The 111263-nt window shown below is 68.5% G+C and carries 109 protein-coding genes, 3 tRNA genes, 3 pseudogenes and 1 riboswitch (1 of these 116 running past the window's edge); of the genes and pseudogenes, 55 read left to right on the top strand and 60 right to left on the bottom strand.

Annotation, left to right across the window (positions count from 1 at the left end; all coding sequences use genetic code 11):
• Positions 1–766 carry the 3' portion of a lectin gene (locus ACQPWU_RS00575; RefSeq protein ID WP_433436101.1) on the top strand. 479 nt of this gene lie to the left of the window's left edge, so 766 of the gene's 1245 nt are visible here — the last part of the coding sequence; the start codon falls outside the window, past its left edge; its stop codon occupies positions 764–766.
• Positions 767–1013: 247 nt separating this feature from the next.
• Here the strand turns inward: ACQPWU_RS00575 and ACQPWU_RS00570 are convergent, their stop codons facing one another.
• A complete protein-coding gene (locus ACQPWU_RS00570) occupies positions 1014–1826 on the bottom strand; it encodes a hypothetical protein (RefSeq protein WP_433436100.1) in 813 nt (270 codons plus the stop codon).
• An 816-nt stretch (positions 1827–2642) separates the two neighbouring features.
• Between ACQPWU_RS00570 and ACQPWU_RS00565 the strand changes: the two genes are divergently transcribed.
• Positions 2643–3074, top strand: coding sequence for a protein-tyrosine phosphatase family protein (locus tag ACQPWU_RS00565; RefSeq protein ID WP_433436099.1), 432 nt, complete (start codon positions 2643–2645; stop codon positions 3072–3074).
• A 32-nt stretch (positions 3075–3106) separates the two neighbouring features.
• Here ACQPWU_RS00565 and ACQPWU_RS00560 read toward each other — a convergent pair whose 3' ends face one another.
• The 5 genes from ACQPWU_RS00560 to ACQPWU_RS00540 form a co-directional block, all read right to left on the bottom strand.
• Positions 3107–3373 carry a hypothetical protein gene (locus ACQPWU_RS00560; RefSeq protein ID WP_433436098.1) on the bottom strand — a complete coding sequence of 89 codons (267 nt, stop codon included), beginning with the start codon at positions 3371–3373 and terminating at the stop codon, positions 3107–3109.
• Between the two features lie 122 nt (positions 3374–3495).
• Positions 3496–3660, bottom strand: a complete 165-nt coding sequence (locus ACQPWU_RS00555) for an ArsR/SmtB family transcription factor (RefSeq protein WP_433436097.1) — start codon at positions 3658–3660, stop codon at positions 3496–3498.
• A gap of 15 nt (positions 3661–3675) precedes the next feature.
• Positions 3676–5013 carry a hypothetical protein gene (locus ACQPWU_RS00550; protein ID WP_433436096.1) on the bottom strand — a complete coding sequence of 446 codons (1338 nt, stop codon included), beginning with the start codon at positions 5011–5013 and terminating at the stop codon, positions 3676–3678.
• A gap of 81 nt (positions 5014–5094) precedes the next feature.
• Positions 5095–5490 (bottom strand): hypothetical protein, encoded by a 396-nt coding sequence (locus tag ACQPWU_RS00545; RefSeq protein WP_433436095.1) that lies wholly within the window; start codon positions 5488–5490, stop codon positions 5095–5097.
• Positions 5491–5492: 2 nt separating this feature from the next.
• Entirely contained in the window at positions 5493–5879 is a 387-nt protein-coding gene (locus tag ACQPWU_RS00540) for a hypothetical protein (RefSeq protein ID WP_433436094.1), read from the bottom strand.
• Between the two features lie 83 nt (positions 5880–5962).
• Between ACQPWU_RS00540 and ACQPWU_RS00535 the strand changes: the two genes are divergently transcribed.
• From ACQPWU_RS00535 to ACQPWU_RS00525, 3 genes are all read left to right on the top strand, one after another.
• Complete coding sequence (locus ACQPWU_RS00535; protein WP_433436093.1) at positions 5963–6763, top strand: alpha/beta fold hydrolase; 801 nt, start codon at positions 5963–5965, stop codon at positions 6761–6763.
• 63 nt (positions 6764–6826) lie between these two features.
• A complete protein-coding gene (locus tag ACQPWU_RS00530) occupies positions 6827–7969 on the top strand; it encodes a sensor histidine kinase (RefSeq protein ID WP_433436092.1) in 1143 nt (380 codons plus the stop codon).
• Positions 7960–8598 (top strand): response regulator, encoded by a 639-nt coding sequence (locus tag ACQPWU_RS00525; RefSeq protein WP_433436091.1) that lies wholly within the window; start codon positions 7960–7962, stop codon positions 8596–8598. The genes ACQPWU_RS00530 and ACQPWU_RS00525 overlap by 10 nt, the downstream gene beginning before the upstream one ends.
• Here ACQPWU_RS00525 and ACQPWU_RS00520 read toward each other — a convergent pair.
• Complete coding sequence (locus tag ACQPWU_RS00520; RefSeq protein ID WP_433436090.1) at positions 8591–9022, bottom strand: VOC family protein; 432 nt, start codon at positions 9020–9022, stop codon at positions 8591–8593. The two genes, ACQPWU_RS00525 and ACQPWU_RS00520, sit on opposite strands and share 8 nt — an antisense overlap.
• Positions 9023–9052: 30 nt before the next feature.
• Between ACQPWU_RS00520 and ACQPWU_RS00515 the strand changes: the two genes are divergently transcribed.
• From ACQPWU_RS00515 to ACQPWU_RS00495, 5 genes are all read left to right on the top strand, one after another.
• Complete coding sequence (locus tag ACQPWU_RS00515) at positions 9053–9850, top strand: MBL fold metallo-hydrolase (protein WP_433436089.1); 798 nt, start codon at positions 9053–9055, stop codon at positions 9848–9850.
• 5 nt (positions 9851–9855) lie between these two features.
• Positions 9856–10227, top strand: coding sequence for a hypothetical protein (locus ACQPWU_RS00510; protein ID WP_433436088.1), 372 nt, complete (start codon positions 9856–9858; stop codon positions 10225–10227).
• Between the two features lie 244 nt (positions 10228–10471).
• Positions 10472–11698: an RNA-guided endonuclease InsQ/TnpB family protein gene (locus ACQPWU_RS00505; RefSeq protein WP_433436087.1), complete on the top strand. Its 1227-nt coding sequence runs from the start codon at positions 10472–10474 to the stop codon at positions 11696–11698.
• An 84-nt stretch (positions 11699–11782) separates the two neighbouring features.
• A complete protein-coding gene (locus tag ACQPWU_RS00500) occupies positions 11783–11917 on the top strand; it encodes a hypothetical protein (protein WP_433436086.1) in 135 nt (44 codons plus the stop codon).
• A gap of 10 nt (positions 11918–11927) precedes the next feature.
• Positions 11928–12878, top strand: coding sequence for a GNAT family N-acetyltransferase (locus ACQPWU_RS00495; protein ID WP_433436085.1), 951 nt, complete (start codon positions 11928–11930; stop codon positions 12876–12878).
• Here the strand turns inward: ACQPWU_RS00495 and ACQPWU_RS00490 are convergent.
• From ACQPWU_RS00490 to ACQPWU_RS00480, 3 genes are read right to left on the bottom strand one after another with little or no spacing between them, the layout of a single operon-like run.
• Entirely contained in the window at positions 12865–13248 is a 384-nt protein-coding gene (locus ACQPWU_RS00490) for a Rieske (2Fe-2S) protein (protein WP_433436084.1), read from the bottom strand. The genes ACQPWU_RS00495 and ACQPWU_RS00490 overlap by 14 nt on opposite strands.
• A 46-nt stretch (positions 13249–13294) precedes the next feature.
• The gene (locus tag ACQPWU_RS00485; RefSeq protein ID WP_433436083.1) at positions 13295–14623 is read right to left on the bottom strand and encodes an ATP-binding protein; all 1329 of its coding nucleotides are present in this window, start codon (positions 14621–14623) and stop codon (positions 13295–13297) included.
• Positions 14620–15291 (bottom strand): response regulator transcription factor, encoded by a 672-nt coding sequence (locus ACQPWU_RS00480; RefSeq protein WP_433436082.1) that lies wholly within the window; start codon positions 15289–15291, stop codon positions 14620–14622. The genes ACQPWU_RS00485 and ACQPWU_RS00480 overlap by 4 nt, the downstream gene beginning before the upstream one ends.
• 123 nt (positions 15292–15414) lie before the next feature.
• Between ACQPWU_RS00480 and ACQPWU_RS00475 the strand changes: the two genes are divergently transcribed.
• On the top strand, positions 15415–15879 hold the full coding sequence (locus tag ACQPWU_RS00475) for a hypothetical protein (RefSeq protein WP_433436081.1): 465 nt from the start codon (positions 15415–15417) through the stop codon (positions 15877–15879).
• Here ACQPWU_RS00475 and ACQPWU_RS00470 read toward each other — a convergent pair.
• Both ACQPWU_RS00470 and ACQPWU_RS00465 read right to left on the bottom strand, forming a co-directional pair.
• A complete protein-coding gene (locus ACQPWU_RS00470) occupies positions 15869–16945 on the bottom strand; it encodes a hypothetical protein (protein ID WP_433436080.1) in 1077 nt (358 codons plus the stop codon). The two genes, ACQPWU_RS00475 and ACQPWU_RS00470, sit on opposite strands and share 11 nt — an antisense overlap.
• A gap of 107 nt (positions 16946–17052) precedes the next feature.
• Positions 17053–17553 carry a YtxH domain-containing protein gene (locus ACQPWU_RS00465; RefSeq protein ID WP_433436079.1) on the bottom strand — a complete coding sequence of 167 codons (501 nt, stop codon included), beginning with the start codon at positions 17551–17553 and terminating at the stop codon, positions 17053–17055.
• Between the two features lie 156 nt (positions 17554–17709).
• Between ACQPWU_RS00465 and ACQPWU_RS00460 the strand changes: the two genes are divergently transcribed.
• Positions 17710–18246, top strand: a complete 537-nt coding sequence (locus ACQPWU_RS00460) for a peptidylprolyl isomerase (protein WP_433436078.1) — start codon at positions 17710–17712, stop codon at positions 18244–18246.
• 177 nt (positions 18247–18423) lie between these two features.
• Complete coding sequence (locus tag ACQPWU_RS00455) at positions 18424–19293, top strand: rhomboid family intramembrane serine protease (protein ID WP_433436077.1); 870 nt, start codon at positions 18424–18426, stop codon at positions 19291–19293.
• Positions 19294–19327: 34 nt separating this feature from the next.
• On the opposite strand, the gene ACQPWU_RS00450 is transcribed toward ACQPWU_RS00455, so the two are convergent.
• Positions 19328–19573, bottom strand: coding sequence for a cell division protein CrgA (locus ACQPWU_RS00450; RefSeq protein ID WP_360699581.1), 246 nt, complete (start codon positions 19571–19573; stop codon positions 19328–19330).
• Between the two features lie 141 nt (positions 19574–19714).
• Between ACQPWU_RS00450 and ACQPWU_RS00445 the strand changes: the two genes are divergently transcribed.
• Genes ACQPWU_RS00445 through ACQPWU_RS00435 form a run of 3 tightly spaced genes read left to right on the top strand, consistent with a single transcriptional unit; the run spans position 19715 to position 21070 of the window.
• On the top strand, positions 19715–20341 hold the full coding sequence (locus ACQPWU_RS00445; RefSeq protein ID WP_433436076.1) for a class E sortase: 627 nt from the start codon (positions 19715–19717) through the stop codon (positions 20339–20341).
• 1 nt (position 20342) lies between these two features.
• On the top strand, positions 20343–20501 hold the full coding sequence (locus ACQPWU_RS00440; RefSeq protein WP_433436075.1) for a hypothetical protein: 159 nt from the start codon (positions 20343–20345) through the stop codon (positions 20499–20501).
• Complete coding sequence (locus ACQPWU_RS00435) at positions 20498–21070, top strand: anthranilate synthase component II (RefSeq protein ID WP_433436074.1); 573 nt, start codon at positions 20498–20500, stop codon at positions 21068–21070. Before ACQPWU_RS00440 ends, ACQPWU_RS00435 begins: the two co-directional genes overlap by 4 nt.
• A gap of 131 nt (positions 21071–21201) precedes the next feature.
• Here the strand turns inward: ACQPWU_RS00435 and pknB are convergent, their stop codons facing one another.
• The 7 genes from pknB to ACQPWU_RS00400 all read right to left on the bottom strand — a co-directional run bounded on the left by pknB (position 21202) and on the right by ACQPWU_RS00400 (position 29915).
• Positions 21202–23061, bottom strand: coding sequence for a Stk1 family PASTA domain-containing Ser/Thr kinase (gene pknB, locus ACQPWU_RS00430; protein ID WP_433436073.1), 1860 nt, complete (start codon positions 23059–23061; stop codon positions 21202–21204).
• Positions 23062–23144: 83 nt separating this feature from the next.
• The gene (locus tag ACQPWU_RS00425; protein WP_433436072.1) at positions 23145–24497 is read right to left on the bottom strand and encodes a serine/threonine-protein kinase; all 1353 of its coding nucleotides are present in this window, start codon (positions 24495–24497) and stop codon (positions 23145–23147) included.
• 21 nt (positions 24498–24518) lie between these two features.
• Positions 24519–25979, bottom strand: a complete 1461-nt coding sequence (locus tag ACQPWU_RS00420; protein ID WP_433436071.1) for a peptidoglycan D,D-transpeptidase FtsI family protein — start codon at positions 25977–25979, stop codon at positions 24519–24521.
• Positions 25976–27394, bottom strand: a complete 1419-nt coding sequence (locus tag ACQPWU_RS00415) for an FtsW/RodA/SpoVE family cell cycle protein (protein WP_433436070.1) — start codon at positions 27392–27394, stop codon at positions 25976–25978. The genes ACQPWU_RS00420 and ACQPWU_RS00415 overlap by 4 nt, the downstream gene beginning before the upstream one ends.
• Positions 27395–28690 (bottom strand): Stp1/IreP family PP2C-type Ser/Thr phosphatase, encoded by a 1296-nt coding sequence (locus ACQPWU_RS00410; RefSeq protein ID WP_433436069.1) that lies wholly within the window; start codon positions 28688–28690, stop codon positions 27395–27397. It abuts the gene before it with no gap.
• Positions 28687–29157, bottom strand: a complete 471-nt coding sequence (locus tag ACQPWU_RS00405; protein WP_355379658.1) for an FHA domain-containing protein FhaB/FipA — start codon at positions 29155–29157, stop codon at positions 28687–28689. Before ACQPWU_RS00405 ends, ACQPWU_RS00410 begins: the two co-directional genes overlap by 4 nt.
• A gap of 17 nt (positions 29158–29174) precedes the next feature.
• Positions 29175–29915 carry an FhaA domain-containing protein gene (locus tag ACQPWU_RS00400; protein ID WP_026214157.1) on the bottom strand — a complete coding sequence of 247 codons (741 nt, stop codon included), beginning with the start codon at positions 29913–29915 and terminating at the stop codon, positions 29175–29177.
• A gap of 199 nt (positions 29916–30114) precedes the next feature.
• Between ACQPWU_RS00400 and ACQPWU_RS00395 the strand changes: the two genes are divergently transcribed.
• Positions 30115–30197: transfer RNA gene (locus ACQPWU_RS00395), tRNA-Leu, on the top strand.
• A 505-nt stretch (positions 30198–30702) separates the two neighbouring features.
• Here the strand turns inward: ACQPWU_RS00395 and ACQPWU_RS00390 are convergent.
• The gene (locus ACQPWU_RS00390; RefSeq protein WP_433436068.1) at positions 30703–31722 is read right to left on the bottom strand and encodes a hemolysin family protein; all 1020 of its coding nucleotides are present in this window, start codon (positions 31720–31722) and stop codon (positions 30703–30705) included.
• Positions 31719–33065, bottom strand: a complete 1347-nt coding sequence (locus ACQPWU_RS00385) for a hemolysin family protein (RefSeq protein WP_433436067.1) — start codon at positions 33063–33065, stop codon at positions 31719–31721. Before ACQPWU_RS00385 ends, ACQPWU_RS00390 begins: the two co-directional genes overlap by 4 nt.
• A gap of 244 nt (positions 33066–33309) precedes the next feature.
• Here ACQPWU_RS00385 and ACQPWU_RS00380 point away from each other — a divergent pair, with 244 nt between their 5' ends.
• A complete protein-coding gene (locus ACQPWU_RS00380; RefSeq protein ID WP_433436066.1) occupies positions 33310–34581 on the top strand; it encodes an LCP family protein in 1272 nt (423 codons plus the stop codon).
• A 55-nt stretch (positions 34582–34636) separates the two neighbouring features.
• Here the strand turns inward: ACQPWU_RS00380 and ACQPWU_RS00375 are convergent, their stop codons facing one another.
• Positions 34637–35296, bottom strand: a complete 660-nt coding sequence (locus tag ACQPWU_RS00375) for a GOLPH3/VPS74 family protein (RefSeq protein ID WP_433436065.1) — start codon at positions 35294–35296, stop codon at positions 34637–34639.
• Between the two features lie 23 nt (positions 35297–35319).
• Between ACQPWU_RS00375 and ACQPWU_RS00370 the strand changes: the two genes are divergently transcribed.
• Both ACQPWU_RS00370 and ACQPWU_RS00365 read left to right on the top strand, forming a co-directional pair.
• Complete coding sequence (locus tag ACQPWU_RS00370) at positions 35320–35925, top strand: TenA family protein (protein ID WP_433436064.1); 606 nt, start codon at positions 35320–35322, stop codon at positions 35923–35925.
• Between the two features lie 65 nt (positions 35926–35990).
• On the top strand, positions 35991–36869 hold the full coding sequence (locus ACQPWU_RS00365; RefSeq protein ID WP_433436063.1) for an Fpg/Nei family DNA glycosylase: 879 nt from the start codon (positions 35991–35993) through the stop codon (positions 36867–36869).
• Between the two features lie 442 nt (positions 36870–37311).
• Here ACQPWU_RS00365 and ACQPWU_RS00360 read toward each other — a convergent pair whose 3' ends face one another.
• Entirely contained in the window at positions 37312–38730 is a 1419-nt protein-coding gene (locus tag ACQPWU_RS00360) for an MFS transporter (RefSeq protein WP_433436062.1), read from the bottom strand.
• Positions 38731–38806: 76 nt separating this feature from the next.
• Between ACQPWU_RS00360 and ACQPWU_RS00355 the strand changes: the two genes are divergently transcribed.
• The 3 genes from ACQPWU_RS00355 (at position 38807) to ACQPWU_RS00345 (ending at position 41071) form a co-directional block, all read left to right on the top strand.
• Positions 38807–39241: a winged helix-turn-helix transcriptional regulator gene (locus ACQPWU_RS00355; protein WP_433436061.1), complete on the top strand. Its 435-nt coding sequence runs from the start codon at positions 38807–38809 to the stop codon at positions 39239–39241.
• On the top strand, positions 39238–39561 hold the full coding sequence (locus ACQPWU_RS00350; RefSeq protein ID WP_433436060.1) for a rhodanese-like domain-containing protein: 324 nt from the start codon (positions 39238–39240) through the stop codon (positions 39559–39561). The genes ACQPWU_RS00355 and ACQPWU_RS00350 overlap by 4 nt, the downstream gene beginning before the upstream one ends.
• 74 nt (positions 39562–39635) lie before the next feature.
• A riboswitch (TPP riboswitch) is annotated at positions 39636–39749 on the top strand.
• A complete protein-coding gene (locus tag ACQPWU_RS00345) occupies positions 39740–41071 on the top strand; it encodes a purine-cytosine permease family protein (protein ID WP_433436059.1) in 1332 nt (443 codons plus the stop codon). (Overlaps the previous riboswitch by 10 nt.)
• Here ACQPWU_RS00345 and ACQPWU_RS00340 read toward each other — a convergent pair.
• Positions 41037–41609, bottom strand: a complete 573-nt coding sequence (locus ACQPWU_RS00340; RefSeq protein WP_433436058.1) for a methylated-DNA--[protein]-cysteine S-methyltransferase — start codon at positions 41607–41609, stop codon at positions 41037–41039. The two genes, ACQPWU_RS00345 and ACQPWU_RS00340, sit on opposite strands and share 35 nt — an antisense overlap.
• 95 nt (positions 41610–41704) lie before the next feature.
• Between ACQPWU_RS00340 and ACQPWU_RS00335 the strand changes: the two genes are divergently transcribed.
• A complete protein-coding gene (locus tag ACQPWU_RS00335; protein ID WP_433436057.1) occupies positions 41705–43573 on the top strand; it encodes a PAS domain S-box protein in 1869 nt (622 codons plus the stop codon).
• Between the two features lie 142 nt (positions 43574–43715).
• Entirely contained in the window at positions 43716–44147 is a 432-nt protein-coding gene (locus ACQPWU_RS00330) for an ATP-binding protein (RefSeq protein ID WP_433436056.1), read from the top strand.
• On the opposite strand, the gene ACQPWU_RS00325 is transcribed toward ACQPWU_RS00330, so the two are convergent.
• The 3 genes from ACQPWU_RS00325 to ACQPWU_RS00315 form a co-directional block, all read right to left on the bottom strand.
• Positions 44131–44772 carry a YidC/Oxa1 family membrane protein insertase gene (locus ACQPWU_RS00325; RefSeq protein ID WP_433436055.1) on the bottom strand — a complete coding sequence of 214 codons (642 nt, stop codon included), beginning with the start codon at positions 44770–44772 and terminating at the stop codon, positions 44131–44133. The genes ACQPWU_RS00330 and ACQPWU_RS00325 overlap by 17 nt on opposite strands.
• A gap of 84 nt (positions 44773–44856) precedes the next feature.
• On the bottom strand, positions 44857–45057 hold the full coding sequence (locus ACQPWU_RS00320; RefSeq protein WP_360686907.1) for a DUF6412 domain-containing protein: 201 nt from the start codon (positions 45055–45057) through the stop codon (positions 44857–44859).
• Positions 45054–45227, bottom strand: coding sequence for a hypothetical protein (locus ACQPWU_RS00315; protein ID WP_433436054.1), 174 nt, complete (start codon positions 45225–45227; stop codon positions 45054–45056). The genes ACQPWU_RS00320 and ACQPWU_RS00315 overlap by 4 nt, the downstream gene beginning before the upstream one ends.
• 95 nt (positions 45228–45322) lie before the next feature.
• Here ACQPWU_RS00315 and ACQPWU_RS00310 point away from each other — a divergent pair, with 95 nt between their 5' ends.
• The 6 genes and pseudogenes from ACQPWU_RS00310 to mptB all read left to right on the top strand — a co-directional run.
• Positions 45323–46021, top strand: coding sequence for a response regulator transcription factor (locus ACQPWU_RS00310; RefSeq protein WP_433436053.1), 699 nt, complete (start codon positions 45323–45325; stop codon positions 46019–46021).
• Complete coding sequence (locus ACQPWU_RS00305; RefSeq protein ID WP_433436052.1) at positions 46021–47133, top strand: sensor histidine kinase; 1113 nt, start codon at positions 46021–46023, stop codon at positions 47131–47133. Before ACQPWU_RS00310 ends, ACQPWU_RS00305 begins: the two co-directional genes overlap by 1 nt.
• Before the next feature lie 208 nt (positions 47134–47341).
• Positions 47342–47503 (top strand): hypothetical protein, encoded by a 162-nt coding sequence (locus ACQPWU_RS00300; protein WP_433436051.1) that lies wholly within the window; start codon positions 47342–47344, stop codon positions 47501–47503.
• Positions 47504–47777: 274 nt separating this feature from the next.
• Positions 47778–48125: an STAS domain-containing protein gene (locus tag ACQPWU_RS00295; RefSeq protein WP_360686921.1), complete on the top strand. Its 348-nt coding sequence runs from the start codon at positions 47778–47780 to the stop codon at positions 48123–48125.
• Between the two features lie 341 nt (positions 48126–48466).
• Positions 48467–49201, top strand: coding sequence for a glycosyltransferase family 2 protein (locus tag ACQPWU_RS00290; RefSeq protein WP_433436050.1), 735 nt, complete (start codon positions 48467–48469; stop codon positions 49199–49201).
• Between the two features lie 379 nt (positions 49202–49580).
• A pseudogene (gene mptB, locus ACQPWU_RS00285) lies at positions 49581–50837 on the top strand (polyprenol phosphomannose-dependent alpha 1,6 mannosyltransferase MptB); the annotation flags it as partial.
• A 481-nt stretch (positions 50838–51318) separates the two neighbouring features.
• Here mptB and ACQPWU_RS00280 read toward each other — a convergent pair.
• On the bottom strand, positions 51319–53778 hold the full coding sequence (locus tag ACQPWU_RS00280) for a hypothetical protein (RefSeq protein ID WP_433436049.1): 2460 nt from the start codon (positions 53776–53778) through the stop codon (positions 51319–51321).
• A 475-nt stretch (positions 53779–54253) separates the two neighbouring features.
• Between ACQPWU_RS00280 and ACQPWU_RS00275 the strand changes: the two genes are divergently transcribed.
• From ACQPWU_RS00275 to serS, 4 genes are all read left to right on the top strand, one after another.
• A complete protein-coding gene (locus tag ACQPWU_RS00275) occupies positions 54254–55459 on the top strand; it encodes a glycosyltransferase 87 family protein (protein ID WP_433436048.1) in 1206 nt (401 codons plus the stop codon).
• A 22-nt stretch (positions 55460–55481) separates the two neighbouring features.
• Positions 55482–55901: a DUF4446 family protein gene (locus ACQPWU_RS00270; RefSeq protein ID WP_433436047.1), complete on the top strand. Its 420-nt coding sequence runs from the start codon at positions 55482–55484 to the stop codon at positions 55899–55901.
• A 56-nt stretch (positions 55902–55957) separates the two neighbouring features.
• Entirely contained in the window at positions 55958–56878 is a 921-nt protein-coding gene (gene pheA / locus ACQPWU_RS00265; protein WP_433436046.1) for a prephenate dehydratase, read from the top strand.
• An 88-nt stretch (positions 56879–56966) separates the two neighbouring features.
• Entirely contained in the window at positions 56967–58229 is a 1263-nt protein-coding gene (gene serS, locus ACQPWU_RS00260; protein WP_433436045.1) for a serine--tRNA ligase, read from the top strand.
• On the opposite strand, the gene ACQPWU_RS00255 is transcribed toward serS, so the two are convergent.
• Both ACQPWU_RS00255 and ACQPWU_RS00250 read right to left on the bottom strand, forming a co-directional pair.
• A complete protein-coding gene (locus ACQPWU_RS00255) occupies positions 58193–59554 on the bottom strand; it encodes a hypothetical protein (protein ID WP_433436044.1) in 1362 nt (453 codons plus the stop codon). The genes serS and ACQPWU_RS00255 overlap by 37 nt on opposite strands.
• 139 nt (positions 59555–59693) lie before the next feature.
• Positions 59694–59897, bottom strand: a complete 204-nt coding sequence (locus tag ACQPWU_RS00250) for a cold-shock protein (protein ID WP_043619750.1) — start codon at positions 59895–59897, stop codon at positions 59694–59696.
• A gap of 250 nt (positions 59898–60147) precedes the next feature.
• On the opposite strand from ACQPWU_RS00250, the gene ACQPWU_RS00245 reads away from it, so the two are divergent.
• A complete protein-coding gene (locus ACQPWU_RS00245; RefSeq protein ID WP_433436043.1) occupies positions 60148–60918 on the top strand; it encodes an HAD family hydrolase in 771 nt (256 codons plus the stop codon).
• Between the two features lie 38 nt (positions 60919–60956).
• On the opposite strand, the gene ACQPWU_RS00240 is transcribed toward ACQPWU_RS00245, so the two are convergent.
• Both ACQPWU_RS00240 and ACQPWU_RS00235 read right to left on the bottom strand, forming a co-directional pair.
• Positions 60957–61472 carry a bacterial proteasome activator family protein gene (locus ACQPWU_RS00240; RefSeq protein WP_433436042.1) on the bottom strand — a complete coding sequence of 172 codons (516 nt, stop codon included), beginning with the start codon at positions 61470–61472 and terminating at the stop codon, positions 60957–60959.
• A 5-nt stretch (positions 61473–61477) separates the two neighbouring features.
• Complete coding sequence (locus tag ACQPWU_RS00235) at positions 61478–62434, bottom strand: NAD(P)H-quinone oxidoreductase (protein ID WP_433436041.1); 957 nt, start codon at positions 62432–62434, stop codon at positions 61478–61480.
• 114 nt (positions 62435–62548) lie between these two features.
• Here ACQPWU_RS00235 and ACQPWU_RS00230 point away from each other — a divergent pair, with 114 nt between their 5' ends.
• Positions 62549–64555, top strand: a complete 2007-nt coding sequence (locus ACQPWU_RS00230) for an AAA family ATPase (RefSeq protein ID WP_433436040.1) — start codon at positions 62549–62551, stop codon at positions 64553–64555.
• 1 nt (position 64556) lies between these two features.
• Here ACQPWU_RS00230 and ACQPWU_RS00225 read toward each other — a convergent pair.
• Positions 64557–64643: transfer RNA gene (locus ACQPWU_RS00225), tRNA-Ser, on the bottom strand.
• Positions 64644–64694: 51 nt separating this feature from the next.
• On the opposite strand from ACQPWU_RS00225, the gene ACQPWU_RS00220 reads away from it, so the two are divergent.
• On the top strand, positions 64695–65021 hold the full coding sequence (locus tag ACQPWU_RS00220) for an STAS domain-containing protein (protein ID WP_433436039.1): 327 nt from the start codon (positions 64695–64697) through the stop codon (positions 65019–65021).
• Between the two features lie 19 nt (positions 65022–65040).
• Here ACQPWU_RS00220 and ACQPWU_RS00215 read toward each other — a convergent pair whose 3' ends face one another.
• From ACQPWU_RS00215 to ACQPWU_RS00190, 6 genes are read right to left on the bottom strand one after another with little or no spacing between them, the layout of a single operon-like run.
• On the bottom strand, positions 65041–65886 hold the full coding sequence (locus tag ACQPWU_RS00215) for an NUDIX domain-containing protein (RefSeq protein ID WP_433436038.1): 846 nt from the start codon (positions 65884–65886) through the stop codon (positions 65041–65043).
• Between the two features lie 12 nt (positions 65887–65898).
• Positions 65899–66618, bottom strand: a complete 720-nt coding sequence (locus ACQPWU_RS00210; RefSeq protein WP_433436037.1) for a M15 family metallopeptidase — start codon at positions 66616–66618, stop codon at positions 65899–65901.
• A 29-nt stretch (positions 66619–66647) separates the two neighbouring features.
• Entirely contained in the window at positions 66648–67124 is a 477-nt protein-coding gene (locus ACQPWU_RS00205; RefSeq protein ID WP_433436036.1) for a universal stress protein, read from the bottom strand.
• 13 nt (positions 67125–67137) lie between these two features.
• Positions 67138–67374, bottom strand: a complete 237-nt coding sequence (locus tag ACQPWU_RS00200; protein ID WP_433436035.1) for a hypothetical protein — start codon at positions 67372–67374, stop codon at positions 67138–67140.
• Positions 67371–67781, bottom strand: coding sequence for a hypothetical protein (locus ACQPWU_RS00195; protein ID WP_433436034.1), 411 nt, complete (start codon positions 67779–67781; stop codon positions 67371–67373). The genes ACQPWU_RS00200 and ACQPWU_RS00195 overlap by 4 nt, the downstream gene beginning before the upstream one ends.
• A complete protein-coding gene (locus ACQPWU_RS00190) occupies positions 67778–69583 on the bottom strand; it encodes an MDR family MFS transporter (RefSeq protein ID WP_433436033.1) in 1806 nt (601 codons plus the stop codon). The genes ACQPWU_RS00195 and ACQPWU_RS00190 overlap by 4 nt, the downstream gene beginning before the upstream one ends.
• 96 nt (positions 69584–69679) lie before the next feature.
• Between ACQPWU_RS00190 and ACQPWU_RS00185 the strand changes: the two genes are divergently transcribed.
• From ACQPWU_RS00185 to ACQPWU_RS00175, 3 genes are all read left to right on the top strand, one after another.
• Positions 69680–70249, top strand: coding sequence for a TetR family transcriptional regulator (locus ACQPWU_RS00185; protein ID WP_433436031.1), 570 nt, complete (start codon positions 69680–69682; stop codon positions 70247–70249).
• Positions 70250–70370: 121 nt separating this feature from the next.
• A complete protein-coding gene (locus ACQPWU_RS00180; protein ID WP_433436030.1) occupies positions 70371–71714 on the top strand; it encodes a glycoside hydrolase family 6 protein in 1344 nt (447 codons plus the stop codon).
• 103 nt (positions 71715–71817) lie between these two features.
• A complete protein-coding gene (locus ACQPWU_RS00175) occupies positions 71818–72798 on the top strand; it encodes an LLM class flavin-dependent oxidoreductase (protein ID WP_433436028.1) in 981 nt (326 codons plus the stop codon).
• Here ACQPWU_RS00175 and ACQPWU_RS00170 read toward each other — a convergent pair whose 3' ends face one another.
• Both ACQPWU_RS00170 and ACQPWU_RS00165 read right to left on the bottom strand, forming a co-directional pair.
• Entirely contained in the window at positions 72799–73236 is a 438-nt protein-coding gene (locus tag ACQPWU_RS00170) for a hypothetical protein (RefSeq protein WP_433436026.1), read from the bottom strand.
• 10 nt (positions 73237–73246) lie between these two features.
• Positions 73247–74311: a DUF6745 domain-containing protein gene (locus tag ACQPWU_RS00165; protein ID WP_433436025.1), complete on the bottom strand. Its 1065-nt coding sequence runs from the start codon at positions 74309–74311 to the stop codon at positions 73247–73249.
• A gap of 157 nt (positions 74312–74468) precedes the next feature.
• Here ACQPWU_RS00165 and ACQPWU_RS00160 point away from each other — a divergent pair, with 157 nt between their 5' ends.
• From ACQPWU_RS00160 to ACQPWU_RS00150, 3 genes are all read left to right on the top strand, one after another.
• Complete coding sequence (locus ACQPWU_RS00160; RefSeq protein WP_360690319.1) at positions 74469–74747, top strand: hypothetical protein; 279 nt, start codon at positions 74469–74471, stop codon at positions 74745–74747.
• Between the two features lie 90 nt (positions 74748–74837).
• The gene (locus ACQPWU_RS00155) at positions 74838–75188 is read left to right on the top strand and encodes an effector-associated constant component EACC1 (protein WP_433436024.1); all 351 of its coding nucleotides are present in this window, start codon (positions 74838–74840) and stop codon (positions 75186–75188) included.
• A complete protein-coding gene (locus ACQPWU_RS00150; protein WP_433436022.1) occupies positions 75178–76266 on the top strand; it encodes a cell division protein CrgA in 1089 nt (362 codons plus the stop codon). Before ACQPWU_RS00155 ends, ACQPWU_RS00150 begins: the two co-directional genes overlap by 11 nt.
• A 2-nt stretch (positions 76267–76268) precedes the next feature.
• Here ACQPWU_RS00150 and ACQPWU_RS00145 read toward each other — a convergent pair whose 3' ends face one another.
• Positions 76269–77891 carry a thiamine pyrophosphate-dependent enzyme gene (locus ACQPWU_RS00145; protein ID WP_433436021.1) on the bottom strand — a complete coding sequence of 541 codons (1623 nt, stop codon included), beginning with the start codon at positions 77889–77891 and terminating at the stop codon, positions 76269–76271.
• A 26-nt stretch (positions 77892–77917) separates the two neighbouring features.
• Complete coding sequence (locus ACQPWU_RS00140; protein ID WP_433436019.1) at positions 77918–78889, bottom strand: FAD-dependent oxidoreductase; 972 nt, start codon at positions 78887–78889, stop codon at positions 77918–77920.
• 591 nt (positions 78890–79480) lie between these two features.
• Here ACQPWU_RS00140 and ACQPWU_RS00135 point away from each other — a divergent pair.
• On the top strand, positions 79481–80950 hold the full coding sequence (locus ACQPWU_RS00135; RefSeq protein ID WP_433436017.1) for a hypothetical protein: 1470 nt from the start codon (positions 79481–79483) through the stop codon (positions 80948–80950).
• A gap of 39 nt (positions 80951–80989) precedes the next feature.
• Here ACQPWU_RS00135 and ACQPWU_RS00130 read toward each other — a convergent pair whose 3' ends face one another.
• On the bottom strand, positions 80990–81982 hold the full coding sequence (locus tag ACQPWU_RS00130; protein ID WP_433436016.1) for a sigma-70 family RNA polymerase sigma factor: 993 nt from the start codon (positions 81980–81982) through the stop codon (positions 80990–80992).
• A gap of 155 nt (positions 81983–82137) precedes the next feature.
• Positions 82138–82515, bottom strand: a complete 378-nt coding sequence (locus ACQPWU_RS00125; protein ID WP_433436015.1) for a VOC family protein — start codon at positions 82513–82515, stop codon at positions 82138–82140.
• Positions 82516–82928: 413 nt separating this feature from the next.
• Between ACQPWU_RS00125 and ACQPWU_RS00120 the strand changes: the two genes are divergently transcribed.
• Complete coding sequence (locus ACQPWU_RS00120; protein WP_433436014.1) at positions 82929–83954, top strand: ATP-binding cassette domain-containing protein; 1026 nt, start codon at positions 82929–82931, stop codon at positions 83952–83954.
• Complete coding sequence (locus tag ACQPWU_RS00115) at positions 83951–84787, top strand: ABC transporter permease (RefSeq protein WP_433436013.1); 837 nt, start codon at positions 83951–83953, stop codon at positions 84785–84787. The genes ACQPWU_RS00120 and ACQPWU_RS00115 overlap by 4 nt, the downstream gene beginning before the upstream one ends.
• Before the next feature lie 1686 nt (positions 84788–86473).
• Here ACQPWU_RS00115 and ACQPWU_RS00110 read toward each other — a convergent pair.
• Both ACQPWU_RS00110 and ACQPWU_RS00105 read right to left on the bottom strand, forming a co-directional pair.
• Positions 86474–87844: pseudogene (locus ACQPWU_RS00110) on the bottom strand (ATP-binding protein); the annotation flags it as partial.
• 297 nt (positions 87845–88141) lie between these two features.
• Positions 88142–89101 (bottom strand): NAD(P)H-dependent flavin oxidoreductase, encoded by a 960-nt coding sequence (locus ACQPWU_RS00105; RefSeq protein WP_433436012.1) that lies wholly within the window; start codon positions 89099–89101, stop codon positions 88142–88144.
• 153 nt (positions 89102–89254) lie between these two features.
• Between ACQPWU_RS00105 and ACQPWU_RS00100 the strand changes: the two genes are divergently transcribed.
• Positions 89255–89923, top strand: coding sequence for a DNA alkylation repair protein (locus ACQPWU_RS00100; RefSeq protein WP_433445581.1), 669 nt, complete (start codon positions 89255–89257; stop codon positions 89921–89923).
• Positions 89924–90240: 317 nt separating this feature from the next.
• Here ACQPWU_RS00100 and ACQPWU_RS00095 read toward each other — a convergent pair.
• Positions 90241–91220: pseudogene (locus tag ACQPWU_RS00095) on the bottom strand (IS5 family transposase).
• Positions 91221–91361: 141 nt separating this feature from the next.
• The gene (locus ACQPWU_RS00090; RefSeq protein ID WP_433436010.1) at positions 91362–91724 is read right to left on the bottom strand and encodes a hypothetical protein; all 363 of its coding nucleotides are present in this window, start codon (positions 91722–91724) and stop codon (positions 91362–91364) included.
• Between the two features lie 778 nt (positions 91725–92502).
• Between ACQPWU_RS00090 and ACQPWU_RS00085 the strand changes: the two genes are divergently transcribed.
• The 4 genes from ACQPWU_RS00085 (at position 92503) to ACQPWU_RS00070 (ending at position 95550) form a co-directional block, all read left to right on the top strand.
• The gene (locus ACQPWU_RS00085) at positions 92503–93078 is read left to right on the top strand and encodes a DUF4352 domain-containing protein (RefSeq protein WP_433436009.1); all 576 of its coding nucleotides are present in this window, start codon (positions 92503–92505) and stop codon (positions 93076–93078) included.
• Positions 93079–93238: 160 nt separating this feature from the next.
• On the top strand, positions 93239–93724 hold the full coding sequence (locus ACQPWU_RS00080; RefSeq protein ID WP_433436008.1) for a hypothetical protein: 486 nt from the start codon (positions 93239–93241) through the stop codon (positions 93722–93724).
• 129 nt (positions 93725–93853) lie between these two features.
• Positions 93854–94261, top strand: a complete 408-nt coding sequence (locus ACQPWU_RS00075) for a hypothetical protein (RefSeq protein WP_433436006.1) — start codon at positions 93854–93856, stop codon at positions 94259–94261.
• 29 nt (positions 94262–94290) lie between these two features.
• The gene (locus tag ACQPWU_RS00070) at positions 94291–95550 is read left to right on the top strand and encodes an IS701 family transposase (protein WP_433432965.1); all 1260 of its coding nucleotides are present in this window, start codon (positions 94291–94293) and stop codon (positions 95548–95550) included.
• A 144-nt stretch (positions 95551–95694) separates the two neighbouring features.
• Here ACQPWU_RS00070 and ACQPWU_RS00065 read toward each other — a convergent pair whose 3' ends face one another.
• Positions 95695–97032 carry an IS4 family transposase gene (locus tag ACQPWU_RS00065; protein WP_433433055.1) on the bottom strand — a complete coding sequence of 446 codons (1338 nt, stop codon included), beginning with the start codon at positions 97030–97032 and terminating at the stop codon, positions 95695–95697.
• A 123-nt stretch (positions 97033–97155) separates the two neighbouring features.
• Between ACQPWU_RS00065 and ACQPWU_RS00060 the strand changes: the two genes are divergently transcribed.
• From ACQPWU_RS00060 to ACQPWU_RS00050, 3 genes are all read left to right on the top strand, one after another.
• Positions 97156–98598, top strand: a complete 1443-nt coding sequence (locus tag ACQPWU_RS00060; RefSeq protein WP_433436004.1) for a hypothetical protein — start codon at positions 97156–97158, stop codon at positions 98596–98598.
• Positions 98599–98798: 200 nt separating this feature from the next.
• Complete coding sequence (locus ACQPWU_RS00055) at positions 98799–98957, top strand: hypothetical protein (protein ID WP_433436002.1); 159 nt, start codon at positions 98799–98801, stop codon at positions 98955–98957.
• A gap of 236 nt (positions 98958–99193) precedes the next feature.
• Complete coding sequence (locus tag ACQPWU_RS00050; RefSeq protein ID WP_433436001.1) at positions 99194–99451, top strand: hypothetical protein; 258 nt, start codon at positions 99194–99196, stop codon at positions 99449–99451.
• 118 nt (positions 99452–99569) lie between these two features.
• Here ACQPWU_RS00050 and ACQPWU_RS00045 read toward each other — a convergent pair.
• The 9 genes from ACQPWU_RS00045 to dnaA form a co-directional block, all read right to left on the bottom strand.
• Positions 99570–99643, bottom strand: a tRNA-Ile gene (locus tag ACQPWU_RS00045).
• A gap of 128 nt (positions 99644–99771) precedes the next feature.
• Positions 99772–100482 carry a DUF3566 domain-containing protein gene (locus ACQPWU_RS00040; RefSeq protein ID WP_433436000.1) on the bottom strand — a complete coding sequence of 237 codons (711 nt, stop codon included), beginning with the start codon at positions 100480–100482 and terminating at the stop codon, positions 99772–99774.
• Between the two features lie 3 nt (positions 100483–100485).
• Positions 100486–102984: a DNA gyrase subunit A gene (gyrA, locus tag ACQPWU_RS00035; protein ID WP_433435999.1), complete on the bottom strand. Its 2499-nt coding sequence runs from the start codon at positions 102982–102984 to the stop codon at positions 100486–100488.
• A gap of 12 nt (positions 102985–102996) precedes the next feature.
• Positions 102997–104940: a DNA topoisomerase (ATP-hydrolyzing) subunit B gene (gyrB, locus tag ACQPWU_RS00030; RefSeq protein WP_433435998.1), complete on the bottom strand. Its 1944-nt coding sequence runs from the start codon at positions 104938–104940 to the stop codon at positions 102997–102999.
• 324 nt (positions 104941–105264) lie between these two features.
• On the bottom strand, positions 105265–105762 hold the full coding sequence (locus tag ACQPWU_RS00025; RefSeq protein WP_433435997.1) for a DUF721 domain-containing protein: 498 nt from the start codon (positions 105760–105762) through the stop codon (positions 105265–105267).
• Complete coding sequence (gene recF / locus ACQPWU_RS00020) at positions 105752–106996, bottom strand: DNA replication/repair protein RecF (RefSeq protein WP_433435995.1); 1245 nt, start codon at positions 106994–106996, stop codon at positions 105752–105754. Before recF ends, ACQPWU_RS00025 begins: the two co-directional genes overlap by 11 nt.
• A gap of 35 nt (positions 106997–107031) precedes the next feature.
• On the bottom strand, positions 107032–107979 hold the full coding sequence (gene gnd, locus ACQPWU_RS00015) for a phosphogluconate dehydrogenase (NAD(+)-dependent, decarboxylating) (protein ID WP_433435994.1): 948 nt from the start codon (positions 107977–107979) through the stop codon (positions 107032–107034).
• A 44-nt stretch (positions 107980–108023) separates the two neighbouring features.
• Entirely contained in the window at positions 108024–109163 is a 1140-nt protein-coding gene (dnaN, locus tag ACQPWU_RS00010; protein WP_360684514.1) for a DNA polymerase III subunit beta, read from the bottom strand.
• A 522-nt stretch (positions 109164–109685) separates the two neighbouring features.
• Entirely contained in the window at positions 109686–111263 is a 1578-nt protein-coding gene (dnaA, locus tag ACQPWU_RS00005; RefSeq protein WP_433435993.1) for a chromosomal replication initiator protein DnaA, read from the bottom strand.

Genomic DNA, 111263 nt, shown 5'->3' with positions numbered 1-111263 from the left:
CAGCGGCGAAATCGACATCATGGAGAACATCGGCCGCGAACCCAGCACCGTACACGGCACCATCCACGGCCCCGGTTACTCCGGCTCCGGCGGCATCGGCGCGCCGTACTCGATCAACGGCGCGTTCGCCGACGCGTTCCACACCTTCGCCGTCGACTGGTCCCCGAACCTGATCATCTGGTACGTCGACGGCGTCGAATACCAGCGCCGGACGCCGGCCGACCTCGGCGGCAACCGCTGGGTCTTCGACCACCCGTTCTTCATGATCATGAACGTGGCGGTCGGCGGCTACTGGCCCGGCTACCCTGACGGCTCCTCGACCTTCCCGCAAACCCTGACCGTCGACTACGTCCGGGTCTACGCCCCTCCCACCGGCGGCCCCGGTGGCGGCCAGATCACCGGCATCGGCGGCAAGTGCGTGGACGTGGCCGGTGCCGGCACCGCCAACGGCACAGCCGTTCAACTCTGGGACTGCAACGGCACCGCCGCCCAGAGCTGGACGTGGAACAGCGACGGGTCGGTGCGCGCGCTCGGCAAGTGCATGGACGTCGCCGGCGGTTCCACGGCCAACGGCGCACAGGTGCAGCTGTACGACTGCAATGGCACGGGCGCCCAGAAATGGACCTACGACTCCGGCACCGGCCAGATAGTTAATTCCCAGGCTGGCAAGTGCCTTGACGCGACCGGTGTCAGCTCGGCCAACGGCACCCGGCTGCAGATCTGGGACTGCTCGGGCGGTGCCAACCAGCGGTGGACACGCGCCTGAAACCTGCCTGGCTGAAGGGTTCCTTCCGTCCGGGAGGAACCCCTCAGCCGCGGCGGGCCATCTCCCGCGACGCGGCCCGGGTGACGTAGTCGGCCCGGGCGCTGCGAGCGGCGCGGTGCGGGGTGGTGCAGGCGGTTGCCGCGCGACCCGAGCACTGTGAGGGAGAACAGCGACTCGGGCCATCGCACACGCCTGCGCAGCTGCCCATGGCCCGGACTCGGCACCACGGCCCGGCGGGCACCAGCTCTTAGCCCTTGCTCCAGATCCCCGCGATGAGGTCGCCGTCGGTGTCCAGGACCTCGGGCTTGTAACCCAGCGCCTTCATCTCGGTGGACTTGAGCGTGTACGTCACGCGGGACAGGTTCAGGTACTCCTTCAGACCGGTCGCGCTGCCCTTGCTCCACACGGTGGTGAAGAGCTTGCCGGGCTCGATGGACATGAGAACGGGGTGCAGGCCCTGCTTCGCCTTGGCCAGCAGCTCCTGACCGCGCTGCTCCACGGTCTGACCGGTGGTCACCTGGACGGTGCCCGCGACGCCCCCGACGACCCAGACGGCCGCGTAGAGCGGCTTCTCGACCGTGCCGTACACGTCCAGCGAGCCCAGGGTGTAACCGGCGGCGGCGAGCTTGGTGTTGAGGGTGACGAAGGCGTCCTTGGTCAGGCCGAGCTTGGACTGGATCTTCTCGGTGGTCTTCTCGAAGACGACCGCGAAGACGGCGCCCGCGCCCGAACCGGCGCCTGAGATCAAGGCCGGCTGGTAGCCGAGCTTCAGCTGATCAGCGATGCGCTGCTGCAGGTTGGTCGCCGACAGGCCCTGCAGGACGTTCACCTTGCGGGTGGTGTCCTTGACCCACACGGACGTGTACTGCGGGTTGGCCGCGTTGGTCACGCTCAGCACTTCGGGCACGTAGCCCGTGCTCAGTAGCCCCTTGACACGCTGCAGCCAGTCGGTGGCGCCGAGAGCCGGAAGGGCGAGCCAGTCCAGTGGGCCGTTCTGGACGGTCTGCGTGGTCGTTGTAGTGGTCTGTTCGGCGATCGCTGGGGACGCGAGAGCCAGCATGGGAGCGGCGGCCGCCGCCACAGCCGTAGTAAGGGCGACGATCCTCGGGGTCCGCATGATCCTCCTAGGTAAGGGTTGTCCCAATCCCGGACGAGGAGTGACCATAACAAAGGATGAGGGAGAGTTCACCAGCAGTCACCATTATTCCCACAAATCACGTCAGAAAGCTGGAGGCCCAGGAGTCAACTCCAGCCCCAAACGCGAGGCCTCATCATGTTTGGGCGGGCCGGGCTGTGGACCGCTCCCGAAGGGCGAAGCAAGATCATCCGATGACCCGCAGTCGTACGCCGCCGCTCGGCCGCCAAGCCCGGCCCCGGCTACGCGTCCCGTCCCGGGAGGAGGGATTCAACGAACGCCTCTGCTTCGGGCCGGCTCAGAAAGCCTGGGAGGCACCTGCGATTCTTCGTGGACAAATTTGACGGCGTCCTCGAATGGGCTCGGAACTGCACCTCAATGGGAATGATGAGGTCCAGGTGGCGTAGCTGTGCACCGCCCGGCGTCCCACCGCCCACCTGCGGATTCCCAGCCCGATGATCACCCCGGCGGATCCAGGTCAAACATGCGGCGATCGTGGTGAGGGGTTACGACAATTTCGATTTCCCGACCGGTTGCCGTAAAAGCACTCAGCTGGAATGTCCCCATTGAGTAAACGCGCGAAGGCGGCCGTCGTCTTTCGGCTATGAAATGAGCCCCGCCGATGGGGGCACATCCGGTTCCGCTCGTCCTCATCGGCCTCGGCTGAGACCCTTGCTCGCCTTGGGCCCGGCACCACGTCCGTAAAGCGCCCGAATCAGCCGGCGGCTACGCTCTTTCACCGTGACCGCCACCTGGGAGCCCACAGCGACGGGCGTGCTGCGACTGCCCTCGGGCCGGCTCGTCCGCGGCCGGGGCCTGAGACACCCGCTACCGGACGGCCCGCGCCCGGCCTTCGCTCTCTACCTGCTGGGCCGCCGGCCCCCGTCCGTCGACTGGGAGCACCGGTGGCTGCGCTGGCCCGACTTCTGGCTGCCGTCCGACCGAGGCGCGACCGCCGACGCGTTACGAGAGGCATGGGCACGCGCCGAGTCAGAGCGCGTCGAGATCGCCTGCGGCGGCGGCCGCGGACGCACCGGCACGGCGCTGGCCTGCCTGGCCGTGCTCGACGGGGTCCCCAATGACCAGGCCGTCGCCTACGTACGCGAGCACTACGCGGCACACGCCGTCGAGACCCCCTGGCAGCGCCGCTTCGTCGCCCGCTTCCAGGCATAGTTCCGCGAGCAGGCGATGTACGGTGATGCCTCCTACTCGACGGTGCGTAAGATCTGCTCGATCGAGGCCGTACGGGAGCGCAGTTCGCCCAGGTCGGCGGCCACGCGCTGCTGGGCGTCCAGCGTGTTCTCGGCGAGCTGCTCGAACCGGTGCACGAGCTGCCGCAGGTCGTCCGCCTGCCCGGCGTCGAGCCTGGCCTTGCGGGTCTCGAACCTCCCCACGACCAACAGGGCGATCAAGAAGCCGGCCACGAGCAGCACGCCGAGCGAGAAAATCGCCCCGGGCCAAGAATCGATCATCAGGAGTGCTCCTTGGGTCCAGGACCCTTCTCCGCGTCCGACCTGGTGAGTGTCTTGGCCGCCTCGGCCAGCGCCGACGCGGTCAGGTGCAGGCTGCCGGCGATCAGACCGGCCGCTTCGAGTCATCGCAGGTGCATGTGGAGCAGCGGGCGGCTCACCCCGATCTCGCGGGCCAGATGGCTCACGTAGTCGCGCCCGTTCGCCAGCTCCGCCATGATGCGCAGCCGCAGCGGATTGGCCAGCGCCCCGAATATCTCGCCCAGGTCGTCACCCGTCGGCCCGGTCACCGTCACAGCTTCCCATCAGCCCACGTTGAGCGGCTCTCGCGCGGCCTCTGCCGGCTCACCGTGGGACGGCGAGCGGGCGCTGAGGGTCAACCCCACGGCCAGGCAGACCAGCGGGATCGCCGGGATCACGTACCGCACGTCATAGGCGGCCAGGAACGGCGGCGAGGCGACCAGCGCGAGCGCCGCCAGCCCGGGCAGCAGCGCGTCCCACCGGCGCCGCACCAGCGCGGCCGCCAGCGCCCCGACCAGGGCCGGCATGAGCAGCGGGAACGGCACGTAACCGAACCGCTGGTACGCCCGCAGCCACCCCGCGAACGGCTCGACGACCCGGGTGGCGGCCGGTCCGGCCTCGTACGACTCCGCGACGCCCCGTACCGACTCGCTCAGCGGCCGCTCCGCGGCGGGGAACTTGTACGGCGTCTTCTCGTCCTCGGCCGTACGCTCCCAGCGCAGCAGCTGCGTGAGATCGGTAGCGACCGCCGCGAGATACTCGCCCGGCTGCGCGAGGATGGCCTGCCGGGCGAACTCCCCGGCGAGCTGGTTGCGATTGCTCGTCCCCGGCACCTTGAGCAGCGGCGAGAAGCTCTCCCACAGCCAGTGCGGCGGGTACGGGCGCTGCTCCACCGGCATGTTCGGGCAGAGCACGGCCAGCCGCTCCGGCGGCTTGATCACCGCGCAGTCGGCGAAGCTCATGGTCCTGGACCACAGGAAGTTCCCGTCCGCCTCGGTCAGCGCGAACTTCCCCTTCTCCACCTTCGTCCAGGTGGCGTACGCGCCCAGGGGGATCACGCCCGCCACCAGCAGCGCCACGAGCGGGCGCCAGCCGTACCTTCTGATCAGCAGGTACGCGGCCGTCAGGATCAGCAGCGGCAGGCCGACCGTCCTGGTGATCCCGGCCAGGCCGAGCAGCACTCCGCCGACGGCGGCCGTGGCGGGGGTGACGCGCCAGACGATGAGCAGGATCGCGACCGTGACCAGCACGATGAAGATCGCGTCCGCCATGATCATGTGCTCGAGCAGGATGAGGAACTCGTCGTACAGCAGCGGGGTGACCAGCAGGGCGGCGCCCCAGCCCGGCAGGCCGCGCCGCCTCAGCAGCGCGTACACCGCCACGGCGAGCGCCAGCATCAGCAGGTGCTGCAGCACGGTCACCAGCGTGAGGCTGTGCGCGGGGCGGAGCAGCGTGAGGAGCAGCGAGTATCCGGAGGGCCTGGTGGTGCCGGGGCTCAGGTCCTCGCGCAGGAAGGCGAACGAGTCGCCGTAGAAGAGGATCGACGGCGGGAACCCGAGCACGGCGAGCAGTCGCAGCCCGACCGCGGGCAGCATGGCGATGACCAGGGCGCGATGAGCCAAGGTGGATCTGCTTCCTCGTGTGTCCGGGCCACCACAATAGTGGGTGTTCCGGACACTGACCGGCCGAGATCTCCGTACGTGTCAGTTCTGCTCGGGCAGTGGGTCGACGAGGATCGCCGGATCCAGGTTACGCAGGATGCTCGCACGGTCGGTCAGGACCGGCCATCGGGTGGCCCGTGCGCATAAAATCACGTGGCCCGCGGTGATGTCCGCCGACCCGTCGAGGATCTCGGCGATGTCGGGCACCTTTCCGGCGCTGAGTTCGTCGACCTGCACGGCCGGGCTGCTGATCAGATCGAAGAGCTCGGCCTTTGTCGCGAGCGGGACGATCGAATAGACCAGCGTCAGCGCGGTGGCCGGAATGCACAGTCCGCCGCCCCGGTAAAGACACAGCGCCGCGATGCTGCGGGAATGGTTCGTCTTGGCGACCGCTATGTCGACGAGCGCCCCCACATCGAGAACCCGCCCAGGTAGCATGGTCAATCCTCTTGATTCCGATGCAGGCCGAGCCCGATCATCACGTCATCCGAAATCCGGTCAACCTGCAGCGCGTCGGCCGCCCGGTCCAGGTCTTCGCACTGCAGGTTCCAGCGCTGGATCAAGATGGTCGCATGCGTCATGTTGCCGACTTCGCGCTCGACTGCGGCGCGAATCACCTCGGAAATCATACGGCCATCGGAGCGGGCTTTCTGAAGAACCGCGTCAAGTGTCGCCTTGTCTAAATTTACGATGATTGATGCTGTTTCCGCTGATTGGTCTCCCTGGGAAAGCCGGGGAGCCGACATTGGCCACGACGGCGGGGCAGGGGTGTCGGCGGCTTTGTCGTTGTCCGCGGAATTCCGCCGTGATGGAATGGGCATCGCCATACGCACGACGGTAGTCCTATAACGCCGCCGCCGATAGTCACCCAGCGAGATCGGATGGTCACAAGGGCCTCCGGAGGAGTCATATGCACCGCGTCACGGCGAAAGACGGCACATCCATCGCATACGAACGCCTCGGCGACGGCCCGGCGATCGTCCTGGTCGGCGGCGCCACGGTCGACCGCTCCGGGAACGCACAGCTCGCGCAGGAACTGTCGGGCAAGTTCACCGTCTACAACTACGACCGGCGCGGCCGTGGCGACAGCGGCGACACCCTCCCGTACGCGGTCGAACGCGAGATCGAGGACATCGCCGCGCTCATCGCCGAGGCGGGGGGTGCCGCGCACCTGTTCGGAGCCTCCTCGGGCGGCGCGCTCGCGCTCGAGGCCGCGGCCGCCGGGCTCCCGATCGCGAAGCTGGCCGTGTACGAGGTCCCCTACAACGTGGCCCCCGACGGCCGGGAGCGCTCGCGCGAATACGTCGAGCGGCTCCACGCGCTGCTGGGCGAGGGCCGCAGGGGTGACGCGTTCGCGCTGTTCATGGTGACGGCGGGCGCCACGGAGGAGATGGTGGAGCAGGCCCGCAACTCGCCGATGTGGCCGGGGCTCGAGGCCGTGGCGCCCACGCTCGCGTACGACGCCGCCTGCCTGGGCGACGGCCGGCCGCCCGCCGACCGCCTGGCCGGGATCGCCTGCCCGACGCTGGTGGCCACCGGCGGGGCCAGTGCGGAGTCGTTCGCAGGCGGGGGAGGCGACTTCTTCGACCGGGCCGCGGACGCGATCGCCGCGTTCGTCCCCGGCGCCGTACGCGAGATCATCGAGGGCCAGACGCACATGGTCGACCCGAAGGCGCTGGCCCCCGTGCTCACCCGCTTCCTCGGGCGGTGACCGCCCGTACGAGGTAGACCCAGCACTACTGCTCGCTCTCTCACCGGCGGATACCGTCGGAAGGTGCTCAACAGGACCGCTCTGGAAGCGCTCACGCAGCGGCCGCTGCCGTTCCTGGGCTCGGCCTGGCCCTGGCGCTCCGCGGCGTACCTGCTGGCCAGCGTCGTTCCGGGTGCGGCCGTCGGGGTCGCGGTGTTCGCCACGGTCCCGCTGGGCTGGATCGCGGCGCCGATCGTGCTGGCGCTGAGTGTCCCCCCCATCGCCTGGTTCGAGCGGCGCAGGCTGCGGCTCGTGGACGGCGTTCCGCTGCCTGAGGTGCCGGACAGGCGCAGGCGGGAGGCCGGGCTGGCCGTCGTCACGGTGCTCGCGCTGTGGTGGATCGACCTGATCATGCTGGCGTTCACGGTCGGCGGACCGATGATCCTGCTCCTCTCGCCCGTCGTGCAGCCGCTCGCCAACGAGGCCGCCGCCGTGGCCTCCGTGGCGGGTGTGCTGCTGCTGCCCGTCGCCGCTTACACGATCACCGCCTGGGGCGGCGCCAGAGGGGCGATGGCCCGGGCCATGCTCGCGCCGCCGGGCTCGGAGCTGAGCGAGGTGCTGCGGTCACGGGCGAGGCTGGTGGACGCGTTCGAGATGGAGCGCCGCAGGATCGAGCGGGACCTGCACGACGGCGCGCAGCAGCGGCTGGTCTCCCTGTCGATGACGCTCGGCCTGGCCAGGCTCGACCTGCCTGACGACTCGCCCGCGGGCCGGCTGGTCGATCGCGCCCACGACGAGGCCAAGCAGGCGCTGGCCGAGCTGCGTGAGCTGATCAGGGGCGTGCATTCGCAGGTGCTCACCGACCGCGGACTGGGGGCCGCGGTGCGGGATGTGGCGGGCCGCTCGCCCGTGCCCGTCGATGTGGACGTCGAGCTCGACGGCCGGTTGCCCGCGCCCGTGGAGGTCACCGCGTACTACGTGGTCAGCGAGGCGCTCGCGAACCTGGCCAAGCACAGCCAGGCCACGAGGGGCGTCGTCACAGCGCGGGTGGAGCGCGGCACGCTGGTCGTCGAGGTGCGCGACGACGGTGCGGGCGGCGCCGACCCGGCCAAGGGCACGGGGCTGACCGGGCTGGCCGACCGGCTGGCCGTGGTGGGCGGGAAACTGTCCCTGTCCAGCCCGATGGGCGGGCCGACCCTGATACGAGTGGAGATCCCGTGCGGGTAGTGATCGCGGAGGACGCCGTACTGCTGCGGGAGGGCCTGGCCGGCCTGCTCGAACGCTTCGGCCACACGGTGGTCGCCTCCGTCGGCGACGCACCCGCCCTGGTCGCCGCAGTCTCGGAGCACCGCCCCGACGCCGTGGTGACCGACGTGCGGATGCCGCCCGGCTTCGCGGACGAGGGGTTGCGGGCCGCGCTGGAGCTGCGCGTTCGACACCCGGACCTGGCCGTGCTGGTGCTCAGCCAGTACGTCGAGCAGACGTACGCGGCCGAGCTGCTGGAGTCGGGCGACGGCGCCGGCATCGGCTACCTGCTGAAAGACCGCATAGGCGACGTACGCGAGTTCGTGGAGGCGCTCGACCGGGTGGCCGCCGGCGGCACGGTCGTGGACCCGGAGGTGGTGCGCCAGCTCCTGAGGCGGCGGCGCGACCCGCTGGCCAGGCTCACCCCGCGCGAGCAGCAGGTGCTCGGCCTGATCGCCGAGGGACGGACGAACGCGTCGATCGCCAAGGAGCTGTTCGTCACCGAGGCGGCCGTGGCCAAGCACATCGCGAACATCTTCACCAAGCTTGACCTGCCACCCGAGGCCGACGGGCACAGGAGGGTGCTGGCGGTGCTGGCCTACCTCAGGTGACGCAGAGCTCGTTGCCCTCCGGGTCGGCGATGGTCACCCACCAGTGCGGCCCTTGGCGGCCGCGGTGCAGCACGGTCGCGCCCTTGGCGGTGAGCCGCTCGACCACCGACTCGATGTTGCCGGCCCCCACGCGGACGTCGAGGTGCAGGCGGTTCTTGACCGTCTTGGGCTCGGGCACGAGCTGGAACAGCACCCGCGGGGCACGTTCGAGACCGTCGGGATGCCTGATGGCAGCGCCTGACTTCCACACCAGCGCACCGTTGTGCCGGGTCGTTTCGTCCTCGGTGGCGTAGCCCTTCTCGATCATCCCGCGGATGAACGCCTCGTCCTGGGGCTCCACCGTCCAGCCGAGCGCGTCGGCCCACCAGTCGGCCAGCCGGTGCGGATCGCCCGTATCGATGACGACTTGGAAGTCATATGCCATACCCCGATCCTAAAAGTAGGGTTCGTTGGCATGAACGAGCAGTGGCTAGAGGTCGGCGACCGGATCTATGTCCGGCGCCACGAGTCGTTCGACATGAACGTGGGTCTGGTCGTGGGCGACGGGCACTGCCTGGTGCTCGACACGCGTACCTCGCACAGGGAAGCGGCGGACCTGATCGAGGCGGTCAGGAGGATCACCGCCAGCCCGTGGACGGTCGTCAACAGCCACTCCCACTTCGACCACTACTTCGGCAACGCGCTCTTCCGCCCCGCCGAGATCTGGGGCCACGTCAGGTGCGCCGAGGAGATCGAGCAGTACGGCGAACAGCAACGCGCGAACGTCATCGGGTACCTGCCGGAGGAGCGGCGCGAGGAGCTGGAGGAGGTCACGATCGTGCCGCCGGACCACACGTTCACGGCGGCGGCCAGCCTCGACATCGGCGGTCGCATCGTGCACCTGCGACATTTCGGGCTCGGGCACAGCAGCAACGACGTCGTCGTGCACGTCCCCGACGCGGGCGTGGTGTTCGCCGGTGACCTGGTGGAGGAGGGGGCGCCGCCGGCGTTCAGCGACTCGTACCCGCTCGACTGGCCGGCCACCACGGCGGCGATGCTGGACGAGCTGCCCGAGCAGGTGATCGTGCCGGGGCACGGCGCGGTGGTGGACCGGGCTTACGTACAGGCGCAGCACGACGAGCTGGTCCTCGTGGCCGAGCTGGCCAAGCGCGCTCACGTTGAGGGCCTGCGCGACGTGATCAAGCTCTTCCCCTATCCGGAGGACGTGACCAGGCAGGCGATCACCAGGGCCTTCCTGCAGCTCGAGTCCTGAGCTATATGCCGGAGCGGAGGGTCTACGAGATCACCGACGAGGGTCGTAAAGGAGCTGGCCACCCGGGGCTGTGCCAGTTCCTGGAGAAGCCCGACGCGGACCGGAGCCGCTTCGTCGCGGCCGTCTCACTCATGGGCTGCCTGCCCCTGGCAGAGGCACAGCGGGCGCTGCGCGGCCGGGCCTCCTCGATCGAGAGCGTCCTCGCCAGGCTGGAGGCCCACATGAGAGCCATGGCCAACAGCGGCCTGCCCGAGATCCTCATGCTCGAGGTGGAGTGCGAGCAGACGCTCTACACCGCCGAGCTCGACTGGGTCAGGAGGCTGCTCGACCGGCTCGACAAGGGCGAGCTCGGCTGGGAGACCACGGTCGAGCTGTGAAAGAGGCCGCCGGGGTGCGCCAACACCCCGGCGGCCGGACATTCGACAAGGCGCCCGCCGTGCCCGAACTCGCATTCACCGAAACCTCCGGAAGAAGCCCGGCTTCTTTAGTCTTCAGGGCCGGGAGGAATCCGGACCTCCTGCGAAGCGGGACAGGGACAGCCGGATCGCCGCCAGGGCGATCCGTTTCAACCCTGCGGCGAACGCTCAATTTTGTCGTACCTCCCCGCTAGATTGGCCGATCATGACGACACCACCGCAGGTAGCCGAGGATGCCGGGCGCGCCCGGCACACCTACCGGCTTCGGGTGTCGTCCACCGCCCGTGCCGCCCTGCTGGCCGAGTGGGACCGGTGCCGGTGGATCTGGAACGAGTGCGTCGCCAAGTCCAAGCAGGTGCACCTGCACAACCGGGCTCACCCGGGTGACAAGCGGACGTGTGGCCCGGCCCAGCTCGACAAGATGCTGACCGAGGCTCGACGGATCACGCCGTGGCTGCGGGAGGGCTCCAGCGTTCCCCAGCAGCAGATCATCCGGGACTTCGGCAAATCCCGTGCCAAAGCTCTGAAGGACATCACCGAACGCCTGCCGGTCCGGCGGCGGGCCGGGATGCCGCGCTTCAAGAAGAAGGACCTGGCCGACCCGACGCTGAACTACACCCGGCGCGGCTTCGGCATCAAGGACGGTCGCCTGCACCTGGCGGGCGGGATTGTGCTGACCGTGGTGTGGTCGCGCGCTCTGCCCGGCGAGCCGTCATCGGTGCGGGTGTACCGCGACAGCCTCGGCCACTGGTACTGCTCGTTCGTCGTCCCCGCCCAGGTGCAGCCGCTGCCGGAGACGGGGCGGGTGATCGGGATCGACTGGGGCGTGGCAGAGACCGCGACCACCACCAGCGACGACCATGACCTGCCGCACCCCGGGTACGGCAAGAAGGCCCAGGCCAGGCTGGGCCGGTACGACAAGATGATGGCACGCCGCAAGCCCGCCAAAGGGCAGCCCGGCTCCAAGGGGTACCGCGAGGCGAAGAAGCTGCGCGCCAAGCAGTACAAGAAGGTTGCCCGCCAGCGGGAAGACACCGGCCGCAAGTGGGCCAAACGCGTCGTCCGTGACCACGACGCGCTCGTGGTGGAAGACTTCAAACCCAAGTTCCTGGCCAAGTCGACCATGGCACGCAAGGCAGCCGACGCGGCCATCGGCGCCACCAAGCGCGCCCTGATCGAGATGGGCCGCAAGCACGGCCGGGACGTCCGGCTCGTGCACCCGGCGCACACCACCACCGAATGCGCACCGTGCGGAGCGAGAACCAAGCACGCACTACCTCTTTACGAACGTACCTACACCTGCACCGCGTGCGGAACATCCCGGCCTCGGGACAAGAACTCCGCCCATGTGATGCTGGTCCGGGCTGGTCTGAACCCGGCTGGTGCCGATCGCGTAAGACCCGACAGTCCGCAGGACCGTCAGGCAGCGTGAGCCAGGAATCCCCGCCTTCGGGAGGGAGAGCAGTGAAAGGATAGGCGCCGCGAGGGGACGCGCCTGGTCCACCGCGTCTACAACGTGGCGGGCAACTACTGGGCCGTCGCCCTGGCCAACCAGCTGTTCATCGGGTTCCGGGAACGCACGCGCCGTTCGTTCGCCGAGGGCCTGGCCCGCATCGGGGAGCAGTTGGGGTGCGCCACCAGGCTCGCCTAGGCTGCCGACCATGGAATGGGGACCCCTGACCCGGGAGGACGCCCGGCCCATGGCCGAGCTCTGGGCCGCGATGGAAGCAGAAGACAGGAACGGCATGATCTACGGCGTCGACGACGTCGTGGAGCACCTCTCCAGTCAGCTGATCGACCTGGCCGAGGGCACGCTCTCGGCCAGGGACGGCGATCGGATCGTGGCCTTCGGCTACCTCCCCGCCAGGCAGTCCGCCGACGGCCTGCACATGATGCACCTGACGGGCGGCGTGCACCCGGCCTACCGCGGGCGGGGGCTCGGCAGGCGCGTCATCGAGTGGAGCGTCCAGGCGGCGCCGGGGCTGAGCGAGAAGGCTTTCCCCGGCGTCCCTCTGGAGCTCCAGCTCGACGTCTTCGACGGGCATCCCGGCCTGACCGCGCTGGTGGAGGAGGCCGGGTTCGCCGCCGTGCGCTCGTTCGCCCGCATGGAGCGGAGCCTGTCAGGCGACCTGCCCGCGTCGGGGTCGCCGGACGGCGTGTCCATCGCCACCTGGTCGCCCGAGCTGGACGACGGCGCCCGGCAGGTGCGCAACGAGGCGTTCCGCGACCACTGGGGCAGCGTGCAGCACACGTCCGAGAGCTGGCGCGCTCTCATCAGCGGCTCCAGGAACTTCCGCCCCGAGTCGTCGTTCGTGGCGCTGGCCGGCGACCGCGCGGTGGGCGTGCTGATCACGCACTTCTTCGAAGCGCGGCAGGGCGAGCGGCAGGCGTGGATCCAGATCATCGCCACGCTCAGGGAATGGCGCGGCAAGGGCGTGGCGAGCGCGCTGATCGGGCACGCCCTTGCCGCGTTCAGGGATCAGGGGTACGAGAGCGCCGGGCTCGGCGTCGACGCCCACAACCCCACGGGAGCCGTCAGCGTGTACTCCCGCGCGGGCTTCGAGATCGCCAAGCGCAGCACGACCTACGCCCTGAAGATCAAGCCAGCCTGATCTTCCCCTTCGAGATCTTGATCTTCTTTCCGGCGAGCGGCTTCTTGGCGGGGCCGTTCACCACCGCACCGGTCGTGGCACTGAACTTGCTGCCGTGGCACGGGCAGTTGATCGTGCCGTGGCTGACGCTCGCCACCGTGCAGCCCTGGTGGGTGCACTTGGCGCTGAAGCACTTGTAGACGCCCTTCTTCGGGTGGGTGATCACGTACTTGTTCTGGACGATCTTCCCGCCCCCGAGCGGGATGCTCTTCGTCGTGGCGAGGACGGTCGCCGCCGCCTCGGCCTCCGCCTCCGCCGGGCGCGGCCACAGGAACACGACTCCTGCGCCCACGGCGCTCCCTCGGGTGATCAATGCACGGCGTGTGAGCATGGTTGCCTCCTTCAACCATCCACACGTTGGCGGATCATCATCTGGTTCAGGGTGTTTTCAAGGGAAATTTCGCGACGAATCCGGAATCTGCGTACACCAGCGTGCCCTCGTGCAGCAGGGCGATGTCCCGCGCGATCGGCAGCCCGAGCCCGGCCCCGCCCGCGTCCCTGGCCCGCGCCTCGTCGAGCCTGGTGAACCGGGCGAACACCGCCTCCCGCTGCTCCGGCGGGATCCCGGGCCCGTCGTCCTGCACCTCCAGCACGGCCTGGTCCTCCTCGGCGCGTACGCGTACCCGCACGGTGGAGGCGGCGTGCCGTACCGCGTTGTCGGCCAGGTTCGTCACCAGGCGGTCGAGGTGCGCGCGCGAGCCTTTCATCACCACGTCCGGCTCGATGTCCAGCTCCACCCGCACGTCGGGGCGCCGCCTGGCCCGCAGGGACTCCTCGGCTGCCACCTGGCCCAGGTCCAGCTCGGCCGTACGCAGCGGCTCGCCGGCGTCCAGCTTGGCCAGTATGAGCAGGTCGGCGGCCAGGGACTGCAGGCGTTCGATGTCGTCCAGGGCCTCCCTGGTGAGCTCGCTGGGCTCGGCGAGCTCCAGGCGGGCGCGCAGGGTGGCGATGGGACTGCGTAGTTCGTGCGCCGCGTCCGCGACGAACCGCTTGTGCGTCTCCACCGCCGTCTCCAGGCGGTCGAGGGTGCCGTTCACGGTGGTGGCCAGCGCGGCGATCTCGTCTTTCGAGCCGGGCACGGGCACGCGCTGGTGCAGGTCGCGGGCCGTGATGTCGGCCACCTTGGCCCTGATGGCGGCGACCGGGGCGAGCGCGCGGCCCACCGAGATCCAGGTCATCCCGGCCACCACGATCAGCACGGCGGGTACGCCGGGCAGCAGCGCCCCGTACAGCGTCCGCAGGGCCTCCTCGGCGCTGTCCAGGGAGACCCGCGTCCAGACCGTGGCCGGGCCGCCCGCAGTGCTCACCTTGAGGCCGGCGACGGCGTACTTCTGCGGCTCCGCCCATCCGGCGGCCGAGGCCGCCTTGTCGGCGGTCAGCAGGACGTCGGGATCGGCGAACATGGCCGTCGTGCCGTCGCGCAGCTGGACCACGCCGCTCTTGCCCGCGATCTGGACCGGCCCGGGCTGGACCCTGACGGTGTCCTCCGTGGGTGCCTTGATGTCCAGTCTCTCCGCGTACGGCACCGCGGCCACGGCCTTCTTGGCCGCCTCGGCGTCGGCGTTGCGCTGCAACGTGCTGCGCAGGACGGTCACCAGTGAGAGGGCCGCCAGGCCCAGGGCGAGGGCCACCACGAGGGTGGCGGCGACGGTCGCCTTCAACCGCACGGAGGAGAACGCCGCCGCCAGTCCCGCGAGCCGCCTCATGCCGCCTCCAACCGGTAGCCGGCCCCCCGGACCGTGATGAGCGTCGTCTTCCCGAAGGGCATGTCGATCTTGCGCCGCAGGGCGCTGATGTAGACCTCCACGATGTTCGGGTCGCCGTCGTAGGAGAAGTCCCAGGCCTGGGCCAGCAGCTCACTCTTGGAGACGACCTCGCCGGCGCGGCGCGCGAGCGCGTGCAGCACCGCGAACTCCTTCGGCGTCAACGCGATCTCCACCTCGTCCCTGCGGCACTTCAGCGCGGCCGGATCGACGACCAGGTCGCCCACGGTGATCGCGACGGGCCGCTCCCGCCCGCCCCGCCGCACCAGCGCCCGTAACCTGGCCAGCAGCACCACGTACGAGAACGGCTTGGCCAGGTAGTCGTCTGCCCCGTTGTCGAGCGCCTCGGCCTCGTCGTAGATGCCGTCCTTGGCCGTGAGCATCATGATCGGCGTCCAGTCCCCCGCCTCGCGCAGCCTGGAGCAGAGCGCGTACCCGTTCATCCTGGGCAGCATCACGTCCAGGACGATCACGTCGTACGTGTTCTCGGTGGCCATCCACAGTCCGTCGCGCCCGTCGTGGGCCACGTCCACCGCGAAGCCCTCGCCCGCCAGTCCGCCTTTCACCAGGCCGGCCAGCCGCTCCTCGTCCTCCACCAGTAGCACTCGCACACCGACCAGGGTGCCTCAGGCCACCTAAAGCCAACCTGAAGATCATTTAGGGCTTCTTCAGGATCGTTTAAGGTTCGCCGCGCCAGTCTCGAGGCGTTCGACTGATCCCAGTGAGGAGAATCCATGTTCAAGCGACGTCTCGCGGTGCTCGGTGCGGCCGCCGTACTCGCCGTCACCGGCCTGGCCGGCTCCGCCCTGGCCGACGAGACACCGGCCACCACCGGCGGCACGGTGACGTGTAAGACGGCCGACGGCAAGACCATCACCCTGCCCGAGATCCGCGGTGGCAAGTTCTTCGCGCGCGCCGAGAAGCTGAAGGCCGACAAGCTGAAGGCGGTCGAGCCCGGCGACACGGTGAAGATCGAGGCCCTTCCCGACGGCGAGACTCCTCCGCCGGGCGCGGTGAAGGTCAAGCCGCTCCCGGACGGCGAGCTCCCGGATCTCCCGGACAGCGGGAAGGCCGTCCCCGCGCAGCGGGCGGAGCCAGGGGACAAGGGACCCGTACACGTGCAGCCGCCGGCCGGCGCGCCCAAGGGTGCCATGAAGGTGAAGATCATCTGCGAGAAGGCCGACCAGGTCACTCCGTAAAGGACGGGTGCGGCCCCAGCGCCCAGTACTCGTAGAGGCCGTGGCCGACGAGTCCGTCGTACTCGAAGCGCCCGACGGCGTCCACCATGCCCCACATCCTGGCGGCGTCGTCGGGCAGCCGGTACGTCACGCCCTGCACGACAGGTCCCTCGCCCTGATACATCCCGTGCTTCCAGTTCGGCTCGAGCCCGTAGCCGGTGCCGACCATGAGGTGCACCGGCAGCAGGGGAGTGCAGTGCACGTCGAACGGCTTGCCGCCGGGCGGGGAGAAGGTGATCGTGGCCTCGACGACGTCGCGGGTGCCGGGGGCGTAGACCGGGCGGTACTCCGGTCTGCCGAGGTACTCCTCCTCGCGGCCGTCGGACCAGACGCGTACGGCCTCCTCCAGCACCCGGCGGCCGCGCTCGTCCTCCTGGATGATGCAGAGGATGGCGTGGTCGTCGAACCGCATGGGTGCGTAGAGCCAGTAGAACGTGCCGGGGTTCTTGGCCTGGATGCCGGGCGGCTCGGGCTCGCCGACCGGCCTGACGCCCCAGGACCGGTCCCTGGTGCCCTGCCAGCGGTCGGGCGTGACCGGTATGTCCTCCTCGCCGATCCTGATATTTCCGGACCAGAGCCCTGTCTGCGCCAGGCGTACCGAGTCGAACATGACCCGCTCCTGCCACCGCAGGAAGTGCCGCGGCTCCAGAGTGGCCGGGATCGTGCCCTCCCAGAGGAGGTCGAAGGCCAGGCCGTACTCGTTCGGCTCCAGGACCACCCTGAGCCGTTTGAGCCCTTCGAGCACCTCGACGCGGAACGGGCCTATCTCGGTGTTCATCCGGTCGGGGCCCAGCTCGCGGGAGGCGCGTACGACGCGGTGCAGGTCTCTGTGGCGTACGCAGGCGAAGGCGTCGGTGACGCCCAGGTTGGGGTACTGGCCGAGGCCGACGATCAACATGAGCTCGTCGGAGCCCGGGTGGCAGTTGAAGTAGTAGCGGTCGTAGAAGTTGCGGTCGGAGGTGGCGACGTGCCGCATGACCTGAGCGGTCTGGTGAATCGGGTAGTCGTCCAGGGGAGACAGGGCCATGCGGGGTTTGTAACAAGCGCTTGGTGGCGCGTCAACGGGCCAGGAACGGAGAAGCGCGCCCCCGGACTTGCAACCGAGGGCGCGCTTTCCTTACGGGCAGCACCGAATCAGGGCATCTTGCGCGATGCCTCATCTGCCTTGTTCGACATATCGGTCGCCATCCGGTCAGCAGACTCGGAGGCCCTGTCGGCCCTCTCGCTGACCCAGCGCGACGCATCCGAGGCGGATTCCTTCATGTGCTCGGTCCACTGCTGCGCGTTGCGGCGGTAGAACATGTAACCCATCGCCCCTACCGCGACACCGGTCAGCAGTACGAGCATCGGCCATCGCCGCGACCGCATGGGCGTGGGATCGATCTTCCTGGCCGCCCGGGTCAGCATCGAGCTGACCTTGGGAGCGACCTGGTCCTCGAACCCGTGAGCCGCGGACTCCAGCCGCGGCGCCGCCCAGTAGCGGGCGTCCTCGAAGCGCTGGGCGGCGGCCACCTTGGCCATGTCCGCCATCGGCGTCATTTGCCGGCGGGTTCGCACGGCCTGGGCCTTCATGTGGCCCATCCACGTGGCGGGAACCTCTATGACCACGCGGCGTCTTTTCAGTGTCAGGGACACGACAACCTCCCCTGTCGTTGGGGCCCCGAGCGTGACCTTCCCTGGACGAGGCGGCTCAATCCTGGCAAGCCGTGGGAGGATGGCTCTTGTGGCCGAAGGGCCAACGTTCTGAAAACATCACGAAACCAACCCTGTACAGAGGGGGGCAGCTGTCTCGTGGCTGAGAAGCTGATCGCTAACCTGCAGACCAATCGCGGCAATATCAAGGTCGAACTCTTTCCCACCAAGGCCCCGAAGACGGTGCGTAACTTCGTCGAGCTGGCAGAAGGCACGCGCGAATGGACGCACCCGGGCACCGGCGAGAAGAGCACCGACCGGTACTACGACGGCACGATCTTCCACCGGGTCATCTCCGGCTTCATGATCCAGGGCGGTGACCCGCTCGGGCAGGGCATCGGCGGCCCTGGCTACGAGTTCGACGACGAGATCCACCCCGAGCTGTACTTCAACCGCCCGTACCTGCTGGCCATGGCCAACGCGGGCGTCCGGTTCGGCAAGGGGACCAACGGGTCGCAGTTCTTCATCACGGTCGTGCCCACGCCCCATCTGAACGGCAAGCACACGATCTTCGGCGAGGTGATCGAGGGCCAGGACGTCGTCGACGCCATCGCCAAGACCGGCACCGACCGCCGTGACCGCCCGCAGGAGGACGTCGTCCTGGAGTCGGTCACCTTCGACCGCGTCCAGGCCTGACGCGCCGCTCTCGGCTCGGGGCCTGGACCCACCCCCCGCCCAGGCCCCTCACAGCGTTGTGCACCCACAGGGGACGTCCACGCCGTGCGAAGTGCGAGACCCGCTCGGCGTGGCACCTGTGTGCGGTGGGTGATCGGGCTATACGCGGGCATGGAGCGTAAGCCATAGGCTTCGGTCATGACCAGCCAGCCTCCCAGCTCGCCACAGCAGCCCGAGCAGCCCGCTGAGGCGGTGCCCACGTGCTACCGGCACCCGGACAAGGAGACCTGGGTGCGCTGCCAGCGCTGCGAGCGCCCCATTTGCCCCGACTGCATGCGCGACGCCTCCGTGGGCTTCCAGTGCCCCGAGTGCGTGGCCGAGGGCAACAGGGGCATCCGCCAGGCCAAGTCCGCCTTCGGCGGCAGCGTCGTACGCGCACCTATCGTGACGTACGCCATCCTCGTCATCAACGTCCTGGTCTTCGGCGCGCAATACCTCTTCGGCGGCCGGGTCACAGGAGAGCTGGAGATGTTCCCGCTGAGGGTGGCCGCGCTCGACGAGTACTACCGGCTGATCACTGCCGCGTTCGTCCACGGCGGGATCTTCCACATCCTGTTCAACTGCTGGGCCCTCTACGTCGTCGGCCCTTACCTTGAGCGGTCCTTCGGCCACGGCCGCTATCTGGCGCTCTATGTCATCAGCGCGCTCGGCGGTTCGACGCTCAGCCTCTGGGTCGACCCGCTCAACCAGACCACGGTCGGCGCGTCCGGAGCCGTCTTCGGCCTGTTCGGCGCCATGTTCGTGGTCGGGCGCAAGCTCAACATGGACGTACGCGGCATCGCAGCCCTCATCGCGATCAACCTCGTGATCACCTTCGTGGTGTCCGGCATCAGCTGGACGGGCCACGTCGGTGGCCTTATCACGGGGTCGGTGCTGGCGGGGGCGCTGGCCTACGCCCCCAAGAGCAACAGGGCCCTCTGGCAGGTGCTGGCGATCGTCGGCGCGCTGGCGATGCTGGCCGTGCTCGTGATGGTGCGGGCATCGGCCATCATCGCCAGCGTGAGCTGACTTCCCCAGGCTGTGGAAAAGTCTGTGGAAAGAACTAACGCCAGCGGGTGGAAAGCACTACACCGAAGACGATGAAAACAAACCCGATCAGCAGGTTCCAGTTCTGGAGGTCACTGAAGAAGGGCGTCCGCGGTGCGACGTAGTAGACGGCGATCCACAGGATGCCGATGATCCACGCCGCGACCATGGTCGGCGCTAGCCAGCGCGGGCTGACCTTGAGCTGCTGCGATCTCTGCGGCGGGGTGTAGACCGCCTTCTTGCGAGCCTTGGACTTGGGCACTGGTAACTCCTGCTGAGGGCCTGGGCATCCGGATCGTCCGCAGGCTCTGCGTTAAGCGTAGTTGAAGGTCCCAAGGATAGTCGCCACGCGCGGGACATGGCGATCCCGGGCGGCCGCTTCTCGCCGGAATAAGCTCATCGAATGCGGACCATGCTCCGGGCCTTGGGGGAGACGAGCATCACCGCGGGCCTGATCCTCATGTTGTTCTGTGCGTACCTGCTCTGGGGTACCGGCGTGTACACCGAAAGAGTGCAGGAGCGCCTCCAGCGCGAACTGGCGGTGACGAGGGAAAGCAAACCGGGGACGAAGAAACCAGAGAAGATCGTGCCGGGCTCGGCCCTGGCCCTGCTGCGCATTCCCAAGCTGGGCCCTCACTACGAGTACGCCGTGGTCGAAGGCGTGGACATCGAGGACCTGAAGAAGGGGCCAGGGCACTATCCCGGCAGTGCCATGCCCGGCGAGGTCGGCAACTTCGCGGTGGCGGGGCACCGCACCACGTACGCGGCCCCGTTCAACGAGATCGACGAGCTCGAACGCGACGACGAGATCATCGTGGAGGCCCGTGAGGCCCGCTACACGTATCGCGTGACCTCGCACGACGTCGTCGAGCCCAGCGAGCTCGACGAGTTCGCCCCCGTGCCCGGCAAGCCCGACATCCGGCCCATCCGGGCCTACATCACGCTGTCCACCTGCCATCCCGAATACTCGGCCGCCCAGCGCTTCATCGTGCACGGGGTGCTCAAGGAGACAGAGCCGAGGGAGGAGTGACATGTACGCCTGGCTCTGGCGCAACCTGCCCGGCACCACGTGGGCCAAGCTGCTGACGGCCGCCGTACTCGTTCTCGCCACGGTGGCCGTACTGTGGTATGTCGTGTTCCCGCTGATGGAGCCCATGGTGACGCTCGACGAGGTGACCGCAAGGAAATGAGCCGCGTGCTGGTCGTGGACAACCACGACAGCTTCGTCCACACCATCGTGCAGTACCTGCGCGAGCTGGGCGCCGACTGCGACGTGCGCCCACGCGACGACGTACGCGTGAGCGACGCCGACGGCTTCGACGGCGTCCTCATCAGTCCCGGCCCCGGCACGCCTGAGGCGGCCGGCGTGAGCGTGCCCCTGGTGCACCACGCGGCCGAGAGCGGCCGGCCGCTGCTCGGCGTCTGCCTCGGCCACCAGGCCATCGCCGTGGCGTACGGTGCCACCGTGTCCCGCGCGCCCGAGCTCGTCCACGGCATGACCAGCGCCGTCGCCCACGACGGCAAGGGTGTGTTCGAGACGTTGCCCTCGCCCGTGCGGATGACCCGTTACCACTCGCTCGCCGTGCTGCCCGAGACCGTCCCCGAGGTGCTCGACGTGACCGCCCGCACCGAGGACGGCGTCATCATGGGCCTGCGCCACCGTGAGGCGCCCATTGAGGGCATCCAGTTCCATCCCGAGTCCGTGCTGTCGGAGCACGGTCACCGGCTGCTCCAGAATTGGCTGCGCGGAATCGTGTAACAAACGTCTTCCGCCGAGCGACTACCAAGTGAGCGTCCCCGCCGTTGCCCCCGAGCGGCGGGGGCGTTTTTTGTGTGCGCCGGCATGAAAGAGGCCGCCCGGGAGCCGGGCGGCCTCTTTCTATGCCTCAGTTATCCTCCGAGACCGTTGTCGCCGAGCGGGTTGTCGTCGGTCGGCTCGTCGGACGGGACGTCCGTCTGCCCGTCCGAGGGCAGCTCCGTCGGCTGGTCGTCGGTGGGCGGCTGCTGCGTGTTCAGGTCAGGGCCGGTGGAGACCACGATCGTGATCGTCGTGCCCGGCGGCAGCTTGGTGCCCTCACCCGGGTTCTGCTGGATGACCGTGCCCTCGGCCTGGTCGCTCGGCTGCTCCGAGACCCTGGCCCTGAAGCCGGAGGCCTTGAGCTGGGACGTCGCGTCCTCGACGGTGAGCCCGATCAGGCTGGGCACCTCTCCGAGCTCCTTGGGCACGTAGAGGGTGACCGCGCCGCCCTTCTCGATCTCTTCGCCTGCCTTGGGGCTGGTGTCGATGACCGTGCCCTGCTTCTTGCTGGAGGTCCTGGTCTTGACCGTGCCGCGCAGGTTGGCGTCCTCCAGCATCTTCATGGCGTCCGCCTGCGGGAGGCCGATGAGGCCGTCGGGGACCTTGACCTTCGCGGGGCCCTTCGACACGTGGAGCTTGACGGTGGAGCCCTTGTCGACCTTGGTGTTCGCGGGCGGATCCGTCGAGATCACGCTGCCCTTGTCGATGTCGTCGCTGTTATCCTGCACGACCTCGACTTTGAGCCCGAGCCCCTGGAGCTGCTGCTCCGCGTACGCCCGCTCCTGGCTCGCCAGCGCCGGGATGGCGACCTGCGTGTCGGAGGGCGCGCCCTTGGAGCTGAACACCACGTAGCCGACCGTGATGAAGGCACCGATGATCAGCAGCGGGACGATGATCCACAACGCGGTCTTGACGGCGTTGTTGCCGCCTCCGCCGCTCGCTCGGCGCCGTCCGCCGCGGCCACCGCCGCCGCCGCCGTCATCCCCGTACTCGTACGGGGGGACCGCGGTGGTGCGCTGCGTGGCCGGGCCCTGGGCCGCCTGGGTCGCCGTCATCATGCGCGTGCCCTGGCTGTGGTTGGTGGTCAGCGCCATCGTCTGGGCGTCGGTCGGCATCCCGGACATCGCCCGCTGGATGTCGGCCCGCATCTCGCCCGCGCTCTGGTAGCGGTGGGCCGGGTCCTTGGCCATGGCCTTGAGCACGATCGCGTCGGCCCACGGGGGGATGTCACGGTCGATCTGCGACGGCGGGATCGGCTCCTCACGCACGTGCTGGTAGGCGATCGCGACGGGGGAGTCGCCGGTGAACGGCGGCTGCCCGGTCAGCAGCTCGTAGAGCACGCAGCCGGTGGAGTAGATGTCGCTGCGGGCGTCGACCCGCTCGCCCCGCGCCTGCTCCGGCGACAGGTACTGAGCCGTGCCGATCACCTGCGCCGTCTGCGTCATCGTGGCCGCGGAGTCGGCCATCGCGCGCGCGATGCCGAAGTCCATCACCTTGACGTCGCCCGCCCGCGTGATCATCACGTTGGCCGGCTTGATGTCGCGGTGCACGATGCCGCCACGGTGGCTGTAGTCGAGCGCCCGCAGGATCCCGTCGACCAGTTCGACCGCGCGCTCCGGCAGCAGCCTCCTGTCCTGGCGCAGCAGGTCACGCAGCGTCCGGCCGTCGACGTACTCCATCACGATGTACGGCACGGGCGCGCCGTCGGTGACGTCCTCGCCGGTGTCGTAGACGGCGACCACGGCCGGGTGGTTCAAGGACGCCGCGGACTGGGCCTCGCGGCGGAACCGGGCCTGGAAGGTGTGGTCTCGCGCCAGGTCGGACCGGAGGGTCTTGATCGCGACTATGCGGTCCAGCCGGATGTCTCGGGCACGATACACCTCGGCCATGCCGCCGCGCCCGACGACACCGTCGAGCTCGTAACGACCTCCGAGTAGCCGAGGCTGAGTCATTTCCTGCACTGTCCCTTACCGTTCATCTTGGGTACCGGCCTGCTCGGGGGGCCGCCGGTGTCCATCATCGACCCCATAGCGCGTCACGTCTCCTCTTTGGGCGGGTTTGTAGCACCCGGGTCCGGCGAGGCGGTGGGTGTCGGAGTTTTCTGTGTAGTGGTGGGCTTCGGGGTCGGAGTGGGCGTAGGGGTTCGGGTGGTCGGGGTCGGTTTCGGTGTCGGCTTCTTGGTAGGAGTTGCTGACTTGCTTACCGTAGCTGACCGCGAGGGTATAGGCCTCGGCGACTTGACCGGAACCACAGGAGGTCGCCTGGTGCGTTTCTTCTTCGGCGTGGGCGACGGCTGATCCGGCGTCTGCGCGGCCGACTTGGTCGGCTCCGCCACCTCCGGCGGCGTCTCCACGGGTGGGCTGCTGGCGAACGTGATCGCGCTGAGCCCCACCGCGACCGCACAGCCGGCCGCGGCCGCCAGCGCGAACGCCCTCTTGCGACGTCTTCCCCCGGCCGGCTCCTGCAGCGTGGTGGCCTGGTCGAGGTGATCTGTCTCCTGCCCGTCCTCCGCCGCGGGCTCGCGTACGCGGAAGCCTCCCGGGTCGGTGAGCATGCTGAGGTCGGCGCCCGGCTCGGCGACGCTGCTCAGCGACTCGCGCACCACGTAGGCCCGGTCGGCCACTTCCAGCGCCGTGGCAGGGCGGCGCGCGGGATCCTTGGCCAGCAGCGCCATGACCAGCTCGCGCACCGGCGCGGGAACGTCCACGCCGAGCGGCGGCGGCAGCTCGTTGAGGTGCTGCAGCGCGATCGCCACCTGGCTGTCGCCGCGGAACGGCGCACGCCCGGCCAGGCATTCGTAGGCCACCACGCCCAGCGAGTAGAGGTCGGTCGCGGGCGTGAGCGGGAACCCCTGGGCCTGCTCAGGGCTGACGTACTGGGCCGTGCCCACCACGGTGCCCGTCTGTGTGACCGGCGCGGCCTCCAGGGCCCTGGCGATGCCGAAGTCCGTGACCTTGATGGCCCCTTCGGAGGTGACCAGCAGGTTGCCCGGCTTGATGTCGCGGTGGATGATCCCGGCGGAGTGCGCGACGTGCAGCGCCTTGGCCGTCTGGTGCACCACGTCGAGCGTCACCTCGGGCCCGATGGCGCCGTTGCGGGCCAGGATGGCCGACAGCGGCTCGCCGTGCACCAGCTCCATCACGAGGTAGGCCAGATCGCTCTGCTCCCCGTAGTCGAAGATCTGTGCCACGCCCGGGTCGGCCAGGGCCGCGGTCAGGCGCGCCTCGTTCCTGAACCGCTCGCGGAAAGTGGGGTCCGCGTAGATGTGGCTACGCAGGACCTTCACCGCGACCTCGCGCCCGAGCAGCTCGTCACGGGCGCGCCACACCTCTCCCATACCGCCTGTGGCGATGCGGGAGAGCAGGAGATAGCGGTTACGGAGCCGCATGACCCAGCAGGTTACCGTCACTCACTTGTTCAGCACCGCCTCCAGCACGGCCTTTGCGATCGGCGCGGCGGTGTGGCCGCCGGTCGCCTCCGCGCCGACGTTGGCCGCACCGGACTCGACGATGACCGCGAGGGCCACCTTCGGGTCCTCGGCAGGCGCGAAGGAGATGAACCAGGCGTGCGGCGGCTGGCCGTCGGCAGTCTCCGCGGTGCCCGTCTTGCCCGCTACTTGGACGCCTGGGACCTGCGCCAGGTTGGCGGTGCCGTTCTGGACGACGCTGACCATCATCTCACGCAGCTTGCCCGCCGTCTCGGAGCTGACCGCATCGGACAGCTGCTCGGGCTCGGCCTGCTTGATCGTGTCGCCCTTGGCGTCAGAGATCTTGTTGACCAGGTACGGCTTCATCACCTTGCCGTCATTGGCGATGCCCGCGGCGATCATGGCCATCTGCAGCGGCGTCATCCGGTTGCTGCGCTGCCCGATGGAGGCCATCGCCAGGGCCGCCTTGTCCTCCTCGGGGCCGAAATCGCTGTTGGCCACCGACATCGGCACGGCGACCGGCTGGCCCATGCCGAACTTCTCGGTCTGCTCGTTCATCTTGTCGTAGCCCAGCTCCATGCCGATCTTGCCGAACGGCGTGTTGCAGGACTTCTCCAGCGCGTACGTCAGCGTGACCGAGCCGGAGCCGCAGGCCGCGCCGCCGTAGTTGGGCAGGCTGATGTTCGTGTTGGGCAGGGGCAGCCGCTGCGGCGCGTCCACGTTGGTCTGCGGCCCGCGCGAGGAGTCGTCCTCGAGGTAGGCCGCCGCGGTCACGACCTTGAACGTCGAGCCTGGCGGGTACGTCTGCTCGATCGTACGGTTGAGCAGCGGCTGGTTCTTGTCCTTGGCCAGCTCGTCGTAGCGTGGGAAGACCTTGCCCTTGTCGGTGCCGGACAGCTCGGTGGGGTCGTAGGTGGGCAGCGAGACCATCGCCAGGATCCCGCCCGTCTTCGGGTTGAGCGCGACGAGCGCGCCGCGCTTGCCGCTCTGCCGCAGTGCGTCGTAGGCCGCCTTCTGCGCCTTGGGGTTGATCGTGAGATCGACGTTGGCGCCCTTGGCCGGCTCGCCGGTGAACAGGTCGATGCTCCGCCGCAGCAGCAGGTCGGCGCTGGAGCCGTCGAGCAGCTGGTTCTCGGACTTCTCGATCGCGCTCTCGCTCTCGGGCGAGAAGAAGCCGGTGACGTGCGCGTAGAGCTTGGCCTCCGGGTATTCCCTGACGAACTTGAACCGGGGGTCCTTGGTCTCGACGGACTGCGCGAGCACCTTGCCGCCCGCGGTGATGCGGCCGCGCTCGATGGCGTAGCGCTCGTAGAAGTTGCGGGTGTTACGAGCGTCCTTGCTCAGGCCCTCGGCCCGCACGGCCTGCAGGTAGTTCACGTTGATCATCAGGAGCGCGAACATGGCCAGGCAGGCCACGGCCACGCGCTTCAGAGTGCTGTTCATCGCTGGAACACCTGCGTCAGTCCTTCGTTCTGGATCGCCTGGGGCGGAGGTCGCCGTGCCGCGTCTGACATGCGTACCAATAGCGCGATAAGGATCCAGTTAGCCAGCAAAGCCGAGCCACCCTGGGACATGAACGGGGTGACCAGGCCGGTCAGAGGGATGAGGTTCGTCACGCCGCCGACGATGATGAAGACCTGCCAGGCCAGGATGAACGACAGACCGCCCGCCAGGAGCTTGGAGAACGGGTCGCGCGCCGCGAGCGAGGTGCGCAGGCCGCGCTCGACCAGCAGGGCGTACATCATGATCAGCGCCATCAGGCCGGTCAGGCCCAGCTCCTCGCCCGTCGCGGCGAAGATGAAGTCGGAGAACGACAGCGGGATCAACTGGGGGTTTCCCTGGCCGAGCCCCGTACCCAGGATGCCGCCGGCGCCGAAGCCGAACAGGCCCTGCATGATCTGGTAGCTCTTGCCGCACATCGGGCTGCCCGCAGGCTTCTGCTCGCAGATGGGGTCGTTGCCGTAGTAGATCGGGTTGGTGGGATCGCCCCAGACGTCGAAGCGGGCACCCACGTGGTCGAAGATCTGCCCGGCGACGAAGGCGCCGCCGACGAAGAGCAGGATGCCGATCAGCACCCACGACGTGCGCTGCGTCGCGATGTAGAGCATCGCGATGAACGTGCCGAAGATCAGCAGCGAGGTGCCCAGGTCCTTCTCGAAGACCAGGACGAGCAGGCTGAACCCCCAGGTGACGAGGACCGGGCCGAGGTCCCTGGCCCTGGGCAGGTCGATGAAGAGCAGCCGCCGCCCGGCCAGCGCCAGCACGTCGCGCTTGGCCACCAGATAGCCGGCGAAGAACACGACCAGCGCCAGCTTGGCGAACTCGCCCGGCTGGATCGAGAAGCCGCCGAGGCGGATCCAGATCTTGGCGCCCTGCACCTCGCTGAGGCTGCCGGGCAGCACCGCGGGGATGGCGAGCAGGACCAGGCCGACGGCGCCCGCGGTGTAGGTGAGGCGCTGGAGCATGCGGTGGTCGCGCAGCACGATCAGGGTGATCGAGAACATGACGACGCCGAGACCCGTCCACATGATCTGGTTGGCGGCGGACGCGCCGCCCATCTTGGCGGCCTCCAACCGGTAGATCATCACCAGGCCGAGACCGTTGATCAAGGTCACCAGCGGCAGGATCAAGGGGTCGGCCCAGGGGGCGAACTTGGCCAGCACGAGGTAGGCGGCCAGCATCAGACCGCCCAGCCCCAGGCCGTACGCCAGCATGCCCGCGGGGATCTTGCCGTCGACCGCCAGGCCCACGTTGGCGTAGGCCACCATGACGATCACCACTGCCAGAGCGAGCATGACGAGCTGGGCCACGCGGCGCTTGGCCGGCATCGGGACGGGGGAGACTGCGACTTCGCTCATTTACCGTTGCTTCGTCTTGGTCGCGCTCGCGGATGGCGAGGGCGACGAGCTGGCGGTCGTTGAGGGGGTGTCGCTGCTGTCCTTCTGGTCCTGGGCGAACTTCAGGGCGTTGATCTTCGTCAGGCCTTCGTCGGCGGTGGTGACCGGAATGCCGCTCTTGATCATCGCCTGGTCTGCCTCGGACAGCTGAGAGAGCTGCCGACCTGTGGGCTTGGAGACCTTGAAGAGCGGGAAGGGGCCCAGCTCCTTCTTGATCCCCTGGAACACGACCACTTCGTCGCCCCTGGCACCGACGAAGAACTGGTCCTGAGTCCACTGGTATCCGAAGTAGCCGCCGACGCCGACGGCGACCACGCCTACGCCGAGCACGGTGACCAGTACGGGCCACAGACGACGACGCCTGCGCCGGGGCGCCTCGGCGACCGGCTCATCGAAGTCGTCGTCGGTGAGCACCGGCTGGGGTGCGGTCACCGCGCCGGCTCGCCCCGGCTGGGTGTCCTGCGGGCTACCGTGCAGCTGGTTCATGCCCGCGGCGCCGACGATGGCGGCCTCGGCGGGCACCTGCTGCCCATCGGTGATTTCCAGGACGTCGGCCAGCACACACGTGATGTTGTCGGGCCCGCCACCTCTGTTGGCCAGGTCGATGAGCTGGCGCACGACCTCTTCCGGGTCGTCGATGTTGGTCAGCGTGGCGTGCAGCGTCTCCGCGCTCACCACGCCCGACAGGCCGTCGGAACACAGCAGGTAGCGGTCGCCCACCTGCGCCTCGCGGAGCGTGAGGTCGGGATCGACCTCGCCGCTGCCGTCCAGCGCCCGCAGCAGGATCGAGCGCTGCGGATGCGTGGCCGCCTCTTCCGGCGTGATGCGCCCGTCGTCGACGAGTTGCTGCACCAGCGTGTGGTCATGGGTGATCTGGTAGAGCTCCCCGCGCCTGAGCAGGTAGGCGCGCGAGTCGCCGACGTGCACCAGAGCGACCTGGGTGCCGTGCCAGAGCATGGCCGTGAGAGTCGTGCCCATGCCTTTGAGGCTGGGATCCCGCCCCACCATCTCGTGCAGCCTGCGGTTGGCGTCGCGTACCGCTGCCTCGATGGTGTTGAGCAGGTCACCCCCCTGTTGGGCCTCTTCCAGAGAGGCCATGGCGGCGATGGCGACTGAGCTCGCCACCTCGCCGTGTGCGTGCCCGCCCATGCCGTCTGCGACGGCGAGCAGGCGGCCGCTAGCGTACGCCGAGTCCTCGTTTCCTTCGCGGAGGAGGCCGACGTCCGAGCGGGCGGCGTAGCGGAGTGCGATGGTCATTTGCGCAATTCAATGACTGTCTTGCCGACGCGGATCGGAACACCGAGCGGCACCGGGGTCGGGCGGGTGACTTTCGAGCGGTCGAGATACGTGCCGTTGGTCGAACCGAGATCTTCCACGATCCACTGACCGTCCTGGGGGAAGAGCCGGGCATGCCGGCTGGAAGCGTAGTCGTCCGTGACTACCAGCGTGGCGTCATTGGCCCGGCCAATGGTGATGGGCGTCTCCGTGAGGTTAATGGTGGTGCCTTGCAGCGGGCCACCTGTAACTATGAGCTGGCGTGGCTCGCCCTTCTTGCTCTTGGGCTTCGCCACGGGTTTGGCGGGTTTCACGCCTTTGCGTGGGCCCGCGGGAGCCGTACGTGACCCGAACAAGTCAGTCCGGATCACGCCGACTGCGGCAATGACGAAGAACCACAGCACCGCCAGGAAGGCGAGCCGGATCAGCAGCAGCGTGAGCTCGGACATGGACCGTTTGTCTACCCCTAATCGCGCCGGAACACCAGAGTCGTGCGTCCCAGCGTCACTCGCGTGCCGTTCTGGAGCTCGATCCTGCGTACCGGCTGGCCATTGACGAAAGTGCCGTTGGTGGACCCCAGGTCGACGAGAGCCACCGTCTGGCCCTCGACCCGCAGCTCCGCATGGTGCCGCGAGACGCCTGGATCGACCAGACGAAGATCGCAGTCGGTGCCCCTGCCGAGCAAGGTCACCGGCGTGGTGAGCTCGTAGGAACGGTCGCCCTGCGGGTCGTCCTGGGTGGAGACGAGCAGCCTCGGCCGCCCGTTGAACGCGTGCGGCCTCGACGGAGGCAGGTCGCTCGCCGGCTGGCGAATCTCGTCCTGCTCGACCGTCGCACCGCGGATGACGCCAGACCTGATGCGGAACAGTCCCACAGCCAGGTCGCCGGCGGTCTCGAAGCGGACCCGGACCGGTCCCACAAAGGAGTAGCCCTGCTCCTTGGCGTACTCCCTGGCGAGGTTGGCCAGTTCGTGGCTGATGCTGTCGGCGTAGACCTCAAGCCGTTCGCTGTCGGTCGTGGACAGTTCAACCACGAAGTCGTTGGGCACGAGCGTGCGACCTTGAGCGACGATCGCCGCACGCTCATCCATCTCCCGCTGAACCGCGCTGGCGACCTCGACCGGCTGAAGGTCAGATTTGAACGCCCGCGCAAAGGCTCCCTCAACCAAGCCTTCGAGCCTTCGCTCGAAGCGCTGAAGGACTCCCACCGGGTACCTCCCTTCCTCCGTGCATATGATCGCGGCCCCCAGACGCGTCCGGCGCCCGGTTCCCGCTCGTTCCACGTCACGGCGTCCCTGGCGCTCGTCGGCTGTCGCGCCCAGCTCCTCCGCTCCCGTGTCTTATGCGATCGTATCCGGGTTCAGTACCACTGGCTGTTCCGTGCTAGTCTTCTTTCCGCACCCACAAGGGCGGGTGGCGGAACGGCAGACGCGCACGGTTCAGGTCCGTGTGTCCGAAAGGACGTGAGGGTTCAAATCCCTCCTCGCCCACTCGGTGACTGGGGACTCTTGGTCGCAGGCCCTTCGGGCCCGCTCCCTCGGGTCCCCTCGTCGTGTTTCCCGGGGGATGACCCCCGGACCCCCAGCGTTTTCCGGGGGAGTTCCCCCGGGGCCCCCTGTCCGGGAGATTTTCTCCCGGGCCCTCTATCCACTTGGTGCTCGCCGTAGGCTTGCGCAGACCCACACTGGCGAAGTGTGTGCTGGATCGCAAGGGCTGGGGTCTCTCTTTTCAAGAACCTGTTGGTAACGGGCGTGCCTTCTTTGGAAGGTACGCCCGATTGGTTGCAGGGTGCTTTCTGGCTGCTTGATGGTGTGATTTAGACCATATTGTGATGCCAGCGCCGCTGAGTCTTCGCGACGCCACGCCTTCCGCCGCGGGGCCTCGCCGGAGAACTGCCGGCTGGCCGTTGTCTGCTGGTGGACGCTGAGAGTGCCGGGCGTGCCGTTTTGGGGTGGTACGCCCGGCTGGCTTGGGTGCTTGTGGGCTAGATCACAATTACGCTGCCAGGGTTCTGGTGTCCAGGAGTTCGCCCAGCAGGTCTGTCAGGGTCACCATTCCGATCACCTCTCCCGGTTGGTTCGTCACCAGGGCCAGGTGGGCTCTTGCCTCCTGCAACGCCGTTACCGCCTCTGGGACCTGGGTTGTGCAGGGCAGTGCCGGTACGGGTCTGCGGAGTTCTTCCGCGCTGCGCGTCGGCTGGAGGAGGGCGTCTCGGGCGTGTAGGGCGCCCTTCACGTTTGCCGGGGTGCCTACCAGGAGCCGGAGGTGGCCGCTCTTGGCGGCGGCCGCTCTGATTTCCGCGGCGTCCGCCGACGGCGGGACCATTACCGCCTTGCCGATGGGGACCATCAGGCGTTCTATGCCCTCGTCGTCCAGTCTCAGGGCTCTGGTGAGGAGGTCGTGTTCCTCTCGGTCCAGGAGGCCCATCCTGCCTGACTCGCCTACCAGCATGGCCAGCTGGCGGGGGGTTCTGGTGGTCGCCAGCTCGTTCCTCGGCTCGACTCCGAACAGGCGGAGGATGAGGTTCGTCACGCCGTTCAGGGCCGACAGCAGCGGGCGCATCAGCCAGGTGAAGGCGCGGAACGGCAGGGTCAGCAGCAGGGCCGAGCGCTCCGGGTGGGTCAGGGCCCAGGACTTGGGGGCCATTTCGCCCACCACCATGTGGAGGAAGGTCACCAGGGCCAGGGCGATTGTCAGCGCGATGGGCAGGCGGAAGCCCTCCGGGACGCCCAGGGCGGCGAAGAGGGGCTCCAGAGTGTGTTCTATCGCCGGCTCCGTCACCTGGCCCAGGCCTAGCGTGCACAGGGTGATGCCCAGCTGGGCGCCGGCGAGCATCAGTGAGAGTTGTTTGCCGCCGCCTATGGCGGAACCCGCCGCCAGCCTTATCAGGCGGTTGTTGTTGCGGGAGGCGATCTCCTCCAGGCGGTGACGCCTCGAGGAGACGAAGGCGAACTCCGCGGCCACGAACAACGCGTTGAAGGCCAGCAGCGCCAGGCTGAGGATGAGCAGGGTCATCGTGCCGCCTCCGCGTGCTTGACCGGTGACAGGCGGACCCACTCGGGCACCCTGCGGTTGAGGGACATGACCGTCAGCTCTGCCAGGGGTGTCTCTTCGTTCTCCGCGAACGGGTCGGTGTCGGGCTCGATCGGGACCGTCACCGTGTCGCCCTCGTTGGGCATCCTGCCCAGCTTCGCGAGGACCAGGCCCGCGAGTGTGTCGTAGTCGTCGCTCTCCGGGAGTGCCACGCCGGTGGCGCGCTCCACCTCGTCCAGCCTCAGCGTGCCCGGCACCTCCCAGACGCCGTCCGGCTGCTCGACCGCGCCGGCGGGCTCCGGGTCGTTCTCGTCGACCAGCTCGCCGACCAGCTCTTCCGCCAGGTCCTCCACCGTGATCACGCCGGCCAGGCCGCCGTACTCGTCGATGACGCAGGCGATGTCGTCCTTGGCCGCGCGCATCCTGTCCAGTACGGCCGGTATCGGCACCGAGTCAGGGATGAGCAGCGCCGGGCGGGCGATCGCGGCGATCTCGCCCTCCTCCAGGCCCGATGAGAGGAGCTCGCGTACGCCCGTCACGCCCATCACGTCGCCGTCCTCGTTGATGACGGGGTAGCGGGAGTGGCCGCACTTGCGCATGATCTCGATGAGGTCCTCGATCGGCTGGTCCGCGCGGAGCACCACGACGCGGGGGCGCGGGACCATGATTTCCTCCGCGGTCCTGTCACCGAACTCCAGGGCCCTCTCCAGGAGGTCCGAGAGCCTCGGCGGCAGCTCGCCGGCCCTTGTGGACTCCTCGATGATGCGGGAGAGCTCCTCCGGCGTGGCGCCGTGCTCGACCTCCTCGACCGGCTCGATGCCCACGCGTCTGAGCAGGCCGGTCGCCGCCGAGTCGAAGAACTTGACCACCGGGCCCACCACCGCCAGGTAGACCAGCGTCGAGCTCGCCAGGAACTTGGCCACCGGCTCCGGCCTGGCTATGCCCAGGTTCTTGGGCGCGAGCTCGCCCAGGACCATCTGGACAACGGTCGCCACGAAGACGCCGATGGCGACCGAGAGGCCGGTGACCACGGTGTCGGGCATCCCGCTGTCTCCCAGCCACGGCCGTACGAGGGTGGCGATGGCGGGCTCGGCCAGGAAACCGACCAGCAGCGCTGTGACGGTGATGCCGAGCTGGGCGCCGGAGAGCATGAAGGAGAGGCGGGAGGTGACCTGGAGCGCCTTGTCGGCGGCTTGGTCGCCCGCCGCTGCCTGCTCGCGAAGGAGGGCGCGGTCGGCGGCTACGAAGGCGAACTCCTGGGCGACGAAGTAGCCGGTCGCCGCCGTGAGGAGGAAGAGGGCCAGCAGGCCCAGATAAGCACTCACCGTAGTGAGCTCTCAGAGGAACCCGTGCCACAGCACGGGCGAAGACTCCACGGGTCCGGAGCGGACACGATCATCCCTTCGATAGAGGTCGTCCATAACCGTAACGATGCTGTTGGCATCTATGTTTCCGGAGTGACTCTTCGCTCGTTCCGCGTACTTTTACGTGGGAAAACTTTGGCGGAAAGTCTTCACTGGTGCGGGGTTCGACGTAGCGTCTATGACAAACCGAAGGGAAGAAGGCAAAGTGTCTGAGGACGACCGGACGCGGGCCATGCGGTCACCAGGCGACGGCCGCCCGCTGCCACCGAGGCCCGATGACGGCCTGCGCTCCGGGGGTGCGCCGGCCCATGAGGTCCCGTTCGGGGGGCCGGGCGCGCCCACGCACAAGCTCCCCGCGGCCTCGCAGACTCCCGAGCCGGGGCCACGTACCGTTTCCCCGGAAGAGCCGCCCAGGGGCGGCTCGCGCGTGTACGGCAGGGCGCGCTCCGGGAACAGTCCGGTCCGGCCTCTGCGTCGCTCGAAGGGCGGCGAGCCTTCCGATCCCACGAGGCCGCGCAGGCGGCTGTCCGGCAAGACCATCGTGAAGATAGTCGCCGGGCTGCTGGTGGTCCTGCTCGTGGCGGCCGTGGGCCTGTTCTTCTGGATCAACTCCCGGATCACGGGCATCGACGGCGTGCTCGACGAATACCCGGGCCGTATCGCCGACACTCCCGGCACCAACTGGCTGCTCGTCGGCTCCGACAGCCGCAAGGGCCTGTCGGCCGCCGAGCGGAAGAAGCTGGCCACGGGTAAGGCCGTCGGGCAGCGTACGGACTCGATGATGCTGCTGCACATTCCCGACACCGGTGACAAGCCGACGCTGGTCAGCCTGCCGCGCGACTCGGCGGTCACCATCCCCGGCAAGGGCCGCGACAAGCTCAACGCCGCCTACAACGGCGGGCCGCAGCTGCTGGTCCGCACCGTGGAGTCGGTCACCGGAGTGCGGATCGACCACTACATGGAGATCGGGTTCGCCGGGTTCGTGAACATCGTGGACGCCATCGGCGGGGTCGAGATCAACGTACGGGCCGCCGTGGACGACCCGAAGGCCGGGCTCAAGCTGAAGAAGGGCACGCAGGTGCTCAACGGCGCCCAGGCCCTGGGTTACGTGCGGACCCGCAAGGGTGGCGCGCTGCCCGACTTCGAGCGGACCAAGCGGCAGCGGCAGTTCCTGGGCGCGGTCGTGAAGAAGGCGGCCAGTCCCGGTGTGCTGATCAACCCGTTCACGTCGATCCCGCTGGCGATGAGCGCCACCGACGCGGTCGCGGTCGACTCCGGGACCGGGGCGTTCGACATGTTGTCGCTGGGGCTGGCGATGGGCGACAGCCCGGTGACGACGGTGGTGCCGTTCGGCGGGAACGAGACCGTCCCGAGCGGCGGCACGGCGGTCAAGTGGGACCGCACCAAGGCCCTGGCACTCTTCGACGCACTGAAGAACGACAAGCCGGTCCCCAAGAACGTCGTCGACGCCAACTGACCGGGTTCTCCCGGCCGTGCTCCCCCCTGGCCCGCAGGTCGGCTCGGAGCGGGGCTCAGGAGGGGAAGACGCCTGTCGCGGCTGTGGTGGCCGCGATGACGGCGGCCGAGGCGGCGGTCGCGGCCGCCTGGAGGGAGATGACCGTCCTGGCGACCGCGTCACCGGCCCAGGCGCCCGTCACGATCTCGTTGATGCGCTGCTCGCTCGCCTCCGGAAAGACCCGGCGGTCGAGCTTGGCCGCGTGCGCGATCGCGATCAGGGCGGCCGTACGGGCGTCCGGGTCCGCGCCCGCCAGGACGCTGTGCACCCGATCCCTGACCTCCCCCTTCACGCTCGGGTCGGTCTCGGGCCAGCGTGTCGTGGTGAAGATGATCGCCTTTTCCCGCTGCTCCGACAGCACGCCCGACTCCGCGAGCCTGGAGAGCAGGCGCCCGCGCAGCTCGGCGGAGCGTAGCTGCTGGATCCACCAGACCGGCTTTCCGTCAGTGCTCTCCGAGGCGATGCGGGCCAGCGCGGCGTCCAGTTCGGCGTCGCCGAGCGGGGACGCGTCCTTGAGCGTCACCTTCTCGTCCGACAGCTCCACCCGTCCGCGGATGGCCAGTTCGGCGAGGATGGCGCCGGCGAGCGCGGGGTCCAGTTGGGTCCAGGTGATCAGGGGCATGCCGTCTTCGCTGTAGGCGAGCAGGAGGACTTCCTCAGCGATCGTCACAGTCATGCCTCGACACTAACCTCCGAACCATGACCATCTCGGATAAGCTGCACGCCATTGGCCGCCCGCTGCTTCAGTCGCAGCTCGAGCACCCCACCGTGGCCGGCATCGGGCGTGGCGACCTGCCGGAGCCGGTGTTCAGGTCGTGGCTGGAGCAGGACTACCTGTTCCTGCTCGACTACGTACGGGTCTTCGCGCGGCTGGCCTGGCAGGCTCCCGCCGGGCATCTGGGTGATCTGGTGGACCTGGCGCACACCACGTACCACGACGAGCTGAGCCTGCACAGGTCGATGTCGGCGGAGTTCGGGGCCGATCTGGAGGGGGCGGTGAAGGGGCCGGCGTGTGCGGCGTACACGGCGTTCCTGCTGGAGTCGGCGGCCTCATATGGGGAGGGACTGGCCGCGCTTTATCCGTGCATGTGGGGATATTCGAGTCTTGGGCGGATATTGGCGGAGAATCCGCCTGCTGAGCCGAGATATCGGGCCTGGGTAGACACGTACGCGGATCCGGGGTTCGAGGCGCTGACCGTGCGGATCGCGCAGATGATCGACGAGGCGGCGCCGGATCCGGCGCGGGCGGAGGCGCTGTTCGCCGAGGGGATGGCGCACGAGCTGGCCTTCTGGGACGTGCCGTAGCCGTGTTCACCTGACACGGTTTCCACAGGCTGTGGACAGTTCGGTGTGCGCCGTACCCTGGTGGCATGCCGGAACTTCCCGAAGTGGAGTCTCTCACCCACTTCCTGCGCGAGCGGGCGGTGGGCCGTACGGTCCTGGGGGTCGACGTGGTGGCCATCCAGGCGCTCAAGACGTTCGATCCGCCCGTGACCGCGCTCGGAGGGCTGACCGTCACCAGCGTGTCTAGGCACGGCAAGTTCCTCGACCTCGACTGCGACGGCCTCCACCTGGTCATCCACCTGGCCAGGGCGGGGTGGCTGCGCTGGCGCGACGACCTCTCGGGCGCGAAGCCCGTGCGTCCGGGCAAGGGCCCGCTCGCGGTACGGGTCCGGCTGGCGCCCGACGAGGAGGGGCTGGCGCCCGGGTTCGAGCTGACGGAGGCGGGGACGCAGAAGCGCCTCGCCGTCTATGTCACGAAAAATCCCGAAGACATCCCCGGCGTCGCCGCCCTCGGCCCTGACCCCCTCGACGAGTCCTTCACCGTGGACGCGCTCAAGCGCATCGTGAGCGGCAACCGCACCCAGATCAAGGGGCTGCTGCGCGACCAGAAGATCATCGCGGGCATCGGGAACGCGTACTCGGACGAGGTGCTGCACGCGGCCAGGATGTCCCCGTTCAAGATCGCCTCATCGCTGACGGACGCGCAGATCGCCGACCTGCACGAGGCCATCGTGACCACGTTGGGGGAGGCGGTGGAGCGGGCGCACGGGCTGGCGGCCAAGGACCTCAAGGCGGAGAAGAAGTCCGGGCTGCGCGTCCACAACCGGACAGGACAGCCGTGCGACGTGTGCGGCGACACGATCCGCGAGGTGTCCTTCGCCGACTCGTCCCTGCAGTACTGCCCCACCTGCCAGACCGGCGGCAAGCCGCTCGCCGACCGGCGCCTCTCTCGGTTGCTCAAATGATTCTTTACGGCTGAGCCCGCTTGACCGCACGCGCCGCCGCTGGCACCTGAATGATCTTTTACGGCTGAGCCGGCTTGACCGCACGCGCCGACCCTGGTCTCCGTCTGTCATGGCCGGTCGTGAAGGCCAACGGGCCGGGCGCCGTGACGAGCGTCCCCTTGGCCTTGCTCCATGGCCCGCCCTCGGCGCCGCACACGTTGCGCCGAGCCCCACCGCACACCACCCCGCCGACCCGGCGCCCCAACCGCCGGCACCGCCCATCGTCCCGCCGACCGGTGCCCGAGCGGCCTGCGCCGCGGACCGTCCCGCCGACGCGGCACGCCCCCACGGGCGTTGCCTCCTCGGGCGGTGCCCACGAGCGGCGTGTCCCCGACCAGCGGTTGCGCTCCACGAGTCGGCGCACCCCCACGAGCCGGTGCGTCCCATGGTCGGCCTGGGTGGGTCAGGCGTCGATCGGTACCCGGTCCGCCTTCCGTGTCCCCATGTGCCTGCGGAGCCCGTAGGCCGCCACCACCGCGGCCAGCAGGGTGGCCGTCACCGGGACAGCCAGGGCCGTGCGTAGCGCCGTGAGGCCCGACTCCGCGGTGGTCCCGTCGCCCAGGGCCGCCACGTTGACCGCCGTCACCATCGACAGGCCCAGGGCGGCGCCGAACTGGAACGACGTGTTGATGAGGCCGCTCGCCAGCCCCTGCTCCTCCGGTGCGATCCCGTCCGTGGCCACGATCGTGAGGGGGCCGTAGACGAAGGCGAACATCAGGCCGATCAGCAGCATCGAGGGCAGCATGGCCGCATACGTCCAGTCGAGTCCCACCCCGAGGAAGAGCGCGTACGCCAGCAGCCCCGACAGCAGGCCGCCCAGGACGACCTTGGCGTTGCCGTACCGGTTGACCAGCCACGGCGTGAGCGTCGGGGCGAGGACCACGTCGGCGGCGGCCGCCAGCAGCGCCAGGCCCGTCTGGATGGTGGACCAGCCGCGCAGCTCCTGCAGATACAGCGTGACCAGGAACTGGAAGCCGAAGAACGACGCCGTGAGCAGGGCGGCCGTGACGTTCGCCCGCACCAGGGCGCCCGACCTGAGCAGGCCGAGGCGGACCAGGGGGTGGGTGGAGCGGCGTTCGACGGCGACGAAGGCCCCGAGGAGCGCCAGGCCCCCGAGGAAGGCGGCCGCCGTCAGCGGCCAGTTGTCGGACGGGTGCTCGAGGCGTACCACCCCGTAGACCAGGAGCATCATCGCTCCCGTGACGCTCAGAGCGCCGGCCGCGTCGAAACCGCCGCCGCGAGGCCCGGAAGGAAGGGAGTCGGAAGGAGAGCCCTTGAGCAGGGGGATCGCGGCGAGGAGGATCACCAGCGACAGCAGGACGGGTGCGAAGAAGACCCAGCGCCAGCCGAACGCGGTCAGCAGGCCGCCGATCACCAGCCCGAGCGCGAAGCCGCCCGCGGCCGTGCCGGCGTAGATGAGCAGGGCCCGGTTCCGCTGCGGGCCCTCGGGGAAGGTCGTGGTGAGCAGGGAGAGCCCGGCGGGGGTCATGAACGCGGCGGCCACTCCCGTGACGAACCTGGCCACCAGCAGCACCCACCCCTCATGAGCGAATCCGCCGAGCCCGGAGAAGGCCAGGAACACCCCCAGCCAGATCAGGAACATCCGCCGCCGGCCCAGCAGGTCCGCCGCCCGGCCGCCGAGCAGCATGAAGCCGCCGTAGCCGAGCACGTACGCGCTCACGACCCCGCTCAGCACGCCGGTGGACAGTCCCAGGTCGGCCCTGATGGACGGGAGGGCGACGTTGAGCATGGCCACGTCGATGCCCTCGAGAAAGATGGCTCCGCACAGAACGATCAGCACGCCCCAAGAGCGAGCAGGCATGACAAACTCCCGGTTACTTCTAGGAAGGTCGGTTATCTCTTGTAACCGGACACATCATCGGCGACCATGAAATGTCATGGAAGAAGGCACTTTGGAATCACTCGGTTACTGCGACAGCACCGTGGAAGACGACTACGACGTACGCCAGTGGGACACGCGTGAGGACTGCGAGGTCCGGCAGATACTCGACCGCGTCGCGGACAAGTGGTCGCTGCTCGTGATCGCCCTGCTCGACTGCCAGACCCTGCGCTTCACCCAGCTGCGCCGCGAGATCGACGGCGTCAGCCAGCGCATGCTCAGCGTGACCCTGCGCCAGCTCGAGCGCGACGGTCTGGTCAGCCGCACGGTCCATCCCGTCGTGCCGCCCAGGGTGGACTACGCGCTGACACCGCTCGGCCGTACCCTTCACCAGACCATCAAGGCGCTGGTCACGTGGACGGAGGAGCACCAGCAGGAGATCGCCACGGCCCGTGCCGCCTACGACGCGCGGCGCGAGATGATGGAGTCATGACCGTTCCTGAGATAGAAGCCAGTGCCATTCCCGACGACGCCTACCTGCTCGACGTCCGAGAGCAGGAAGAGTGGGTCGCCGGGCACGCGCCGGAGGCAGTCCACATCCCCATGACCCAGATCCAAGGGCGGGTCGACGAGGTGCCCGGTGACCGGACGGTCTACGTCGTCTGCCGGGTCGGCGGCCGGTCCCTGCAGGTCGCGGCCTGGCTCAACCAGCTCGGGCGCGACGCGGTCAACGTCGGTGGCGGCATGCAGTCGTGGGAGTACGCGCGGCGCCCGATGGTCAGTGAGACTGGTCAAACGCCCTTCGTGGCATAAAAAGGTCCAAAAGAGCGCGTAAAGCCTCCCTGTGGCGTTTCTGCCGCCACTAGGGCATGATGAGGGCGCTAACTTCAGATCGTCGCGGGAGCTCGGGGTTCCGGGCTGAGAGGGCAGCAAGAGATCCGCTGCCGACCGCCTGAACCTGTCCGGGTAATGCCGGCGTAGGGAGTGTGCGATGACGCATGTCGCCGACGAAGTTCCCCTGACTCTCGAGGGCAGGCCGCCCAAGACCCTTGGCGTGCTCGATCAGGGTGCGCTCTGGGCGAACCTCGGGGTCAGCCTCCTGGGCTTCTCCGGGGCGCTGCTCCTGCTCGACCCGCTCGGCAACGCACCGCTCAGCCTGGCCGCCGCGCTGGTGGCCGTCGTGGTGGGCAGCCTGATCGGCACGGCCATGGTCGGCCTGTCCGCCGTCCCGGGCACGCGGACCGGGCAGCCCGCGATGGTGCTGCTGCGTGGGCTGTTCGGGGCGAGGATCTCGTACGTGCCCACGGTCCTGAACATCGTGCAGATGATTGGCTGGGGCGCGTTCGAGCTGTGGGTCATCGCCAAGGCGGCCGGCGCGATCTTCGGGGCGGTGCCGTACCAGGTGTGGGTGATCGTGGCGGGAGCGCTGACCACCGCCCTCACGATCTGGCCGCTCGGGTCGGTACGGATCCTGCGGCGGTACGTCACCATCGGCGTGATCGTGTCGCTGGTGTGGTTCGCCTGGTTCTTCCTGACCCGGGCCCCCGCGCACACCGGCGGGTCCTGGACGGCGTTCGCCCCGGCCGTGGACTACGTGATCGCGCTGTCGGTGTCGTGGGTGCCGATGGCGGCGGACTTCGCCCGGCACTCCAGGTCGGGCAGGGCCGCGTTCACCGGTGTGGTCGGCGGCTACACGCTGGCGCAGGTGGCCTGCCTGGGGCTCGGCGTGTACGCGGTGGCCATGGCGGGGGCGGACGTGGTGCAGGCCGATGGGACGTCGGTGTTCGGCCCGTTCGTCGCCGTGCCGTTGGGCGCGCTGTTCTTCGCCATCCTCGTGCTGCGCGAGACCGACCAGTCGTTCGCCAACGTCTACTCCACCACGGTCTCGCTGCAGAACCTGATGCCGCGCGTGGACCGGCGCATTCTCTCCGCCGCCATCGGCGTGCTGACCGTCGCGATCGCCCTGTTCGTGGACGTCAACTCGTACGGGGCGTTCCTGGGGGTGATCGGGGCGGTGTTCGTGCCGATGTTCGCGGTGCTGGCCGTGGACTACTTCGTGCTGGGCGGCTCGCGCGACTGGAACACCGCGGAGAACGCGCCCTCGCGCTGGTCGAGGCTGGTGCCGTGGGCGCTCGGCTTCGTGGCGTACTGGCTGACGACCTCCACGCCCACGGTCCCGCAGTGGGACGCCATCTGGCAGTCGGTCCGCGAGGTCATCGGCTTCACCCGGCAGCCGTGGATGAACGGCGCGCTCGGCGCGGCCATCGTGGCCGCGCTGGTGACGCTGCTCATCGGCTCGCTGGGGCGCGCTTCTCGACGTTGAGCAGGTGCTGCTTGGCCGCGGGTCCGCCCGCGTAGTCGCCGAGCCCGCCGTCCTCGCGCACCACCCGGTGGCACGGCACGATCACGCAGACGGGGTTGGAGGCCAGCGCGTTGCTGATCGCCCGCAGCGCGCGCGGCCTGCCGATGCTCGCGCCGATCGCCTCCAGCGTCGTCGTCGTGCCGTACGGGACCGCCATCGTCTTCTGCAGCACCGTTCGGGCGAACGACGTGGCCAGCGTCAGGTTCACCGGCGTGGCGAACGCGCGCAGGCGGCCCGAGAAGTACGCGTCCAGCTCCCTTCGCACCGGGTCGAGCCGGCGCGCGTCCGGCCCGATGAACGTGCCCACATGCCTCGTGATCAGCTCGAACACATTGTTCTCAGGCTCGAAGCTGCACGCCACGATGCCCTTGCCCGTCACCGCGAGGACCAGCCTGCCGACGGCGCCGTCATAGGTGCCGAAGGCGATGTCAGGTGGTGTCTCACCTCGATAGGTGTTGGAGGTCACGCGCAACAAGGCATCGAGATCACCACTCGACATGGCACCCACCCTCCCACCCACCGAGAATCGCCGTGACCGCAGCGTATCGGACGGATCGCCCGACGCACTCACCCTGCCACGGGCACTATGGAGGAGTGGGGGACGAATGGGCCGGGAGTGACGACGAGATAGCTCGTGCTGCGCTCGCCTGTTCGCCCAACGCCGTCATGGTCGTCGACCGGGATCAGAGCGTGCTGGTCTGGAACGAGGCGGCCGAGCGGCTGTTCGGGTGGACGGCGGAGGAGATGCTCGGGCGCCGGGCGCCGATCGTGCCGGGCGAGCTCACCGCCGAGCACAACGCCGTGCTCGAACGCGTACGCACCGGAGGCCAGGTCTCGGTCCGTACCAAGCGCTTACGCAACGACGGGACCGTCCTCGACGTGCGGGTCGACATCAGCGCGCTGCGCCTGGGCAGCGCCGTGGCCGGATACGTCTGCGTGCACCATCTCGCGCGGGCCGACGAGCTGGCCAGGAACCGCATGGCCCGCAGGGCGCAGCTGGTGCGCAGGCTGACCGACGTGGTCGGCGACATCAACTCCGAGCTGGAGCTCTCCGCCGTGCTCGACCGGATCTCGGCCAGCCTCACCGAGCTCACGGGGGCGGACGCGGGCGGGTTCGTGCTGATCGAGGGCGATCGGCTACGCCTGGTCAGCACGTACCAGCTGCCGGACGCCATCAGAGGCACTACCACGGACCTGCGCACCAGCCTCGTGGACAAGCTCTTACGCACCGGCAAGACCGTCCTGCTGCAGTCGGACGGGCTGGACGACCTGGTGTGGGCGCGGCTGAACGGCCTGCACACGATCGCGCTCGGCCTGGCCGCCGTCGGCGGGCGTCCGTACGGGGCCCTGTACGCGTTGTTCGCCGAGAGCACGCCAGGACACCTCGAACTGGAGCTGCTGGAACTGCTGGCCGGGCACGCGGGCATCGCCGTCGGCAACGCGGTCGCCTACCAGGAGGCGATCCGGCAGCGGGCGCACGAGCAGGCCGTCTTCGACGCCAGCGCCGACGGCATCGCCGTGCTCGACGAGGCCGGCCGCGTGGTGCGGTGGAACCCGGCCGCCGCCGAGCTCACCGCGTTCTCCGCCGAGGCCGTCATCGGCGGGCCGCCGCCGTTCCCGCTGCCCAAGCCGGGCGAGAAGGTCACGTTCCAGATGGAGACCGGGCGTTGGCTCGACGTCGTGAGCGCACGGGTCGAGGAGACCGGCGAGGTGGTCATCGACTTCCGTGACGTGACCACGGCCAAGGAGCTCGAGGAGGCCAAGGACCTGTTCCTCGCCACGACCAGCCACGAGTTGCGTACACCGATCACGATCGTGCGCGGGTTCGCCAGCACGCTCGACAGGCGCTGGGACAAGATGAGCGACCCGGAGCGCCGCTCGGCCGTCCACACGATCGCCGAGCGGGCCAGGTCGCTGGGTGACCTCATGGACCACCTGCTGCTCGGCGCCAGAGCGGGGGCGGAGGAGCTGAAGGTACGGATCGAGGCGTTCGACCTGGCCGAGCGGATCGACGCGGCCACCCTGGGGCTGCCCGCGCTGTCGGACAAGCACCGGGTCGAGGTGGTCATCGGCGACGGGCTGCCGTCCGTGCTGGGTGACGCGCTGGCCACGGACATCGTTCTGGGGCAGCTGCTGGAGAACGCGTTCAAGTACTCGCCCAAGGGCGGATTGATCAGCGTGGCGGCCTGGCCTGAGGACGACAACGTCGTCGTGGTCGTGGACGACGAAGGGGTGGGGATCGCGCCGCCTGACCGGGAGCGTATCTTTGAGAGGTTTGTCCAGGTGGACAGCGGCGACCGGAGAAGGTTTGGTGGAGTAGGGCTCGGTCTTTACATCGTCCGCAGTCTCGCGAGGGCCCAGGGGGGAGACGTGAGCGCCCACCCGCGACCTGGAGGAGGGACGAGAATGCGGCTCCTGCTACGAGCTGTTTCCCCTATCGGATCCGACACACCGATGCGGTAACGAGGTGGTCACAGTTGCGCTGATCTATCGTCCAATGTGCACAAGCTGTGATCGAGATGCGGTTTCTGGGATCGAGTAACGGGGCATTTCGGTCGTACCGGGGAGTGTTCCCGTGGGGGGCACAGGGAACGGGGAGGTGGGTGTGTCAAGCGTGGTGCTGCTGCCGTACGCGCCGTCCAGCGTCGCCGTTGCCCGCCAGCGCCTGAGCACTGAGCTGCAGGACAGCGGGGTTTTTTCGACGGCGATCGACGACGCCGTGCTGGTGGTGAGCGAGCTGCTGAGCAACGCGCTTAGGCACGCGCACCCCCTGCCGTCGGGCATGGTGAGGGTGGCCTGGCTGCGGAGTGACGATCACATCGAGGTGGCGGTGAGCGACGGGGGCGCGGCGACCGAGCCGCGGGCCGGCCGCCCGACCCTCTCCTCGCTCGGGGGTCGGGGGCTCGGCATCGTGGAGTACGTGGCTGAGAGCTGGGGGGTCCGGCACGACGGCGACACGACAACGGTGTGGGCCATCCTGCCCGCCCCTCATGCGTCGATGAACGGGCAGGTCAAGACCCTCAAAGAGGCCGGGTAGCGAGCACTGCCCGTTCGCCCGCGGCCCACGCCGTGGAGACGAGCAGGTAGAGCGCGGCCGCGAGCGGAAGCACCAGCGCGGCGAGCACGGAGCCGTACGGCATCAACGGGAGGACCTTCCTCAGCAGCTCCGGTTGGTCCTCCGCCACCTCGATACTCCTGGCGGAGAGCCACGCCACCGCCGCGACCAGCGCGATGACCAGAACAAAGACCAAAACCGGCGTGCTGACCAGACCGTAATTAGCCACCATGCCCGCTACCTGCTGGCCCAGTGGAGCCCCGAACAGGTCATGGCCGACCAGCGCGCTCGGATGCGTGGCCACCCGGTACATCAGCCACATGAACGGCAGCTGCGCCAGCATGGGCAGGTATCCGGCGAAGGGCGAGGTGCCTTCCTTGGCGAAGAGCGCGGACGTCTCCCTGGACAGGCGCTCAGGGTTGCGCGCGTGGCGTTTTTGCAGCTCGCGCAGCTTGGGGGCGAGCCGTGCGCGGATCTTCATCGCACGGTCCCTGCGTACGTTCAGCGGCAGCAGCATGAGCCGTACGGCCAGCGTGAACAGCACGATCCCGAGCGCTGCGCTGCCCCCGGACATGTTGACGACCAACGTGACAAGAGAATCGATCATGAGCCCTACTCCGAGTATTCGAGTGGATCAGGGCTCACCCGTCTCGTTCGAGGAGCCCCGCTTGATGGTCGAAGCGGGGCATGCTCAAGGAGCTCGTGGACGCGAGCGGCCTGCCGCGTCCGGGTCACGCTGGCGCTGGAAGGCCGTGCGGCGCGCGTAGGTCAGCGGAAAGCTCGGCGACTCCCCACTGAGAACGGGCAGCAACATGGCTGCCCACGTGGCCAGCAGCAGGATCGCCACCATGGTGATCCCGACCAGCCACGGGTCGAACAGGAAGGACGTCAACTCGATCGCGAGGACTTGCCCACCACGGTCACCGCGACGAATACCAGCAAGGCGACCACGCCGATGATCAGGGCGACCTTGAGCAGGCCCATCACCATCGGCAGCAGGAAGTTGAACAGCACGAAGAGACCCAGCAGGGTCCCTATGACGAGCATCACGACTCTACCCATGCAGCCCACCGTACGTCCTCCGGCCATGATCCGCGAGGCTTACGAACCAATGACGTGCGTGACACTTCCCCGCGCACCAGCCGTACCGTGAAAGCGTGAACACCCGCATCCTGGTCGTCGATGATGATCCGACCGTTTCCGAGGTCGTCGCGCGGTATCTGGAACGTGACGGGCACGAGGTCGAATGCGTCGGCGACGGCGTGGAGGCGTTGCGCAGGGCGCTGGCCAATCCGCCGGACCTCATGGTGCTCGACCTGATGCTGCCCAAGATCGACGGGCTGCAGGTGTGCAGGAAGCTCAGGGAGCGCTGGCCCGTACCGGTGATCATGCTGACCGCGCTCGGCGAGGAGATCGACCGGGTGGTCGGGCTGGAGACGGGGGCCGACGACTACGTGACCAAGCCGTTCAGCCCGCGCGAGCTGGCGCTGCGCGTGCAGTCCGTGCTGCGGCGGGCCCGCGGCGCGTCCGTCACCGCTGGGACCGGCGTGCTGCGGGACGAGGACCTGGTGGTGGACGTGGGAGCTCATGAGGTACGGCTGCGCGGGGACGAGGTGATGCTGACGGCTCGGGAGTTCGATCTGCTGGCCTACCTCATGCGCAATCCGCGGCAGGCCTTCAGCCGCTCCGCGCTGCTCAACCAGGTGTGGGGGTGGTCGTTCGGCGACTCCTCCACCGTGACCGTGCACGTACGGCGGCTGCGGGAGAAGATCGAGGCAGATCCGACCGAGCCGCGGAGGATCGTCACGGTGTGGGGGGTCGGGTACCGGTACGAGCCCCTGGAGGGCGGTTCCTGATGGTGCGGGCCGGCGAGCTGCTCACGGTCGTGGCCGTCACCGCGGGGCTCGGCCTGGTGATCGCGCTGCTCGGCGTCTGGGTGATGGGGCGGCTGCGCACCAGGTCCATCGGGGTGATGCTGGCCGTGGTCGTGGTGGTCGCCGTGGCGGCGACGCTGGCTGGGGTCGTGGCCATCATCATGAAGATGATCATTGGGGGTCCCGTCAAGGACTTCGTGCTGAGCGTGGTGGCCGTGGGCGGGCTGGTCGGGCTCGGGGTGGCGTTCGTGCTGGCCAGGCGGGTGGTGCGGGAGAGCAGGAGGCTGGTGTCCGCCGTGCGGGCCGTGCCGTTCGCGGCGCCGCAGGGGCTGCCGGCCGAGCTCCAGACGATCGCGAACACCCTGGAGGAGGCGTACGCGCGGGAGCGGGCACTCGAGGGGGCGCGGCGGGAGCTCGTCGCGTGGGTGAGCCACGACCTGCGTACGCCGCTGGCCGGGATGCGGGCCATGGTCGAGGCGCTGGAGGACGGGGTGGTGTCGGACCCGCCGACGGTCGCTCGCTACCACGGGCAGATCAAGCTTGAGGTGGAGCGGCTCTCGGCGATGGTGGACGACCTGTTCGAGCTGTCGCGGATCCACGCGGGGGCGCTGCGGCTCTCGCGGTCGCGCATCGGGCTGGCCGACCTCGTGGCCGACACGCTCGCCGGGGCCGAGCCGCTCGCCAGGGCCAAGGGCGTGGTTCTCACTGCGGAGGCTTCGGCGTCCGTGCCGGTGGAGGCCGACGCCGGGGCGTTGGGGAGGGCGCTGCGGAATCTCGTGGTCAACGCCATCCGGCACACGCCATCGGATCGGACCGTAGTGCTGCGGGCCGGGGTGGATGACGAGGGAATGGCTTGTTTGTCGGTTACGGATTGTTGTGGGGGGATTCCTGAGGAAGACCTGCCTCGGGTGTTCGAGGTGGCCTTCCGGGGAGAGGCTGCTCGTACCCCTGCCGCGGGCGGTGGGGCAGGGCTGGGACTGGCCATCGCGCAGGGGATCGTGGAGGCGCACGACGGGGTGATCGGGGTGGTCAACGACGGCCCGGGCTGCCGGTTCGAGATCCGGCTTCCGCTGGTCGGCGGTTTCGGCGGCTGACCTCCCGTATCTCCCCGTCTCAGGCGCTCTCGGGGAGTGCCGTCTCTGGTGGTGTTGTTTCGGGTGGTGGTGCTTCCGCTGCTTCCCTGGCCCCGAACGACTCCGACATTGCCCGAAATGTCGGGCAAGGCCAGCGCCACATGCAGCTCCGGCACCGCAGGATCGGGTGGGCGGCGTCGCTGGTGATGCCTCCCGCGTCCCTCGGCTGATGGAGATCCAGCAGCCTCAGCCCGAGCTCCAGGAACCTGAGCAGATCAGTGCGGGCACCCGCCACGAAGTCGAGATCCTCGATCGCGAGCCGGGTGCGGATGGGGACGTAGCCTTCGCGGTTCACCAGGCTGCGGAGGCGTTCTGCTTCTTCATGCCATGACGTGGCCTTCTCTGTGCGGATGAGGATGGTCTCCAGGCGCTCCCGGAGTCCTTGACGCTGAGGATCTTCAGGTTTGTCTGCTTTCATCGACGCGGGGCCCGCCGGCCGTGCCCCAGCCCCTCCTTCTCCATGAGGCCGCGCTGGTTCTGGTATCACGTTGTCAAGCTTCGCGTACTCTCCGTTTCCATGGAGCCCAAACGGAGGACAAAAACCTGTGGTTCCCCTATCGGCGTGAGAACGTGACCGGAAGCCTCCGCGCCGCTAGCCTGCCCATGTGGAGCTCAAGGTCTCGACTCGATCACATGCCGGGTCAGCACTCGTTGCCATCACCGGAGAAATCGACCTCTACACGGCGCCTCACCTGCAGACCGAGTTCACTCGGCTGCTGAAGGAGGGGCCCAGCCGGGTGGTCATCGACATGTCCGCCGTGGATTTCTGTGACTCCACGGGGATGAATGTGCTGTTGTCGGCACTCAAACGGATGAAGGAGCAGGGAGGGGCGCTCGAGGTGGCCGCCCCGCGTCCTGCCGTACGGAAGATTCTGCAGGTCACCGGGCTCGACTCGGTGTTCACCGTGCACGATGAGGTGCCGCAGGAGTTCCTCATAACCGAGGGATCATGACATTATCCGTGCGCGTCCGCCTGCGCGGACTCGTGTCGGCGCGGCCTCCGGTCGGCGGCGTGCCGCGTTGAAGTGCGGATGTCGGCTACGGTGGCGATGGTGACCTGGACAGGGCCATCGGCGCCGGTCGGCCCGCGCTCGGGACGCCGGTGGCGCTCGGGTGGGGGCCACACTTCGGACGCCGGTGGCGCTCGGGTGGGGGCCACACTTGGGACGCCGGTGGCGCTCGGGTGGGGGCCGCGCTCGGGACGTCAGTGGCGCTCGGGTGGGGGCCGCGCTCGGATGTCGGCCATTTTGCTCGCCCGGCCTCGGGAGGGTGTCGTGTACGGAGGTGATGCTCGATGAGTGGTGACGGCGACACAGCGGTCGTCATACCGGCCGTCAACGAAGCCGATCGCATCGCGGCCACCGTCACGGCAGCCGCGAACCTGCCCGGCGTGGATCTGGTCGTGGTCGTGGACGACGGCTCGACGGACCAGACCGGCAGGGTGGCGCGCGCGGCGGGAGCCCGGGTGGTGCGGCACAGCCGCAACAAGGGCAAGGCCGCCGCGATGGAGACAGGAGCGGAGGCAGTCCGCCTCCTGGACGAGGACCGCAGCCCTCGCCACCTCCTCTTCCTGGACGCCGACCTGGGCGAAACGGCCCGCGCCGCCGCACCTCTCATCGAGCCCGTACGCGCGTCCAAGGCCGACATGACCATCGCGGTCTTCGCGACGAGGGTGAAGCTGGGCGGCCACGGCTTAGTCGTACGCCTCTCGAAAGAGGGCATCCGCCGAGCCACCGGCTTCGAGCCCGTCCAGCCCCTCAACGGCCAGCGCTGCCTCACCAGAGCCGCCTTCGAAGCCGCGCGTCCGCTGGCGCACGGGTTCGGGGTGGAGACGGCGCTGACGATCGACCTGTTGCGCAAGGGGTTCCGGGTCGTGGAGGTCGAGGTCGAGATGGCCCACCGTGCCACGGGGACGGACTGGCGGGCACAGCTCCATCGAGCCAGGCAACTCCGGGACGTGGCGCGAGCCCTGGCCACCAGGGAGCCGCTTATCGCCCAAAATCTCGACAAACTTCGGCTCAATCGCTGACCATCTCCGCCTTTTGGACATCGAGCTGATCAGCCGACTGGGAAATGCGGGGCGGCTTCGTTCCCTGTGGCCGTTCCCTGTGCCGGATGGCGTCACTTCCGGCCGCACCTCGGGCCGGGCGGTTTCACTTCGCGACCGTGCCGTGGAGCCCCTGTGCTCGGGCTCCACGACACCCGGTTCAAGCGCCGACGGACGCCATGCTGCCGGCGCCAGGCGCAGTCACGGCCGTCCTCGGCGGCCACCCCGGCTTGCGCCCCAGGCCCGACGATTTGCCGCAATCCCCAGGTCAGGGTCGGTGATCCTCAGCTCGGGCAGCCTCTGCGGTCCTGAGCTCGAAGTCCACGATCGGGCAGCTCAGGCTCCGTGATCCACAGAGGCCATGGCCCGATCCGAGTTATCCACAGGAATGCCTCGCCCGTCCGAAGCCGCCTTGCGAGTGTGCTGGAATTTGCCGGTGACTTCGGAGAAGCGGTTCGAAAAGGCACGCGGCCGGCTCGCGGGGCCGGCCACGGCGGCGATCGGCGCCTCGATCCTGCTGACGATCACCATAGGCCTCCTGGGCCCGTCGCCGATGGTCCCCGCCCTGACCGGCCCGAGCTGGCACCCGCCGTACTCTCTTGACGTCCACCCCGAGCCTCACCTGGTGGTGGCTCTTGCCGCGGCCGCGCTCATCCTGGGCGGCCTCGGCGTCCTGGCCGCTCTCGCCCTGGTCCGCGACGCCAGCGCGTCCCCCCACTCACGGGAAGGCGAGGCAGGCACCCGAAGGGGCCGCCTGCGATTGCCCAGCGCCCGCATCCTCGTGCTCACGGGCTGCGTGACCGCGGCAATCCTCGCGTTCCTGCCTCCTTCCGGATCCGGCGACCACCTCAACTACGCCGCCTACGGTCGCATGGTGACGCTCGGCCTGAGCCCGTACACCCATGGCGCGGTCGACCTGCCGGGCGACCCCATCGCCGACGCGGTCGAGGATCCGTGGCGCGAGGAGCCCAGCGTGTACGGCCCCGTGGCAACGGCCCTGCAAGCGGTGGCGAGCTGGATCGGCGGCGACTCGCTCCGCCTGACGATATTCGTGCTGGCCCTGTTCAACGCCGCCGCATTCATCGTGACGGGCCTCCTCATCGACCGTTTCACCCGAGACGATCCCACCAGGCGGCTGAGGGCCGCTGTCCTGTGGACGGCCAACCCACTCCTGCTCTACCAGCTGGTGGCGGGCATGCATGTGGACACCCTCGCCATCGCCTGCATGGTCGCCGCTCTCCTGGCCAGAAACCGCCCCATGGGCTCCGGCGTCCTGCTCGGGCTGGGCGTGGCGATCAAGGTCAACGCCGGCCTGGTGGCGCTCGGCCCGGCCTGGGAGCTACGGCGACGACCCGCCCGCCTGGCCCTCATGGCGGTGTGCGCGCTCGTGGTGGTGGTCGCCGGATACGCGATCGTCGGTCCAGAGGCGATCGCCCCGATGACACGCACCAGCAAATCGATCTCCCACGTCTCGTTCTGGAAGCTCGTCCAGGGCTGGCTCCAGGCCATCGTGGGCACCGGCAGCGCTTACCGGGCGGAAATCCAGATCGGCTCCCTCCTCGTCCTCACGCTCACCGCCTGGTCCCTGCTCCGCCTGGCCTCCCGCTCCAGCCGGTCCAGCCGGCTCTCAGCGAGCGGACCGGGTAACGATGCTGTGGGGGAGGCGAGTAGCGGGGCCGCTAGTGGAGCGAGCGCCGAGGCTGTGGGCCAGGCGGGTAACGAGGTTGCGGATGGAGCGAATCGCCCCCCATCGGGGACGTCGAGCGAAGATGCAGACATGTTGGGCGTCGGCCGAAGCAGAGACATCGCGCGCCCGGCGAAGGACGGCGACGCGTCGAACGGGGTGATTCTGGGGGCCTCGCCTGGAGCCGGTGGGCTTGAGGCGCCGGTTGTGGCGGTGGGGCTGGTGGTGGCATACCTGTTCGCCACGCCGTACATCCTGCCCTGGTACGACGGCCTGGCGCTCGGCTTGCTGGCGCTGGTGACGGCCTCCGCGCTGGACGGGTTCGTGGTCGCGCACCTGCTGGTCCTGTCGCTCGCGTACCTCCCGGCGAGGGTGGTGGGGCAGCCACAGGACCTCGAGTGGCTGATGACCGTGCTCAGGCCTCAGCTCGCGTGGGCGCTGCTTGCCCTGACGGCGGCACTGATCCTGTGGGCTTGGCGAGCTGCAGGGCGCGAACGCAGGCCGCCAGCGTCAGCGGCACGGCCACCGTCAGGGCCATAGCGGGGATGGCGATGCCGGAGTCGTTCATCAGGAAGCCGACGAAGGCACACGTGAGAGCGCCGAAAAGACCTGCCCGGAGCGTCGGAGCCAGGTGGTACGCCTGGCCGAGGGCCGAGGCGCCCCAGCGCGATGGGCGGGCGAGCACCAGGAAGAGGAAGGCCAGCGCGACCAGCGAGAGGAGGGTCAGTGACCAGTTTCCGATGGTTACGCCGATCATGGCACTGAACTTGCGCCCGACGACCGTCCACGCCTGACCGTCGATGATCTGCTGCACGAAGTTGCCCAGGTGAGTCCGCTGGTCATCGGGACGCAGCCAGTCGACGACGGAAAGGGTGCCCACCAGCACGGCTCCCACCAGGCCGACGAGCAGCAGCCTCAGCAGGGACACACGCTTGCCGGAAAGCAGTATGAGGAAGACCGACAAGCCGATCACGAACGCCGGCACGCCGCCGAAGTCCGCCCCCCACGAAGGCCACCCGTCCGCGAAGACCGCGACCCCTCCGTACACCGCGCACACCCCGACGACCACGACCCTGGACACACCCCTGCCGAGCAACCACTGGGCCACCCCGGCCAGCCCGAGGATGGTGCCTGTGGCGTAGACGGCGAAGGCGATGTTGCTGAAGCCGTAGAAGCGTCCTCCGGTGACGGGCTCGTAGCCGGTCACGGCGTTCACCTGGAGCTTTGAGCCCGTCATGACGTCGATGAGGAGGGCCAGGGAGGTCACGGCGGCGACCACGCTGAGCGGGCCCAGCACATGAGCCCGCCACGGTCCGGCGAAGGCCAGGGCGGTGACCAGACCGGCGATGGCCAGGATCGTCACGATCACCGAGAGCATCGGCACCGGCATCGTCCACCACGGCACCAGCTGGGCCAGGAACGTGGAGACGGCGATGGCCCCGCTGACCACCGCGACGATCTGGACGGCTTTGAGGAGCTTTGAGGCGCTCGCGATGTCGGTGGGCGACGGGGTGGCGGTTGTGGTGCTGGCGTTGTCGTCGGGTGAGGCGGCGGGAGTTGTGGTGCTCGCGAAGTCGGCCGGTGAGGGGGCCGGGGCAGAGGTGTCCGCGAAGTCGGCTGATGAAGGGGTGTCAGTGGTGGGCGGAAAGGTGCCCTCGGAGGTGTCGGACGCGAGGGTTGAACGGTTGGGGGAGCGGCGGCGGCGCAGGGCCAGGGCGGCGAAGGCGTAGAAGAGGAGCTGGACCGTCACCAGGACGGTGAAGAACGGGCCGCGTACCTCCCGGAGCACCTGGCTGGCCAGGTCACCGTCCGCCAGCTCCGTCACCGTGTCGGCCGGTGTTGCGGAGGTGGGGCCGTTGGGCTGCCAGGCGCGTCCGACCACCTGGCGCGGGGCGGGGAGGCCGAGGAGGTGGATGGTGGTGGCGGTGAGGTCGGTGATCGTGACCAGCGCGTCTTGGCGGGTGGAAGTGGCCGTCAGGTAGCCGTGGCCGTACGGCTGGCCGTTCGGGGACTTGGCGATCGCCACGTGGAGGTGGGCGTTCGGGGACACGTCCGAGACGCCTGCCAAGAGGACGGTGGTGTCGGCGGGCAGCTTGGCGATCAGGGCGCCGAGCTGGCGGTCTGCGCGGGTCGCGGCCTCCTGGCGGGCTGCGGTCGGCAGTGGGGTGGGGACGCCGTACTCGTCCAAGGGCTGCTTGGTCCAGGCGGTGGCCAGGTCGGCGACCTCCATGATGATCAGGTTGTACGGGGTCAGGTCGCCGACGGCGTCGGGGATGGGAGCGTATTTGGCGATATTTCCGGACTTGTCGGCCGCAGCGAGGGCGGCGCCGGGGCCCACGGCGGCGACCTTGCCTCCGTTGTCCGTCACCAGCTGGCCCAGGGTGCCGAGCTGGGCGTCGTATCCGGTTTCGGATTGGTACGCGGTCAGGGTCTGCCAGTCCGGGATCTTGGCGGCTTCTCCTGAGAGTTGTGGGGCGGGCGCTTGAGGGCAGCCCTTGCCCGCCGTGCCCGCCCGCTGGCCTGCTGAGATGGTCAGCCAGCCCGCTGTGGGGCAGGTGGTGCCGCGGTCCGGGGGCGGTACGGCGCGCGTCGAGAGGGAGCCGGAGGTGCCCTGGCTGACGAGTGACCACAGGTTGGGGGTTCGCGACGGGTCCAGGTCGCTCCATTCGAGGCCTGGTATGCCGATGAGGGCAACGCGCGCCGCCTGAGCGACCTGTCCCTGGGCGGCCGGCGCGGATCGTCCTCCGGCGGCTGGTCGGGTGTTGGTGGCTGGCGCGCCGGTCTGGAGGGTGGCCTTTGTGGCTGCTCTGGGCGGTGTGGTGAGGGATGTCGTGGCGGCCGCTGGCGATGGGATGAGGCACATCGCGGCGGCCATGCTGAGGATGAGCGCGGCCAGGGTCCGCCCGCTCGCCCAAGCGGCGAGGGTTCGTCTGCAGGCCCATGCGGCGAGGGCCTGCCTGCTCGCCCACGCAGCGAGGGTCCGCCTGCCTCGAGTGGCGAGGGCCTGCCCGCCTGCCGGAGCGGCGCTGGCTCCCGTGCTCCCCTGAGCGGCGAGGGCGTGCTTCGGAGTTGGCGCCGCGAGAGCTGGCTCGAGTGTTGGCGTGGCGAGGGCCGGCCTGAGGGTTGATGTGATGGGGGTCGGCTTGAGCGGGGGGACCGGGGCGGGGCTGGTGGGCGTCGCTGGGGTGCCCTTATAGGCCGATGTTGCGCTAGGTGTGTCTGTTGCCGTGAAAGGGGCAGGCGCATGCCGTCCGTCGTGCTCGCCGTACCGGCTGGGCATGGCATGTGGCATTTACAGAACCCCCAGTGATTGCCCTCGATCAACTACAGCCAAGGTAACGTGCCACATCGTGACAAGTGGCGAGGTGCAGGTGATACGGCGGCAGTGGTGGGCGTGGGCGGTCGTGGTGCTCGTGGTCGCCGCGGCCGTGGCGCCCTTGGTGCACATGTGGCTCACCAATCCCGACGATCAACGCCTGGTCGACCTCGACGTTTACCGTACCGGCGGGCAGATGCTGCTCGAGGGCCGGTCGGTGTACGACTACGTCACGCCCGCCCCGCAGCTGTTGCCTTTCACCTATCCTCCCATCGCGGCGATGCTGGCCGTGGCGCTGGCGAAGATGTCCTGGGGGACCGCCCAGTGGGTCTGGACGGCCGGGATCTTCGTGGCGCTGGCCGTGACCGTGGGGTTCGCGTTCAGAGAGGTCCTGCGGAGAGAGGCGCTGCGGCAGTACGTGCCGTGGGTGTTCGCGCTGCTCATGGTGGCCTGCGCGTACCTGATGCCGATCAGGGACCAGGTGCGGTTCGGTCAGGTGGACATCCTGCTGGTCGCGTTGTGCCTGGCCGACTGCGTGGCCAGAAAGCCCTGGTGGCCTCGTGGGTTCCTGATCGGCCTGGCCACGGCCGTGAAGCTCACGCCGGGTGTCTTCCTGATCTACCTGCTCGTCACGCGGCAGTGGCGGACGTTCTCCATGGCGGCTTTCACGACGGCGGTGCTGACGTTGCTGCCGTTCGCGGTGATCCCGCGGGACGCGGCCGGCTTCTGGTTCTCGGCGCTGCTCGATCCCGGACGGGTCGGCGCGAACGCGGCCACCACCAACCAGTCGATCCGCGGCATGTTGCTCCGCCTCTACATGCCCGATCTGGCGACGTCCCTGATCTGGATCGTGGTGGTGGCCGTGGTCGCGTGGTACGGGTTCCGCGGCGCGCGGGACGCGTACAAGGCGAACGACCACATGACCGCGGTCGCGCTGGTCGGGCTGATGGCCGTGCTGCTCTCCCCGGTCGCCTGGATCCACCATCTGGCCTGGGTGGTCGTGGTGCTCGGAGCGATCGTGGGGGACGGGCGCGATCCGGTCAGGCTGAGGGTGGCGGCGGGCGTCTGGCTGTACTACGTGGTGCCCGTCCCTTGGTGGGGGGTCTCGCTGAAGGCGGCCGACATCCCGGGGGTCAGCCTGGTGCTGGGGAAGATCGTCCAGAACGGGTTCGGGCTGGGGGCGCTGGCTCTCGTGTGGATGTTGGTGTCCTGGTTGCCGAAACGCCGCAAGATCACATGACCGAACCATTACTCTCTGTGCCGTGCTCGTTACCACATGGGTGATCGTGGGCGTCGTCGCCGGGGTGAGTGGCGTCTTCATCGGGTATAGGGCGCTCCAGCAGGCCAGAGCGGTCGTGGAGGACTGCCAGCGGATGCTCTCCCGGCAGATCAGCGACGGCATGGGGGATCTCAAGGCCATCAGGGACGTGGCCGTCTGCCGGTACGACGCGCTCTCCGAGATGACCGGGCGGCTGTCGTTCTCGGTGGCGATGATCAACGGGCTCGGTGACGGCATCGTGCTGACCTCGATCAACGGGCGGAGCGAGACACGTACGTACATCCGGCCCGTGGTGGGCGGGAAAGGGCGGGAGCCGCTGTCGCCGGAGGAGGAAGAGGCGGTGCGGGCGGCCAGGCTGGGGCTCGGGCCGATGATCCCGTCCCGGGCTTCGGAGCCGCTGTAGACACGCTCCGCGCCGAAAGGGCACATGGGCGGTCCACCTGCGGATACTCTTGATACATGCCCAGACTCGCCTATCTCGGACCGGAAGGGACCTTCACCGAAGAGGCCCTGCGGCTCCTCGACCCGACGGCCGAGCGTCTGCCCTGCGCGACCGTGAGCGCCGCGCTCACCGCCGCCCGCGCCGGCGACGCCGACGGCGCCGTCGTGCCGCTGGAAAACTCCATCGAGGGCGCGATCACCACGACACTCGACGAGTTCGCCTGGGGCGAGCCGTTGCTGATCACGGCCGAGCTGCTGCTGCCGGTGCAGTTCTCGCTGCTGGCCAGGCCCGGCACCGAGATCCCGCACATCAAGCGGGTCTACACGCATCCCGCGGCCATCACCCAGTGCCGCGCCTTCGTCGCGCGTGAGTTGCCCGAGGCCGTCGTGGTGGCCGCTCCTTCGACCGCTGCGGCGGCCCAGGAGGTCTCGCTGCCCGGCTCGCCGTACGACGCCGCCATCGCCGCCCGCATCGCCGGAGAGCACTACGGGCTGGTGCAGCTGGTCGCCGACATCGGCGACAGGTCCGACACCGTGACCAGGTTCATCAAGGTGAGCCGCCCGGGCACACTGCCCGAGCCGACCGGTTCCGACCGCACCACGCTGGTCGTCTTCCTCGCCGACGACCACCCGGGCGCGCTGCTGGAGATGCTGACGGAGTTCTCCGTGCGCGGGGTCAACCTGACGCGCATCGAGTCGCGGCCGACCGGCGACGGCATCGGGCGCTACTTCTTCCACTTCGACTTCGAGGGCCACATCGCCGACGCCAGGGTCGGGGAGGCCATCGCCGGGCTGCACCGCATCTGCGGCGAGGTGCGCTTCCTCGGCAGCTACCCGCGGGCCGACGGGATCGCGCCGCAGATCAAGCGGGGCACGTCCGATCCCGAGTTCGCCGAGGCGGGAGACTGGCTCGCGCGCATCCGCGCAGGCAAGGTCTGAGACGCTGCGGGACGCGCTCCCATGCGAGAGCGCGTGTACGCGGTAATCCGGGGGCGAGTTGCTGCCGCGCGCCGGTAGCCTTTGGCTTGTGATTGACCTGCGTACCCTTCGTGAGGATCCCGACCGGCTACGGGCGTCGCAGCGTGCCCGCGGTGAGGACGACTCCGTCGTCGACACGCTGCTCGAGCTCGACGAGCGCCGTCGATCCGCGCTGACCTCGTTCGAGTCCATGCGCGCCGAGCAGAAGAGCATGGGCAAGTCGGTCTCCAAGGCGCAGGGCGAGGAGAAGGCCGCGCTGCTCCAGCGCGCCAAGGATCTCGCGAGCCAGGTCAAGGCGGCCGAGGTGGAGGCGGAGAAGCTCGGGGCCGAGCTCGACGAGCTTCTTCAGGCGGTGCCCAACATCGTCGAGGAGGGTGCGCCGGAGGGCGGCGAGGACGACTATGTCGTGCTCGAGACGTACGGCGAGCCTCGGGTGTTCGACTTCGAGCCCAAGGACCACCTGGAGCTGGGCGAGGCGCTCGGCGCCATCGACATGGAGCGGGGCGCCAAGGTGTCCGGCTCGCGGTTCTTCTTCCTCAAGGGTCTCGGCGCCCGCCTGCAGCTCGGCCTGCTCAACATGGCCATGCAGCAGGCCATCGAGGCCGGGTTCACGCCGATGATCACGCCGGTGCTCGTCAAGCCGGAGACCATGCAGGGCACCGGCTTCCACGTGGCCCACGACAAGGAGATCTACCGCCTCCCCGAGGACGACCTCTACCTCGTCGGCACGTCGGAGGTGTCGCTGGCCGGATACCACGCCCAGGAGATCCTCGACGGCGGCGAGCTGCCGCTGCGCTACGCGGGCTGGTCGTCGTGCTTCCGCCGCGAGGCCGGCTCGTACGGCAAGGACACCAGGGGCATCATCCGGGTCCACCAGTTCGACAAGGTCGAGATGTTCTCCTACGTGCGTCCCGAGGACGCCCACGAGGAGCACCTGCGCCTGCTCGCCTGGGAGAAGGAGATGCTGGCCAAGATCGAGGTGCCGTACCGGATCATCGACACGGCGGCGGGCGACCTCGGCATGTCGGCGGCCCGCAAGTTCGACTGCGAGGCGTGGATCCCCACCCAGGGCCGTTACCGCGAGCTGACCTCGACCTCCAACTGCACGGAGTTCCAGGCACGCCGGCTCGCCGTCCGCTACCGCGACAAGGACGGCAAGCCGCAGCACGTGGCCACGCTCAACGGCACGCTGGCCACCACGCGCTGGATCGTCGCGATCCTGGAGAACCACCAGCAGGCCGACGGCTCGGTGGTGGTTCCCAAGGCGCTGCGGCCCTACGTGGGGCTCGACGTGCTGGAGCCGTCCAAGTAAGCCCGGCGGGCGTCGTTCCTGACGAGGACGGCGCCCCCGAGCACCACGAGACCGGTCAGCAGCACGGCCAGCGCGACAGCGACCCAGTACGCGTCCGGGGTGCCCTGTGACCAGCCGTAGAAGGGCGTGTAGACGCCCGCGTACACGAGTGGTGCGGCCAGCGCCCCGACGGCCACGGGAACAGATCGCGCCCGGCCCGTCAACGCCAGCACGAAGCACACCACGCCGCCTGCCAGGGCCGCGATCATGCCGATGAGGGTCAGGACGGGTGCCATGTCCACGTCGGAATTCATCGACCACGTCGCCGTCCAGCCGGTGAGCGCGGTGAACACGCCCAGGGAGGCGGCAGCCGCGAAGCCCATGTATGCGCGGTTGAACTTGCTCAGCCCCGCTCCGACGCCGCCGAACAGCATGCACGCGGCCAGGAAGAGGGCGACGTTGCGCTCCGGGGACAGGTCCACCGCGTCGATCTCCGGCGAGCCTGGCCAGCCGACTCGCCGCCATTCGCCGGACACGTCGCGGACCAGGATGCCGTCCACGCCGTTCGCGACGACCACGACGTGCCCGCCCGGACGGGCCTGCACGGCCAGCGCCATTGAGGCTCGCCCGTCCCCCCGCGAGTACCGCCTGTTGAGCCGCTCGTAGTCATCCCCGGTCAGTGCCCACGACGGGCCCCACGTCTTGCCGCCGTCGTCGGACTGCTCGATGGCCATCCGGTTAGGCACCACCTGATAGCACCGCGTTGCGTGCATGGGCACACAGGCGGCGCTCTGGAGGGGCCTCTTCTCTTGCGACCAGGCGTCGCTCTCCGACCAGGTGACCCCGCCGTCCTCTGAGATCCGTGCGAAGCCGTCCCGCACGTGGACGATGATCCGGTCTCCGTCCACCTCGACGGAACTGGCATGGGGCATGGGCGCGGCCGAGGTGGCGGTTACGGCGAGCACGGCCAGCGGCATCGTGACGATGACCCGCCACCGGGTGGAGTCCGACTCCAGGCTGCGGCGCCGTACCCACCAGGCCAGGGCGAGCGCAGGCAGGGCGAGGAGGTCCGTGGGATCGGCCAGGACGCGCGATGGACCCGCCACGAGGGTCCAAGCATGGGAAGCCAGCTCAGCGCCCGTCTCCGTGGCCTTCACGAGCGTGAAGAGCACTCCGGTCAGTACGGTCGCCGCCAGGTCGGCCCGTCGCCAGAAGAGCAGCGCCACCAGCGCGGGCGCCACGACGAGTCCCGCGACGTCGCTGAGCTTGCCCGTGACGAACCCGGGCCAGGCCTGCTTGAGGAGGTGGTCGTTGACGAAGAGCACGAAAACCCCGGCAACGGTCACGGGGTGACATAACCAGGCGTACCTCATGTAGAGGTGGATGGCCGGGAAGCGGAGAAGGTTCGCGGCCGTGACCAACCTGGAACAAGCAAAAGACCGAGGCCCGCTGGAAGCGAACCCCGGTCTGTCTCGCTGCTACAGGTCAGATGGCTCGGACCTGAGAGGCCTGCGGCCCCTTCTGGCCCTGCGTGATCTCGAACTCGACCCGCTGGCCGTCTTCAAGGCTGCGGTAGCCGTTGCCGACGATCTCGGAGAAGTGCACGAACACGTCCGGCGCACCGCCGTCCGGGGCGATGAAGCCGAAGCCCTTCTCGGCGTTGAACCACTTGACGGTTCCCTGAGCCATAAAAGCTCTCCCTCAGGATGTGAATCTATGGGACCCACACCTCGTGGGTCCCGGTGTGTCGTACAGCAAGCACCCGGGGTGGCTCAGACAAAGTCATGCTGGTTTTCACTACGGGATCAGCTAATACAACGCCATCACATCTAACACCATTCTGGCGCGTTGGTGTTCCCCTACCTACGAAGATTTCTGCCAGGCGACATCACCAGGCAAACTGGAACCTGTTATGCAGAGCCTTCCCACACCCCGTCTAGTGGCCACCGACCTCGACGGAACCGCGTTGCGCACCGACGGAACCGTGTCTCCCCGCACGGTCACGGCCTTCGGCAAAGTCGAGGAATCGGGAGCCGCGCTCGTGTTCGTGACGGGGCGCCCGCCCCGGTGGATGGGCGAGGTCGCGGGTGCCGTACGTCACCGCGGGCTCGCGATCTGTGCGAACGGAGCACTGATCTACGACCTCCATACCGAACGGATAGTTGAATCTCACCTGATCGCGGTGGACGTGCTTGCGGAAGTCGTCGATCAGCTAAGAGCGAACGTGTCCGATCTCGTATTTTCGGTCGAGTATGAAGTGGGTTTTGCGCATGAGTCCGATTTCCTGCTCGGTGGCTTGGACAAGCAGGCTCGAGCGGTACGCGTCGACTCCGTGACCACGCGTCCATGCGCGAAGCTGCTGGCCCTGCACCCCGCCATGGATGTGGACGAGCTACTGGCCACCGTGCACGAACTGGTGGGCCATCTGGTGACCGCGACCCACTCCAGTCGCAGGGGCCTGATCGAGATGAGCGCTCAGGGCGTGACGAAGGCGTCGGCCCTGGCGGCGCTCGCCGCGCAGCACCAGATCAAGCCTTCCGAGGCGATCGCGTTCGGTGACATGCCGAACGACCTGCCCATGCTGAGCTGGGCAGGCACGTCGTACGCGGTCGCGAACGCGCATCCGGCCGTGCTGGCGGCGGTCGATCATGTGACCGCGGCCAACGACGACGACGGCGTCGCGCAGGTGATCGAGCGCCTCTACGGATAGCTGCGTTGAGCGGCTGTCCGCAGCAGGCGCGTGCGCCGCTACAGGTAGGGGCCCGAGCCGCCGGGCGGCCGGTGCTGCTGGTCGTCGCCCGGCACGCCGGGCAGCGCCCTGCGCATCTGCTCCAACTGGGCACGGGCGGCCATCTGCTGCGCGAACAGCGTGGTCTGGATGCCGTGGAACAATCCTTCGAGCCAACCGACCAGCTGGGCGTGCGCGATCCGCAGCTCCGCCTCGCTCGGCGGCGCGCCGTTCTCCTCGGTGAACGGCAGCGACAGGCGCTCCAGCTCATCGACCAACTCCGGCGCCAGACCGTCCTCGAGCTCCTTGATGGAGGACTCGTGGATCTCCTTCAACCGCTTGCGGCTGGCCTCATCGAGGGGAGCCGCCCGGACCTCGTCGAGGAGCTGCCTGATCATGCTGCCGATGCGCATCACCTTGGCGGGCTGCTCGACCAGGTTCGTGACCGATCGATCATCTTCACCGCTATCGCCCTGGCCTTGGAAGTCAGGGCCCACCACCACGATGTGGGGGGTGTTGTTGTCCTCAGCATTCATAACACTCACCGTACTAGCAGGATCTTGCCTACGTGCTCCCCCGAATCCAACATTCGGTGCGCTTCGGCGGCGTCTGACATCGGGACTCTCGCGTGCACCACAGGACGCACCGCCCCCGCGCTGACGAGGGGCCATACGTTGTCCACGAGACTACGCACGATGACGCCCTTCTCGTCCACGGGACGCGAGCGGAGCGTCGTGCCGTGGACGGCGGCGCGCTTGGCGAGCAGGGCCCCCAGGTCGATCTCGGCCTTGCGACCGCCCTGCAGCCCGATGATCACCAGCCGCCCGCCGGTGCGGAGCGCCCGGACGTTTCCCGCGAGGTATTTGGCGCCCATGATGTCGAGGATCACGTCCGCGCGTACCTTGTCGGCGAAGTCCTCCTCGCGGTAGTTGATGACCTCGTCCGCCCCGAGCTGCCTGACGCGCTCGCCCTTGTCCGCCGTGCCCACGGTCGCGACGACGTGCGAGCCGAGCGCCTTGGCCAGCTGCACCGCGAACGTGCCGATCCCGCTGGCGCCGCCGTGCACCAGCAGCGTCTCGCCCTTGCGCAGCCGCCCGACCATGAAGACGTTGGACCACACCGTGCACGCCACCTCCGGCAGCGCGGCGGCCTCCACCAGCGGCACCCCGTCAGGCACCGGCATGACCTGCTGCCAGGGCACGGCTACGCGCTCAGCGTAACCGCCGCCTGCCAGCAGGGCGCAGACCTCGTCACCCGGCTTGAAGTGCTCGACGTCCGCGCCGACCTCGGCCACCACACCGGAGACCTCCAGCCCCGGGTACGGCGGCGCGCCGGGCGGCGGATCGTAAAATCCCTGTCTCTGCATGACATCGGCCCGGTTCACCGCCGAAGCGGCCACATCGATGAGCACGTCACCACGCTCGACACGCGGCTCCGGCACCTCTCGCCACACCAATACCTCGGGTCCGCCCGGCTCGGCGATCTCAATGGCTCGCATGCGAACTACGGTAGCTGGGCAAAGAAGTTGTGGGTTGCCGGGCTCCGCGGTAGCCCATGGCGTTAACCTGCAAGGTATTTGCTGCCCCTTTAGACCCACCCGAGGGGGAACACGGTGGCAAGACACGATCGCGAGGAATCGCTAGAGGAACAGCTTGCCTGGCTCGACGCGATCAAGGAGACGGAGGAGGCCCCCGTCCCGGTCAGCGCCTCGACAGCTGTTGCTGACGAGTCGGTCGCCTCGCCGTACCCCCAGGACCCGTGGAGGCTCGTCCCCGCGCAGCACGACACGCCGACGCCGCCGTTGTTCCGCGCAGCCGTCGACTCCGTGTACGGCGCCGCGGCGGCCGAGGACCTCCCTGAGGGCGAGACCGAGGCGGCTGAGTGGCTCGGCGAGGCCAGCACGCCCACGAAGGAGCCGGCGACTTTGCCGCCCAGCGTGGACGACGACCCGTTCCACGCTCCGCTGAAGCCGTTGCCGCGTCCTGACGACACCGACACGTACACGCTGTCGTTCACCCCGCCCGAGACCTCTGAGCAGGCCGCCGGCGAGGAGGACGCCGCCTGGTCGACGGTGCCCGAGTGGGCGCGCGCGCCCGAGCCGGTCACCGAGGAGCCGGAGGCATCCTCCGCCGAAGACGAATCCGCCGAGGACGACGACGAGGAGGACGACTGGGCGGAGACCTCTCCGAAGAACGAGCGGCCGCAGTGGCCGGAGCCGTCGGACACCCTCCCGACGATCCAGCCTCCTCAGTGGACGGAGCGGGACAGCTCGCCGGGGGACGAGCGCCTTCAGCACACCGAGCCCGAGGAACGGCCCTCATGGGCCGAGCCGGAGACGCCGTCGTGGGCGGAGCCGTCCAGGCCGGAGGGGCCGTCGTGGGCGGAGCCGTCCAAGCACGAGGCACCGTCGTGGGCGGAGTCCAAGCAGGAGGCGCCGTCGTGGGCCGACCCGCTCCAGCAGGAGCGTCCCTCGCAGGACGAGCCTCCCCACCAGCTGGAGCGTCCTCACGAGCCCGAGCATCTCCAGCCGCCCGAGCGCCCTCATCAGCAGGAACACCCGCAGTGGGCCGAGCAGCACGAGTGGCGCCCCGCGGAGCGGGAGATCCCGCCGCCCGCGCAGCGGCGCCGTCACCCGGCGCCGGTCCCGGTGTTCACGGCCCCGCCGCGGCCCCCGGTCACCGGACGTCCCACCGCGGACAGCCTGGACCCGGAGTCCCTGCTACGCGGCCGGCGTAACGCCCCCTCCAAGGGTTGGCGCCGCATCGTCTACAAGGCGTCCGGAGGCTGGATCAAGCCGGGCGAGCCCCCGGAGGTACGCCGCCGGCGCGAGCTGGTGACCAGGGCCCGCACGCCGGTCACCGCGGGTCATCACCGTGTGGCCGTGCTGAGCCTGAAGGGCGGAGTGGGCAAGACCACGACCACGGTCGGCCTCGGCGCCACCCTGGCCCAGATGCGCGGCGACCGCGTCATCGCCGTGGACGCCAACCCCGACAGGGGCACCCTGTCCGACAAGCTCGTCCTGGAGACCTCGGCCACCGTGCGCGACCTGCTCAACGAGCGTGACCAGGTCAAGCGCTACGTCGACATCAGGGCGTTCACCTCGCAGGCGCCCTCGCGGCTGGAGGTGCTCGCCTCCGACCGCGACCCGTCGGTCTCCGAGGCGTTCAGCGCCGCCGACTACCAGGCCGTCTCCCAGGTGCTGGAGAACTTCTACTCGATCTGCATCACCGACTGCGGCACGGGCCTGCTCCACTCCGCGATGGGCGGCGTGCTCGGGCTGGCCGACCAGATCGTGCTGGTCAGCTCCCCGTCCGTGGACGGCGCCAGGGCGGCCTCGGCGACGCTCGACTGGCTGGAGGCGCACCACTACGGCGACCTGGTGAAGAACGCGACCGTGGTGCTGTGCAGCGTCCGGCCGCGCTCGAAGTCGGCGGTGGACATCAAAAAGCTGGAGGCCCACTTCGCCGCCAGGTGCCGCGCGGTGATCCGCGTGCCGTACGACCCGCATCTGGAGGAGGGCGCGGAGATCGACCTCGACCGGCTCCAGGAGCCGACCAGGGACGCCTATCTGCAGCTCGCCGCCTATGTGGGCGACGGTTTCGCGGGGATGCGCGAGTGAGCGGAGGGTGTGGGATTCGAACCCACGAGGCCATCGCTGACCTGGCCGCTTTCAAGGCGGCTGCACTCGTCCACTATGCGAACCCTCCTGTGCGGAAACCACGATAGCGGCTGCAGTGGCAGCGGTGTACGTTCAGGAGGTGGCGGATCTCAACGTTGAGGTGGAGCGCGGCGACACGGCGGCGCTCGTGCGCCTCGACGGTGACCTGGACAAACTCACCGCCCCGCAGCTCAAGGAGTGCCTGGTCAGGCTCTTCGCCGAGGGGTGCGTGCGGGTCGTCATCGACACGAGGGAGCTGGAGTTCTGCGATTCCAGCGGCCTGTGGGCGCTGGTGGAGCACCAGCGCCGGGTCGCCGCGCAGGCCGGATCGTTACGCCTGGTCGGTGTGCACGGGGTGCTGCAGCGCGTGCTCGACGTGACGGGACTCAAAGCCGCCTTCGACGACGTGCTCCGCGCGGAACTGTGAGGCTCGCTGAGCCCCAAGGTCACTCGTCGAGCTGTGACAGCAGCCACTTCGGGCCGACGGTCTCGGCGCCCAACTCGTGCACACGTTCCCGGAGCCCGCGATCCGCGGTGACGACGAGCACGCGTTCCCACGGCTTGGCCTGTCGCACCACGTCCACGATCGCGTCGTCCCCGCTCCCCGTGGCCGCGACCACCTGAATCCCCGGCACAGCAGGTGTGCTCCTGGCCGGGCCCTCCACGACCGCCACGACGCGCGGATACCACTGCGCCAGGACGGGGTGCGCCAGCCGCGACTTCGACACGGCCTCGAGCAGCCGCGTCGCGGCACCTAGCCGGTCCTTCCACCAGCCGGGCTCGGCCCGCGCGCCCACGATGTTGGCCACGTCGAGCACGATGGTCTCCGGCCTGATCTCTCCCTGGATCTCGTCCCAGGTCGCGGCGAAGCCGGGATGCAGCCGCCTGTCGGTGACCTCCGGCAGCCGCAGCCAGCGCAGCTCGCTGCTCTCGCCGTTGGCGGGCGCCGCGGCCATCATCTCGGGCGACTCGGCGATCACCGTCTCGAACGCCCACCCGCCGTGATCGTCGAGGTAGACGCCCTGCACCCGCAGCCCGTCTCCGGCGAGTGCCGCCTCTTCCATGGCCTCGCGCAGCGCGCTGGTGACGGCGTCCTCGTGGCTGTCGCGCGCCCCGCCCGGCAGCCCCCACGTGCCGCCGTGATGGCTCCACCAGGAGCGCTTCTGCATGAGCACGTACGGCACGCCGAGATCGTCATGGTGCACGACGAGGAGCCCGGAGGCACCGTGCACTCCCCAGTGCCTGTGGCCCTGGGAGCACTCGGTCCAGCCGTCACCGTCCTTAGCCGCCATGGAGTGATTCTCTCAGCCTCCGCCCTTGCTGAAATGCTGTAGGTCCTTGGCGCCCGACCAATAGCCGCCCCACTCCCAGCCGACCTGGGCGAAGGCCTTTACCACCTTGTCACCAGGGTTTATTACGCCCTTCCCCCTCATAGGCCGCTTGGTGAACTTTTTGGACGCTTTGTGCGCCGTTTCGCCACTTGCAGTTATGTATGGGTTAACAAGGGGATTGATGTCTATTGCTTCCCCGTACGCGTGCTTGGACCAGTGAGTGGACCCGGTCGCCTGGCGGCAGTTGAACGCCGAGGTGTTGTTGGCCTCGATCGAGGCGAAGTCGTCGGCTTTGTACGCGTCCACCAGCTTCATCTGCTGGATCGGCCAGCGCCAGTTGTAGAGCTTCCTGAAGACGGTCACGATGTCGTCGGTGACCGTCTTCCGCACCACCAGCTCCCCGGTGTGCGGCTTGTTGTCGAAGCCCCAGTACGACATCGTGATCAGCCGCAGGTCGCCGTAGTTGACCGGGCAGCCGGGACGCCACGAGTACGGCAGGCGGTCGCGGGGGACCTTCGCGACCTTCGCATTGAATGACGGCGGAGCCGTCGAACCGGGCGCGGGCGTGGCCGAGCCGGCCATCTGTTGCGCGGGAGCGGGCAGCGTGGAAGATGAGCCTGTTGTGGCAGGCGCCCGCATCCCACACGAAACGGAGGCGAGCACCAGGAACGCCATGGCGGCAGCACGTTTCATCTCGCCACCATATGCGACGTTCAAGCAGCTCAAGGCACTATTAGCACAGTATGGCGAGCCCTTTTCGCAAGCCCGACCGCCACCGAACCATGCCAATTCGAGCGCGAGCGCCCCACCACGATGGCGTCGGCCATGTGCGCGGTGGCCAGCGTCTCCAGCTCGCGCGCCGCGTCACCGCGCACGCTGACGAACTGCCATGGCACGCCCGCGCCCTTCAACTCGTCCCGCAGATCCTCACCCAGATCGGCCGCCGCGTCGGGGATGATCGGCGACCCGGCGAAGAACCACAGCGTTGCGCTGTTGAGGGATTCCACGAAAGCGATGAGCAGGGAGGCGTTGTCTCTCCGGGCGAGCCCGGCCGCGTACGCGAGCGCGTTGCGGCTCGGGCCCGATCCGTCGAAGCCGACCACGAGCAGGCCGGCGCCGTCCTTGCCGATTTCGAACTGCCCCGCTGGGAGCTTGCCGGTCAGATGCTCCCACGCGGGGTCTGTGTCACCGCCGAACACGGCACTTCTCGCGTCAGGCGTCGGCGTGCTTGCCGCGGCGGGCCAGGTCACGCAGGGCGTCGGCCGCGTAGATCACGAGAGACACGAACGAGATCGCGGCGATCGAGCCGCCGAGCCACAGGTCGTTGATCGTCGCGTCCACGTAGGTCGCGCCCCTCGCCTGGTAGCCGACCGCGAACGGCGCGGCGACCAGCCACAGGCCGCCCAGGAACAGCAGAACGAGGGCGGAAATGCCCAGCTTTGCCTTCATCGGTTCTCCTCCACTCCGACCAGGGAAGCCTTGCCGTTCCGGCGGTGCTCACCCGAGTTGCTGAGGTCCTGGCGCAGCGCCTCGACGAGCGGCGCAAGCAGGCTCGCCAGCTCGGCCGACGACGCCTGGGGCGCCGGCACGGGCTCGGGCTCCGGCTCGGCCTGGCGCTGACGTACGACCACCAGGCCCCGCACCACGAGCTCCTCGTGGATGGCCGCCACGAAGCAGATCGCGCCGATCAGGCCCACGACGGCCACGCCTAGGCCGCTGAAGAACTCGGATTGGGTGGCGTTCGTCCAGTCGGCGTTCTCCGGCTGGGTGCCGAGAGCGAAGGGCGAGATCATCAGCCACAGCCCGGCCAGCACGGCCAGGGCAGCCGCGACGGTGCCCACGAACTTGCGAATCATTGTGAGATTCCTCCTGTTACGAGGTCTTTCTGCGGGGGCGCGGCCTGGGCGATCAGGGTGCGCGAGGTGGGCCGCAGCACGCTGTGTGCGACCGATCTGGCCCGCTCGCGTTCCGTACGGTCGTCCGGCGGTGCCATCTGGGCGACCGCGGTGAGGAGCGCGGAGCGTTCGCCGTTCGCCCGCTCGATGCGCTGGGCGATGAGCTCGAGCAGCAGCCCGGCGAGGACGAGGTCGTCCTTGCTGAGCGGCTTCGACGCCGGGGGCGGCGTCGAAGAGCCGCGCAGCGGCAGCTCCTTGAGGAAGATCGTGGCCACGAACCCGATCAGCGCGATGGGCACGCCCACCATGAACACGGTCTCCAGACCCCGCGTGAACGCTTCCAGAACGATGTGCTTGATCGGCCCGGGAAGGTGCTGGATCGCTCCCGGGCTGCCGAGCTTGACGTCCCCGCCGCCGGGCAGCGCAATGTGCGCGGCCCGGAGCATGTCGGCCATCTCGTTCTTGAGCCGGTTCGTCAGGATCGCGCCGAACGCCGCCACGCCGACGGCGCCGCCCAGCGAGCGGAAGAACGACACGCCCGACGTGGTCGAGGCCATGTCACGCAGCTCCGAGCCGTTCTGGGCGGCCAGGATGAGCATCTGCATGGACAGGCCGAGCCCGATGCCGAGCACCGCCACGTCGAAGCCGATGAGCCACTGGCTGGAGTCCACGTGCAGCTTGGAGAGCATGAACAGCCCGAGGGCCACGATCAGCAGGCCCGCGACCGGGAAGATCTTCCACCGGCCGGTCTGAGTGACGATCTTTCCGGAGATCACGCCGGACAGGAACAGCGCCACCACCATGGGCAGCGTCATCAGGCCGGACTCGGTCGGGCTGAGGCCCTTGACGATCTGCAGATACTGCGGCAGGTAGATCATCGCACCGAACATCGACATACCGACGAACAGCGAGGCGATGCTGGTGAGCACGAACGTGCGGTTGCGGAACAGCCGCGGCGGCAGGATCGGGTTACGCGCTGTCCGCTCCGCCACCACCGCCAGTGCCACCATGAGCAGGCAGAGCGCCGCCAGGAAGTACGTCCAGAACGAGTTCCACTCGAACTCGACGCCGCCGAGCGTCAGCAGCAGCATGAGCGAGCTCGCGCTGGCTGTGATCGTGGTCGCGCCCCAAATGTCGATAGAGGTGCTCCGCTTGACCTTCGGCAGCTTCAGCACCTTCTGGATCACGATGAAGGACACCACCGCGAAGGGCACCACGACGTAGAAGCACCAGCGCCAGCCGAGCCAGTCGGTGTCCACCAGGAATCCACCGAGCAACGGCCCTGCGACCGTGGAGATCCCGAAGACCGCACCCATGTAGCCGGAGTAACGGCCGCGCTCGCGGGGCGAGACGATGTCTCCCAGGATCACCTGCGCGAGTGCCGACAAACCACCCACGCCAAGGCCCTGTACGGCCCGCGCCGCGATGAGCTGCCCGATGTCCTGGGACAGACCGGCCACCAGAGAGGCCGCCACGAACAGCCCCAAGGCGGTCTGGAAAAGAAGCTTGCGCCCGAACAGGTCTGACAGCTTGCCCCACAACGGCGTGGAGACCGTCATCGTCAGCATGGTCGCAGAAGCGACCCATGAGTACTGGTTCTGACCGCCCAGTTCCCCCACGATCGTCGGCAGTGCCGTGCCCACCACCGAAGTCGAGATCATCGACGTGAGCATCGCGAGCATGAGCCCGGACATGACCTCGAGGATTTCGCGGTGGGTGTACTGCCTTCTCGCGGGGGGTGCGGCCTGAGCCTGCGCTACCACTACACCACATCCCCTTACTACAGCTTTACTCGAGTTGAGTATACGCGTGTTTACTAGCCGCGCGGCAAGTGGGGGTCCGTTGAGTAGAGTGCGGGCATGGACGCCCAGGTGACGGACGCCAGGCCACGCGACCGCGAGGCCACCCGCGAGCGGATCTTGTGTGCGGCTCGCACGTTGTTCGGCGAGCACGGATACGAGCGGGTGACCGTTCGGATGATCGCCGCGGCCGCGGACGCCAACATCGCCCTGGTGGGGCGCTATTTCGGGTCCAAGGCCGGCCTGTTCGGCGCGGTTCTGGACGGCGAGCCGGCCTTCAGCGACCTGTTCGGCGGCGACGCCGAGAGCCTGCCGCGGCGGCTGGCCGAATACGCGGCCGAGCGCATGGAGCACCCGCCGGACAGCCCCATCCTGCGCACCTTGGAGCGCTCGGCCGGCCACCCCGAAGTCCAGGCGGTCGCTGAGGAACGTCTGCGCACGGCCGTGCTCAATCCGCTGGAGGAACGTCTCGCCGGCCCGGACGCGCACGCCAGGGCGCGCATGGCCACGGCGGTCTTCCTCGGCATCGGCGCCATGCGCCGCCGCCTCGGCCCCGAGACGCCCACCCCGGCCGACGTCGACCGCCTGACCGCGGTCTTCGAGGAGTGCTTGAAAGTTTCACCTACCTAGGTGGGTCTGACCTGGGGATATACCGCGGGCAGCGATCGGATGTCTTTGTGTGGGCAGTGGCGGCTACTTACGATCCGGATGCCGGTGGGAGCGCTCCCACATGACGGACGGAGTGAATTTCATGTCTCGCAAAAGGCCCGTTCTGGCGGTGCTCCTCGCGACGGCCGCCATGGCCGTGGCGGGGTCGGTCGTCCTGTCCTCGACCACCACCGCCGCGGCCGCCGACTCCGCTTTCTACGTGGATCCGCAGACCAACGCGGCCAAGTGGGTCGCCGCGAACCCCAACGACAGCCGTACCCCGGTGATCAGGGACCGCATCGCCGCCGTGCCCCAGGGCAGGTGGTTCGCCTCGTACAACCCCTCCACCGTGCGGAGCCAGGTCGACGCGTACGTCGGCGCGGCCGCCGCGGCAGGCAAGATCCCCATCCTGGCCGTGTACGAGATGCCGAACCGCGACTGCGGCGGAGCCAGCGCGGGCGGGGCGCCGGACCACGCGTCGTACCGGGCCTGGATCGACCAGGTCGCGGCCGGTCTCGGCGGCCGGCCAGCCACGATCGTGCTGGAGCCGGACGCGCTGGCCATCATGACGAACTGCATGAGCTCCGCCCAGCAGGCGGAGGTCAAGGCGTCCATGGCCTACGCGGGCAAGAAACTCAAGGGCACGTCGTCACAGGTGAAGGTGTACTTCGACATCGGGCACGACGCGTGGCTGTCCGCCTCGGAGGCCGCCTCGAGGCTGGCCGGGGCCGACGTGGCCAACAGCGCCGACGGCATCGCCCTCAACACCTCTAATTACCGGGCCACGCCCGGGCTGGTGTCGTACGCGAAGAGCATCATCGCGGCGACCGGCGTGTCCAAGCTGAAGGCGGTCATCGACACCAGCCGCAACGGCAACGGACCGCAGGGCAGCGAGTGGTGCGACCCGGCGGGCCGCGCGACGGGGATCTGGAGCACCACCAGCACGGGTGACTCGGCGATCGACGCCTACCTCTGGGTCAAGCCGCCGGGAGAGGCCGACGGGTGCATCGCGGCGGCGGGGCAGTTCGTGCCGCAGCGCGCGTACGACCTCGCCATGGCCGCCCCACCGCCCACCGGGACCCCGACCGTGACCCCCACGGCGACCCCGACGGTCACTCCTACTGTGACGCCGACCACGGGCCCCTCGGGCTGCGCGGCGACGTACAAGGTGACGAGCCAGTGGCAGGGCAGCTTCCAGGGTGAGGTGACCGTGAAGAACACGGGCTCGTCCCCCATCTCCGGCTGGAAGGTCGGCTGGACGTTCCCGAACGGGCAGACGATCTCGCAGCTCTGGAACGGCAACCTCTCGGGCAGCGGCACCGTCACCGTCACGAACCTCAACTGGAACGGCGCGCTGACGGCCGGCGCGACCACCACGTTCGGCTTCGTGGCCAGTTGGAGCAGTCAGAACGGCATCCCGTCGCCGGTGACCTGTACGGCGTCCTGACAACCGATGGGCCCCGGTCAAGGGGCCCATCGGTGAAATAACCGCGCCTTGGCGGCTGTTGCACAGTGCCAGGTCACACCCGCTCTGCGAAAGGCGCGTACTCATGGCACTGCCGCTGTCCATCCTTGATCTGGCGATGATCGGCGAGGGCGAGACGGCGGCCGACAGCTTCGCCGCCAGCGTGGCCCTGGCCCAGCGGGCCGAGGAGCTGGGCTACCAGCGGATCTGGTACGCCGAGCACCACAACATGGACAGCATCGCCTCATCGGCGACCAGCGTGCTCGTCGCTCATGTCGCCGCCCACACCCGGACGATCCGCCTCGGGGCGGGCGGCGTCATGCTCCCGAACCACTCCCCGCTGACCATCGCCGAACAGTTCGGCACCCTCGAAACCCTGCATCCCGGCCGCATCGACCTCGGCCTCGGCCGGGCGCCGGGCAGCGACCAGCAGACCATGCGCGCCCTGCGGCGCACCCCGTCGTCCGCCGACTCGTTCCCGCAGGACGTTCTGGAGCTCCAGGGCTACCTCGCGGGCGAGTCCCGGATCCCGGGCGTGGACGCCACACCCGGGAAGGGCACGAACGTGCCGCTGTACATCCTGGGATCCTCCCTGTTCGGGGCCCAGCTCGCCGCCGCGCTGGGGCTCCCGTACGCGTTCGCCTCCCACTTCGCGCCCACCGCGCTGGAGGAGGCCGTGGCGCTCTACCGGCGCGACTTCAAGCCGTCGGCGCAGCTCGACCGACCGTACGTCATCGCCGCGCTCAACGTGATCGCGGCGGAGACGTCGCAGGAGGCGCAGGAGCAGTTCCTGGCCTCGAAGCGGCTGAGGGTGACCAGGTTCCTGGGGCGGGGGCGCACGTTCACGACGGAGGAGGCCGACATGATCCTCGGGTCTCCGGCTGGGCAGCAGATCGTGCAGATGGCCAAATACTCTGCCGTCGGGGATCCGGCCGAGGTCAAGGACTATGTCGATTGGTTCGCCGAGCACGCCGGGGCCGACGAGCTGATGGTCGCCTTCTCCGCGCCCGACAGGAAGGCGGGGCTGCGCTCGGCCGAGCTGCTGGCGGAGGCACACGGGCTCTGATCAGTCCGCCACGAGGCGGCTCCGGCGGCCCTCGTGCTCGCGCTGGCGCCGCACGACGTACGTGCCCGGCGCGCATCCCGTACCCCCATGCTCGGGATGCAACAGGTAGACGGCGGCCGACGCCTCGAACACGCCGATCGCCAGCCCGTCCAGGTCCGACACCCAGGTCGTCCACCGGCAGGTGCCCGGATCGGCGACGAGCGTGTGGGGGTTGCCGCCGGCCGCGCCTCGGAGGAGCTCGACGCCCTCCGGGGGAACGGGCTGCCAGAGGGAGCCGGACAACGTCTGTACGGATGCGGCGACGACGGAGTGGGGGATGACGATGAGGTCGCCCTGGGCCTGGAGGCCGTCGACGACGGGGATGCGTACCGACTGCTCGAGATGATCGAGCACGGCGAGTCCGGTCTGCTGGGTCAGGGTGGCGAGAGTCACAGTCATGGTGTTCACCTCAGGTTCGGCGGAGAAGCAGGGAGTACTGCGCGGCGGACAGCCCGTAGGTCCAGCCGGCTGCGTCGATCGGGTCGTCGAGGAAGCCCGGCACGGTCAGCCCGTAACGTCGGCGGCGTCCGTCGCGCTCCACGGACCCGTTGACCGCCAGGAGCACCCTGGTGCCCCTGTGCATGTCGTAAAGGTGCAGTTCGGAGCCGGGGTTGCCAGGGTCGGGCGCGGAGGCGACGAGCCGGAGCCCGGCTCGCTCGATGTAGGAGGCCCAGCCGAGGTGCTCGATGGCGCATCGCCTGACCTCGACGTTGGCCTCGTCCGCGATGCGCCGGACGTCCGGATCCGTGATCACCCAGGGCGGCACCCGGGTGCCGTGCCAGTAGTGCAGGTCCCAGCCGTCCGCGTAGCGCACCGCCGGACCGTCGGCGCAGTGCAGCCGCACCTCGCCGTCGTCGCCCCACACTTCGGTGTGCATGGCCACCGGCCGCTCGGAGACGACGCAGACACTTTCCCTGGGCCACCACCAGCCGCACGACGCGGCCAAGGTCGCCCACAGCCCGAGCTGCTCCAGTTGCGGGCCGGTGAACGCCACACCGGCCACCTGCCGCAGGGCGTCGTATCGGACGACCCAGTGCTGGAGCCCGTACCAGTCCTGGCGGAACGGCCCGTCGTGCGCCGCCTGCAGCGGCGGGACGAGCGTGGTGCTGACCGATCGGGACAGCGGAAACAGAACCGTCTGGTGGATGAGCCGGTCGATGGGCTCCTGAGCCGGTCTGATCCGCGCGTCGAGCTCCTTGCGCAGCTCCCGCACCAACGCCGCGAACCGGCCGGGCACCGGCCAGTCGGCCATGCGCTCGACCGACTCCCGGACCCGTGCCCCCGGCGGAACGGTTGTCAGGCCCGCGACGGGTGACGGGACCCAGCGGAAGCGGGGTGGAGGGAGCCCGATCAGGCGGTACAGCTCGGAGATGGCGGCCTCTGCGGCCGGACGGTCGGCGGGCAGCGTCGAGAGCGCTTGGCCCAGCCATTGTTCGCGGATGGCGGCAGCTTCCCGCTGCACGAGATCGCTCACCGGATCAGGGTGGCGTCGTCCTTTCTCACGATCATGTTGGAAAGAGTGACAGATCGGGCCCCGAGATGTCTACCCGTTGCCCGGCAGGTGCCCGTGGTCGGCGCGCCGGGTCCTTGGGCTCTTCACGTTGCCGGAACTACCGCGCCACAATGAACCCATGTCGGGCTTCAAACGGCTCACCATCGAGGAAGCGCGCGCCCTCACCCGCGCCGAGCTCCTGCCCCGGATCGAGGAGGAGCAGAAATACTGGTACGAGCGCATCCGCCGCAGCAGGATGCAGCCGGGGGACGACGAGGCGTTCAAGACCTTCAACAAGATCCTGCATGCCGCCGCCGACCTCGACCGCACCCGCGCCGACACGGAAGCCATGCTCCAGAGCAGGCCACTCGACGAGGACTACTGGCGCACCCCGCTCGGCGAGCTGGGCGTGCTCTGAGCGGGAAACACTTCACGCCACGGTCATTTCCTGGAACGCTGCAAGGCGCGCCCTTGGCGCGATCGGAGTCCCGCGGTGGACGGAGGTCTTATGGATGCACGGATCGAGCTCGCCGGCGGTGACGAGGTCGCGGAGTCGGCCGCGCTGTGGGAATGGCTGTGCGGCGAGCGCGAGCTCGCCGGTGCGGTGCGGGTGGTGCGGCGTCCGGTGGCGGAGGGGGAGCTGGGCGGGGCGCTCCAAGCCATCATGGTGGCCGTGGCCTCGGGCGGCACGGGTCTGGCGCTGGCCAGGTCGCTGACCGAATGGGTGAAGACCCGGCGGCCGGACATCACCGTCACCATCAAGGCGTCGGGCGAGATGAAGCTGGATGCGCGGCACGTCAAGAGCAACGACGTCGTGCCGCTGCTTCAAGAGATGCTTCGGGAGCGCGATGAGCCCTGATCCTCCCGACCGCTCCCGTTCGCGGGCGGTGCTCATAGGCACGGCGTATTACCAGGACAGCAGCTTTCCGCGCCTGCCGGCCGCGGCGAACAGCCTCCACGGCATGTACGACATCCTCACGGACCCGAGCCTGGGCGGGTGGCCGGCCGATCGGGTGACCATGATCGAGGACCCGGTCGACGCGCCGAAGCTCGTACAGACGCTGCGGCGGCTGGCGCGCGACGTCGAAGACGTCCTGCTGCTGTATTTCGTTGGGCACGGCACCATCCTCCCGAACGGGCACCTCTGCCTGACTTTGAGTGACACCGACGCCGACGACCCGGATGTCACCGGTCTGGAGTACGAACGAGTCCGCCGGCTACTCCTCGATCACCCGGCACACGTGCGGATGGTCATCCTGGACTGCTGCTACGCCGGCCGTGCGATCACGGCGCTGTCCGGCTCGGGAGTCGCCGACTACACGGATGTCCGGGGCGCGTACACCCTGACCGCCAGCGATTTGACGGCCCGCGTGCCACCGCTCGACGAGCAGGCATTCTCCCTCACCGCGTTCACGGGCGAGCTGGTTGATCTGGTCCGCACCGGGATCCCCGGGGAAGCCTCGCTGCTCACCCTGAACACCATCTACTCCCACCTTCGCCGCCGGCTGCACCGGAAAGGGCTGCCCGCTCCCAATCAGCGCGGCACCGACACCGCGGACCGTTTCGGTTTCGTCCGCAATGCCGCGACGGCGCCGCCGGACAGGAGCGTTCACTGGATCGAGGTCGGCCCGCCGGGCCGCGTGGCCGGGGATAGCACTAAGGAGCGCATACCTGCGCAAGAGGAACCAGCGGAGGTGGGAAGACCTCAGCGGAAAGACCCGGCAAGCCGTCATGTCACCGTCAGTCCGCAGCCCGGTCGCCGGTTACGGTTCTGGCTCGGCACCCTTATGGGGATCATCGGCATTGTCTGGGCCGCCATTTACTACCTCGCGCCAGGCGAAGCTCCGTTCGCGGTGCTCGGGAACCTGAACCTCCTGGTTGGTTTCGTACTCGTGGTCCTCGGCTTGAGCCTGGCGGTACGGCGCCCATCAGGGTGAGCTCACGCGAGTTCGGCCGGGAGGCCGTGCGGATCGACTTTCGCGACGATCAGGGCCGGGGCATTGGACGCCTTCGCCGTGCTGAGCGCCAGATCGAACGCCGCCGCGGTGTCGACCGACTGGGCGGACTGCACGCCGAGCCCGTTGGCGAATTTGACGAAGTCCCACCGACTGAGCACCACGTACGGTTTCGGCTGCGCGTTGGGGTTGCCGAAATACGCGTCGTCGATGAGGAACTGCTCGAAGGCATAGATGCCGTTGTCGATGACGACGACGACCGGGTTGCGCGCGTACCGCGCGAGCGTGGACAGCGCCTGCGCGGTCATGTGGAAGCCGCCGTCGCCGCAGATGACCAGCGGCCGCCTGCTCGACCCGAACGACGCACCGACCGCGGCGGCCACCGAATGCCCGATCGAGGCCCACACGGCGCCGCACATGAACGAGTCGCGCCCTTTCACCGGCAGGTTCGCGGCCGAGGCGACGCCAAGGAACGTGTCGGGAACCACGAGCCAGGAATCGTCCAGCGCAACGCCTATGCGCTCGAACACCTGCCGGTAGGTCAACGGGCCCGTGGCCGGCACGGGCGCGGGTGGATCCACCCCGGCGGGCACGGGTTTCGGCGGTGCTTTTGCGGCCTCGGTGACGAGCGCCGCCACGAGCGCGCCGATTTCCGCATTCTGCTTGGGGCCGCCCTTGATTTTCACCTTGCCGTCATAGGCCGAGACGATGCGGTTGCCGGCGGTCGTCACCAGCGGCGCGTAGTTGCTGGGAAACACGCAGCCGAGCATCACGAGCAGGTCCGCGTGCTCGACGGCGTTGGTGGCGGCCGGGGTCGAATTCGGTGGGGCGTAGACGCCGACCCATCCGTTGCCCTGTTCGGGCAGCGCCGACTTGGCGAGCAGCGCGGTCGACCAGCGTACGCCGAGCTTGGCGATCAATTCGGCGACTTTCCCGGCGAGCCCGTAACGCTGGATTTCGGTGCCGACGAGAATGACCGGCGACGTCGCGGCGCGGATCAGCCCGACGATCGTGGTAGCGAGTTGTTGCTCCGTGCCCGCCGCCGGAATGGCGACCGGCAGTGGCCCGGCCGGCATCGGGCAGGCCAGATTCCAGATGTCCCTGTTGATCTCGACATAGACCGGCCGCTTCTTCTTGATCGCGGTCGCGACCGCGTTGTCGACCACGGCCGGCACTTCCGAGGCCTTGCCGGCGCGCGCCGCGCTCGCGGTGACGAGCTTGTACGCGGCCAGGTCCGTGTCCGGCTGGCCGGTCGAATGGGAGAACAGGACGTCGAAGTCCTTCAGGTTGTTGAGGTTGGCGGTGTTCGGGCCGCCATTGATGACGACGACCGGGCTGCGCTCGACAAAGGCGCCGGCAATCGCGTTGATCATGCTCAGCATGCCGACCCCGTTGGCGACCGCCACGGCGCCCAGGCCTTTCGTCCGCGCGTACCCGTCGGCCGCGTAACCGGCCTCCAGATCGCTCGCGGTGACGACCGGTTTGACGCCGTGGGGGCCGACCGCGTCGAACAACGCTGCGCAGAAGGCGGCCGGCACACCGAAAAGCGTGTTGACCTGCTGCTGGCTCAGCCGCGTCAGGATGTAGTCGGCGACGGTGAAGGCCATGGTGACGCTCCCGTGTGGGCCTTGGGTCAGACGCGGACCGGCATCGCCGGATTGACCATTGCCGCGTTGCGCGGGTGGTGGATGTGGATGTCCGGCATCGGCCTGGGCACCGCCTTGCCGAAGAGCGCGGCTATGTGCTGGACCAGGCCCTTGCACACTGTTTTGTCGAACAGCTCGTTGTCCACGTTCTCTTCGAACGTGCCGCCGATGACGACGTGATCGGCGCGTGGGAACATGTAGCCGTCCTGGCCGTAGAGATATTGCAGGTTCGGCTGTGCCGGCAGCATCGCGAGCTGCCCCTTGATGGGCATCATCTTCGAGTCGTTCCACAGCGTCTTCGCGCCGAGCCCCGTGCAATTCACGATGATCTTCTGCGTCAGCGACGTGAACACGTCTGATTTGCTGACGAATTTCCGGTGCACGAACGTGACGCCGTGCGCCCTCAGGTCGCTTTCCAGCCGTGGGAGGAAGATCGGCGGCTCGACGAGCAACGTCTGATACCTGAACCCGGGCTTGGTGTGCCCCTCGAACGGCATGCGCGACAGCGGGACGCGCGGCGGCAGCAGTCCCGGCACGAGCTGCTGGACCACGTCGAGATTGGGTGAGGGCTTCGGCGTGAAGTTGGGGCGCTCGGAGACCCCGAACCCCTGGCCGATGCTGTTCTTGAAGGTCAGGTAGGACGTTTTGAGTATGTCCTTGAGCTCCTGCTCCTTCCCGGCGTACGCGATGACGGACACAGCCCAATGGCCCCCGGCCTTGAACGACGTGGTCTCGACCGGGTTGCGGTCCGAATAGATGGTGACATTGAGGCCGAGGCCGAGCAGCAAGGTGGCGGCGGTCATCCCCATGACGCCGGCGCCGAGCACCGCGACCTCCGTGTCGTGCGACACGGCGATGCGTTTCTGGACCAGCTCCTTCACCTTGGCCGCACAACCCCAGCTCAGCGTGATTCCGGCACCGCCGTGGCCGTAATTGTGCACGACGAACCTGCCGGACACCGTCTCGGCGTCGAGTCGAAAAGAACCGTTACGGTATGGTCTGACTCCGGCGAGACACGCGCCTGGCGCATTGGGGTCGAAGGTGAAATCCGGCGTCGGCAGATTGGGAACTGCGTCCATGCGGCTGGATGACATCGTCGACCCTCAAATTACGTCGCGTCTCCGGGAAAGCGGTCCGTCCGTACGCTTACCCTCCGCCACGGGTGATGGCTGCATCGTATCCGAGGGCTTGACCTTCCACTAGGCAGCTATTTCCGTTCAGCCGGCCACCGTCGCGTCATGCGCGTGCTCGCCCGAACGAGCAGGCGTTCCGTCGAGATCCCGGCTGGATCCAGCCACCGTTCCATGATCGCCCCCAATCCGATCCACAAGATCAGCCAATGTAGGGCAAGCCGGTATCGGCTGGATAGGGGCCGATCCGCAGCACCTGCTCCCGGCGTAACCGCTGCTCGGCCTGCCTGTCACCGATCAGGCAAAGCGATAGACGACACTTTGCGCTCAGCGTCGCAGACGGACTGCTTCGGTCATTCATCCTCGATTCGTGGTCGGCGACCGAATTCTCTGTGGTCCCGGGGATGAAAGGAACTTTGTATGCCAAACATAGCCACTTATTTCACCAGTCCGGACGTACGCGAGTCCAAGTTGATCGCCCGCCTCGAGATCGGCATGATCATCGGTGGTCTCGCGGGAATGGCCTTCCTGCTGCCACATGCCTTGTTCTGGGGTGACGGCGGGTGGCGCTTCGTATACCTGTCGGACTTGCTGACCAAGGGAGAGCTGAGCGACAAGAAGTATTCGCTGATCGGCCCGTTGTTCTCGGCCCCGCTCTGGCTGCTGGGCAAGATATACCAGTCCCCAGAATGGTGGTGCGAAAAGTACAACACTGCAGTTTTCGCCCTTGGGCTGTTCATCTTCTATCGAATGCTGCGCGATCACGTGTCGCGCCGTCTGCTTCGCCGTTTCTTCCTGCTGCTGACCTTCGCCTCGATGTTCACCAATCATTTGCTCTTCTACTGGAGCGAAGTGTTCACGGCGGTCCTGGTCGGCATCGGCACCGTCTGTCTGGTCGCCAAACGCCGCGGATGGACGGCGATCGTGCTCGGGGTCGCGAATGCCCCCGCCGCCCTGCCCGCCATGATGCTGTTGACCGCGCAACGGATCTGGGACACGCGGCGACTCCGACTGGTGTTGGCATTCGCCGCCGCGGTGGCGGTCGTCCTGCTCGAAGCCTGGATCCGCAGGGGCGACCCCTTCGAGAGCGGATACGGCGACGACAGAGGCCCTAGAACGATCATGCCGTTCTCGGGTCAGCCCGGACTCAGTTATCCGATCTTCTTCGGGCTCCTGTCACTGTTGTTGTCGTTCGGGAAGGGGCTGCTGTTCTTCGCGCCCGGACTGTTCCTGCCCGTACGCCGCAGGCTCGCGGCACTTCCCGGCCGCGCCGCCACGGATCTGACAGCGCTCTACCGCATGTGGATCGCGTTCGTGGTGGGCTTGGTCCTGCTCTACTCCACCTACTGGTCGTGGAGCGGGTCGACCTTCTACGGGCCCCGCTACCTTCTGTTCGCCTCGTTGCCCGCATGCCTGGCACTCGCCGTCCGCCTGCACCGGCAGGACCCGTCCATCCTGGCGAACACGATCACGGTGCTGGCACTCGTCCTTTCTCTCTGGGTTGGCCTGAACGGAGCCGTCTTCGGCGATGCCCCCGCCCGCGATGTCTGCCTGACGCCGACCGGCGCCTACTTCGAAGCCCCGCTGTGCTACTACACGCCCGAGTTCAGCGCCCTTTGGGTTCCGTTCATTCATGCCCAGGCGGTGACCCCGGGGCAGTGCGCGTACCTGCTGTACGGCCTGGCGGTGGCCGTCTATCTGATGACGCCCCCACTGGTGGCGTTGACCACACAACTCCTCACCCGAGCACAGGTTCTGGCGAAAGGCTTTCGCGACGACCGCGCCAGGGCGCAGTTCTCCAAAGCGCCCGACCTGGTTCCACCACTGTCAGAGGTTCTTGCGGGGCAGAGCACCGAAGGTCGCCCACGGTTCGGGCCGGACGAACAATGAGATCCGCGGTCAAGGCCGTCAGCCCGGCTGTCATAACCGTCACGGCGTCGGCCCGTCCGGCGCGGGGCCGAGTGTCTGGGGGAGTTCGAAGAGTTCGAACAGGCCCGGGTCGCGGAACGCGACGATCTGTGTGATTCCCGCCTCGGAGACCGAGAGGACCATCACCGCGTGTCCGTGATGAACGCCGTCCGGTCCGCGCTCATACATGGCGGCCGCGGGCTGCCCGTTGGCCGAGGTCGCCACCATCCGGAAGGCACCTGGCACGGTGAGAACCCTGGACCCGAAGAACCGGCCGACGGACTCGCGCCCGGCGAACCAGGTCGGGGTGGGCGGCATCTCCAGGACGGCGTCCTCGGTCAGCAGCCCCATCAGGGCCGTGATGTCGGCGTTCTCGAAGGCCGCGACATATCGATCCAGCAGTTCGCGCTGGTGTGCGCCGGAGGCCTCGGTCGTGTCGTCTTCGGAGGGTGCCACCTGGCCAAGCTGGGCTCGAGCGCGCTGCAGGATGCTTTTGACCGCCGGGACGGAGATCCCGAGAAGCTCGGCGACCTCTGCCGCGCGCAGCGCCAGCACGTCGCGCAGGATGAGGACGGCGCGCTGGCGCGGGGGCAGATACTGCAGGGCGGCGATCAGGGCGAGCCGCAGACCTGCCCGCGCCGCGACGATGGCGGCGGGATCGTCCAGGCCGGCGCGGACCAACCGGTCGGGGAAGGGCTGGAGCCAGGTCACTTCCGGTGGCGGTGCCAGAGGGGCGGCGGGGTCGTCGGCGGGACCGCCGAGGCCCGACGGCAGCGGCCGGCGCTTGCGGTGCTCGAGTGCGGTGAGGCAGACATTGGTCGCGATCCGGTAGAGCCAGGTGCGCAGTGACGCCCGGCTTTCGAACGCCTCGTACGAGCGCCACGCACGCAGATAGGTCTCCTGGACGAGGTCTTCGGCGTCGTGGACCGAGCCGAGCATGCGGTAGCAGTAGGCCAGGAGCTCCGGCCGGTATGGGGAGGTCAGCCGTACGAAGACGTCGCTGTCCGGGGTCACCGTCGCCCCAGTCGGTCGACCGAGGCGGGCCCGCCCACCGTCCGCCCGGTCGAACGTGGTGTTGAGTCGGAGTGCCGGCGGCCCCTCCGCATGTGCTTCGGCGGGATCATCACCCATCAGATTATCGACTTCGACGTAGGTGTGGCCCATCTGCGTCACCGTCCAGTGCCGGGCCGGGCGGCGAGTTCGACGATCTGCACGTAGTTTCCGACCGGATCCTCCACCGTCGCGATGAGGCCCGGGCCGAAGTCCTCCACCGGGCGGATCCACTGCGTGACGCCCAGCGCCTTGAGGTGGGCAACGACCGCCTCGATGTCCTCGACGTAGAAGTTGATCAGGATCCTGCCTGGTTCCCGTGCGCTCTGCTCGAGATCGTCGCGGCGATCGAAGATCAACCTTCCGTCACCCACCATCAGGACGGTGCTCGGCCCGGCCGACGGCGCGAACGCCGCGCGGTACCAGGCGCTGAGCCGTTCCGGGTCGTCGCTGCCCAGCACCAGGCCGCCCAGCCGCATCCCCGTCGTCTCCACCATGATCGCTCCCTCTCGGTCGTCATCGGAATTCCGTCACATCTATCGACTCGGCGACCTGCCGAAAGGAATCGGCCGAGGCGCCCGCCGGGCCTTCGAGCGCGGGGGGAAGCTCATCCTCCGGACATGAACGTCGGATACGGCGGCGCCTGGGCCGCACGTGCTTGCCGACGAGACCGCCACCGCCAGGCGAGCCTCTTTACCGCACCGGCTGGTACGCGGCGACTCGGCGCTGCCTCCCTCGATCAGAACCGAGCGGGCGGCGGCTTCCGCTGGGAGATCCGCAGGGCCCGCCGACAGGCCGGGGATCCGCAGCGTTGATACCGCCCGGTGGAGGAGCGAATCCACGTACCTCCCCGCAACCGGTGAAACTCGGTCGAGGGTGCCGTGAAACCGGCGTCGCCGAGAGTGAAGCCATGAGCATCACAGAACTCGGACGTACCGGGGGCGGCCCGCCCCTCGACGGGGGCGCCGATCTGGCCGTACGTGCGGAAGGGCTTGTCAAGACGTTCGGCGAGCACCGTGCCGTCGACGGGATCGATCTGGACGTACGCCCCGGTGAGATCTTCGGCGTCCTCGGCCCGAACGGCGCCGGCAAGACCACCATGCTACGGATGCTGGCCACCCTGTTGAAGATCGACGCGGGCCGCGCCGAGATCTTCGGGGTCGACGTGGCCGGCAACCCGCACGTGATCCGCCAGTTGGTCGGTGTCACCGGACAGTACGCGTCGGTCGACGAGAACCTGACCGCCCGCGAGAACCTCTGGCTCTTCAGCCGTCTGCAGGGCATCGCCGCGCCGCGCGCCCGGCGCGTCGCCACCGAGCTGCTGGGCCGGTTCGGCCTGGAGGAGGCCGCCGACAAACCGATCGCGCAGTTCTCCGGCGGCATGCGCCGGCGCCTCGACCTGGCGGCCAGCCTGATCACCAGGCCGCCGCTGATCTTCCTCGACGAGCCGACCACCGGTCTCGATCCGCGCACGCGCGGTCAGATGTGGGACACCATCCGCGGTCTGGTCGCCGACGGCTGCACGGTGCTGCTGACCACGCAATATCTGGACGAGGCCGACCAGCTCGCCGATCGCGTCGCCGTCATCGACCACGGCCGCAAAGTCGCCGAGGGCACTCCCGACGAGTTGAAGACCGCGGTCGGCAACTCCACTCTGCAGTTGCTGCTCGCCGAGCCGGGGGAAGTGCCCGCCGCCGTGGAGGTCGTGCGGCGCGTCCTCGGCTCCGACCCGGTCCTCAGCCCAGAGCACGGCCGCCTCAACGTCGCACTTGACCAGGCCGATCTGGCCGCGGACGTACTGATCGCGCTGCGCAACGCCGGGGTGTCGATCTCCTCGGTGAGCGTGGCCAAGCCCAGCCTGGACGAGGTGTTCCTCGCCCTCACCGGCCACGAGACGGACGGGGACGACGAAACCGGCACGGAGGAGAACCGATGAGCACCGTGATCGCACCCAGCCGCGAGGGGGTCCGGGCCGCCGACCGCGTGGCGGCCGCCCGGCGGCGCGTCACCATGGGGGAGACGCTCGGCCAGACCCTGACGATGGCGTGGCGGGCGCTCAAGAAGATGCGCCGCAACCCGGAGCAGTTCTTCGACGTGGCGCTGCAGCCCATCCTGTTCACCGCGATGTTCGCCACCATCTTCGGCGGCGCCATCGCCGGCGACGTGGAGAGCTACCTCCCGCTGATGATCCCCGGCATCCTCGCCCAGACCGTGCTGACGACGTGCATGGCCACGGGCACGCAGCTTCGCGAGGACATGGAGAAGGGCGTCTTCGACCGTTTCAAGTCGTTGCCGATCGCCCGGATCGCGCCGCTCGCCGGCCCCATGGTGGCCGACCTGCTGCGCTACACGATCGCGGCCACCCTGACCTTCGGCATGGGCCTGGTGATGGGCTACCGCCCGGGCGGCGGAGCGGGCGGCGTGCTCGCCGCGATCCTGCTGGCGATCATCACGGGCTGGTCGCTGGCCTGGGTCTTCACGTGGGTCGGCACGATCGCCCGGAGCGCCCAGGCCGTCCAGAGCATCTCCATGATGATCTTGTTCCCGCTGACGTTCCTGTCGAACGCGTTCGTCCCCGTCGAGACCCTGCCCGGCTGGCTGGCCGCGTTCGTCCGGTTCAACCCGGTCTCACACCTGGTCACGGCCGCCCGCGACCTCGCCAACAACGCCCTCGTCAGCGGAGAGGTGGCCTGGACGCTCCTGGCGTGCCTGATCGTCATCGTGATCTTCGCGCCTCTGTCGGTACGCAGCTACAAGCGGCACATGTGACCTCCACCCATCACGTCCGGAGACCTGCTCGAGAAGACTCCGCGCCTCGTCGAGCAGGTCGGGGCCGCGTCGATCGCCGCATTCGGCCCGCACGGCGGCGATCATCCCGGGCGCGGCCCGCTCCGCGTACGGTTCGATCCGCTCGAAGGTCATGCTGGGCATGCTGTTGTTGTACGCGAACCGCTCGGCCAGCACCAGCAACCCGATCGCGTCGCGGGGGGCAAGGGCTCTCCGCAGCAGCCCCCAGGCGCCGAGCGCGAAGAGCATCGAGCCGCACATCGGATAGTCGAGGATGGGGTTTTCCGCGGTCAGCAGGTCGTAGCCCCGGACGGTGGAGAACAGCTCCTCGCCGTACCGGACGTCTTCCGGCGGGGCGTGGTACGCGTACGCCGTCAGGGTGACCGACTCCGCGATGATCGTCCACGGCGTGAACTCCCCGCGCGGCACCCCGGGCAGGCGCAGGTCGCGCGCCCGCTGGACGGCCAGGCGGTATTCCGCGAGCGCGGCGGCCGTCTCGCCGCGGGCGAGGGCGAGCTCGGCCGCGCACAACGAGACGATCGCCACCCCGCCGAGCACCGCCTCGTTGTCGTTGATCCGGGTGATCTCGGAGAGCTCGGCCTCCGCGGTGTCGAGGTCGCCGTCGGCGAGCGCGGAGATCAGCAGCACCGAGCGGAGCTGGGTCTCGTCGTCGGTGGCGCCGAGCCGGCTCAGCACCGGGATGGCGGTCCGCGCGTGCCCGACCGCCCGCCGGCGGTCGCCGAGCTGCATGACCAGGTGGGCCAGTACGGCGTGCATGATCGCGGCGAACCACGGCCCGTCGTCCTCGCGGAGCATCGTCAGGGTCCGCTCGGCGGCCTCGATCGCCCCGGTCACGTCTCCCGCGTTCTCCAGGACGTGGACGCTCGTCTGCGTCGCCGCGAAGGCCACGTCGTGGTCGGCGCTGCTGCACAACTCCGCCAGCCGGCGGTGCAGGTCACCGTCGGCCGCGTCGCACGCGAGCACCACCGTGGCCATCGCCGCCACGCGGGGATCCGTCGTGTCACTGGTGGGCAGCGTACGGAGGAGGTCGCGCAGCGGATCGCCGCTGCGGTCGGTGATGATCATGATGTTCGCGAGCGTGATCAGCATGGCGGCCCTGGTCACCTCGACGAGGTGCGGCGGCGGCTCCCAGCCGGTGATCACCTGGGCGATCGCGTGCCGGTGAACGAGGATCCGGGAGTGGTCGCCGCGGATCGACCACAGCGCACCGACGCCTGCCAGCAACTGGACCGTCGTGACGGGATCGGGCTCGCCGAGAGCCTGCCGGAGGAGATCGGCGAGGTTGCTCTCCTCGGCGCGCAACGCGTCGGCCGCCGCGAACTGCGCCCGGCTGAACAGCTGGAGGGCGTGTTCGAGGGCGTACGCCGTCGCCCAGGCCCGCTGCGCCGCCCGAGCGGGCGCCTCCTCGCCGGCCTCCTTCAGCCGCATCCGCCCGAATTCCCTGACGGTCTCCAGCATCCTGTAGCGGAGGCCGTACGTCGTCTCGCGGACGCTCAACATCGACTGCTCGGTCAGCGCGTCCACGACGTGCAGGGCGTCCGAGCCGAGTACGTGCTCGGCCGCGGCCAGCGTGAAACCGTCGCCGAACAGCGACAACCACCGCAACGCCTGCCGTTCTGGCTCGTCCAGCAAATTCCACGACCAGTCGATGACCGCGAGCAGCGTCTGGTGCCGGTCGGGGGCCGTACGGTTCCCGCCGCGCAGGAGGGCGAACCGGTCCGCCAGGCGCCGCGCGATCTCCTCCACTGACATCACCCGCACCTTGGCCGCGGCCAGCTCGATCGCGAGCGGCAGCCCGTCGAGGCGGGCGACGACCTCCTCGACCGCTCCTTCGTCGATCCGCACACCCGGGCGGGCGGCCGTGGCGCGCTGGCGGAACAACTCCACCGCGTCGCCCGTGGGCAGCTCGCCGAGCAGGTAGACGCGTTCGGCAGGGATCGACAAGGGGGCGCGCGAGGTGATGAGCACCCGCAGGTCGCGGGTCGTCACGGTCAGGAACGCCACCAGGTCGGCGACGGCCTCGATCACGTGCTCGCAGTTGTCCAGGATCAACAGCGCCGGAGCCTGGTCGAGATGCTGGGCGATCCGGGCGCGAACGTCGGAGCGCTGCTCGGAGGTAAGGGCACGACGCCCGCTGACCGAGTCCCGAACTCCGAGCGCCGAGCCCACCTCGCCCACCACGCCCTCCGGCAAGGAGACGCCGACGAGCTCGACGAAGTGAGCGACGGGCTGCGCGGCGTTCCTGCCGACGACATGAGCCAGTCGCGTCTTGCCCAGCCCGCCAGGGCCGATGATGGAGACCACCCGGTTGGTCTGCAACAGGGCGTGCACCGCACGGATGTCGCCGTCGCGGCCGAGCAGCGAGGAACCGTCGAACAGGATGCCCTCACGCACCGGCCGATCCGCGACGAGGAGTTCGGCGTACACGCGGGCGAGCTCAGGCCCTGGTCCGGTGCCGAGCCGCGCGACCAGGCTCGCGCGATACCGTTCGTAGCGCTCCAGAGCGGCGGCGGCACCTCGTACGGCGGCCTCGCTGCGCAGCAGGCAGGCGAGCAGCTCCTCGTCGTGCGGCCGATCGGCCGCGGCCTCCTCCAGCAGCGGCAGCGCGCCCTCGTGAGCGCCGCTCCGGCCCCGTGCGATCGCCGCCACCCGTCGCGCCTCGGCCACCCACCCTGCTGCGACGCCCCTCAGCTCAGCGAGTGCGCCCGTGGCGCCGTCCAGGCCGCCGGCCACGAGACCCATGGCCTCTTCGGCGCGGCGACGCGCGAGCACCATGTCGTCCTCGCCCAGTGCGGCCCGTGCCTGCTCCACCAGCGCGCCGAGCAGCAGCGCGTCCACCTGACCAGCGGGCAGCCCGAGCCGGTAACCACGCGGTATCCGCACCGCGACGTCGGCGCAGGTCGCCGCCCTGGTCCGCGAGACGACCACCTGCAGCGCCTTCGTCGGATTGGCCGGCGCCTCGTCGGGCCACAACTCCTCGACCAGGCGCTCGTCACTGACCCCCGCACGCCCGTGCATGGCGAGCACGGCCAGCAGGGTGTGCGCGCGATCGCCGACCACGCGCACACCCCGCCAGCGGACGCCGTCGAGCAGGACCAGTGCGGGGGACACACCCACAGCTTACGGACGAGTCATCAGCGAGGAGCGTGACCGCGAGCATCTCGACGAGCGGATCGAGGCCCACGCGCGCCACCCCATGCCCGGCCGCACGATCTCCGGCACAGTTACGGTGTGATTGTGAGTGACCGCTCTTGGCTCGGTAGTTTCACCGCGGCACGTGACGAACGAGCCGGAACGGCGCTGACGGTTGGCGGGTCAGCGGCGTCCCGCTCGGGTCAGTGCGTCCTCGGCCTGGGTGGCCATCGCGGTGACGAGATCCTCCGCCGAGGGCAGGTCGGTGATGAGGTCGACGGCCTCGCCCGCCCAAACCGGCAGCGGGGGGATCGCGCCGCGTGCCACGTCGTCCTGGTAGTCCTGAAGGATCTGGGGATCGGCGGCGAGCTCGGCCTCCCGGCCGCGCCAGCGGTCGAGGTAGGGGTGGCCGAGGGTGCGGGCGGGGTACTTCGACGGCCACCTGGAGCCTCGTGCGATGTCCAGCACGGTGCTCCGCTCGGTGTCCTGGCCCCGCCCCTCGAGGATCGCCTTGGTGATCGAGGGATCGACCAGGGCCTCGGTGGTGGCCTGGAAGCGGGTGCCGATGAGCGCTCCGGCAGCGCCCAGCACGAGAGCCGCCGCCACACCGCGTCCATCGGCGATCCCGCCCGCTGCCAGCACCGGCACCGGAGTTACGAGATCCACCACCGCGGGCACGAACGGCAAGGTGGATCGCCCGCGCGCCGCTCCGTGCCCACCGCTCTCGGTTCCCTGAGCGACGATCACATCGGCGCCCAGGTCCACGGCCCGCTTGGCCTCCTCCAGATCGGTGACCTGGAGGATCAACAGAGCCCCTGCCCGGCGGACATGCTCCGCGTATGGGCTCGGATCGCCGAAGGACAGCATCACGGCACTGGGGCCGTAGCTCAGCGCCAGCTCCACAGCGGCGAGATCGATTCCCCACGTCAGGAATCCGACACCCCACGGCCCATCGGTGCCCGCGACGATCGGCACCTCACGTGCCAGCCACTCCGGGTCCCCGTACGCGCCGCCCAGAATCCCGAACCCACCACCGCGGGAGACGGCTGCGGCCAGCGCGCCACCAGCCGATCCACCCATCGGGGCCAGCGCGATCGGGTGCCGCACGCCGAGCATCTCCGTGAACTCCGTCGACAACGTCATGCCCGCATCATGCCCTCTCGTCCGACAGGCAGGATCACCAACGCGGCAACTGATCTCCGCGGACCGAACCCGCCACGGCCGGCGACCGGTTGCCGACTTCGTCGTAGGTTGAATCTCGCACGTGATGGACAGGAGGCTGAGGTGGCCGAGTCGATGGTGGCCGAGGTGATGGCCGAGCTGGCCGAGCTGGCCGAGCTCGAGGACCCGAAGACACGCGAGGTGAACGAGAAACACGGTGACGATCACGGTGTGAACCTCAGCAAGCTGCGCGCGCTCGCGAAGCGGCTGAAGACGCAGCAGGAACTCGCGTGCCGGCTCTGGGAGACGAATGACACCGCGGCGAGACTGCTGGCGATCCTGATCTGCCGCCCGAAGGCGTTCGAGCGTGACGAGTTGGACGTCATGGTGCGCGAGGCGCGCACACCCAAGGTGCACGACTGGCTCGTGAACTACGTGGTGAAGAAGAACCCGCACTCCGAAGAGCTGCGCCTGGCCTGGTCCGCCGATCCGGATCCAGCGGTCGCGAGTGCCGGCTGGGCGCTGACCACCGAACGTGTGACGAAGAAGCCCGAGGGCCTCGCCCTCGCAGGACTGCTCGACGTCATCGAGGCGGAGATGAAGGGCGCCCCGGATCGCCTGCAGTGGGCGATGAACCACTGTCTGGCTCAGATCGGGATCGAGCACGCCGAGCACCGCGCCCGTGCAATCGACATCGGTGAGCGCCTGGAAGTGCTCAAGGACTACCCGACTTCCCCGGGCTGCACGTCTCCGTTCGCGCCCATCTGGATCACCGAGATGGTGCGCCGACAGCACGATAAGTAGCAGGATCCACAGCCAACAGAGCGAGCCTGCTCAGATGGCCTCCCGCAGGACTTCGGTTCCAGCTCCCGCCACCGGTTCAGCCCGCAGGACTTCCAGGAACCGCCGACTCGCCGCATCAGGCTTGCGGCACGACCTATGTCTCTGCCCAGCATGGATGCAGCCATGGCAGGCCCGGAACCCTCAATCGCGATCTTGGTTGAGCGAGTCGAGGGAGGTCAGCCGCTGGGGCGGGCGACCCCCTTGCAGCCGCAGCTTGAAACGCTCACCCGGTGATCGTTCATGGTCACCGTATTAGAGCCTGTACGAGGTTCGGATCTTCAGACCGGTCGGAGGCTTCGGATCCACAAGACGGCTCCGCGTAAGTGCAGGCCAGCCAGATAGCTGTCGGGCGTCTTATCGAACCGGAAGGCCAGCCCACGCCACTCCTTGATCCGATTGACGCACCGTTCCACCGTGTTGCGCTGCTTGTAGAGCTCGGCATCATGACCGACCGGTCGGCCGCCGCGGGAGCCGCGCTTCTTGCGGTTGGCCGCCTGGTCGGCCTTCTCCGGGATGACCGCCTTGATCCGGCGCCGGCGCAGGTAGACGCGGTTGCCGCGGGAGGAATAGGCCTTGTCGGCGGCCACTGCGCCCGGCCGGGTACGCGGACGGCCGATCGGCAAGCGGATCTTGATGCGCTCCAGCACCGCGCGAAACTGCGGGCTGTCTCCGGCCTGGCCGGGGGTAAGGACGAAGGACAGCGGACGGCATCGCCGGTCGGCCGACAGGTGCACCTTGCTGGTCAATCCGCCCCGCGAGCGACCCAGCTGGGCCGCCTTCAGTCGGAACCGGTGTCGGCGGCGTATCCGCCGTCGGCCGTCCCCGTCTTCGCGGAGGCCGTCGTCGCGGGGGTTTTGCCCCTTTGGCGTAGCCCCTTTTCCCGTTCGGCGGCCTCTTGCAGCGCTGCGGCCAACTCGCTGTCCAGGGCCATTCCGGCGGCGTGGTGGTGGGCGCGGGCCGTCGTGGAGTCCACGCTGACCAGGTCGAGGTCGGCCTGCCCACGGGCGGCGGCCTCGGCAATCATCGCCTGCATCAGCTGCTCGAATACGCCGTTGAGCGCCCAGGAGCGAAACCGGTCGTAGGCGGTGGACCATGGCCCGTACTCGACGGGCAGGTCCCGCCACGGGCTGCCGGTACGAAACCGCCACATCACCGCGTTGAACTGCTGCCGCAGGTCCGGGATCGGACCCCGCTCACCCAGCGGCAAGTGAGGCTCGATCAAGGACCATTCCTCGTCGGTGAGATCTCCACGCGCCATGCCCGATGGCCTACCAGGGTCCACGGCCGTACCGCAGGCGATCCCTCTGATCTCAACTCCGTACAGCCCCTAGGTGAGCCAGCCGTGGTAGTGCAGGCTGGGAGCTCTTCTCTGAACTAAGAAGTTGATCGCAACGCAGGGTTATTCTGAGCGAGCTGCTCCAGCGCATAAAGTCCGGCCAGCCGGACAAGCGCCTCGTCGTGGCCGAGTTGCTCGGGCAGCCTTGCCGTAACGGTCGGTGTCGTGACCGCGTTCGCCGAGCTGGAAGGTGCGCCGGGCGGTCTCGGCGTTGCGGGCGGTGTAGTAGACCGCGAGCAGTGCGGCCAGGCCGGTGGCGACCGCCAGGACGCGGCCGCGGACGGCGTCGACAGCCGCTGCTAGGTCCTTGCCGGTCATGCCGTCGACGTGCCCCAGCCACCAGGACGCGCCGGGGCCGAGCATCCAGCCGATCGCGACGACGAACGCCACGGCGACCACGGTGACAACGATCGAGAGAGGCTTCATGCAGATGCCGATCAGGGTCGGCCTCCTCCCATGCATACTCATTGATCAAATCAGTGAGGGCTTGCCGATCCTCGTCGGAAAGCTCCCGCAGCAGGACGATCACCTGCTCCAGCAGCTTGATCGTGGCTTCGGGCGCGATGGCAGCCGTACACGTAGGACGTCGCGGTCACGGGCATCGATCTTCCTGGAGTTCCTCAGCTTGCTGGCCGTGGGACGGTGGGCGGCTGGGCGGGCGCCGTCCCACGGCTCATCGCCCCGGCCGGGCGAACCGGGGCGGGGTGTGCTGCGAGGTCCGCAGGTTGGGTGATGAGCCTGCAGCAGGGGTGGCGTGGAGAGGGTTTGGAGCCGCGCGCACGACAGGAGCAGTGCTTGACTTGGGCCAGGAACTGGGCCGTAGGTTCGATGACGTTAGACGGTCTCTGCCGCAACGGGCGAAGGGCTTCGGTTGGAGGTCAACCAGTCGAGCTGCGCGCGGGCGCCCGGCCGCTTCCCCACGACCGGACGCCCGCATCCGGGCAACGCAACTCCCATGTCCGCTTTTGGACACGCCGACCATGTATTTATCGCCAACCTCCGACGTCTCTGGAACGTCCCAACCCTCACCTGCTCAACGTCGAACAGAGAGGCCCCGATGACGCAGCCATACGGGCAAGACCCATACCGGCAGCAGCCGCCCTCACAGCCATACCCACCCCAGCACGGCTACGGCTACGCGCCCGGCCCACCGCCACCCCGGAAGAAGAGCAGCGCGCCGCTCATCCTCATCGTCATCGGCATCGTGGTGCTCGTGCTCTTCGGCGGTTGCGCCGCCATCGTGGCCGCGCTCGGCAGCAGCAGCGGCGGCGGTAGCAGGTCCACGACGGTGGCTGTCGACGACAACCAGAGCGAGCAAGCGCCAACCGAGAAGCCGGCCGAGCAGGCGCCAACTGAGGAACCGGCCGAGGAGCCGGCCAAGAAGGCGGAGCAGGCCCGTATCGGGTCGAAGGTGCGCGACGGGAAGTTCGAGTTCACCGTCACCAAGATGGATAAGCAAGCCCGGGTCGGCGACGAATTCCTTGGCACGGACGCCCAAGGCGTGTTCCTGCTCGTGCACGTCACGGTGGAGAACATCGGCAACGAAGCCCAGGCGTTCACCAGCGCGGCGCAGAAGCTGCACGCAGACGGCAAGGAGTACGAGGCCGACGCGGGCGCCGCCATCTACTTGAAGGACTCCAAGAGCCTCTACGAGAAGATCAATCCGGGTAACAGCGTCCAGGGCGTGGTGCTGTTCGACATCCCCAAGGACCTGAACCCGGAGACGATCGAACTGCACGACTCGATCTTCTCCGGGGGCGTGAGGGTGAGCCTTTCATGATCGAAATGTGGTACGACCGCGATCTTCCAGTCCTTCAAGCAATCGTCAAGCTCAAGGACGGAAGTCCAGACCAGCCGATCTCGCGCAGCAGGGTCATTGAAGCTACGGACTGGATGCGGCGACCGTGAAGCTGGGCGGTGAACACAACAAAGAGCGTCCCATGATCACATCGGTGATCATGGGACGCTTCGTTTTTGATCAATTCGCCAACAGCGTCCTCACGAGGAAGGGGCCGGAGGGCTCACTGCGGGCCGCGGGGAACCTTCAGCAGGCTCAGGCTGACCGCCATTGGTGCTTGCGGGAGGTTGCATCCGTAGTGGCGGTTCTCGATCATCTCGCTGCCGTCGGCGGAGTAGGCCAGGTCGGCGATGTAGGTGCTGTGGCCGCGCAGAACGGTGCCCGTCGGCTGCCGGGTGCAGGCGTCGAGGAAGCGAGCGACGCCGTCGCCGCCGATCGCGACGGCCCGGCCGTCCGGGCTGTAGGCGATCGAGTAGATCGTAGTGCCAACACTCCGGGCTTGCCGATCTTACGGTGGGTGGTGATATCCCACTGCTGGATCAGGCCGCTGTCCACGCCGGAGTTGTCGTTCGACGCGGTGATCGTCCGGCCGTCCGAGCTGAAGGCCATTTCACCGGCCAGAAGATGATCTCTTCATTTAACAATGGTTTGTTGAAGAGGTCGGAACCTGCCGCAGCCTCACTAATTCCTTCGACACGGCGCGAACCGGCTGGCAAGCTGCGCACATGACCTACGGAATCGAGTCCCACTTCACCCGGTGAGCGCCCAGGAAGAGCGCAACGCGCTCACTCCCCCGCCCGCTCTGTACGACCACGCCCTGCATCTGCTGCGCGAGTCCCCCGATGGAGTCCCGCCCCGGCGCGGCTACTCCGTACCCCAGAAGCCCACAACGGGCGAGGATCCGCTCTCTCGGGAAGAGGCGAAGAGTGCCATCCGGGAAGCACTCAGCCCACTCCCGGACGACCCCGCCACCCTGCATCGCCGCTTCGAACGACTCGGCATTCAGGACCGTCACAGGCATCTGATCCAGTCAACTGTCGCTGGGCTGCCACTGCCAGCCGAGCAGTTGGACGTGGCCCGCACCCTGGGACGGAAGCTGATCCGGACCGGTACGACCGCGCCCGCCGTCACCACAGGTCTCGCCCTGCTAGTAGTACTTTGTTAGTTCGGGATCTTGTGTGAGATGATTTTTGTGTGACTCCGGCTGAGCTGGCTGAGGTTCGAGGCCGTCTTGAGGACTTCGCGGGTGAGGTGTTCACTTCCTTCGCGCGTCGGGAACAGCGGTCCAACGGCGGGCTGTACCTGCGTGGGCTGATGCTGGATGGGCGGCGCAAATCGATGGTTCCGATGGCTGAGCGGTTGGGGGTGGATCACCAGCGGCTGCAGCAGTTCATCACCTCCTCGACCTGGGACTATGCGGCGGTGCGCAGGCGTCTGGCACAGCGCGCGGTCAGCGTGGTGGCGCCGCAGGCGTGGGTGCTGGACGACACTGGCCACCTCAAGGACGGCGATGCCTCGCCGGGGGTGGCCCGGCAGTACACCGGCACCGCGGGAAAGGTGACCAACTGCCAGATCGCGGTCAGCGTGCACGCGGTTACCGATACGTGCTCGGCGGCGCTGAACTGGCGGTTGTTCCTACCTGAGCGATGGGACGACGCGCTGGCCGAGGATGCAGCCCAGGCCGCGGCGATCGCCGGGCGGCGGCGGCGCTGCGGCATCCCTGACGATCAGCGGCACCGTCCCAAGTGGCAGCAGGCGCTGGACATGCTCGATGAGCTGGCCGCCTGGGGGCAGGTGCCGCCGCTGGTGGTGGCCGATGCCGGATACGGCGATGTGACCGCGCTCCGGCTCGGCCTGACCGGGCGCGACCTGCCGTACGTGGTCGCCCTCAAGGGCACCACCAGCGCGTATCCCGCCGATGTCGTCCCCGAGACGGTGCCCTACTCCGGTAACGGCCGCCGTCCGGTGGCCAAATACCGCAGCGCGCCCTCCAGCCTGCGCGAGCTGGCCCTGGCCGCCGGACGCAGCAGTCTGCGCCGGGTGAGCTGGCGGCAGGGCACCAAGAAGAGCAAGGGCAACCCGACCGCTACGATGCGCTCACGCTTCCTCGTGCTGCGGGTGCGGCCCGCCAACAGCGGCATCGCCCGAGACAGTGACGGGCATCTGCCCGAATGCTGGCTTCTGGCCGAATGGCCACCTGGTGAGCCCGAGCCCACCGATTACTGGCTGTCCACCCTTCCGCCAGACATCCGGCTGCGGGAACTGGTGCGCCTGGCGAAGATCCGCTGGCGGATCGAGCACGACTACCGCGAGCTCAAGACCGGCCTGGGCCTGACCCACTTCGAGGGCCGCTCCTTCACCGGCTGGCACCGGCACGTCACCCTGGCTTCGGCCGCCCATCTGTTCCTCACCGAACTCCGGCTGTCCATCCCAAAAGCGACTGGGGCGGCCTGACCTTCTACAAGATCTTGCACATGCTCCAGGTGCTGTTAGCCACCTGGGCCGGCCGATGCCCCACCTGTCATCAACGACCACCATGACGAACTAACAAAGTACTACTAGTCCCAATGCCAGAAAGTTAAGGGTTCGGGCTGTGGGTCAAGGGTCTGTGATGAGGATGTCGATGCTGATGGTGGCCTTGTAGCTGGTCCGGTCGACGGTGCCCTTGGCGTTGTATTTGGAGATCGCACGTTTGACGACGCGTGGCCGGGTCCGGATGCGCCGGGCGGGCATGAGGTCGGCTAGAACGTGGCGGCCGATGGTGCCAACGAGGTCGATGACGGTGTCGGCGATGATGCCCGTGGCTTGGATGACGAGGTCGCGGGCGGTGTGCAGGGCGGTCGTGAAGCTGGCCCGGTCAGGGTCGATCTCGGGCTGGGTGCCGGTGGCGTCGGCCATCGCCAGGCGCAGGAGTTGGTAGGTGAGTAGCAGGGCGTAGATCTCCTGGTCGATGCCGTCGGGAGTGCGGGCGCGCAACACTCGACCGCCGAGGATGGTGGATTTGATCTCCAGGAAGGCTGTTTCGATCTCCCACCGCTCGTGGTAGAGCGTGACCAGTTCGGCGGCGGGGTGGGTGCGATGATCGGTCAGGGTGGTGACCAGCCGGTACAGGCTGGTGCGGCGGCCGGTGGCGGTGGCGATGGTGATCTCGCAGTCGATGACGCGGACCGCGACGGTGCCCAGCATCGACCGGTAGGAGCCGTCGGCCAGGCGGCGCAGCACGGGCAGCCGGCGGCTGTTCTTGATACGGACCAGTGTCTGGGCACCGGTTGCCACGATCGCCGCTATCAGGGACTGGTCGGCGAAGCTGCGGTCCAGCAGCACGATCATGCCCGCGTGCAGGCTGCGTAACAGACGCGGTGCATACGTGGTCTCTCCGTGCGCGGTCGTGCCGAACACCGCGTCCAGCAGGGCGCGGGTGCCGCAGGAGACCAGTACCAGCAGCCGGATCTGCGGATAGCCCGAGCCGCCGTTGTTGCAGCGATGCTTGGTGAACCTGCTCAGATTGGCCGCAGTGTCGGGCGCCGCCATGGTGGTGCCGTCGATCGCGCAGATGCGCAGTCCCCGCCACCACACGCCTGTGGTGGCGATCCCCGCGGCCGGGCCACGCAGCAGCTCCCACAGCCACCGCACCGGTTCGACACCCACCCGTCGGCGGGCCTGCACCAGCGCAGCCGCGGTCGGGACGGCGAGCTTCAGTCCGGTCAGCCCGGCTGTCAGCCGCTGCCAGACCTGCCGCCACCCCAACTCGGGGAACAAGCATCCGGCCAGCAGCAGATACACCACCACCCGCGAGGGCAGATCCCGCACCCGCACCTGCGTCCTGCCGGTGCGTGTCAGCGCCTCATCGACCATTTCGAACGGAATGAGCCGGGTCAGTTCACCCAGATGGCCGGGCGCGAACGCGCCTGCGGCCACCACAACATCACGACGCATGACAGACTGGACATCCAACGGAGCTCCCGCCGAACAGTGATCTTGGTCGACACCGTTCTAGCAGGAGCTCCGTTGTCGTCTTCACGAGCTTGACACGGCCGCCACCACGTTAACTAAGCGGCATTGCTGCTAGTCCGCCTCGGCGAGCCGGAGGACGTCCCATATCTCTCCGTTCTCGGCCTGTTCCGGGAGTTCACCGGCCCAGCGGTCAACGCGCTCGACATCCTTGATCGCCAATCCGCTGCCGTCGTGTGGCTCGCGGTCTACGCCCGCCGCGACGAACTACAGTCACTCATCCATGCCCTATGGACAGGCAACCGGCAGACTGTGCGCGCAGAGCTGGTCGCGTTTCCTGCCTCACACCGCTTCGTCAGCAGCGCGGTCGCCCGCCGGATCGCGGAGGCTTCCCAGCTGCCCGACCTGCTCGACCAACACCCCTCCGACACAGACTTGCTCGCCCGCGCGGGCAGGCTCCTCGTCCGGATGGGGTGCTCGCGCGACGACCCGACCGACCTCCTCGCTTACCGCGACGCGCTCAGCGTGTACGACAGCGTCGTCACGCGAGCCGGCCTGCTGCCACCCACCCTCGATAACGCTGCCATGCTGCTATCGCTCGCCCTGGACCTGAGCAGCGGCACCGGCGTGCTGCTGGACTGGCCGCCCGGACGGCGCGCGGCGCTGCTGGACTCACTCGGACGACTGCTGGCTGAGTCCCGATGGGCGGTGGCGGGCGTCGCCGCAAGCGAGGCGGACCAGCGGCTGCGAGCCGGCTGGATCCGCCGCACCGGACGACAGCCGTTCAAGCGCCCAGCCACGCCCGGCAGGCTGCGCATCGAGGTAGTGGCTGGCGACCCTGCGGACCGGGAACCCGTCGAAACCCGCGTCCTCATCGATGGCCGTCCGGTGGTCCCGGCAGTCTTTGGCCGTGGTCCCGCCCACAGCCCCGAGTACCTGCTGGACGACGACCAGCTGCGGGCCGAAGTGGAGCCTCGCGAGGTGCAACTCGCGGAGGCTTACTGCACTGAAGGGTGCTGCGGCGCGCTCTACGTCACCATCCGGCGAGACGCGGACCAGGTGGTGTGGGAGAACTGGCGGCGGCCGCAGACCATGCCGGGCTCCCGCAAACCCGCGCCCGAGCTGCCCGCCTACCGGTTCGACGCCTCCGCCTACGATGCGGAGATCGCCCGGGCGGAGGCTGACCGCTCCTGGTCCTGGCCGGCCCGCACTCTGGCCCGCCTGATCAAGGCGGGGCTGATCGAGCAGCCGGAGCTACTCAGTCGGTGGGATGCAAGCCCAGGCTGGATCAGCAGCGGCTTCGACGACCCGGACACTACCGTGGTGACCTTCTGGTACGTGCCGGGGCTGGCGTCTGGCAGACCGGAACGAGCCGACAGTCCCCTCCAGTTCCGCTGGGTCATCCCAGACGACGGCGCCCCGCCCGAGACACAGGCCGCCGCCGCCTTGCGCCGACTGGCCGAAGAGGACCCGAAGTCCTACGCACGGATATGCGGCGGCAGCCGTGAGCGCGCCGGGGAGCTCGGGTTCCCCTGGCCTGACAGCGCCTAACCAGCCGTCCTCGTCCCACCGATACGCCCTGAGCTGCGCAATCACCTCGGACGACCTTGGCCAGCCACTGGCCAAGGTCGTCCGAGGTGTGGCGTTGCTGCAACTGACGTCTGGACTTACCCTGCGATCGATCACGCAACGTCCGCACTAACCCTGCGACGGAGAGACCTACCTGTGACCAGGCGCGAGAGGGAAACGACATGGCTAACGCGAAAGCTCAGGGCTACTTCCGCATTGCGGAAGAGACGCTCAAGGCCGCCCACGCCCGCGGCGGTTCCCAGAGGATGGAGCTCCTGGCTCTGGTCCAGGCGTACGCAGCTCTCGCTGTCGCCGCTGAAACACTCGACGTGCAGGACTAAATGGCGCAAACCCCGAGGCATGCAGCGGCACTGCAGCGTAGCGTCACGGACGCGACCAGCACGTCCCTCACGCACCACCGCGGCCTTCGTGTGCACGTTGCCGGTCGCCGAAAATGCAGGGTTGCTGCGGACGGCCGTAGACAACGTGTCCGGGCCCCTAACTTGCGAGCCGCAGGTCAGAGCGACGACGCGTGGCAAGGTTCACGCGGATAAGACAGCGCGGGCGGGGTGGTCGAGTGGCGTGGGTGACCGTGCTCGGTCCCACCCAGGCGCAGATCGACTACAGGCTGAGCGAGGGCGCCGGCTGCGATCAGGTGACCTACCGGCTGGCCGCTGGCGACGCCGCCCCGGCCGACGACGTTGAGGTGGAGAAGGGGCGCGGCCTGACGTGGATCGGGGCCGACCTCACAGAGCTGGGACTGGAGGATGAGGGAATCGCGGCGGGCCTGCCGCTGACCGCCGAGCACCACAAGGGAGAACCAGTCAACCCGTAGAAGCGTGAAACAACTTGAACACGACAGTGCGCGGTCACGAGGTTCGGCACGACGGTCAAATGATCAAGAGGCCAGATCCACGATCTTAGGATCTAGCCTCTGAGCTGGTCAAACTCTGTGGGGCTACCAGGACTTGAACCTGGGACCTCTTCCTTATCAGGGAAGCGCTCTAACCGTCTGAGCTATAGCCCCGCGCACACCGAACGTTATCGCATCCCCAGGAAGGAGGCGAACCGGTTGTTCGGACGAGGAAAAGCTTACCGCCTCCAGCGTGCTGCTCGCGCCGTTCCCGTCGCCGGGTCCGGCGCGAGCAACCCCGCCTACTCGGCCTCGCTGAAGGTGACCTCGACGCCTCCGACCAGGTCAGAGGCGATGTTGTAGATGACCGCCCCCAGCGTGGAAAGCGCCGTGATCAGTACGACGTTCACGGCCCCGAGCAATGCCGTGTAACCAAGAATCCGTACAGGCTCGAACCACGAGGCGATGTTGATGGGGATCGAGTTCTGCCCCTGCTCGCCCTGGCCGAGCTGGTTGACCAGGTCGACCAGCGAGTCGAACACGCCCAGGGCCGACAGCACGCCGTACAGGACGGCCACCGCCACGAACAGCACCACGAAGCAGACCAGGGACACCACAAAGCTGAACTTCATGGCCGACCACGGCTCAACGCGGCGCAGGACCAAGTGGGCCTTGCGGGGGAGCCGGGCCCCCGCGGCGCTGGACGACTTCTTCTTGGGCAGCTCGATCGCCGGCGGCGGCGCCTCCGTGGTCAGCGACGGACGGATGCGCATCGTCTCGTTGCCCTCTGGAGGCGGCGCAGGCGCCGGTGACGGCGCAGGCGAAGGCGCGGGTGCGGGCGCGGGAGCCGACGACCGCGCGTCCTCCTTGGCCGGACCCGGCTTGCCCTGCGCCGGCTTCGTGTCCTTGCCGTCGTCGACCGCGCCGAATGTCTCGGATTGATTGGGCTTCTTCGGTTGCTGTCCGTTACCCGAAGCCGCCTTTGTCCTGGCGGGGCCACCTTGGGCGCTCATGGACTACTCTCCTCCCCCGTTTTCCTCAATTTCCACAGAAGTCTCCATCGACTCCGCGTTCCGGGCGAGGGCCACCACGCTGTCGCCTTCAGCGAGATTCATCAATCGCACTCCCATGGTCTGGCGGCCGGACTGCTTGATCTCGCCGGCACTCGTCCGGATCACCCCGCCGGCAGACGTGATCGCGAAGACCTCATCCTCTGGGTTGACCATGACGGCTCCGACCAGCTTGCCACGGGAAGACACGATTTTCGCAGTAAGCACTCCCCTACCGCCACGTCCTTGAACTGGATACTGCTCCACTGGCGTCCGTTTTGCGTACCCGCCCTCTGTGGCAATAAGCACGTCTTGACCGTCGGCCATGCGATTCATGGCGAGAAGTTCGTCACCGTCGAGGAACCTCATGCCGATGACACCGCTGGTCGCCCGGCCCATAGGCCGCAGCGCCTCGTCGGAGGCGGTGAACCTGATCGACTGGGCACCCTTGGAGACCAGCAGCAGGTCGTCGTTCTCGGAGACCAGGCGGGCTCCGATGACCTCGTCGTCGTCCCGCAGGTTGATCGCGATCAGACCGCCGGACCTGGGGGAGTCGTACTCGGACAGGCGGGTCTTCTTGACCAGCCCGCTGCGGGTGGCTAGCACGAGGTAGGGGGCGACGTGGTAGTCGCGTAGGTCGAGAACCTCCATGACTGTTTCGTCGGGCTGCATCGCCAAAAGGTTCGCCAGATGCATGCCGCGCGCGTCGCGCCCGGCGTCGGGCAGCTCGTACGCCTTGACCCGGTACACCCGGCCCTTGTTCGTGAAGAACAGCAGCCAGTGGTGCGTCGTGGTGACGAAGAAGTGGTCGACGATGTCGTCCTGGCGGAGCTGGGCACCCCGCACGCCCTTGCCGCCACGCTTCTGCGCCCGGTAAAGGTCGGTACGGGTGCGCTTGGCGTAGCCGCCCCGCGTGATCGTGACGACGATCTCGTCCTCGGCGATGAGGTCCTCGATCGACATGTCGCCGTCGTAGGCGATGATCTCGGTCTTCCTGTCGTCGCCGTAGCGGCCGACGACCTCGGCGAGCTCCTCGCTGATGATCTCGCGCTGCCTGGCCTCGCTGGCCAGGATCGCGTTGTACTCGGCGATCTGCGTCATCAGGTGGTCGTACTCGTCCTGGATCGCCTGCCGCTCCAGGGCGGCCAGCTTGCGCAGCTGCATGTCGAGGATGGCCTGCGCCTGTACCTCGTCGATCTCCAGCAGCGCCATGAGGCCCTGCTGGGCGTGCGAGGCGGACTCCGAGGACCGGATGAGGGCGATGACGTCGTCGAGCCGCTCCAGGGCCTTCAGCAGCGCGCGCAGGATGTGGGCGCGCTCCTCGGCCTTGCGCAGGAGGTAGCGGGTCCTGCGGACGATGACCTCGATCTGGTGCGCGACGTAGTGCCGGACGAACTGGTCGAGCCGCAGCGTGCGCGGCACCCCGTCCACCAGCGCCAGCATGTTGGCGCCGAACGTGTCCTGGAGCTGGGTGTGCTTGTACAGGTTGTTGAGCACGACCTTGGCGACCGCGTCGCGCTTGAGCACGATCACCAGGCGCTGCCCGACCCGCGAGGAGCTCTCGTCGCGTACGTCGGCGATGCCGGCGAGCTTGCCCTCACGCACCAACTCGGCGATCTTGAGTGCGAGGTTGTCGGGGTTGACCTGGTACGGCAGCTCCGTGACGACGAGCGCCTGCCTGCCCTTGTCCTCCTCGACCTCGACCACGGCGCGCATGGTGATCGAGCCGCGCCCGGTGCGGTAGGCGTCCTCGATGCCCCGCCGGCCGACGATCAGCGCCTTGGTGGGGAAGTCGGGCCCCTTGACCAGCCTGATCGCCGCTTCGAGCAGCTCCTCGTCGCTGGCCTCCGGGTTTTCCAGCGCCCACTTGACCGCCGCCGCGACCTCGCGCAGGTTGTGCGGCGGGATGTTGGTGGCCATGCCGACGGCGATGCCGCCCGAGCCGTTGACCAGCAGCTGCGGGAAGCGCGCCGGCAGGACGTCGGGCTCCTGCGACTTGCCGTCGTAGTTGGGACGGAAGTCGACGGTCTCCTTGTCGATGTCGCGCAGCAACTCCATGGCGATGGGCGCGAGCTTGCACTCGGTGTAGCGCATCGCCGCCGCCGGGTCGTTGCCCGGTGAGCCGAAGTTGCCCTGGCCGTCGACCAGGGGGTAACGCATCGACCAGTCCTGCGCCAGGCGTACCAGCGCGTCGTAGATCGAGGTGTCGCCGTGGGGGTGGTAGGTGCCCATCACGTCACCGACGACGCGGGCGCACTTGAAGTAGCCGCGGTCGGGACGGTAGCCACCGTCGTACATCGCGTAGAGCACCCGCCGGTGCACCGGTTTGAGACCGTCGCGGACGTCCGGCAGCGCCCTGGACACGATGACCGACATCGCGTAGTCCATATAGCTGCGCTGCATCTCGGACTGGATGTCCACCGGCTCGATGCGCTCAGCCGGGGGAGTGGTGTTCACGTCCGTCACAGGTAAATGTCCTTAAACATCGAGGAAGCGCACGTCGCGGGCGTTGCGGATGATGAATTCGCGTCTGGCTTCCACGTCCTCGCCCATGAGCACGCTGAACAGGTCGTCGGCCTGAGCCGCGTCGTCGAGCGTGACCAGGCGCAGCAGCCGGGTCTCGGGGTTCATCGTCGTCTCCCAGAGCTGGCTCGCGTTCATCTCGCCGAGGCCCTTGAAGCGCTGTACGTTGTCCCGCGGCCGGGGGTCGGCCTTGCCGTTGGCGATGCCCTCGGCGATGACCGCGTCGCGCTCGGTATCGGAGTACGCGTACGAGGCGTCCTCACCCTTGCGGTCCCACTTGATCTTGTAGAGCGGCGGGCACGAGAGGTAGACGTGACCGGCCTCGATCAGCGGCCTCATGAACCTGAACAGCAGCGTCAGCAGCAGCGTGTTGATGTGCTGGCCGTCGACGTCGGCGTCGGCCATGAGGATGACCTTGTGGTAGCGCAGCTTGGCGATGTCGAACTCGTCGTGCACGCCGGTGCCCAGGGCGGTGATCAGCGCCTGGACCTCGTTGTTCTTCAGGACCTTGTCGATCCGCGCCTTCTCGACGTTGAGGATCTTGCCGCGGATGGGCAGGATCGCCTGGAAGCGCGAGTCGCGGCCGCCCTTGGCCGAGCCGCCGGCCGAGTCGCCCTCGACGATGAAGAGCTCGCACCTCTCCGGGTCGTTCCACTGGCAGTCGGCCAGCTTGCCCGGAAGGCCGCTGCCCGACTCGAGCAGCGACTTACGCCTGGTCAGGTCGCGGGCCTGGCGGGCGGCGATGCGGGCGCGCGAGGCCTGCAGCGACTTGTTGATGATGTCTTTCGCCTCGCCGGGGTTTCGCTCGAACCAGTCGCGCAGGTGGTCGTTGCAGGCCTTCTGCACGAACGACTTGGCCTCGGTGTTGCCCAGCTTGGTCTTGGTCTGGCCCTCGAACTGGGGGTCGGAGAGCTTGACCGAGATGATCGCGGTCAGCCCCTCGCGGACGTCCTCACCGCTCAGGTTGTCGTCCTTGCCCTCCTTGAGGAACTTCTGCTCGCGGGCGTAGCGGTTGACGATCGACGTCAGCGCCGCGCGGAAGCCCTCCTCATGGGTGCCGCCCTCAGCGGTGTTGATCGTGTTGGCGAAGGTGTAGACCGACTCGGAGTAGGAGTTGTTCCACTGCATGGCGATCTCGACCGCGATGCCCTCGCCCTCCTCCTCGAAGGAGATGATCGACGCGTGCGCCGGCTCCTTCTTGACGTTGAGGTGCTGGACGAAGTCGGCCAGCCCGCCCTCGTAGCAGTAGACGACCGTGTGGGGCTCGCCGTTGACGTGGTCGGGCCGCTCGTCGGCCAACGTGATCGTCAGGCCCTTGTTGAGGAAGGCCATCTCCTGGAAGCGCCGCGAGAGCGTCTCGTAGTTCCAGGTGGTGGTCTCGAAGACCTCGGGGTCGGGCCAGAACGTGATCGTGGTGCCGGTCTCGTCGGTGCCCTCGCCCTTGGCCAGCGGCGCGACGGGCTTGGAGTGCTCGTAGCGCTGGCGCCAGTAGTGGCCGTTCTGCTTGACCTCGACGTCCATGGCGGTGGACAGCGCGTTCACGACGGCCGAGCCGACGCCGTGTAGGCCGCCGGAGACCGCGTAGGACTGGCTGTCGAACTTGCCACCCGCGTGCAGAGTGGTCAGCACGACCTCGACGGCGGAGCGCTTCTCCACCGGGTGGATGCCTGTGGGGATGCCACGGCCGTTGTCGATCACGCGTACGCCGTTGTCGGCCAAGAGCGTGATGTCGATGCGGTCGGCGTAACCGGCCAAGGCCTCGTCCACCGCGTTGTCCACGATCTCGTAGACGAGGTGGTGCAGGCCGCGCTCACCGGTGGAGCCGATATACATACCCGGGCGCTTTCGAACCGCCTCAAGCCCCTCGAGTACGGTGATAGAGCTAGCGTCGTAGGACAACTGCAAAATCCTCCTGCCGCGGACACGCGGCGGGGGAGGCCATCAAAAACAAAGCTGCCCCTGCCGTGCCCGTCACCGTCGTGAGTGCCCCGATGCGCGGTCACCCAGGGGAGTCGGTTTGCTGCCGGGGTGACACGCAAGCGGACGTGTCCGGAATCCGTCTTCAGTCTACCGGGTCCGGAGCCCGAAGGTGGCAAGGAACGCGCCTGTGATGCCCTCTAGCTCGTTTTGCCCCCAGTCCAGCATCCCCCCTCCGGAACGGGGCCTTATCGCGTCTGCGGCTTTCTGATCGCCCCTGGCGCCTAACCGTAGCGGCGCAAGCGGCTATCCGTAGGTGTCTCCTGGGCCCCGGCTTCCGGTCACCCTCAACCCTCCCGACGGTCTTGGCGCGTTTTGCGGCCCTCTGACCTTGACCTTCGTGACTGTGCCGTCGCCGAGCTCCTCGTTCAGCCTGCGTATGAGGGTGCGGGCGAGCAGGCGTACCTGCGTCGCCCACGCCGTCGAATCGGCCGCGATCAGCACCTCGCCGTCCTCGAACGACTCGGGCTTGGTGTGGGCGGCCAGGTCAGGGCCCACGATGTCGATCCAGCGCCCGAACACCCCCCCGACGGCCACCGGCTGCTCCCAGCCGCGGGCGGCCAGCAGGTCGGCTATCGCGCGTCCGAAAAGCTGCGGATCGCCGCCGTCCCTGCGTGGCCCGGCCTTGCGCCTGGGCTCGCGCCGGGGGAGCTGGCCGCGCTTGGCCGCGTCGGCCTTGGCCTGGGCGAGCTTCTCCCTGGCCATCGCGGCCCCCTTGGCCGCGGGATTGTCGTCAACGGACACGGGTCACGCTCCCTTCTGCGACGTCGAACCTGGCACCCACCAGCTCCGGAGGAACGTCGGCCGGGACGGCCGCGGTGATGAGCACCTGCTCGGCGGGGGCGACGATCTCGGCGAGCCGGCGCCTGCGCTGGCTGTCGAGCTCGGCGAACACGTCGTCGAGGATCAGCACGGGGTCCCCGCCGTCGGCCCGCAGCAGGTCGTACGCCGCCAGCCGCAGAGCCAGCGCGAACGACCAGGACTCGCCGTGGCTGGCATAGCCGCGGGCGGGCAGGTCGCCGATGCCGAGTACCAGGTCGTCGCGGTGCGGGCCGACGAGCGTGACGCCTCGCTCCAGCTCTGCGGAGCGGACCTCCAATAGCCGCTCCCGCAGCCGTTCTTCAAGGGTTTTCCCCAAGTCTGTGGATAACGTCTGTGTATCGAAAGATCCCCGCTCACCGGGGACTTCGCCCTCCTGGCCACCCTCATCTGTGTCCCCACCTGTGGACAACGTGCTGCGGTAGGCCAGGGTCGCGGGGGCGCTCCCCGGGGCGAGCGCGGCGTACGAGCCGGCCACCAGCGGGCGCAGCGCCTCGATGAGCTCCAGCCGCGCCCGCAGCAGCTCCGCGCCGTGCCTGGCGAGGTGGGCGTCCCACACCTCCAGCGTGCTCAGCACGTCGCCCGCGCCCGCCGCGGAGAACGCGCTGTCGCTCTCGGCCCGCCGGGCGCTCCTGCTGCCCCTGCGGGCCTGTGCGGCCGTACGCAGCAGCGCGCCGCGCTGCTTGAGCACGCGGTCGTAGTCGGCGCGGACACCGGCGAACCTGGGCGCCCTGGCCACCAGCAGGTCGTCGAGGAAGCGGCGGCGCTCGGCCGGGTCGCCCTTGGACAGCGACAGGTCCTCCGGGGCGAACAGCACCGTGCGCAGCAGGCCGACGACGTCGCGCGCCCTCGAGACGGGGGAGCGGTTGAGCCTGGCGCGATTGGCGCGCCCCGGGTTGATCTCCAGCTCGATCAGCGCCCGCCGGTCGTCCCTGTGGACGGCGGAGCGCACGATCGCGCGCGCGGCGCCCCTGCGCACAAGCGGTGCGTCGCTCGCCACCCGATGGCTGGAATGCGTCGCGACGTAGCCGAGGGCCTCGACCAGGTTGGTCTTGCCCTGGCCGTTGGGCCCCACGAACGCCGTGACGCCCGGCTCCAGGCCGAGCTCCACGGACGCGTACGACCTGAAGTCGGTCAGCGAGAGGTGGGCGACATGCACCCCACGAGGTTAGTGCGCCGCGGGGATCGCTGTGGTCACCGACGCTCGGTCTCGCGCGGCGGCACCACGTCGGCACCCGGGGAATCGGCGCCCTTTCCGGTGCTGCCCTCCGTCGAGGTGATCGCGTGGCCGCCGAACTGGTTACGCAGCGCCGCGACCACCTTCATCGCGGGGGAGTCGTCCTGCCGCGAGGCGAACCGGGCGTACAGCGCGGCGGTGATGACCGGCAGCGGCACCGCGTGGTCCACAGCCGCCTGCACCGTCCACCGGCCCTCTCCCGAGTCCTGCGCATAACCGCGGAGCTGGTCGAGGTGCTCGTCGTCGTCGAGCGCCCGTACCAGCAGGTCGAGCAGCCAGGAGCGGATCACGGTGCCGGTGCGCCAGCTCTTGAAGGAGCCCTTGACGTCCTTGACGATGTCGGAGGCCTCCAGCAGCTCCCAGCCCTCCGCGAACGCCTGCATCATGCCGTATTCGATGCCGTTGTGGACCATCTTCGCGAAGTGGCCGGCGCCGACGTCGCCTGCGTGGACGAAGCCGTCCTCGCCCTCGGGCTTGAGCGTCTCGAAGATCGGCATCAGCCGCTCGACGTTGGCCTTGTCGCCGCCGCACATGAGCGCGTAGCCGTTCTGGAGCCCCCACACGCCACCGCTGACGCCGCAGTCGACGAAGCCGATGCTCTTCTCGGCCAGCTCGGCGGCGTGTTTCTGGTCGTCCACGTAGTGGGAGTTGCCGCCGTCGACGACGATGTCGCCCACGTCGAGGAGCTCGCCGAGATCGTCGACCGTGGACTGGGTGGGTTTGCCCGCGGGGACCATGACCCAGACCGCACGCGGTGCCTGCAGGCGCTCGACCAGCTCTTTCAGGCTGGACACGTCGCTGATCGCCGGATCGCGGTCGTAGCCGATGACGTCGTGACCGCCGCGGCGCAGGCGCTCGGCCATGTTGCCGCCCATCTTGCCCAGTCCGACCATGCCGATCTGCATGTTGCTACCCCCTTGTCAGACTTCCATCATCCCCGATGACAGGATCAGCCTGACAGGCGGATGGGCATGATCAGGTAACGGTAGTCCGTAGCGGCTCCGTCCTCCACAGGCTTGCCACCGGTGAGGATAGCGGGCTTCGTCGATGTGGTCATCTGGAGCCTCGCGATGTCGGAGTCGATGGCCCCCAGCCCCTCCAGCAAGAACTGGTGGTTGAAGGCGATGTTCATCTCTTCGCCCTCGTAGTCGACCGGGAGCGCCTCGACGGCCTGCGCCTCGTCGCCGCTGCCCGCCTCCAGCACGACCTCGCCGCTCTTGAACGCCAGCCGCACCGGGGTGTTGCGCTCGGCGACCAGGGCCACGCGCTTGACCGCCTCGACGAACGGCCCTGTGGACAAGTCCGCGCGGGCGGAGAACTCCGTCGGCAGTAGCGAGCGGTACTTGGGGAACTCGGGATCCAGCAACCGCGTCGTGGTCCGCCGCCCGGCGCTGGAGAAGCCGATCATGCCCTCGCCGGTGCCGCCGGCGGAGCTGAGCGCGATCTCGACCTCAGCGCCGGTCGTGCCGAGTGCCTTGGCCGTGTCGGCGAGGGTCTTGCCGGGGATCATCGCGATGGCGGAGAAGTCGGGCTGACCCGGCTGCCACTTCAGCTCGCGTACGGCGAGGCGGTAGCGGTCGGTCGCGGCCAGGGTCACCGTGTCGCCCTCGATCTCCATCCGCACGCCGGTGAGCATCGGCAGCGTGTCGTCCCTGCCCGCGGCGACGGCGACCTGGGCGACGGCGGAGGCGAACACGTCGCTGCCCACCCGGCCGGCGGCCGGCGGCATGGCCGGGAGGGACGGGTAGTCCTCCACAGGCATGGTGAGGAGTGTGAATCGAGCGCTGCCACAGGTGACGACCGCCTTGGCGCCGTCCACCACGAAGTCCACAGGCTGTGCAGGAAGAGCGCGGGTGATCTCGGCGAGCAGCTTGCCGGAGACCAGCACGACTCCGGGCTCACCGGTGTGGAGCTCGAGCGTCACCTCGGCGGAGACCTCGTAGTCGAAACCCGACAGCTTCAGCTGCTGCTCTTCGGTGACCTCCAGACGCATGCCGGCGAGTACGGGCACCGACGGGCGCGCCGGGAGGCTGCGTGCCGTCCATGCCACCGCCTCAGCGAGGACGTCTCGCTCGATTCGGAACATCACGGTGATCAGCCTCCTGGGTTCGTCGTTGATTCAAGTGTTCACTCTCCCGCACCTGAGATCCGGGAGAACCCTCTATGGGTCTTGAGTTTCCTTGTAAGAGAGATAAGAGGTCATCACACTAGGGGCTGTGGATACTGGGGACAACCAGTGTTCTGGCTGGTCAGTGGCCCTGTTTTCATCCACTGGGGATGTGCGTGACGCCTGGGGAGAACTCGCGCTCCTGGGGATGGAGAGTCTTCACACACAGGCCGTCCCCAGATCTTGGTGCCTTCATCCACTGGTTATCCACGAGGGTTCCACAGGTTGTCCACGGGGTAAAAAGGACACTCCTGGAGTCCCAGATCGCCTGTTCACAGGCCGTCCACACGTTATCCACGAGTAGTCCCCAGGTTCTCCCCAGGGTGTCCCCAACCTTGTCCCCAGGGCCTGTGGGGGATTTTTTCGGGCATTGTGTGTCGAAGAGCCGGTGGGTTTTGGCGTTTTCGCAGATCCACAGTGTTTTCCACAGGCTGTGCATGACGTTCAGGCCCCGCGGGATGTCCGCTTGATACGCAATGTCAGCTCGTTGACCTGGTTGTACATCGACCTGCGCTCGGCGATGAGCGAGCGGATCTTCCGCTCCGCGTGCATGACAGTGGTGTGGTCGCGGCCGAACTGCTGGCCTATTTTGGGCAGCGACAACTCGGTCAGCTCGCGCGCCAGATACATGGCGATCTGCCGGGCGGTGACGAGCGCCCGGCTGCGCGAGGTGCCGCACAGGTCATCGATGCTGATGCCGAAGTATTGAGCGGTCTCGGTCATGATCGCCGCAATGGTGATCTCGGTGTCGGACTCCGTGGTGATCAGGTCCTTGAGCACCACCTCGGCGAGCTGCAGGTCCACGCCCTGCCTGTTGAGGCTGGCGAACGCGGTGACCCTGATCAGGGCGCCCTCGAGCTCGCGGATGTTGGTGGAGATGCGGCTGGCGATGTACTCCAGCACCTCGGGCGGCGCGGCCAGGCCCTCCTGGATGGCCTTCTTCCTGAGGATCGCGATCCGGGTCTCCAGCTCGGGCGGCTGCACGTCCGTGATCAGGCCCCACTCGAACCGGTTACGCAGCCGGTCCTCCAACGTGGTCAGCTGCTTGGGCGCGCGGTCGCTGGAGATGACGATCTGCTTGTTGGCGTTGTGGAGGGTGTTGAAGGTGTGGAAGAACTCCTCCTGCGTCTGCTCCTTGCCCTCCAGGAACTGGATGTCGTCCACAAGCAGGATGTCGATCGCCCGGTAGCGCCCGCGGAAGCCGTCGGCCTTGTGGTCGCGGATGCTGTTGATGAAGTCGTTGGTGAACTCCTCGGAGCTCACGTATCTGACCCGCGCGCCGTCGTACAGGCTCTGTGCATAGTGCCCGATCGCGTGCAGCAGGTGCGTCTTACCCAGCCCCGAGTCGCCGTAAATGAAGAGCGGGTTGTACGCCTTCGCAGGGGATTCGGCCACCGCCACGGCGGCCGCATGAGCGAACCTGTTGCTGGCCCCGATGACGAATGTCTCGAATGTGTACTTCTGGTTGAGCCTGGCCGGTTCGCTGGGCTTGGTGCTCTTCGCTTCCCACCGGTTCGGCGCCGGCTCCGGCTCTTTCTCCACAGGCGGTGTGTACGGCTGCGCCTGTTCAAAAGAGAAGCCCGGCTGTGGATATTCGGTGGATATCTGGGGCTGCTCAGGCTGTGGAGAATAGAACTGCGGCGGCTCGGCGGCCTGCTGGTGCTGCGATTGCGGGGGCTGTGCGTAACGCGGCTGACTCTCCACATTCTGGGGATAACTCTGAGTCACAGGCTGTTGATGAGCATCGCGCGGCGGCTGCTCCGGCGCCGTGGTGTCGATCATCACGGCCAGTCGCATGTTCTGGCCGAGCTCCTGTGACAGCGCGTGTGCCACGAGCGGGCGCAGCTTGCCCTCGATGAGGTCCTTGAGGAAGTCGTTGGGGACGCCGAGCACGATGGTGTCGTTGGCCCGCGCGATCGGGCGGACCATGGCCAGCCACGTGCGCTGCTGGATCGGTACATTCTCGTTGAGGAAGTTGCTCAGGGCCCTCGCCCATACCGTGCCGAGGTCGACACCGTTCAT

Source organism: Nonomuraea sp. CA-141351, assembly GCF_050944675.1.
In the GTDB taxonomy this organism is placed as follows: Bacteria; Actinomycetota; Actinomycetes; order Streptosporangiales; family Streptosporangiaceae; genus Nonomuraea.
This window is presented reverse-complemented; position numbering and strand designations above follow the sequence as displayed.

Bases quoted from the DNA above. Each gene is read 5' to 3' on its own strand.
- ACQPWU_RS00570 (WP_433436100.1), bottom strand. From the start codon at position 1,826: ATGCTGGCTCTCGCGTCCCCAGCGATCGCCGAACAGACCACTACAACG.
- ACQPWU_RS00560 (WP_433436098.1), bottom strand. From the start codon at position 3,373: ATGATCGATTCTTGGCCCGGGGCGATTTTCTCGCTCGGCGTGCTGCTC.
- ACQPWU_RS00545 (WP_433436095.1), bottom strand. From the start codon at position 5,490: ATGCTACCTGGGCGGGTTCTCGATGTGGGGGCGCTCGTCGACATAGCG.
- ACQPWU_RS00540 (WP_433436094.1), bottom strand. From the start codon at position 5,879: ATGGCGATGCCCATTCCATCACGGCGGAATTCCGCGGACAACGACAAA.
- ACQPWU_RS00535 (WP_433436093.1), top strand. From the start codon at position 5,963: ATGCACCGCGTCACGGCGAAAGACGGCACATCCATCGCATACGAACGC.
- ACQPWU_RS00520 (WP_433436090.1), bottom strand. From the start codon at position 9,022: ATGGCATATGACTTCCAAGTCGTCATCGATACGGGCGATCCGCACCGG.
- ACQPWU_RS00515 (WP_433436089.1), top strand. From the start codon at position 9,053: ATGAACGAGCAGTGGCTAGAGGTCGGCGACCGGATCTATGTCCGGCGC.
- ACQPWU_RS00510 (WP_433436088.1), top strand. From the start codon at position 9,856: ATGCCGGAGCGGAGGGTCTACGAGATCACCGACGAGGGTCGTAAAGGA.
- ACQPWU_RS00505 (WP_433436087.1), top strand. From the start codon at position 10,472: ATGACGACACCACCGCAGGTAGCCGAGGATGCCGGGCGCGCCCGGCAC.
- ACQPWU_RS00495 (WP_433436085.1), top strand. From the start codon at position 11,928: ATGGAATGGGGACCCCTGACCCGGGAGGACGCCCGGCCCATGGCCGAG.
- ACQPWU_RS00490 (WP_433436084.1), bottom strand. From the start codon at position 13,248: ATGCTCACACGCCGTGCATTGATCACCCGAGGGAGCGCCGTGGGCGCA.
- ACQPWU_RS00485 (WP_433436083.1), bottom strand. From the start codon at position 14,623: ATGAGGCGGCTCGCGGGACTGGCGGCGGCGTTCTCCTCCGTGCGGTTG.
- ACQPWU_RS00475 (WP_433436081.1), top strand. From the start codon at position 15,415: ATGTTCAAGCGACGTCTCGCGGTGCTCGGTGCGGCCGCCGTACTCGCC.
- ACQPWU_RS00470 (WP_433436080.1), bottom strand. From the start codon at position 16,945: ATGGCCCTGTCTCCCCTGGACGACTACCCGATTCACCAGACCGCTCAG.
- ACQPWU_RS00455 (WP_433436077.1), top strand. From the start codon at position 18,424: ATGACCAGCCAGCCTCCCAGCTCGCCACAGCAGCCCGAGCAGCCCGCT.
- ACQPWU_RS00445 (WP_433436076.1), top strand. From the start codon at position 19,715: ATGCGGACCATGCTCCGGGCCTTGGGGGAGACGAGCATCACCGCGGGC.
- ACQPWU_RS00440 (WP_433436075.1), top strand. From the start codon at position 20,343: ATGTACGCCTGGCTCTGGCGCAACCTGCCCGGCACCACGTGGGCCAAG.
- ACQPWU_RS00435 (WP_433436074.1), top strand. From the start codon at position 20,498: ATGAGCCGCGTGCTGGTCGTGGACAACCACGACAGCTTCGTCCACACC.
- pknB (WP_433436073.1), bottom strand. From the start codon at position 23,061: ATGACTCAGCCTCGGCTACTCGGAGGTCGTTACGAGCTCGACGGTGTC.
- ACQPWU_RS00425 (WP_433436072.1), bottom strand. From the start codon at position 24,497: ATGCGGCTCCGTAACCGCTATCTCCTGCTCTCCCGCATCGCCACAGGC.
- ACQPWU_RS00420 (WP_433436071.1), bottom strand. From the start codon at position 25,979: ATGAACAGCACTCTGAAGCGCGTGGCCGTGGCCTGCCTGGCCATGTTC.
- ACQPWU_RS00415 (WP_433436070.1), bottom strand. From the start codon at position 27,394: ATGAGCGAAGTCGCAGTCTCCCCCGTCCCGATGCCGGCCAAGCGCCGC.
- ACQPWU_RS00410 (WP_433436069.1), bottom strand. From the start codon at position 28,690: ATGACCATCGCACTCCGCTACGCCGCCCGCTCGGACGTCGGCCTCCTC.
- ACQPWU_RS00405 (WP_355379658.1), bottom strand. From the start codon at position 29,157: ATGTCCGAGCTCACGCTGCTGCTGATCCGGCTCGCCTTCCTGGCGGTG.
- ACQPWU_RS00390 (WP_433436068.1), bottom strand. From the start codon at position 31,722: ATGACCCTGCTCATCCTCAGCCTGGCGCTGCTGGCCTTCAACGCGTTG.
- ACQPWU_RS00375 (WP_433436065.1), bottom strand. From the start codon at position 35,296: ATGACTGTGACGATCGCTGAGGAAGTCCTCCTGCTCGCCTACAGCGAA.
- ACQPWU_RS00370 (WP_433436064.1), top strand. From the start codon at position 35,320: ATGACCATCTCGGATAAGCTGCACGCCATTGGCCGCCCGCTGCTTCAG.
- ACQPWU_RS00365 (WP_433436063.1), top strand. From the start codon at position 35,991: ATGCCGGAACTTCCCGAAGTGGAGTCTCTCACCCACTTCCTGCGCGAG.
- ACQPWU_RS00360 (WP_433436062.1), bottom strand. From the start codon at position 38,730: ATGCCTGCTCGCTCTTGGGGCGTGCTGATCGTTCTGTGCGGAGCCATC.
- ACQPWU_RS00355 (WP_433436061.1), top strand. From the start codon at position 38,807: ATGGAAGAAGGCACTTTGGAATCACTCGGTTACTGCGACAGCACCGTG.
- ACQPWU_RS00350 (WP_433436060.1), top strand. From the start codon at position 39,238: ATGACCGTTCCTGAGATAGAAGCCAGTGCCATTCCCGACGACGCCTAC.
- ACQPWU_RS00345 (WP_433436059.1), top strand. From the start codon at position 39,740: ATGACGCATGTCGCCGACGAAGTTCCCCTGACTCTCGAGGGCAGGCCG.
- ACQPWU_RS00340 (WP_433436058.1), bottom strand. From the start codon at position 41,609: ATGTCGAGTGGTGATCTCGATGCCTTGTTGCGCGTGACCTCCAACACC.
- ACQPWU_RS00325 (WP_433436055.1), bottom strand. From the start codon at position 44,772: ATGATCGATTCTCTTGTCACGTTGGTCGTCAACATGTCCGGGGGCAGC.
- ACQPWU_RS00315 (WP_433436054.1), bottom strand. From the start codon at position 45,227: ATGGGTAGAGTCGTGATGCTCGTCATAGGGACCCTGCTGGGTCTCTTC.
- ACQPWU_RS00305 (WP_433436052.1), top strand. From the start codon at position 46,021: ATGGTGCGGGCCGGCGAGCTGCTCACGGTCGTGGCCGTCACCGCGGGG.
- ACQPWU_RS00300 (WP_433436051.1), top strand. From the start codon at position 47,342: ATGGAGATCCAGCAGCCTCAGCCCGAGCTCCAGGAACCTGAGCAGATC.
- ACQPWU_RS00290 (WP_433436050.1), top strand. From the start codon at position 48,467: ATGAGTGGTGACGGCGACACAGCGGTCGTCATACCGGCCGTCAACGAA.
- ACQPWU_RS00280 (WP_433436049.1), bottom strand. From the start codon at position 53,778: ATGGCCGCCGCGATGTGCCTCATCCCATCGCCAGCGGCCGCCACGACA.
- pheA (WP_433436046.1), top strand. From the start codon at position 55,958: ATGCCCAGACTCGCCTATCTCGGACCGGAAGGGACCTTCACCGAAGAG.
- ACQPWU_RS00250 (WP_043619750.1), bottom strand. From the start codon at position 59,897: ATGGCTCAGGGAACCGTCAAGTGGTTCAACGCCGAGAAGGGCTTCGGC.
- ACQPWU_RS00240 (WP_433436042.1), bottom strand. From the start codon at position 61,472: ATGAATGCTGAGGACAACAACACCCCCCACATCGTGGTGGTGGGCCCT.
- ACQPWU_RS00235 (WP_433436041.1), bottom strand. From the start codon at position 62,434: ATGCGAGCCATTGAGATCGCCGAGCCGGGCGGACCCGAGGTATTGGTG.
- ACQPWU_RS00215 (WP_433436038.1), bottom strand. From the start codon at position 65,886: ATGGCGGCTAAGGACGGTGACGGCTGGACCGAGTGCTCCCAGGGCCAC.
- ACQPWU_RS00210 (WP_433436037.1), bottom strand. From the start codon at position 66,618: ATGAAACGTGCTGCCGCCATGGCGTTCCTGGTGCTCGCCTCCGTTTCG.
- ACQPWU_RS00200 (WP_433436035.1), bottom strand. From the start codon at position 67,374: ATGAAGGCAAAGCTGGGCATTTCCGCCCTCGTTCTGCTGTTCCTGGGC.
- ACQPWU_RS00195 (WP_433436034.1), bottom strand. From the start codon at position 67,781: ATGATTCGCAAGTTCGTGGGCACCGTCGCGGCTGCCCTGGCCGTGCTG.
- ACQPWU_RS00185 (WP_433436031.1), top strand. From the start codon at position 69,680: ATGGACGCCCAGGTGACGGACGCCAGGCCACGCGACCGCGAGGCCACC.
- ACQPWU_RS00180 (WP_433436030.1), top strand. From the start codon at position 70,371: ATGTCTCGCAAAAGGCCCGTTCTGGCGGTGCTCCTCGCGACGGCCGCC.
- ACQPWU_RS00175 (WP_433436028.1), top strand. From the start codon at position 71,818: ATGGCACTGCCGCTGTCCATCCTTGATCTGGCGATGATCGGCGAGGGC.
- ACQPWU_RS00170 (WP_433436026.1), bottom strand. From the start codon at position 73,236: ATGACTGTGACTCTCGCCACCCTGACCCAGCAGACCGGACTCGCCGTG.
- ACQPWU_RS00160 (WP_360690319.1), top strand. From the start codon at position 74,469: ATGTCGGGCTTCAAACGGCTCACCATCGAGGAAGCGCGCGCCCTCACC.
- ACQPWU_RS00155 (WP_433436024.1), top strand. From the start codon at position 74,838: ATGGATGCACGGATCGAGCTCGCCGGCGGTGACGAGGTCGCGGAGTCG.
- ACQPWU_RS00150 (WP_433436022.1), top strand. From the start codon at position 75,178: ATGAGCCCTGATCCTCCCGACCGCTCCCGTTCGCGGGCGGTGCTCATA.
- ACQPWU_RS00145 (WP_433436021.1), bottom strand. From the start codon at position 77,891: ATGGCCTTCACCGTCGCCGACTACATCCTGACGCGGCTGAGCCAGCAG.
- ACQPWU_RS00135 (WP_433436017.1), top strand. From the start codon at position 79,481: ATGCCAAACATAGCCACTTATTTCACCAGTCCGGACGTACGCGAGTCC.
- ACQPWU_RS00125 (WP_433436015.1), bottom strand. From the start codon at position 82,515: ATGGTGGAGACGACGGGGATGCGGCTGGGCGGCCTGGTGCTGGGCAGC.
- ACQPWU_RS00120 (WP_433436014.1), top strand. From the start codon at position 82,929: ATGAGCATCACAGAACTCGGACGTACCGGGGGCGGCCCGCCCCTCGAC.
- ACQPWU_RS00115 (WP_433436013.1), top strand. From the start codon at position 83,951: ATGAGCACCGTGATCGCACCCAGCCGCGAGGGGGTCCGGGCCGCCGAC.
- ACQPWU_RS00105 (WP_433436012.1), bottom strand. From the start codon at position 89,101: ATGACGTTGTCGACGGAGTTCACGGAGATGCTCGGCGTGCGGCACCCG.
- ACQPWU_RS00100 (WP_433445581.1), top strand. From the start codon at position 89,255: ATGGTGGCCGAGGTGATGGCCGAGCTGGCCGAGCTGGCCGAGCTCGAG.
- ACQPWU_RS00090 (WP_433436010.1), bottom strand. From the start codon at position 91,724: ATGAAGCCTCTCTCGATCGTTGTCACCGTGGTCGCCGTGGCGTTCGTC.
- ACQPWU_RS00080 (WP_433436008.1), top strand. From the start codon at position 93,239: ATGATCACATCGGTGATCATGGGACGCTTCGTTTTTGATCAATTCGCC.
- ACQPWU_RS00065 (WP_433433055.1), bottom strand. From the start codon at position 97,032: ATGCGTCGTGATGTTGTGGTGGCCGCAGGCGCGTTCGCGCCCGGCCAT.
- ACQPWU_RS00055 (WP_433436002.1), top strand. From the start codon at position 98,799: ATGGCTAACGCGAAAGCTCAGGGCTACTTCCGCATTGCGGAAGAGACG.
- ACQPWU_RS00040 (WP_433436000.1), bottom strand. From the start codon at position 100,482: ATGAGCGCCCAAGGTGGCCCCGCCAGGACAAAGGCGGCTTCGGGTAAC.
- gnd (WP_433435994.1), bottom strand. From the start codon at position 107,979: ATGCAGATCGGCATGGTCGGACTGGGCAAGATGGGCGGCAACATGGCC.
- dnaA (WP_433435993.1), bottom strand. From the start codon at position 111,263: ATGAACGGTGTCGACCTCGGCACGGTATGGGCGAGGGCCCTGAGCAAC.